Origin of the sequence: Xenorhabdus sp. PB62.4 (assembly GCF_014467285.1) — a bacterium.
GTDB lineage: Bacteria > Pseudomonadota > Gammaproteobacteria > Enterobacterales > Enterobacteriaceae > Xenorhabdus.
Map to the genome: position 1 here is coordinate 190,248 of NZ_NKHR01000003.1, position 115,343 is coordinate 305,590.

Annotated in this window: 96 protein-coding genes, 5 tRNA genes and 1 pseudogene (1 of these 102 only partly in view); 68 read left to right on the forward strand and 34 right to left on the reverse strand. The window is 44.4% G+C overall.

The annotated features are described in order from the left end of the window. A protein-coding gene (locus tag Xenpb_RS04120; protein WP_187653211.1) for a helix-turn-helix transcriptional regulator crosses the window boundary here: on the forward strand, positions 1-72 show its end. It extends 234 nt beyond the left edge of the window; the window shows 72 of its 306 coding nt (coding positions 235-306); its start codon lies off the left edge, out of view; the stop codon is at positions 70-72. Between the two features lie 76 nt (positions 73-148). Here Xenpb_RS04120 and rarD read toward each other — a convergent pair whose 3' ends face one another. Both rarD and Xenpb_RS04130 read right to left on the reverse strand, forming a co-directional pair. Then, entirely contained in the window at positions 149-1,039 is an 891-nt protein-coding gene (gene rarD / locus Xenpb_RS04125; RefSeq protein WP_187653212.1) for an EamA family transporter RarD, read from the reverse strand. Positions 1,040-1,399: 360 nt separating this feature from the next. Beyond that, positions 1,400-2,080, reverse strand: a complete 681-nt coding sequence (locus Xenpb_RS04130) for a hypothetical protein (protein WP_187653213.1) — start codon at positions 2,078-2,080, stop codon at positions 1,400-1,402. 275 nt (positions 2,081-2,355) lie between these two features. On the opposite strand from Xenpb_RS04130, the gene Xenpb_RS20415 reads away from it, so the two are divergent. Both Xenpb_RS20415 and Xenpb_RS19860 read left to right on the forward strand, forming a co-directional pair. Further along, on the forward strand, positions 2,356-2,427 hold the full coding sequence (locus Xenpb_RS20415; protein ID WP_368666796.1) for a hypothetical protein: 72 nt from the start codon (positions 2,356-2,358) through the stop codon (positions 2,425-2,427). An 11-nt stretch (positions 2,428-2,438) separates the two neighbouring features. Beyond that, positions 2,439-2,561: a hypothetical protein gene (locus Xenpb_RS19860; protein ID WP_255523021.1), complete on the forward strand. Its 123-nt coding sequence runs from the start codon at positions 2,439-2,441 to the stop codon at positions 2,559-2,561. Positions 2,562-2,653: 92 nt separating this feature from the next. On the opposite strand, the gene Xenpb_RS04140 is transcribed toward Xenpb_RS19860, so the two are convergent. The 5 genes from Xenpb_RS04140 to Xenpb_RS04160 form a co-directional block, all read right to left on the reverse strand. Further along, positions 2,654-2,929, reverse strand: a complete 276-nt coding sequence (locus Xenpb_RS04140) for a hypothetical protein (protein WP_187653214.1) — start codon at positions 2,927-2,929, stop codon at positions 2,654-2,656. Positions 2,930-2,934: 5 nt separating this feature from the next. Next, positions 2,935-7,371 (reverse strand): RHS repeat-associated core domain-containing protein, encoded by a 4,437-nt coding sequence (locus tag Xenpb_RS04145; protein ID WP_187653215.1) that lies wholly within the window; start codon positions 7,369-7,371, stop codon positions 2,935-2,937. Positions 7,372-7,384: 13 nt separating this feature from the next. Next, complete coding sequence (locus Xenpb_RS04150; protein WP_187653216.1) at positions 7,385-7,804, reverse strand: DUF1795 domain-containing protein; 420 nt, start codon at positions 7,802-7,804, stop codon at positions 7,385-7,387. 85 nt (positions 7,805-7,889) lie between these two features. Then, positions 7,890-9,764: a type VI secretion system tip protein TssI/VgrG gene (gene tssI, locus Xenpb_RS04155; protein ID WP_187653217.1), complete on the reverse strand. Its 1,875-nt coding sequence runs from the start codon at positions 9,762-9,764 to the stop codon at positions 7,890-7,892. Positions 9,765-10,124: 360 nt separating this feature from the next. Then, positions 10,125-10,628, reverse strand: a complete 504-nt coding sequence (locus Xenpb_RS04160; RefSeq protein ID WP_187653218.1) for a thioesterase family protein — start codon at positions 10,626-10,628, stop codon at positions 10,125-10,127. 221 nt (positions 10,629-10,849) lie between these two features. Between Xenpb_RS04160 and pldA the strand changes: the two genes are divergently transcribed. The 7 genes from pldA to Xenpb_RS04195 all read left to right on the forward strand — a co-directional run bounded on the left by pldA (position 10,850) and on the right by Xenpb_RS04195 (position 19,410). Beyond that, positions 10,850-11,710: a phospholipase A gene (gene pldA, locus Xenpb_RS04165; protein ID WP_187653219.1), complete on the forward strand. Its 861-nt coding sequence runs from the start codon at positions 10,850-10,852 to the stop codon at positions 11,708-11,710. Between the two features lie 115 nt (positions 11,711-11,825). Continuing rightward, on the forward strand, positions 11,826-13,652 hold the full coding sequence (recQ, locus tag Xenpb_RS04170; RefSeq protein ID WP_187653220.1) for an ATP-dependent DNA helicase RecQ: 1,827 nt from the start codon (positions 11,826-11,828) through the stop codon (positions 13,650-13,652). Positions 13,653-13,680: 28 nt separating this feature from the next. Further along, entirely contained in the window at positions 13,681-14,679 is a 999-nt protein-coding gene (gene pldB, locus Xenpb_RS04175) for a lysophospholipase L2 (RefSeq protein WP_187653221.1), read from the forward strand. A gap of 21 nt (positions 14,680-14,700) precedes the next feature. Continuing rightward, entirely contained in the window at positions 14,701-15,501 is an 801-nt protein-coding gene (gene yigL / locus Xenpb_RS04180) for a sugar/pyridoxal phosphate phosphatase YigL (protein WP_187653222.1), read from the forward strand. 538 nt (positions 15,502-16,039) lie between these two features. Beyond that, on the forward strand, positions 16,040-17,437 hold the full coding sequence (locus tag Xenpb_RS04185) for an MFS transporter (protein WP_187653223.1): 1,398 nt from the start codon (positions 16,040-16,042) through the stop codon (positions 17,435-17,437). A gap of 31 nt (positions 17,438-17,468) precedes the next feature. Further along, positions 17,469-18,479, forward strand: a complete 1,011-nt coding sequence (locus Xenpb_RS04190; protein WP_187653224.1) for a LacI family DNA-binding transcriptional regulator — start codon at positions 17,469-17,471, stop codon at positions 18,477-18,479. 577 nt (positions 18,480-19,056) lie between these two features. Then, the gene (locus tag Xenpb_RS04195) at positions 19,057-19,410 is read left to right on the forward strand and encodes a DUF805 domain-containing protein (protein WP_187653225.1); all 354 of its coding nucleotides are present in this window, start codon (positions 19,057-19,059) and stop codon (positions 19,408-19,410) included. A gap of 146 nt (positions 19,411-19,556) precedes the next feature. Here Xenpb_RS04195 and Xenpb_RS04200 read toward each other — a convergent pair whose 3' ends face one another. The 4 genes from Xenpb_RS04200 to rsgA form a co-directional block, all read right to left on the reverse strand. Then, the gene (locus tag Xenpb_RS04200; protein ID WP_187653226.1) at positions 19,557-20,336 is read right to left on the reverse strand and encodes an MFS transporter; all 780 of its coding nucleotides are present in this window, start codon (positions 20,334-20,336) and stop codon (positions 19,557-19,559) included. Positions 20,337-20,348: 12 nt separating this feature from the next. Further along, complete coding sequence (mscM, locus tag Xenpb_RS04205) at positions 20,349-23,693, reverse strand: miniconductance mechanosensitive channel MscM (RefSeq protein ID WP_187653227.1); 3,345 nt, start codon at positions 23,691-23,693, stop codon at positions 20,349-20,351. Positions 23,694-23,718: 25 nt separating this feature from the next. Then, positions 23,719-24,654 carry an archaetidylserine decarboxylase gene (gene asd, locus Xenpb_RS04210; protein WP_187653228.1) on the reverse strand — a complete coding sequence of 312 codons (936 nt, stop codon included), beginning with the start codon at positions 24,652-24,654 and terminating at the stop codon, positions 23,719-23,721. A 94-nt stretch (positions 24,655-24,748) separates the two neighbouring features. Beyond that, the gene (rsgA, locus tag Xenpb_RS04215) at positions 24,749-25,807 is read right to left on the reverse strand and encodes a small ribosomal subunit biogenesis GTPase RsgA (protein ID WP_099112707.1); all 1,059 of its coding nucleotides are present in this window, start codon (positions 25,805-25,807) and stop codon (positions 24,749-24,751) included. Positions 25,808-25,917: 110 nt separating this feature from the next. Between rsgA and orn the strand changes: the two genes are divergently transcribed. The 4 genes from orn to Xenpb_RS04235 all read left to right on the forward strand — a co-directional run bounded on the left by orn (position 25,918) and on the right by Xenpb_RS04235 (position 28,772). Continuing rightward, on the forward strand, positions 25,918-26,463 hold the full coding sequence (gene orn / locus Xenpb_RS04220; protein ID WP_187653229.1) for an oligoribonuclease: 546 nt from the start codon (positions 25,918-25,920) through the stop codon (positions 26,461-26,463). A gap of 231 nt (positions 26,464-26,694) precedes the next feature. After that, a tRNA-Gly gene (locus Xenpb_RS04225) sits at positions 26,695-26,770 on the forward strand. Positions 26,771-26,822: 52 nt separating this feature from the next. Continuing rightward, positions 26,823-26,898: transfer RNA gene (locus tag Xenpb_RS04230), tRNA-Gly, on the forward strand. 437 nt (positions 26,899-27,335) lie between these two features. Further along, positions 27,336-28,772, forward strand: coding sequence for an FAD-binding oxidoreductase (locus Xenpb_RS04235; RefSeq protein ID WP_187653230.1), 1,437 nt, complete (start codon positions 27,336-27,338; stop codon positions 28,770-28,772). 61 nt (positions 28,773-28,833) lie between these two features. Here the strand turns inward: Xenpb_RS04235 and Xenpb_RS04240 are convergent, their stop codons facing one another. Continuing rightward, complete coding sequence (locus Xenpb_RS04240; protein WP_187653231.1) at positions 28,834-32,214, reverse strand: indolepyruvate ferredoxin oxidoreductase family protein; 3,381 nt, start codon at positions 32,212-32,214, stop codon at positions 28,834-28,836. Between the two features lie 382 nt (positions 32,215-32,596). Here Xenpb_RS04240 and Xenpb_RS04245 point away from each other — a divergent pair. Together Xenpb_RS04245 and Xenpb_RS04250 are read left to right on the forward strand one after the other, a co-directional pair. Next, a tRNA-Gly gene (locus Xenpb_RS04245) sits at positions 32,597-32,672 on the forward strand. 878 nt (positions 32,673-33,550) lie between these two features. Beyond that, the gene (locus tag Xenpb_RS04250; RefSeq protein ID WP_187653232.1) at positions 33,551-34,984 is read left to right on the forward strand and encodes a 4-hydroxyphenylacetate 3-hydroxylase family protein; all 1,434 of its coding nucleotides are present in this window, start codon (positions 33,551-33,553) and stop codon (positions 34,982-34,984) included. A gap of 576 nt (positions 34,985-35,560) precedes the next feature. Here Xenpb_RS04250 and queG read toward each other — a convergent pair. Continuing rightward, entirely contained in the window at positions 35,561-36,718 is a 1,158-nt protein-coding gene (queG, locus tag Xenpb_RS04255) for a tRNA epoxyqueuosine(34) reductase QueG (protein WP_187653233.1), read from the reverse strand. A 204-nt stretch (positions 36,719-36,922) separates the two neighbouring features. Here queG and tsaE point away from each other — a divergent pair, with 204 nt between their 5' ends. From tsaE to hflX, 6 genes are all read left to right on the forward strand, one after another. Continuing rightward, on the forward strand, positions 36,923-37,387 hold the full coding sequence (gene tsaE, locus Xenpb_RS04260) for a tRNA (adenosine(37)-N6)-threonylcarbamoyltransferase complex ATPase subunit type 1 TsaE (protein ID WP_187653234.1): 465 nt from the start codon (positions 36,923-36,925) through the stop codon (positions 37,385-37,387). 17 nt (positions 37,388-37,404) lie between these two features. Continuing rightward, a complete protein-coding gene (amiB, locus tag Xenpb_RS04265; RefSeq protein WP_255523019.1) occupies positions 37,405-38,733 on the forward strand; it encodes an N-acetylmuramoyl-L-alanine amidase AmiB in 1,329 nt (442 codons plus the stop codon). Between the two features lie 52 nt (positions 38,734-38,785). Then, entirely contained in the window at positions 38,786-40,819 is a 2,034-nt protein-coding gene (mutL, locus tag Xenpb_RS04270; protein ID WP_187653236.1) for a DNA mismatch repair endonuclease MutL, read from the forward strand. After that, positions 40,812-41,753 (forward strand): tRNA (adenosine(37)-N6)-dimethylallyltransferase MiaA, encoded by a 942-nt coding sequence (gene miaA / locus Xenpb_RS04275; protein WP_187653237.1) that lies wholly within the window; start codon positions 40,812-40,814, stop codon positions 41,751-41,753. Before mutL ends, miaA begins: the two co-directional genes overlap by 8 nt. Before the next feature lie 108 nt (positions 41,754-41,861). Further along, positions 41,862-42,164 (forward strand): RNA chaperone Hfq, encoded by a 303-nt coding sequence (gene hfq / locus Xenpb_RS04280; RefSeq protein ID WP_099112697.1) that lies wholly within the window; start codon positions 41,862-41,864, stop codon positions 42,162-42,164. A 97-nt stretch (positions 42,165-42,261) separates the two neighbouring features. Next, a complete protein-coding gene (hflX, locus tag Xenpb_RS04285) occupies positions 42,262-43,542 on the forward strand; it encodes a ribosome rescue GTPase HflX (RefSeq protein WP_187653238.1) in 1,281 nt (426 codons plus the stop codon). On the opposite strand, the gene Xenpb_RS04290 is transcribed toward hflX, so the two are convergent. Next, positions 43,522-43,740: a hypothetical protein gene (locus Xenpb_RS04290; RefSeq protein ID WP_167385918.1), complete on the reverse strand. Its 219-nt coding sequence runs from the start codon at positions 43,738-43,740 to the stop codon at positions 43,522-43,524. The two genes, hflX and Xenpb_RS04290, sit on opposite strands and share 21 nt — an antisense overlap. A 122-nt stretch (positions 43,741-43,862) precedes the next feature. Between Xenpb_RS04290 and hflK the strand changes: the two genes are divergently transcribed. The 10 genes from hflK to rplI all read left to right on the forward strand — a co-directional run bounded on the left by hflK (position 43,863) and on the right by rplI (position 53,266). Next, a complete protein-coding gene (hflK, locus tag Xenpb_RS04295; RefSeq protein ID WP_187653239.1) occupies positions 43,863-45,095 on the forward strand; it encodes an FtsH protease activity modulator HflK in 1,233 nt (410 codons plus the stop codon). 2 nt (positions 45,096-45,097) lie between these two features. Continuing rightward, entirely contained in the window at positions 45,098-46,096 is a 999-nt protein-coding gene (gene hflC / locus Xenpb_RS04300) for a protease modulator HflC (protein ID WP_187653240.1), read from the forward strand. Between the two features lie 258 nt (positions 46,097-46,354). Beyond that, positions 46,355-47,653 carry an adenylosuccinate synthase gene (locus Xenpb_RS04305; protein ID WP_099112693.1) on the forward strand — a complete coding sequence of 433 codons (1,299 nt, stop codon included), beginning with the start codon at positions 46,355-46,357 and terminating at the stop codon, positions 47,651-47,653. Between the two features lie 235 nt (positions 47,654-47,888). Beyond that, positions 47,889-48,308 carry a nitric oxide-sensing transcriptional repressor NsrR gene (nsrR, locus tag Xenpb_RS04310; protein WP_047962420.1) on the forward strand — a complete coding sequence of 140 codons (420 nt, stop codon included), beginning with the start codon at positions 47,889-47,891 and terminating at the stop codon, positions 48,306-48,308. Between the two features lie 44 nt (positions 48,309-48,352). Then, positions 48,353-50,833 carry a ribonuclease R gene (rnr, locus tag Xenpb_RS04315; protein WP_187653241.1) on the forward strand — a complete coding sequence of 827 codons (2,481 nt, stop codon included), beginning with the start codon at positions 48,353-48,355 and terminating at the stop codon, positions 50,831-50,833. Between the two features lie 58 nt (positions 50,834-50,891). Then, entirely contained in the window at positions 50,892-51,629 is a 738-nt protein-coding gene (gene rlmB, locus Xenpb_RS04320) for a 23S rRNA (guanosine(2251)-2'-O)-methyltransferase RlmB (protein WP_187653242.1), read from the forward strand. A 192-nt stretch (positions 51,630-51,821) separates the two neighbouring features. Then, positions 51,822-52,220, forward strand: a complete 399-nt coding sequence (rpsF, locus tag Xenpb_RS04325) for a 30S ribosomal protein S6 (protein ID WP_047962417.1) — start codon at positions 51,822-51,824, stop codon at positions 52,218-52,220. Positions 52,221-52,225: 5 nt separating this feature from the next. After that, on the forward strand, positions 52,226-52,543 hold the full coding sequence (priB, locus tag Xenpb_RS04330; protein WP_099112687.1) for a primosomal replication protein N: 318 nt from the start codon (positions 52,226-52,228) through the stop codon (positions 52,541-52,543). 4 nt (positions 52,544-52,547) lie between these two features. Continuing rightward, a complete protein-coding gene (gene rpsR, locus Xenpb_RS04335) occupies positions 52,548-52,775 on the forward strand; it encodes a 30S ribosomal protein S18 (protein ID WP_000135199.1) in 228 nt (75 codons plus the stop codon). 38 nt (positions 52,776-52,813) lie between these two features. Continuing rightward, entirely contained in the window at positions 52,814-53,266 is a 453-nt protein-coding gene (gene rplI, locus Xenpb_RS04340) for a 50S ribosomal protein L9 (RefSeq protein ID WP_099112686.1), read from the forward strand. Positions 53,267-53,409: 143 nt separating this feature from the next. Here rplI and Xenpb_RS04345 read toward each other — a convergent pair whose 3' ends face one another. Beyond that, on the reverse strand, positions 53,410-53,739 hold the full coding sequence (locus Xenpb_RS04345; protein WP_047962414.1) for a type II toxin-antitoxin system PemK/MazF family toxin: 330 nt from the start codon (positions 53,737-53,739) through the stop codon (positions 53,410-53,412). Continuing rightward, entirely contained in the window at positions 53,739-53,996 is a 258-nt protein-coding gene (locus Xenpb_RS04350; RefSeq protein WP_047962413.1) for an AbrB/MazE/SpoVT family DNA-binding domain-containing protein, read from the reverse strand. The genes Xenpb_RS04345 and Xenpb_RS04350 overlap by 1 nt, the downstream gene beginning before the upstream one ends. 154 nt (positions 53,997-54,150) lie before the next feature. Here Xenpb_RS04350 and fklB point away from each other — a divergent pair, with 154 nt between their 5' ends. Continuing rightward, positions 54,151-54,771 carry an FKBP-type peptidyl-prolyl cis-trans isomerase gene (gene fklB / locus Xenpb_RS04355; RefSeq protein ID WP_099112685.1) on the forward strand — a complete coding sequence of 207 codons (621 nt, stop codon included), beginning with the start codon at positions 54,151-54,153 and terminating at the stop codon, positions 54,769-54,771. Positions 54,772-54,982: 211 nt separating this feature from the next. Continuing rightward, positions 54,983-55,726, forward strand: a complete 744-nt coding sequence (gene cysQ, locus Xenpb_RS04360; protein WP_187653314.1) for a 3'(2'),5'-bisphosphate nucleotidase CysQ — start codon at positions 54,983-54,985, stop codon at positions 55,724-55,726. Positions 55,727-55,817: 91 nt separating this feature from the next. Here cysQ and Xenpb_RS04365 read toward each other — a convergent pair whose 3' ends face one another. After that, the gene (locus tag Xenpb_RS04365) at positions 55,818-56,375 is read right to left on the reverse strand and encodes a YtfJ family protein (protein WP_187653243.1); all 558 of its coding nucleotides are present in this window, start codon (positions 56,373-56,375) and stop codon (positions 55,818-55,820) included. A 340-nt stretch (positions 56,376-56,715) separates the two neighbouring features. On the opposite strand from Xenpb_RS04365, the gene Xenpb_RS04370 reads away from it, so the two are divergent. After that, a complete protein-coding gene (locus Xenpb_RS04370) occupies positions 56,716-56,922 on the forward strand; it encodes a DUF1107 domain-containing protein (protein WP_099112778.1) in 207 nt (68 codons plus the stop codon). A 111-nt stretch (positions 56,923-57,033) separates the two neighbouring features. Here Xenpb_RS04370 and Xenpb_RS04375 read toward each other — a convergent pair whose 3' ends face one another. After that, positions 57,034-58,365, reverse strand: coding sequence for a hemolysin family protein (locus Xenpb_RS04375; RefSeq protein ID WP_187653244.1), 1,332 nt, complete (start codon positions 58,363-58,365; stop codon positions 57,034-57,036). A 179-nt stretch (positions 58,366-58,544) separates the two neighbouring features. Further along, positions 58,545-59,192: a peptide-methionine (S)-S-oxide reductase MsrA gene (msrA, locus tag Xenpb_RS04380; RefSeq protein ID WP_187653245.1), complete on the reverse strand. Its 648-nt coding sequence runs from the start codon at positions 59,190-59,192 to the stop codon at positions 58,545-58,547. 136 nt (positions 59,193-59,328) lie between these two features. On the opposite strand from msrA, the gene Xenpb_RS04385 reads away from it, so the two are divergent. The 3 genes from Xenpb_RS04385 to Xenpb_RS04395 are packed head-to-tail and all read left to right on the forward strand — an operon-like array spanning position 59,329 to position 65,209. Next, positions 59,329-61,071: an autotransporter assembly complex family protein gene (locus tag Xenpb_RS04385; RefSeq protein WP_187653246.1), complete on the forward strand. Its 1,743-nt coding sequence runs from the start codon at positions 59,329-59,331 to the stop codon at positions 61,069-61,071. Next, positions 61,068-64,859 (forward strand): translocation/assembly module TamB domain-containing protein, encoded by a 3,792-nt coding sequence (locus Xenpb_RS04390; RefSeq protein WP_187653247.1) that lies wholly within the window; start codon positions 61,068-61,070, stop codon positions 64,857-64,859. The genes Xenpb_RS04385 and Xenpb_RS04390 overlap by 4 nt, the downstream gene beginning before the upstream one ends. Before the next feature lie 2 nt (positions 64,860-64,861). Next, on the forward strand, positions 64,862-65,209 hold the full coding sequence (locus Xenpb_RS04395) for a gamma-glutamylcyclotransferase (RefSeq protein WP_187653248.1): 348 nt from the start codon (positions 64,862-64,864) through the stop codon (positions 65,207-65,209). A 117-nt stretch (positions 65,210-65,326) separates the two neighbouring features. Here Xenpb_RS04395 and ppa read toward each other — a convergent pair whose 3' ends face one another. From ppa to fbp, 3 genes are all read right to left on the reverse strand, one after another. After that, positions 65,327-65,857: an inorganic diphosphatase gene (gene ppa / locus Xenpb_RS04400; protein WP_047962404.1), complete on the reverse strand. Its 531-nt coding sequence runs from the start codon at positions 65,855-65,857 to the stop codon at positions 65,327-65,329. 180 nt (positions 65,858-66,037) lie between these two features. Next, positions 66,038-69,553 (reverse strand): inverse autotransporter beta domain-containing protein, encoded by a 3,516-nt coding sequence (locus tag Xenpb_RS04405; RefSeq protein ID WP_187653249.1) that lies wholly within the window; start codon positions 69,551-69,553, stop codon positions 66,038-66,040. 434 nt (positions 69,554-69,987) lie between these two features. Next, complete coding sequence (gene fbp, locus Xenpb_RS04410; protein WP_187653250.1) at positions 69,988-70,992, reverse strand: class 1 fructose-bisphosphatase; 1,005 nt, start codon at positions 70,990-70,992, stop codon at positions 69,988-69,990. A gap of 172 nt (positions 70,993-71,164) precedes the next feature. Between fbp and mpl the strand changes: the two genes are divergently transcribed. Next, positions 71,165-72,535, forward strand: coding sequence for a UDP-N-acetylmuramate:L-alanyl-gamma-D-glutamyl-meso-diaminopimelate ligase (mpl, locus tag Xenpb_RS04415; RefSeq protein WP_187653251.1), 1,371 nt, complete (start codon positions 71,165-71,167; stop codon positions 72,533-72,535). A 100-nt stretch (positions 72,536-72,635) separates the two neighbouring features. Here mpl and argR read toward each other — a convergent pair whose 3' ends face one another. After that, positions 72,636-73,106, reverse strand: a complete 471-nt coding sequence (argR, locus tag Xenpb_RS04420) for a transcriptional regulator ArgR (RefSeq protein ID WP_099112673.1) — start codon at positions 73,104-73,106, stop codon at positions 72,636-72,638. 535 nt (positions 73,107-73,641) lie between these two features. Between argR and mdh the strand changes: the two genes are divergently transcribed. After that, positions 73,642-74,580, forward strand: a complete 939-nt coding sequence (gene mdh, locus Xenpb_RS04425; RefSeq protein WP_187653252.1) for a malate dehydrogenase — start codon at positions 73,642-73,644, stop codon at positions 74,578-74,580. 112 nt (positions 74,581-74,692) lie between these two features. Here mdh and Xenpb_RS04430 read toward each other — a convergent pair whose 3' ends face one another. After that, a complete protein-coding gene (locus Xenpb_RS04430; protein WP_099112671.1) occupies positions 74,693-74,959 on the reverse strand; it encodes a helix-turn-helix transcriptional regulator in 267 nt (88 codons plus the stop codon). A gap of 187 nt (positions 74,960-75,146) precedes the next feature. On the opposite strand from Xenpb_RS04430, the gene Xenpb_RS04435 reads away from it, so the two are divergent. Both Xenpb_RS04435 and Xenpb_RS04440 read left to right on the forward strand, forming a co-directional pair. Beyond that, positions 75,147-75,494 (forward strand): DNA-binding protein, encoded by a 348-nt coding sequence (locus Xenpb_RS04435; protein ID WP_187653253.1) that lies wholly within the window; start codon positions 75,147-75,149, stop codon positions 75,492-75,494. Between the two features lie 75 nt (positions 75,495-75,569). Further along, the gene (locus Xenpb_RS04440; protein ID WP_187653254.1) at positions 75,570-75,950 is read left to right on the forward strand and encodes a DNA-binding protein; all 381 of its coding nucleotides are present in this window, start codon (positions 75,570-75,572) and stop codon (positions 75,948-75,950) included. Between the two features lie 28 nt (positions 75,951-75,978). Here the strand turns inward: Xenpb_RS04440 and ispB are convergent, their stop codons facing one another. Then, the gene (gene ispB, locus Xenpb_RS04445) at positions 75,979-76,950 is read right to left on the reverse strand and encodes an octaprenyl diphosphate synthase (RefSeq protein ID WP_187653255.1); all 972 of its coding nucleotides are present in this window, start codon (positions 76,948-76,950) and stop codon (positions 75,979-75,981) included. A 250-nt stretch (positions 76,951-77,200) separates the two neighbouring features. On the opposite strand from ispB, the gene rplU reads away from it, so the two are divergent. The 3 genes from rplU to cgtA all read left to right on the forward strand — a co-directional run bounded on the left by rplU (position 77,201) and on the right by cgtA (position 79,087). Then, complete coding sequence (gene rplU, locus Xenpb_RS04450) at positions 77,201-77,509, forward strand: 50S ribosomal protein L21 (RefSeq protein WP_047962395.1); 309 nt, start codon at positions 77,201-77,203, stop codon at positions 77,507-77,509. 20 nt (positions 77,510-77,529) lie between these two features. Next, the gene (gene rpmA / locus Xenpb_RS04455) at positions 77,530-77,787 is read left to right on the forward strand and encodes a 50S ribosomal protein L27 (protein ID WP_011148617.1); all 258 of its coding nucleotides are present in this window, start codon (positions 77,530-77,532) and stop codon (positions 77,785-77,787) included. A 130-nt stretch (positions 77,788-77,917) separates the two neighbouring features. Continuing rightward, on the forward strand, positions 77,918-79,087 hold the full coding sequence (gene cgtA, locus Xenpb_RS04460) for an Obg family GTPase CgtA (RefSeq protein ID WP_187653315.1): 1,170 nt from the start codon (positions 77,918-77,920) through the stop codon (positions 79,085-79,087). A gap of 63 nt (positions 79,088-79,150) precedes the next feature. Here the strand turns inward: cgtA and dacB are convergent, their stop codons facing one another. Continuing rightward, on the reverse strand, positions 79,151-80,599 hold the full coding sequence (dacB, locus tag Xenpb_RS04465) for a serine-type D-Ala-D-Ala carboxypeptidase (RefSeq protein ID WP_187653256.1): 1,449 nt from the start codon (positions 80,597-80,599) through the stop codon (positions 79,151-79,153). Between the two features lie 272 nt (positions 80,600-80,871). On the opposite strand from dacB, the gene greA reads away from it, so the two are divergent. Then, positions 80,872-81,348: a transcription elongation factor GreA gene (gene greA / locus Xenpb_RS04470; RefSeq protein WP_047962393.1), complete on the forward strand. Its 477-nt coding sequence runs from the start codon at positions 80,872-80,874 to the stop codon at positions 81,346-81,348. A gap of 117 nt (positions 81,349-81,465) precedes the next feature. On the opposite strand, the gene yhbY is transcribed toward greA, so the two are convergent. Next, a complete protein-coding gene (gene yhbY, locus Xenpb_RS04475; RefSeq protein WP_099112665.1) occupies positions 81,466-81,759 on the reverse strand; it encodes a ribosome assembly RNA-binding protein YhbY in 294 nt (97 codons plus the stop codon). 136 nt (positions 81,760-81,895) lie between these two features. Here yhbY and rlmE point away from each other — a divergent pair, with 136 nt between their 5' ends. The 16 genes from rlmE to Xenpb_RS04555 all read left to right on the forward strand — a co-directional run bounded on the left by rlmE (position 81,896) and on the right by Xenpb_RS04555 (position 100,154). Further along, positions 81,896-82,525, forward strand: coding sequence for a 23S rRNA (uridine(2552)-2'-O)-methyltransferase RlmE (gene rlmE / locus Xenpb_RS04480; RefSeq protein WP_047962391.1), 630 nt, complete (start codon positions 81,896-81,898; stop codon positions 82,523-82,525). Positions 82,526-82,573: 48 nt separating this feature from the next. After that, positions 82,574-84,487, forward strand: coding sequence for an ATP-dependent zinc metalloprotease FtsH (gene ftsH, locus Xenpb_RS04485; RefSeq protein WP_187653257.1), 1,914 nt, complete (start codon positions 82,574-82,576; stop codon positions 84,485-84,487). 124 nt (positions 84,488-84,611) lie between these two features. Further along, positions 84,612-85,487 carry a dihydropteroate synthase gene (folP, locus tag Xenpb_RS04490; protein WP_187653258.1) on the forward strand — a complete coding sequence of 292 codons (876 nt, stop codon included), beginning with the start codon at positions 84,612-84,614 and terminating at the stop codon, positions 85,485-85,487. Positions 85,488-85,521: 34 nt separating this feature from the next. Further along, positions 85,522-86,859, forward strand: coding sequence for a phosphoglucosamine mutase (gene glmM, locus Xenpb_RS04495; protein ID WP_187653259.1), 1,338 nt, complete (start codon positions 85,522-85,524; stop codon positions 86,857-86,859). 200 nt (positions 86,860-87,059) lie between these two features. After that, entirely contained in the window at positions 87,060-87,398 is a 339-nt protein-coding gene (gene secG, locus Xenpb_RS04500) for a preprotein translocase subunit SecG (RefSeq protein ID WP_187653260.1), read from the forward strand. Between the two features lie 85 nt (positions 87,399-87,483). Beyond that, a tRNA-Leu gene (locus Xenpb_RS04505) sits at positions 87,484-87,573 on the forward strand. Positions 87,574-87,631: 58 nt separating this feature from the next. After that, positions 87,632-87,708 (forward strand) — tRNA-Met (locus Xenpb_RS04510). A 225-nt stretch (positions 87,709-87,933) separates the two neighbouring features. Beyond that, on the forward strand, positions 87,934-88,386 hold the full coding sequence (gene rimP, locus Xenpb_RS04515; RefSeq protein ID WP_145956856.1) for a ribosome maturation factor RimP: 453 nt from the start codon (positions 87,934-87,936) through the stop codon (positions 88,384-88,386). Between the two features lie 21 nt (positions 88,387-88,407). Beyond that, positions 88,408-89,916: a transcription termination factor NusA gene (gene nusA, locus Xenpb_RS04520; protein ID WP_099112659.1), complete on the forward strand. Its 1,509-nt coding sequence runs from the start codon at positions 88,408-88,410 to the stop codon at positions 89,914-89,916. Positions 89,917-89,941: 25 nt separating this feature from the next. Then, positions 89,942-92,716, forward strand: a complete 2,775-nt coding sequence (gene infB / locus Xenpb_RS04525; RefSeq protein WP_187653261.1) for a translation initiation factor IF-2 — start codon at positions 89,942-89,944, stop codon at positions 92,714-92,716. 75 nt (positions 92,717-92,791) lie between these two features. Then, positions 92,792-93,202, forward strand: coding sequence for a 30S ribosome-binding factor RbfA (rbfA, locus tag Xenpb_RS04530; RefSeq protein WP_187653262.1), 411 nt, complete (start codon positions 92,792-92,794; stop codon positions 93,200-93,202). Continuing rightward, entirely contained in the window at positions 93,202-94,149 is a 948-nt protein-coding gene (gene truB, locus Xenpb_RS04535; RefSeq protein ID WP_187653263.1) for a tRNA pseudouridine(55) synthase TruB, read from the forward strand. The genes rbfA and truB overlap by 1 nt, the downstream gene beginning before the upstream one ends. A 175-nt stretch (positions 94,150-94,324) precedes the next feature. Then, complete coding sequence (rpsO, locus tag Xenpb_RS04540; protein ID WP_187653264.1) at positions 94,325-94,594, forward strand: 30S ribosomal protein S15; 270 nt, start codon at positions 94,325-94,327, stop codon at positions 94,592-94,594. 235 nt (positions 94,595-94,829) lie between these two features. Beyond that, on the forward strand, positions 94,830-96,968 hold the full coding sequence (pnp, locus tag Xenpb_RS04545) for a polyribonucleotide nucleotidyltransferase (RefSeq protein WP_187653265.1): 2,139 nt from the start codon (positions 94,830-94,832) through the stop codon (positions 96,966-96,968). A gap of 187 nt (positions 96,969-97,155) precedes the next feature. Beyond that, the gene (nlpI, locus tag Xenpb_RS04550) at positions 97,156-98,040 is read left to right on the forward strand and encodes a lipoprotein NlpI (protein WP_099112653.1); all 885 of its coding nucleotides are present in this window, start codon (positions 97,156-97,158) and stop codon (positions 98,038-98,040) included. 170 nt (positions 98,041-98,210) lie between these two features. Further along, positions 98,211-100,154 carry a DEAD/DEAH family ATP-dependent RNA helicase gene (locus Xenpb_RS04555; protein ID WP_187653266.1) on the forward strand — a complete coding sequence of 648 codons (1,944 nt, stop codon included), beginning with the start codon at positions 98,211-98,213 and terminating at the stop codon, positions 100,152-100,154. Between the two features lie 158 nt (positions 100,155-100,312). Here the strand turns inward: Xenpb_RS04555 and btsR are convergent, their stop codons facing one another. From btsR to Xenpb_RS04570, 3 genes are all read right to left on the reverse strand, one after another. Further along, a complete protein-coding gene (gene btsR / locus Xenpb_RS04560; RefSeq protein WP_187653267.1) occupies positions 100,313-101,032 on the reverse strand; it encodes a two-component system response regulator BtsR in 720 nt (239 codons plus the stop codon). Positions 101,033-101,034: 2 nt separating this feature from the next. Then, positions 101,035-102,732 carry a sensor histidine kinase gene (locus Xenpb_RS04565; protein ID WP_187653268.1) on the reverse strand — a complete coding sequence of 566 codons (1,698 nt, stop codon included), beginning with the start codon at positions 102,730-102,732 and terminating at the stop codon, positions 101,035-101,037. 161 nt (positions 102,733-102,893) lie between these two features. Next, a complete protein-coding gene (locus Xenpb_RS04570) occupies positions 102,894-105,932 on the reverse strand; it encodes an inverse autotransporter beta domain-containing protein (protein WP_187653269.1) in 3,039 nt (1,012 codons plus the stop codon). Between the two features lie 867 nt (positions 105,933-106,799). Between Xenpb_RS04570 and Xenpb_RS04575 the strand changes: the two genes are divergently transcribed. Continuing rightward, on the forward strand, positions 106,800-107,393 hold the full coding sequence (locus Xenpb_RS04575; protein ID WP_187653270.1) for a tyrosine-type recombinase/integrase: 594 nt from the start codon (positions 106,800-106,802) through the stop codon (positions 107,391-107,393). A 1,547-nt stretch (positions 107,394-108,940) separates the two neighbouring features. Next, complete coding sequence (locus Xenpb_RS04580) at positions 108,941-110,134, forward strand: MFS transporter (RefSeq protein WP_187653271.1); 1,194 nt, start codon at positions 108,941-108,943, stop codon at positions 110,132-110,134. A gap of 20 nt (positions 110,135-110,154) precedes the next feature. Here Xenpb_RS04580 and Xenpb_RS04585 read toward each other — a convergent pair whose 3' ends face one another. Further along, entirely contained in the window at positions 110,155-110,466 is a 312-nt protein-coding gene (locus tag Xenpb_RS04585) for a hypothetical protein (protein ID WP_187653272.1), read from the reverse strand. A gap of 17 nt (positions 110,467-110,483) precedes the next feature. On the opposite strand from Xenpb_RS04585, the pseudogene Xenpb_RS04590 reads away from it, so the two are divergent. Continuing rightward, positions 110,484-110,870: pseudogene (locus Xenpb_RS04590) on the forward strand (SCP2 domain-containing protein). Then, positions 110,864-111,382: a GNAT family N-acetyltransferase gene (locus tag Xenpb_RS04595; RefSeq protein WP_187653273.1), complete on the forward strand. Its 519-nt coding sequence runs from the start codon at positions 110,864-110,866 to the stop codon at positions 111,380-111,382. The pseudogene Xenpb_RS04590 and the gene Xenpb_RS04595 overlap by 7 nt, the downstream one beginning before the upstream one ends. Here the strand turns inward: Xenpb_RS04595 and Xenpb_RS04600 are convergent. Beyond that, positions 111,336-111,710: a GIY-YIG nuclease family protein gene (locus tag Xenpb_RS04600; protein WP_187653274.1), complete on the reverse strand. Its 375-nt coding sequence runs from the start codon at positions 111,708-111,710 to the stop codon at positions 111,336-111,338. The genes Xenpb_RS04595 and Xenpb_RS04600 overlap by 47 nt on opposite strands. 272 nt (positions 111,711-111,982) lie before the next feature. On the opposite strand from Xenpb_RS04600, the gene Xenpb_RS04605 reads away from it, so the two are divergent. Then, the gene (locus Xenpb_RS04605) at positions 111,983-112,234 is read left to right on the forward strand and encodes a YdgH/BhsA/McbA-like domain containing protein (RefSeq protein ID WP_187653275.1); all 252 of its coding nucleotides are present in this window, start codon (positions 111,983-111,985) and stop codon (positions 112,232-112,234) included. A 117-nt stretch (positions 112,235-112,351) separates the two neighbouring features. Beyond that, entirely contained in the window at positions 112,352-112,783 is a 432-nt protein-coding gene (locus Xenpb_RS04610; RefSeq protein WP_187653276.1) for a YhbP family protein, read from the forward strand. Between the two features lie 48 nt (positions 112,784-112,831). Here the strand turns inward: Xenpb_RS04610 and nrdG are convergent, their stop codons facing one another. Continuing rightward, positions 112,832-113,296: an anaerobic ribonucleoside-triphosphate reductase-activating protein gene (gene nrdG, locus Xenpb_RS04615; protein WP_187653277.1), complete on the reverse strand. Its 465-nt coding sequence runs from the start codon at positions 113,294-113,296 to the stop codon at positions 112,832-112,834. 4 nt (positions 113,297-113,300) lie between these two features. Beyond that, the gene (nrdD, locus tag Xenpb_RS04620; RefSeq protein WP_187653278.1) at positions 113,301-115,217 is read right to left on the reverse strand and encodes an anaerobic ribonucleoside-triphosphate reductase; all 1,917 of its coding nucleotides are present in this window, start codon (positions 115,215-115,217) and stop codon (positions 113,301-113,303) included. Positions 115,218-115,343: the final 126 nt, after the last annotated feature.

Genomic DNA, 115,343 nt, shown 5'->3' on the forward strand with positions numbered 1-115,343 from the left:
GAACGCTATGCTGAGGCGTGTGGTACTTCATTGAAAATAAGCTCAGAAGATGGCGAACTTATCCTATTCTGAATCCATTCTTCTTTTTCAACAAGAACTGACCCTATTTACCAAGACAGTTTTGGGTCAGTTCAGTAATAATGCTGATTTATTTCCGCAAACGACGCTGCGTATAAAGCGCATCCAGTGTAAACAGAATCAACGCAGCCCAAATAAAGCCAAAAGTGATCAAACGATCTGGGCCAATCTTCTCACCATAAACCAGCGTTGCTAACAAGAACATCATGGTTGGGCCAAGATACTGGAAGAAACCCAGCGTGGACAAACGAAGATGTGCCGCCGCTGCGGTAAAGAGCAACAGTGGTACAGTCGTAATAATACCGGCAGCAATCAACATCAGGTTCAAGGAGTATGTATTCTCCAACATATTGCTGGTTGGGCTATTGGTGAAGAACAACAGGTAACTCAGAGCGACAGGAAATACCCAAACTGTCTCAATCAACATACCTGTTTGTGCATCTACCCCTAGTTTTTTGCGGATCAACCCATAGACGGCAAATGTCGTTGCTAAGTACAAGCCAATCACGGGTACAGAGCCAAATTGCACTATCTGAATGAGTACGCCTGTAAATGCCAATAATACGGCAATCCACTGCATACGGCGGAAACGTTCACCAAGGAACAACATGCCAAACAACACACTCACCAGAGGGTTAATAAAATATCCCAGACTCGCTTCAAGCAGATGGTTATTATTGACCGCCCAAATATAAGTCAGCCAGTTACTGGTAATCGTGAAGGCGGTAAAACCTAGCAATAACAAGGTCTTTGGTTGACGGACAATCGCCCAGACCTGACGCCAGTGACGAGTGACTGTCAGCATCAGCACCATAAAAAATACAGACCATATAACACGGTGCGATACGATTTCATCGGGGGGAACATATTGTATGCTCTTGAAGTAAATGGGAGCCAGCCCCCAAATAAAATAGGCTCCTAAGGCATACAAGATACCTTTGGCAGTCTGTTGGTTGCTCATAATATCCTTGAATGTTTAGAGAATTAAGAAGAGATGTGAGGGTATCAGCCCATAACCTATACAATGTGGCATCGGGATGAATGATTTACAAGGTATTAATGACCTAATGAACTAATAAAATTTAATCGTCTATTTTATCAGCATATTATGCTAGAATTAGCGGAATTTTACAGTGGAATAATCTTTTTTGGTGCCTTGAACTTCGCTTTTTTTCTAAAATAACTACATGTGATAACATTGGGCAATATCTTTGAAATGAATGATGGTCAGTATGAGATTGACTGATTTCCCTGATGGATAGTTATGCGGGGAGCTAAAGGGAACAGGTCAGAGGTCAATATTGGCGAGGGATAAATATAGTTATCTAAAACCCATTAACGACCTAAATGGTATTTTCAGCTTATCTGGACAATCCAGCCCTCTTACTTTTACTGCCATATTATGGTCTCTTAGCTTATTGCATAACTGTGCAACATCTTTCGGTGTCCGGCATTGACTCATGGAATAGCCTGGGCCTAATACATTTTCAACTCCACCCGCTTTTAATATCTTAGCAACCATTGTTGAGCAATTTTTATTAAGGGGGTTATAACTATGGTTCATTTGGAGATTGCCATACATTTTTCCATTATAGATTTTATTCTTTTCGTGTTGCATTTTTACAACATCTAAGCCAATCAGATAATATTCCAAATGAGGGGGGACGGCAAAATCTCCCCGAAGATTATTAAAGACACCTGCACATGATAAAATTCCCCGCTGTATATTTGGATCAGCAAGGAAACTGACATAGTTATCATCTGTCGGACGTATTCTATTACGTATTGTTGTGAACCTCATTCCTCCTGCACAGTAAGAAGACACTGGATTGCTTGAATCTTCTGAATTGAAGTCTTCTGTCCAAGGATATCTCGGCACACCCCCTATATAAATAGAAGCATGCCCGAAATAGAACCTCTTACAGGGATACCAGACATAGACGACAGCATCGACAGCCCTGCCTGCCAAGATCTCCGATTCTGCTTTGGTTCTTGAATTCATAATCTATTCTCATATTGATTAATTAATATTAAAAACAATGTCTTGTGAGATTTTTGGTGTTGGTTTTTGATAATGGTTAAGTGAGATTCAGGGTAGATGCCGCTGGAAGTTTGTTCGTTATACTTGGGTATCATATACCTAGAGTGGCAGGCTGTTAATCGTTGTTGTGGATGTTTTAGCGATTGGATAATTCATTGAATAAATTTGCGGAAGCTGAGCGTTATTACACCGTGGGATATGTCCCGTAAAATGATAAGGCCAGTGCCCCGCCTGCGATCCATCTTAAAGGCCAGTGGCTTAAGGCGGCAAGATTCGATATTGGCAGCACACTACCGTTAAAATTATGAATGGTGGTCTGGTGCTTATTCCTGACAGCGACGACACCAGCAGTATCAAGCAACAGTACCAGCGCCAGCAAGACCAGCTCAGTGACATTAAGCTGATAATGTGGGAACTGATTGGTGACTACAACAGCAACTAAGGGCAGGGATTGAGCCGTTCCTAAAAAAATAAAGCCGGAAGATCATACGGATCTTTCCAGCTTTTTATTCAGTTATGAATAAACATAAGAAATTATTTTATAAGGTCAATTAAATATCCTATTTCTCGCTCTAAGTAATTGTTATGATCATGCTTTATTTTATTTAAAATATATTCCTTGGTGTCTCTATTTCCATATTCGTGAACATAAAAAGAAATAGAATCCATAATATCTCTATCATAGTTACTTATTGCGATCATATACAAATCTACTAATTTCCTAAGATCATCATTTGATAGATTTTCGGAGAAAGAACTTTCTAGCTTTTCATAAAGTGCAACAAGCTTATCCCGATTGGTACTATTCATATCAACTACCTATTATATGGTGCTCGACCCGGACTCATTGGAATATGTGTGTCTGTAGGGTTAACGCTTATATTTCCTAATGCATCATATTTTGTTACAGGTGCTGGAGGATTATTACTTCCACCATAATTACCATTTATAACTCCAGAAGAAGGTACAGATTCTATATGAACATGTGGAATTTCATCTGCATAATTTCTGGGTCGCGCTCTTCGCATGGCTGGATCCATTCTCACTGCAGCAGTATTTCCATCTGGTAGAGCTTTTGTCCAAATCTCACCGCCACTACGAGCAGTTACAGACGAGTAGCCGCGATTGCGTAATGTCTGACGTATTTGGCCGGGTTTTTTTCCGGTAAAGTTAGGCAAACCTGCTATTTCTTCCTGAATATTTTGAGCGCTTCTAAAGCGACCGTCACTTCCTCTACAACTTGTTAGCCCAAATGGATCGAACCATGTTAGCGGATTTGGAGCGTATGAGTAAAGATTTAAACCACCCTGTAACCCAATCGGATCGAGCGTCAGATACTGCCCAGCTACTGGAGAATAATATCTGTACCGATTGTAGACCAGCCCGCTCTCTTCATCCAGCCACTGCCCTGCGAATTTCAGTCCTGAATCAAATTGTGAATTTTCTCCCGATATCCCAAGACGCATTCCATACAGAGAATGAACAGGTTGGCGCCAAACCCGATGCCCTTCCGAATCAAACAACGCCAGTGGTTCCCCAGTCGGTGCACATACCGCATAGTGTGTCTGGATCTCTCCCGCAATCAGTTCATCACGGTTTTCTGGATCAAGCGTAAAAAACTGAACCTGCTGCGCCAGCAATTGCCAGCCATCAAACACCAGATGCCGGATGCTATACAGCCGATTATGGCGATACTCACGAATTTCTGCCGGAACATCGCCATCCCACAAATAGGTCGTGCGCATTCCGGCTTGCTTGCAAATTTTCTCAGTGCGTCGCCCAAAGGCATCATAGCGATATTTCCATTGCTGACCGCCCGGTGTCAGTACGCTAATAAGCTGATTTTGGCTGTTCCAGCGAAATTTTGTCAGAGCAGGGCGATGACCTTCTTCCCATAACTGCATTGCCGTCATCCGACCCGCATCGTCATATTCAAATAGATGCTGGCCCAAACGTCTCAGCCGATGCCCTTTCTGGTAAAGCCATTCCCCGTCAATTTCATTGATTCCATCAAAACGGCGGGATGGATAACCGCAGGCATCATATTGATAATGCTCCCGTAACCGCTCACCATCACTGACTGAGGTTACTTGCCCATTACCATTAACCACATAGCGTAGCCACTGCCGTTCATCATTTGCTGCTACCAGATTAAGTGCATCGTCGTAACGATATTCGCGATCTAACCCTGCCAATGTCGGTTGCGGGATATCTGCCACTTCATGAGCAGCAAAAAATTCAGTGTTACGTCCGGCACGTTGGGAAATGAGCAGTCCCATTAACGAATGTTCCTGACGCAGGATAAAACCTTTATCGGACTGGCGGTGCCATTCGTTCCCATCTTCATCCCGTTCCAGCGTCAGGGTATGGTCACCATTGATGGTCAGTAAATTAAGCTCTCCAACCTTATTAATGGCGGTTTTTGCCTGCCAGAGCCGGCCATCGGGTGTGTGGAGCTGCCTTTCTGTTGTGGTGTTATCGGAATATTCGTGGCGAATTTCCCCGTGTGGTTGGGTTTCCCGAATAATACGGCCTTGTTCATCGTATTCGAATGTTAAAGGAGTAGTGTCAGGTGCGGCGATTTCCAGCAGACGTCCGATGATGTCATAGCGGTAGCGGGTGGTGCCTTCCGGTGTATGTACGGCTGTCAGCCGTTGTGCAGCATCGTATTCGTAGCGCGTGATATTACACAGAGCATCGCGTTTTTCAATGCAGTTACCATTGAGGTCATAAGCGTAGTGCCATTGGGTATCTGCATAATCCGTTTCGGTAATCACCTGCCCGTCTGCATCCAGCGTATAGCGGTAGCTTTCTCCTTGTGGCGTGATAACTTCCAACAATTGCAGGCTGTCAAGGTCATAACGATATTGCCAGCGGTTTCCTTCCCCATCCACGCGTGCAACAGGTAAATCAAATGGCCCGTATTCAATCTGCCATTTTACGCCGTGGGCATCTGTCCATTCGGTCAGGTTACCGTGGCGATCATGGCGGAAACGTTCAAGACTATTATTGGGGCGGTCACTTAAGGAAATGCGGTGATGACGATCGTAATCCCAGCGCCAAAGAGCGCCTCCGCCAGTGGTCATCCGTCGCAGGCGATCCTGGCTGTCATAACCCAGTTGCAGACTACGGTTCTCTTCATCAAACAATTTTGTCAGACGTTGATGGCGGTCATATTCCCAACTGCGCTTATTGCCATCACTGTCTTCTGCGGCAGTTATTAAGCCAAACTCATTACGGGTCAGAGTGGTTTTATGCCCATCTGGTGCGATAAAACACTCAGGATTACCTTTATTGTCGAATTGCTGCCACCAAACACGTCCGAGCGGGTCGGTCATACTGATAAGGCGATCAGTATCATCATAGTGATAGTGCCACGTTGCGCCGATGGCATTGGTAAAGGTAGTCACCAATCCGGTATCTGCGAGATAGTCGAGGGTAATGATTTCACCTTTCGGTAAAATCTGTCTGCGCAGATTTCCCCATTGATCGTATTCATAGCGAGTGACACTCCCGCACGGCGTTTCTACCTGTGTCACTTGTTGCTCATCATTGTAATGCCAGGTCGTCGTATGGCCTTGTGGCGTGGTTGAATGGGTGATGCCTGGTTCATAGGAGAGATGAACCGGATAGAAACCACCGGAACCCACACTATAGATACAGCGCCCCTGTTGATCGTAGACGTAATCCACCGCAGTTTGATCATGATCAGACCAGCGGCTAATTAAGCCCTGCTCGTTATATTCATAAAACAAGTGATAGGCTTGTGTACTGTCTGCATTGGCCAGCCAGCCGTTATCGTGATAACCGTAACGTGCCAGCATTTCATTCAGGCCATTATCGGTACGACGGATCTCTTTCAGTAATCCATTTTCGCGGTATAGCAACACTAATTCTGGGCCATCGCTATGGGTAACCTTAACCAGTTGGTGCTGTTCACTGTAATGGAACTGGATGGTGTTATCGTTATTGTCGCGATATTCGGTCAGCCACAAACGTTGGGTGCTCTCTTTTTCTGGATCAGTCTCCGCAGTTGTAGGGAAGGTAGTCGCGGGGAAGGTAAAATATTTACTGATTAAGCTGTCGCGATCACTCAGGATAAGGCCTTGCTTATATCGGCTCAGTCTGAAATTGGGGTGTTCAGGGTTGATACTGTAATCGTAACTGGCTGGCAGGGCAAAGAAGAGTGAGGCGCCTTCTGTCGTCAGAATTTCTATCCGATCCCCTGTGACAAGGGCACATTCGGAGAAGTTATCCAGCCAGTTTTCCCCCAGCAATCCGTGATGACCGGGTGACCAACTGCGGATAAATTGCAGCGGTATCGTCTGCCCTAACTCGATATCAGTGCGTTGGTCAAACAGAGCACCGGTAGTAACGTCTATCGGGTCTCCCGTAAAGAATTTTTTGGCACTTTCCGTATAACGCTTCAGGCCCTTATTCTGTTTGAAAGCATTTTTGACACAACTGATGTTTTTGCCTGTGACAATGTTTTTGATTTTTCCGGGGAGGTTTTTGGCAGCTACTTGAGCGCCTTTTTGAGCACCCTTAATAACAGCTTGCCGACCTGCTTTAGTAAACAGTTTTGCAAAGCCTTTCATGGCTCCCCGTGATGGCGGAACGAGAAATTCCACTGCAACGAGTAAGGCACGTTGCCAGAATGAGAACTCTTCTTGTATCTCAAGATAGGTGCCTTGTCCTGAGCCGATAAAGACTTTGCTTGCACCGCCTTTGATAGTCGCGCCACACTCCAGCTTATCTTTGATCCGCGCCGCTGGTTTTTTGTTGATAAACACACTTTCACTACCCTGAGCGATGCGTGGTGCTGAATGTTTTTTACAATCTGCGGTGTCCAACTCTACCCGTGCCGCTGGCTTGCCTTCAATAAAAACGTTGGGGGAACCACTGGCGATAGTGCCGTCTGGCGGGCTACAGCTATTTATTGCGTCCGTGACTGCGGAACTGGCTTTACTGATAAGATCGCCAAAAGCAAATGTGACCAGGGCGCCAACAGCTATCGCAGCCAATCCGCCCGTTGCGCCGATCAGAAATGCCGCAGCCCCAAAGATCGCAGCACCAATCAACGCACCTACAACGGCACCTGCAAGTGCCCCTAAGAAACTGCTGTGCTGAATAGGATCTCCTTCACGCGCAGCAGCAGGGCCTAGCTCTCGCTCCATAGGCAAAAGATGTTTGCCTGCATGGGTGGCACCTACCCGCGCGGTACGAGTGACAATTTCATCCATTAGTCCCATAGCTGGCCTCCGGTCAGGTCGCCTGGAAACTGCTGACAACTGCCAGCAGGGCGTTGCGTTGCCCTTCCTCAAACGGCTGGGGGGAAGTCAAATTAAACGCCAGCAACAAATTGCCCCGTATTTGCAGCACTACGGTCTGGTGCATCTCGCCTTCCGGGCTTTGCCATTGGTAATCCAGTCGCCAGGCAGGTGTACCGCTCAGCTCTATCTCCAGCCTTTGGTGCTCCTTATAACCGGGGAGATGGGTTTCAAACTGAGTCAATGTCTGGGCGTAGTAGGCGGTGTGGTCGGAGCCTGTCGGCACGGGTGTTCGGTTAATCACCAAATTGACGCCACTGTCATCCGGCAGGACAAACACGTGCATGGATTCATCACGCCAATTAGCTGGAAGAGAGAGGGTTCCTTCGTTCATCTGGTAGGCTTGTTTATTCATGGTGCCTTCCTTTATCACTCTGTTTTTTAACGTGTGTTTCAGGTGTGTTGACTGTCTGATCTGGAGCATTTTTCGCCATCATTGCTTAGTTCACCTGAACCTGATCCTTACCGTTGATGATGATATTTTTGCCGGTGAGATGGATGTTGCCTTCTTTGTCCAATGTGATACTGGCTCCGGCTGTGCTGATTTGGATGCCACCATTGATCGATTTGATAGAAACATTGTCCTTGACACTGAGCAGGCTATCTTTTTCCACCTTAACTTGCCGATTACCTTGAATGACGCTGCTTTCCTCACCGATAACTTCCTTAATGCGGTCTTTACGCACTGATATCACTTGATTGTTGCCAATGCTTTCGGTGTGGTCGTGTTTCACATGTGTGGTACGATCGTTGAGGACAGTGGTGTTCATATCGTTCAGGACGGTGGTATTCATATCTTTCTGGGCATGCAGGGAAAGTTGTTCACTTCCTTTCGCATCCTCAAATAACAGCTCGTTATAGCCTTCGCCTTTATGAGTCTTGGAGCGAAAAGACATCTGGGTCTTGCTGCCCGGCAATCCACTCGGAGGAATGTTACTGGCATGGTAGGTTCTGCCAATCACAATGGGTTGGTCAGGATCGCCGTGCAGAAAATCGACCACAACTTCCTGGCCGATGCGAGGAATGGCCAGCATCCCCCAACCTTGTCCTGCCCACGGGTGTGTAACACGTATCCAGCAGGAGCTTTGATCATCACTGCGACCGTAGCGATCCCACGGAAATTGAAGGCGGACACGACCATATTGGTCACAGAAAATCTCTTCACCCACAGGCCCGACGACTTTGGCGATTTGCGGCCCATCAACGATAGGTTTGGGGAGTGGAGAAGGGCGCCAGGTCTGGGTTTGACGAATAAAGTTAAATTGGCTATGCAACGTAGTGCCATCACCGCCTGTTTCTTGTTCTAACGCTTGTGGTTGATAGCCAGTGTGCATAGAAGAGATCACCTGCCATGGTTGATTCAATGCTTCGCGTGGATGGTTGCTCAGAGTGAATAAACGTCCCGGTTGTACAGCAATGGCTCGACCATTACCTTGTCCTGTTATGGCATCATTGCGCAGTGCTTCAAGGCGGTAGCGGGTAAAATCTGTGCCGTGTTGCTCGTCTTTGAAACGTCCCGGATAGTCGTAATGTTCGTAATAGCGTTGTTGCAGATTGTCTTCTTTCATCTGCTGGCTGAATTCTGCCGCCCATGCCGGGTTCTTGAAGGTGTAATCCTTAAGCTGAACTTGTGCGGGTTTAACTTGTGCGCTGCTTGTCAGGCTACTGACACTAGATTCCCCCAGATTGCCGTTTCCGCTAGGTTGATAAGGGAGCACGATACCTGGTGGTACGGAACCGGCGTCATCGGCAAAGACCAGCGTGTTGCGCCCATTACTGCACTCAAAGAAGTAAAAGATGCCTTCTTCGGCAGTCAAACGCTGAAGGAAAGTAAAGTCGCTTTCTTGATACTGAACACAGAATTCCCGCTCTGAGTGTGAATGTCGTAGACTGAACACAACATCCCGAATGCCATGTTCTTTCAAGATGGCTGTAATGATAGTCTTGATATCCAGTTGTTGGAAAATACGTGAGTTTTGGCGCAATGTGGTCCGCCACAGATCGGGGCGAATACTCATCTGGTAGGTGGTTTGGTGCAAACCAATATTACCTTGCTCAAATTGGGCTACCATGCCGCTGATACTGCGTTGTTCAACGCCTTCCTGCAAAATGGTTAATGTTGCTGTACGGTCGAGTACGTCCGAAAAATCGATGGCAGGGTTGGCACTCGCCAGTCCAACATTAAGCTGAAAGGGATACGATAAATCCTCTGTCAGAGTGAAATTCGTCACTACAAAGGTTTCCGGCGACAGGCTACCTGCATTCAGCGTGAACAGGAGTCCACTAGAGGATTGATTGCCCTTTTTCAATGACATAATTGTTTCCCCATATTTAGCGCTATCGTGGGTGTGTTCTGCTATCACTTCAAAATCTTGTCGTTCAGATAACACAAAGAAGGATATAGCACGGCCTTTTTTTGTATGAAAAATGATCTGACTTGTGTGATTGGAATCACTTAATAATTTATATAAATCAGTAAATTATAAACGAAAGGTGGGGTTGGAAATGAGTCTGTCTGACCGTTGTGAATATTCATAAAAAAGGAATATGCTTTGCTGGCACATTCCTTTATTTAATTTGGATTTGTATTTCGGGTAGCTATATTTCGGGTAATTATATTTTGGGTAATTGTATTTCGGATATTAGGATATTAGTGTCTTTAACTCATAAAAATATCAGCCAACTAAATAAGTCCCTGTTGCACTGGCAATATGTACTTTTTGTTCATTGTGCAGTTCTATTCTGGCGACGGAAACCTTATTGCCAGCACGGATAATATTGCTACTGGCGGTAAACACTTCACCACGTCCGGGGCGCAGGTAATCCACGCGTAAATCAATCGTGCCGACAGTCGGCAGACGCTTTTGCATCTCTGCAATTGTGAGTGTGTCTAATGTAGTCAGGGCACTGCCTGCACAAACCAGCCCTCCGGCAACATCCAGTATGGAAGCGATGGCTCCACCATGCAGAATTTTCTGAACCATATTTCCGACTAATCTTTCTTGATTGCAAAATTGTAATTCTGCGTAATCTTGCTCAAAGCGGAGCAGCTCAAGTCCCAGAAGTCGATTGAATGGCATATGATAAACAAACAATTCGCCGATAAATTTACGGGCTTCTTCTGGTGTTAATGTTTCTTCTGATGTTAATGCTCTGTCTGCTCGCTGTATATTTTCCATAGGTGGGTTTCCTGGTAATAAGAAGTAAATCCACTGATATTTTAATGGTTCTTTTGGTTAATAACTTGTTAAGTTTATGCTTTTATTATCGACCTTGCCAGTCTGTGAAGCGCTTCGAAAAACGATTCATTAAAAAAAAACGGACTACAAAAAATAACCATGTCGCGTGTAGAATAAGCGAAAATTTTTAGTTTGGAATTATTACAATAGGAAAACCAGAAATGCGTTTGTTATGGAAGATACTGGTTATTACCTGCTTATTATCACCATTGGCTCACGCAGCAGAAAAGCAGGTTGATGAAGTGAGAGGAAGTGTGCTTTCGACGATGTTAGGTAAGCAAGAATCTCCTTTAATACTTTACCCCTATGATACGAATTACATTGTTTATACTTATGGCGGCAGGATTAATAAGCCGGGAATTAATAGCTACGATTGGGCGGATCACGCCCGCAAGGATGAAGTCAGTTTTCAAATAAGTTTTGGCTTCCCACTGTGGCGAGATATTGTAGGTAAGGATTCGTTGCTTGGCGCTTCCTACACCCAGCGCTCATGGTGGCAGCTCAGTAATAAGAAAGAGTCATCACCATTCCGTGAAACGAATTATGAACCACAACTTTTTCTGGCATGGTTGACTGATTATGAATTTGCTGGCTGGCATCTGCGGGAAGTTGAGATGGGATTTAACCATCAATCAAATGGACGTCCGAAGGCCACTTCTCGTAGCTGGAACCGCCTCTATGCGCGTTTTATGGCGCAAAACGGTAATTGGCAGGTGGATTTAAAACCGTGGTATCGTCTGCCAGAAAGCTCCCACCGTGATGATAACCCAGACATGAGTCGCTACATGGGATATTACCGCCTTAAAGTAGGATATATCTGGGGAGACAGTGTATTTACCGCTCAAGGGCGTTATAACTGGAATAGCGGTTATGGTGGCGGAGAGTTGGGTTGGAGTTATCCAATATCGAAGCATGTTCGTTTTTATACGCAGCTCTTTTGCGGTTATGGCGAATCAATGATTGATTATAATTTCAAGCAGACCCGTTTTGGTATCGGTGTCATGCTGAATGATATGCTGTAATTGCTATGACTCATTGCTACGACAGTGAGATAGCGTAATATGCAGGCGCTTAGATCGCGTCTGTATTTTTTACAGCCTGTTTTTAGGCTTTTTTTAGTAACGATTGAGGAAAAGCGTGTCTACCGCAGAACTCATCAGCACGGCATCGCTGGCTGAACAAGCATTACGAAAAACATTCGGATACCAGCAATTTCGTCCGGGACAGCAACAGGTTATTGACGCCGTTCTTGATGGGCGCGACTGTCTGGTGATTATGCCAACGGGAGGCGGTAAATCGTTGTGTTATCAAATCCCGGCATTGGTAAAAAATGGGCTGACGCTGGTCGTATCGCCATTAATTTCGTTGATGAAAGATCAAGTTGACCAATTGCGGGCAAATGGCGTAGAAGCGGAATGTCTGAATTCAACGCAAAGCCGTGAACAGCAGTTTGATATTATTCAACGCTGTCGTCAGGGAATCATTAAACTACTCTATATTGCCCCTGAGCGCTTGGTAACAGATAACTTTCTCGAGCAGCTTCATGACTGGCAGCCCGTTTTATTAGCTGTCGATGAAGCCCACTGTATTTCCCAGTGGGGACATGACTTTCGCCCGGAATATCGGGCACTGGGCCAGCTTCGTCATCGGTTCCCAGCTCTTCCTGTGATTGCACTGACGGCAACGGCGGATAAAACCACTCGTCAGGATATTGTGCGTTTATTGGAATTACATGAACCGATTATCCATATCAGCAGTTTTGATCGCCCCAATATTCGCTATACGTTGGTAGAAAAATATAAACCGCTCGATCAACTCTGGGCATTTGTGCGTGCTCAGCAGGGAAAAAGCGGAATTATTTACTGCAATAGCCGGACTAAAGTGGAAGAAACCGCGGAGCGTTTGCAAAAGCGTGGATTAAGCGTTGCACCTTATCATGCAGGGTTGGAAAACAATCAACGTGCATGGGTGCAGGATGCTTTCCAGCGTGACGATTTGCAGGTGGTTGTGGCAACCGTTGCATTTGGTATGGGGATTAACAAGCCCAACGTGCGTTTTGTCGTGCATTTTGATATTCCCCGTAATATCGAGTCTTATTATCAGGAAACGGGTCGTGCGGGGCGAGATGGTTTACCTGCTGAAGCTGTGCTGTTTTACGATCCTGCGGATATGGCGTGGTTGCGCCGTTGTCTGGAAGAAAAGCCGGCTGGTGAACAACAAGATATTGAACGACATAAACTCAATGCCATGGGGGCATTTGCGGAAGCACAGACTTGCCGGCGCTTGGTTTTGCTGAACTACTTTGGTGAAAGCCGCCAGACAGCCTGTGGCAACTGTGATATTTGCCTTGACCCACCCAAGCGTTATGACGGGCTGGTGGAAGCGCAGAAAGCATTATCTTGCATCTATCGCGTTGGACAACGTTTTGGGATTGGCTATATTGTAGAAGTGTTACGTGGTGCGAATAATCAACGCATTAGAGATTTTGGGCATGACAAACTGCCCGTGTATGGCATCGGTAAGGAGCAAAGTCAGGAACATTGGATGAGCGTCTTGCGTCAGCTTATTCACTTGGGACTGATTAGCCAAAACATCGCCAATTATTCTGCATTGCAATTGACAGAGGCTTCACGGCCTGTATTACGGAGCGAAGTACCTTTACAACTTGCCGTACCGCGTATCCAAAACCTGAAAAGCCGTAATCAGCAAAACAAATCATACAGTGGCAATTATGATCGTAAATTATTTGCGAAATTGCGCAAACTGCGTAAATCCATTGCTGATGAAAATAACATTCCGCCTTTTGTCGTCTTCAACGATGTCACGTTAATTGAGATGGCAGAACAGTGCCCGATTACACCTGATGAGCTTTTGCTAATCAATGGGGTTGGGCAGAGAAAACTAGAGCGTTTTGGCGATGCGTTTATGACGCTTATCCGCGAGCATTTTGAGGGATTTGAATAACCGAAGGGTACTGAACCGAGGAAGATAAATGGCACCTGAGATATTGAAAGAAAGCTGGTTAAACCGCGAACCTCAGTTCTCTGCCTTTACGAATGGATTATTACTGGATTTTTGGCGAACGAGAGAAGAGCGGCAATTTATGGGCGTTGATGATATTCCCATCCATTATGTCTCCTTTTGTTCACCTCATCATGACAAAACACTCGTTATTTTGCCCGGTCGCAGTGAAAGTTACGTGAAATACCCCGAAGTAGCCTATGATTTTTACCATCTAGGCTACGATATTTTTATTATTGATCATCGTGGACAAGGGCGTTCAGGGCGAATGTTGGATGATGGACAAAAAGGTCATGTTGAAGCGTTTGAACATTACGTGGATGACCTTGCGAAATTCATTGAGCTGGAAGTGACGTCCCGTCCGTATCATCATTGCTATGCGTTGGCGCATTCAATGGGAGGGGCTATCTTGAGCCGTTTCCTGCAACGCTGCCAAGAACCTGTTTTTCGTGCAGTGGCATTATGTGCGCCGATGTTTGGTATCAACTTACCCATGCCCCGCTGGTTGGCGAATTTTCTGGTTAACCAGGCAGAACCCAATGCCAGAAGACGCAATGCTTATGCCTTGTTGACGGGGCAATGGCAACCTTTGCCTTATTTCATCAATTTATTAACGCACAGTTATGCACGTTATCAGCGTTATTTACGCTATTATGTTGATTATCCTGAATTACGCCTTGGCGGGCCGACTTACCATTGGATGCGTGAAAGTATGCTAATGGGAGATAATCTGGTTGAAAATGCGGGTAAAATTCAGACTCCACTCATCGTGTTACAGGCGAGTGAAGATAAGGTAGTTAGTAATCGGGAGCTACTGGCTTTTTGCGAATCACGCCAAAAAGCGGGAACAGGAAAAGAAGAACAAAAGCCTCTGGTTATCCAAGGGGCTCATCACGAAATCCTATTCGAAAAAGATGTATTGCGGGCGCAGGCCCTTAATGCAATTTGTGATTTTTTTGACCAGAACTGATTTAGTTTAGGAACTATAACTATGTATCATGTTGTCGCTTCAGATTTAGATGGCACGTTGTTGTCTCCCGACCATAAATTAACGCCATATACTAAGGAAACGTTGAACCTGCTGACAGATCAAGGGATTCATTTTATTTTTGCGACAGGGCGTCATCATATTGATGTGGGGCAGATCCGTGATGGATTGGGCATTGATGCTTATATGATCACTTCCAATGGCGCAAGAGTTCACAATACGCAAGATGAATTGGTATTCAGCCACAACTTAGATCCTGAAATTGCCCATGATTTATGCCTATTGGAATTCGATAATCCCAATGTGCTGACTAACTACTTCAATAATGACGATTGGTTAATGAATCGTGAAGCCCCTGAACAGGAAGAATTTTTTCAGGAATCCGTTTTCCATTACCAGCTTTTTCAGCAGGATCATTTTCCTCTAGATGGTGTGTGTAAGGTTTATTACACCAGTGACGATCATGATTATTTGGTGGATTTGGAAGAGAGGATCAAGGCGAGCTGGGGAGAAAAAGTCAATGTTAGTTTTTCACTGAGAAATTGCCTGGAAGTGATGGCTGGTGGTGTTTCCAAAGGTCATGCGCTGGAGCAGGTTTGTCAATCCATCGGGTATCAGTTGAGTGACTGCATTGCTTTTGGTGATGGTATGAATGACCGTGAAATGTTGAGTGTGGCAGGAAAGGGTTGCATTATGCAGGACGCACATCAGCGTTTGAAAGACATTTTACCGGAGATGGAAGTTATAGGCTCCAATTCTAATGACGCAGTTTCTTGTTATTTGCGGAAAATGTATCAAGTTTGATGCTAATAATCTGAATTATCGAGAGAAAACAGCCTCCTATTGGGGGCTGTTTTTTGCTTTTAATATTAACTATGATAATTAATAGTATTATTTATTTTTAACTTTTGTATAAGTGTGCTTTTTGTTTTTTTATTCTAAATAAATAGAAAGCAATTATTTTTAAAATGAAATTATTTTTATTATTCTAATTTAAATTGGTTTTTTATGGTGTGAATGTTTTTTTGTTAACGTATTGTTTTTGTATGTATTTATCTTTTTAATTTGGACGTGGTATCGGAAAGTTTAATGGGTGAATTCTGTGATTATATTGTTGTGAAACAAATTTTAGTATCTTCCTTTAAAAATTTATTAATTACAAAACTTAATTTTTCCCTAATATTTGTGACTGGCATTAGATTATTGGTTTCTTCTATTTGAATATTCTACGCGAGTAGATAAGTTTATGTATAAATATCATTCATGAATAACAATAATATTTTTAGATATACCTCGTTGGAATTAAAATTTTACTGTTCCAACATTCAGGGAATATATTGCAATGCCGTATGAAAATACGGCATTAGCTGCCATTCAGATACAGCATGCTTCTGAAGTGTGTCTAGCAACAAAAGAAGGGCGCAAGGGGTTTCGGCGTGCCGTTTTTTCCTGTTGGTTGGGAACGACAATGGAATATGCTGATTTTGCTCTATATGGATTAGCGGCCGGTATTATTTTTGGGGATATTTTTTTCCCCGATATGACGCCCACCGTCGCCCTCTTTGCCAGTTTTGCAACCTATTCAGTTGGATTTATCGCTCGTCCCATTGGTGCTCTTGTGTTTGGATGGTTAGGTGATCGCAAAGGGCGAAAGATCGTCATGATAATGACGGTTATCTTGATGGGGCTCTCAACCACGTTAATTGGGTTTATTCCAAGTTATGCTCATATCGGAGCTTGGGCTCCTGCCTGTTTGGTAATATTGCGATTCATACAGGGATTAGGGGCAGGTGCAGCACTATCTGGCGGCACGGTTATACTTGGGGAATTTGCACCACCAGCAAAACGGGGCCTGGTTTCTTCTGTCATTGCCTTGGGTTCAAATAGTGGAACTCTGCTGGCATCGCTGGTTTGGTTGCTGGTATTGACAATGGATAAAGAAGATTTACTCGATTGGGGATGGCGTATTCCATTTCTGTCCAGTGCCTTAATTGCGATAGTTGCACTTTATATTCGCCGATATATGAATGAGACACCTGTTTTTGAACGCTACAAGAAAGAGCTGGCAGAGCAACGTTTGCAATCATTGGCTGCAAGTGAGAAGCAACGAGTAGCTTATGAAAACCGAAGTTTTTGGCAACGTACTAAGGCTTTTTGGATCATGGTTGGCTTACGTATTGGCGAAAATGGTCCTTCGTATCTGGCTCAGGGATTCATCATCGGTTATGTCGCCAATGCGCTGATGCTGGACAAATTTATTCCCACAATTGCGGTATCTATCGCATCCATTTTGGGTTTTTTGATCATACCATTGTCAGGCTATCTGTCAGATCGCTTTGGGCGCCGTATTACCTATCGCTGGTTTTGCTTATTACTTATGCTTTACGCATTTCCTGTTTTTATCTTACTGGAAAGCCGTGAACCTATGATTGTCATCCCAACTATTGTTGTAGGAATGGGGTTGGCTTCTTTGGGGATATTTGGCGCTCAGGCTGCGTGGGGAGTAGAGCTTTTTGGTGTGGCGAATCGTTATACTAAGATGGCTTTTGCAAAAGAGTTGGGAGCCATGTTATCGGGAGGCACAGCACCATTAATTGCTTCAGCATTATTATCTTTTACAGGGCATTGGTGGCCTATTGCCTGCTATTTTGCGTTGATGGCAGGTATTGGTTTTATTACGACATTCTTTGCACCAGAAACACGTGGTCGGGATCTCAATTTACTTGAGGACGCGATTTAGAATCGATCTTAACCTGCGGGCGACATATATCATGAATTCACACTTGAAAAGAGTGACGCGTAGTGATGTTGCAAAAGAGGCTGGAACTTCAGTAGCGGTTGTCAGTTATGTTATCAATGATGGCCCCCGACCTGTTGCAGAAGCGACTCGCCAGCGTGTATTAGCAGCGATTCAGAAAACGGGATACCGACCTAATAGTATTGCAAAGGCATTGGTTTCTGGGACAACACATGCTTACGGGCTTATTTTGCCAAATATTGCCAATCCTTTTTTTTCTTCTGTTGCCCATGCTTTGCAGCAGGAGGCGTTCAAACATGGGCAAGTTTTGCTGCCAGGGGATTCCGGGGATAATCGTACCCGTGAAAAAGAGTTACTCAACAACTTATTGAATCGTCAAATTGATGGCTTGCTGTACACGAGTGTTGATCGCCATCCATATATTGATTTGGTTCAGGCCAGTGGCACACCTTGCGTGATGTTGGATTGGATCAATGCGGGATCAAATGTCAGTGCGGTTCGTGTCAATGAACGGATCGCCGCATTCAAGGTGACCCAACATCTTACTCAGCATGGTTATCGGGATATTGCCATTATTTGTGGCCCTCTTGATATGTTGAATACACAAGATCGGCTGTCAGGTTGGCGTGATGCTTTGATGCAGGCAAATTTGGTGGTACGTGACGAGTGGATTTTTTCCACGGAATATACCCGTCAGGGAGGCTACGAAGTCACTTTACAAATGTTAAAAGGAAAGCCGCCTCGTGCTTTGTTTGCCACCAATGAATTACAGGCATTTGGATGCCTGCGTGCGTTGGCTGAGCATGGAATCGTTGTACCTGATGATATTGCATTAGTTTGTTTTAATGCCACGCAACAATCACAGTTTAATGTACCGTCTTTGACGGCAGTGCGTCAGCCAATTGACAAAATGGCGCAAACAGCCATTGAAATATTGAGAACTTGGGATGGGAAAGCTCAGGAACGCGAGTTTGAATTTGAATTACAGATTGGTGAATCTTGTGGCTGTAAACCTGGTTTATAGATTTGAATGATAAATTGGGTTAATTAACGTGGCAGTTCACCATACAAAGAAACGGCGCTGCCACACTCATCTTAATTTCATCTTCCACTGAGTATTGTCATCAACTGATTGAATGATTGTAAATATTGATGAGCGAGTTTTTGATGATAGATCTTTGTTAAAATTATGTAAATGAATCCGTGGTTGTCGCAGCATTTTTTGATTTTTTGCTCTTGGGTAGTGAAATAAAGTATTTTTATGTCGATATTAGTTATTTTATATATATAACATGATTAACTATCATCATTGAAAATAAATCAAACTCTAACGAGTGTTAATAATAAATTTATTGGCTTTGTTTTTCTGATAGTTTTGTGTGTAACTTTGGTATGTACCAGAGATTTTTATATGGATTTATTTTGAATTTGGCATTTGGAAGAATTTTTTAATTCATTAACTAATAACGGTGTAAATAATACAGTATTACTCTGAGAATAATAAGAAATAGACTTTAAAAGGTAAATAAGTGTAAAGTTAATCATCCTTTATAGTTTGTCTGTTTTTCCTTTATATAATCTAATTTCAATTAAGTGATATTATGAATTGGTATCTTGGTGTCTTTACAAAATATGCTATATTCTCAGGGCGTGCCCGTCGTAAAGAATATTGGATGTTTTATTTGTTCAATATGATTGCAGTCCTGGCACTCTGTATATTGGGTTCAGCAATTGATGAGGCTATTGGTTTAGTCTTGGTTGGTGCTTATGCGCTTTTCTCCTTAATTCCAAACATCTCAGTAACGGTACGTCGCCTTCATGATATTAACCGATCTGGATGGTGGTTTTTATTGATTTTTGTTCCATTATTAAACATTGTTTTATTCGTATTTACCCTGTTAGAAGGTACTCAGGGAGATAACGAATACGGATCAGATCCGAAAAAAATGCCTTAATAATTTAAGGCATAACCTAAATTAAAAGTTCAGTTTGCCATCATTTTTAAACGCTGTTCATCATTTTCGGGCAGCGTTTTTTTATAAAAAATTGCTGTAAGCGAATAATTCCGTTTTTCTAAATATCATAGATTATTTATTTTCTGCTAAATTGAAAAATTGTCGTTTTCACTTTTCTCCCTTTTTTGTATCACCCCGTAAATTGCTAATCCTCCTAATACTACGACAGCCATCATCAATGGTGTTTGCTTGGCAAAGTCGGATTCCAGTACTGTACCAAAACAGAGATACCCGACAGGTACGGCGAGGAATCGTGTAGAGGAAAACAGTGTCATTATGCGGCCAAACAATTTTTCTGGTACTTGACGTTGAATCAGAGTGACTTCAACTGGTGCAGAAAATCCAATGCACATGCCAATAGCGAAAAGCTGGATGAACAGGACATATTGTCCGCTGAATAGGTTCATGGATATCAGAAACAGTACGAATAGGCTGTATCCAGAAAAGATGATACGGTTGCTGGAAAAATATTTTCCATAAACACCATACAGCAATGAAGAAAGTGTTGTGCCTATGCCAAAGCAAGTCATTGAGACACCAAGGCTTAAAACAGAATTAAATTCCTGTTTATTTACATACGGTAAATAAACGACCAGAAAGGGTGTGATCACAAAATTCACTACCGAACTGATGATAAGTACTGCAAAAAGCGCTTTTTCAGATTTTATATACCTGAATGCTGTGAGGAAAATGGAAAAGATCAATGGCAGGATTTTTGCGGACATCACTGTAGCAACCAAAAGCGGGCTACCCGATATTTCCAGAATCAGCCACGGAATAGCAATCTCTGTAATGGCGTTTCCTAAAATAGAAACACCATTTAATGCCAATAATCCTCGAATTTGAAAAGGTATACGTTTGACCATGTCGCAGTAATATTATAGTGCCCCTGATTTACGTGGTGGATTTCGGCCCGAGGTATTGGCTATCGAACTACGTATTTCTTGACCAAAAATATCAACGCGTGCCTGAAAAGGCGGGAATGGCAAGGTAATATCGTGTTTGCGGAATTCCTGCAAAATGTGTTGGTGTACTTCATGGCGGGCAGGCATACGGTGCCCCATTTCTGCGGCATAAGCACGCAACTCGTAAATCTGAATACCTTGCTGTAAATCCACCAAATAGACTTCCGGCGTCGGATTATCGAGAATTAATGGTGAGCTTTTGGCGGCAGTCATTAATATGTCGGTAGCATATGCGGATTCAGTATCGGCTGGGACAGGGATCGTCAGAACGATACGGGTGATCGTGTCAGACAGAGACCAGTTGATGAACTGCTCAGTAATAAAGGCCTTATTGGGAACAATAATTTCTTTTCTATCCCAGTCAGACAGAGTGGTTGCACGTGTATTGATCTTCGTGATACTGCCGGTCAGGCCACGTATAGTCACGGTATCGCCAATTCGAATGGGCTTTTCAAACAGGATAATCAAGCCAGAAATAATATTGGTGAAAATTTCCTGTAAACCAAAACCAAGACCCACCCCCATCGCGGCAATCAGCCATTGAAGTTTAGACCACTCAATACCCATCAGGGAGAAGCCAACCAAGCCACCAATCAGGGTAATACTGTATTTGGTCAACGCTGTGATGGCATAACCTGTACCCGGTGATAGATCCAAATGCTGTAACAGGGCAAGTTCCAGCAATGCCGGCAAATTACGGACAAGTTGCGTAGTAATGATGATAACCAATATCGCAACGAGTATTGCACCGAGAGTAATTGGCTGGACAGTATCGACACCGTTTATGGTCGTACTCACGTTCCAGAGCCTGATATTTTCAAGGAAAGAAAACGCTGAATGTAATTCAGACCACAATAGAATGAGTGAAACGAGAGCAAGCATTGTCAGGATCGAACGTACTAACCCTAATGACTGGGCGCTGATTGCATCCAAATCAATCACAGGTTCTTCAACTTCGATCGAGCCTTCTACACTGCTGTTGATATTGCTTGAATCCTCTTCGCTTTTGGCGCGTTGGGCCAATATTTCTGCACGGCGCTGTTTGGCACGTTCAAAAGCAATTTTGCGTCGTTGGATCAGCATCCATCGACGAATAATGTGGTAAATGACCAGCAAGAAAAACCAGATAGCAACGGAGGTTTCCAGACGCCCCAGCAAAGCCTGTGATGTTTGCAGATAGCCGAGGATCGAAGCAAATGCTGCTAAGATCGGGGCAGAAAGCAGTATCCACCATAGGACAGAGCTAACGAGATTTTCACCTGATCCATATTTGTCCATGTAAAGCGGGATACCGGCGCGTTTTAGGCTGTTAGTCACCAGGCTTAAGGAAATACAGAGCATCACAAAACAGAGCCTGCCGAGGGTAGGGGTAAATTCCCGGTCGCTGTAGTTGTTAAAGGTGATTAATGCCATCATGAGAGGCACGATCAGGAAAATGGACAGGCGATAGAAACGCATTGCCCGTTTTATGCGCTCTTCAGGCCAGCGAAAATGCGCGATAAATAAGCCATTCGGATGAGCAAATGCGGCACTGAGCATAAAGATCCATAGCACTGGCGTTGTTGCACGTACACCATCACCAATTGCGTTAGCCATCGGATATTGCCACGCATTTTGCAGGCCATAACCAATGGCTGACCAGAGCATTGGCAGCGGTAATGCCGCGATGATAGACCAGAAAACAGTACGCAAAGTAAGAGAAAAATGATCTTGTGTCACTTTGCCGATGCGATTGCTGGAACGCTCAAGAAAAGCATGATACTGGCGGTGCGAACTGATACTGAAAATCACCAGTAGCAAAGTACCCAGTAAATAGAGCAGAGTATCCTGTGTGGTCAGCATATTATGGATTGCTGCACCTAACTGTGAAAATGTATCCAGAGACAGAAGGCGCGTCAGAGCTTGCACTACCTGTAGTGGATAATCCAGCGATATGGAATTAACATCCGCGACCCAGAACAGATAGCGATGAGTGGCGTCCCTAACCTCTTTCACCGCATCATTTAATTGATTGGTGGCTACTTTGAGCTTTGTTAATTCCAGAATTTCGTTGTCATACCCTGAAAGCAGAGAATTTAACAGCTCTTTCCGAGTCCGGGTCAGGGACTCATAAACTTGTTTCTGTGCCGGAGTCAGGGAATGATATGAAGATGATGTCTGGTCAGGATCGTTCTGTGAATGTTCCAGCATATCCTCGTATTTCAGCCTTTCGACCCGCAATTCGGCAATACTTCTGTCGAGTTGCTGGGATTTTGGCATATCAGGGATACGAGTGACCTGAGCTCTTAAGGCTTCCCCAAGTGCAGTGGAATCGCTTAGCCATTGTGCCTGTTCACGAATAGTATTAAGTGTCTGGCGTACCAGCAAAATATCGCTGGCAGCCTTGCGCTGTTGTGAACCAATAACATCCATGCTCTGAGTTTGGTGGCTGAGCATTTGTGATAATTGGCGGTTTTGCTGAAGCTCATCCAGCAAAAATTGTGGCAGTTTCCCTCCACTCTGTTCTGCCAGCATTTCGGTATGTTCAAGTGCGGATTCTGCTTTTTGTTGGCGTTGGCTGTTTAGCTGACTGCGCAATTGTTGGAGTTTAAGATCCAGCCGTTGATAGCGTTTTTTAAATAAATCGGCACGTATACGGGCAATTTCTTGTCGGTTATTAGCAGAAAGTTGTGCCATTTCCAGTTCGTTGGTCACGGCTTTACGGGCGTTGACTTCTGCTTGGGCCAAAGTCAATTGTGCTTCAGAGAGGGGAGAGGCAGGTGAACCCAAAGATTGGAGACGGGACGTCGCTTCTGTCAGCAGACGTTTCGCCTCAACCTGTTGCTGAGGCAACTGGTTCATGGAATCGCTGATTTCCCGGATCTTATCCTGTTCTTGCTGTAATTGGCGTCCCTGTTCCAGTAATTCGCTACTAACCTGAATAATTTGTTGTTCTAAGTTACTGATAGACTGATTAGCAGGAATGGGGGGAACAGTATTACTTTCGGCAAGAATTTTCTGGCGTAATTCTCTGATGATAGATGGAAAATCATCAATCGCCTGTTGATACTTTTGAGTGCGCTCATCGGCGGATTTTGTATCGTTAACCCAATTTATAGCCCCTTGAAGTGCTTGCGCGATTTCAGAACCTTGTGGATTCTTACTACCTTCAACCTGCTTGAGCTCTTGTTTCAGTTGGGTTTCATCCAACTGTGTGATGGCGGCAAAAGCCGGATTTGCAATCAACAGGCTGAGAAGTAAACTGATAATCAGGCGCACAATAAGGGGCTCCTTGGATTTAAAATTAGCTGACGATGTCTTTACTCACTGGTTCATCATTGACTGGTTCATCGGTGTTCACTGTCGATTCTTCTGCCGTGATAGCCTGAGCCAGCAAACCACCCATGCGGGTTTGTGAACCGCTGTATAAATTATTGGCAAAATTAACCTGATTGGAAGCAAACAGGTTGATAACAGTTGAACCAAGTTTGAAGCGCCCCATTTCCTCTCCTTTTTTGAGAGAAACAGCACCTTCCTCACCTTCAGCCGGATATGTCCAGCGTTTGATGATGCCTTCGCGCGGCGGTGTGACACAACCGCTCCAAACGGTTTCAATACTACCAACAATCGTTGCACCCACCAGAATTTGTACCATTGGCCCGAATGCTGTTTCAAACACACAGATGACACGTTCATTACGCGCAAACAAATTGGGTACATTGGCTGCCGTCAATGGATTGACTGAAAACAGATCGCCGGGAACATAGATCATTTCTTTTAGTACACCGTCGCATGGCATATGGACACGGTGATAATCTTTTGGCGATAAGTAAGTGGTAATAAACTGGCCGTTGCGGAATTGCCCGGCGAGTTGATGTTGCCCTGCCAGAAGAGCTTCAACAGTGTAGTAGTGGCCTTTGGCTTGAATAATTTGCTCTTCGCGGATTGCCCCAAGCTGGCTGACGGTTCCGTCTGCCGGCAGAGCCAATTGATTGTCTTCACTGACGATAGGGCGAATGCCTTCCTTCAATGGGCGGATAAAAAACTCATTGAATGTTGAGTAAGCAGTGAATGAAGGGTCTTTGGCTTCATTCATGTCCACTTTATAAGTTTTGGCGAAAGCTTTGATTACAAGTTGTGTCAGCCAGCCAGCCTTTTTATTGGCAAACCAGCCTGCCAAATTTGTAAGGCATTGTTTTGGCAGTAAATATTGTAACCTGATTTTAAGATTATCCAGCACGTCAACCTCTTGGATTTTTTTCTGGCAAATTGGACAAAAGTTTTCTATTGTACCTGCCATTATTTTGAATGTCAGGGTATCGTTAATTATTGTCTTATTTTTGACCGCCTGTGAAATTTCGGCGTGGTTTAACTTGTGCCATGCTTTCCAGAATCCGGTGATAATTTTCGAAACGCTCTTCTGCAATAATGCCTTGTTCTAACGCTTCCCTTAAGGCGCATCCCGGGTCATCGTGATGTTTGCAGTCCCGGAATTTGCAGCCGCCAAGGTATTCCCGGAACTCAATAAAGCCTTGTGTCACCTGCTCTGGCGTCAGGTGCCATAATCCGAACTCACGAACACCCGGAGAGTCGATGACATCGCCCCCCAACGGGAAATGATAAAGGCGTGCTGTCGTGGTGGTATGCTGACCCAGGCCGGAATTATCAGAAACTTCGTTAACCAGAATGTCTTCTTCAGTATCAGGCAGCAGAGTATTGAGCAAGCTGGATTTCCCAACGCCGGACTGCCCTGCAAAGATGCTGATTTTATCAGCCAACAGGGAGGTAAGTTCAGAGATCCCTTCACCGGTATGGCTGGAAACTTCCAGTACGCGATAGCCGATATTACGGTAAATGTTCATGACATCGTTAACCCATGTACGGCTTTCGGGGTCCAGCAGATCGACTTTATTGAGTACGAGTAAAGGCTCGATGTTGAGTGTTTCACAGGCGACTAAATAGCGATCAATAATATTCAGTGAAAGCTCAGGCAATATAGCGGAAACAATCACAATTTGGTTGATATTTGACGCGATGGGCTTGATGCCATCGTAGTAGTCGGGGCGTGTAAGCACAGAAGTACGCTCATGAACCGCTTCTACGATCCCATTAACTTTGACATCAGATTGGAGTTGCAACGCCGGGCGCCATACAACGCGGTCGCCGGTCACCAATGAGCGGATTGTTCTGCGAATATTGCAACGCTGTATGGAAGAATCTGCGGCCTCAATATCGGCATGTTGCCCGAATCGGCTGATCACCAGCCCTTCCTGTGGGTCGCCAAACTGGCTATCATCCATTTCTGGTTTGTTGGCATTAGCCTTGTTCAGCCTGCGCTGATGATTGGCTTGCACACGGCGTTGCTGCCCTTTGGAAAGTTTACTTTTAGCCACCGAACCTCACTTATTTTATCTATCTTGCTGATTATCGCTGTGAATGATCAAAAACGTTATGATACATCACCGATACAGACTACCTCTTTTGAAGGAAACTAGGATATATCATGTCAAAAAGTGAGAACAATCTTATCTGGATAGATTTAGAGATGACGGGATTAGATCCCGAGCGGGATCGCATAATCGAAATCGCAACGATTGTCACAGATGCGGAGTTAAATATCCTTGCAGAAGGCCCTGTGATTGCGGTGCACCAGTCAGATGAGCAATTGGCATTGATGGATGACTGGAATGTGCGGACGCATACTGCCAGTGGGTTGGTCGAGCGAGTGAAACAGAGTCGGTTTGATGATGCTCAGGCAGAGAAAGCCACTATCGCTTTTCTGGAACAGTGGGTTCCGGCAGGAAAATCGCCAATTTGTGGCAACAGTGTGGGGCAGGATCGCCGTTTCCTGTTCCGTTATATGCCAGAGTTGGAGAAATATTTTCACTACCGTTACTTGGATGTCAGTACGCTGAAAGAACTGGCTCGTCGTTGGAAACCTGAAATGTTGTCAGGGTTCAGTAAGAAAAATACCCATCAGGCATTGGATGATATTCGGGAATCCATTGCTGAATTGGTGTATTACCGTGAGCATTTTATCCAGAAATAGACGTTATCCAGAAATAGACGTTATCCAGAAAAAAAGCAGGAGTTGGTAAAAGGCTTGTACGTAAGTTAATCGCTGTGTTGATGATTAAGCGGATAATTTGCCGATTTAATCATCAATCAGAGAAAAAATGCGATTTTTTGTGTTTTTGGGCTTGCCAGAAGAATAATTCCTCGTATAATGCGCTCCCCGTACCGATGAATAATTTCAACAGTACGTCACACCAAGATTTAAGCGGGAATAGCTCAGTTGGTAGAGCACGACCTTGCCAAGGTCGGGGTCGCGAGTTCGAGTCTCGTTTCCCGCTCCAAATTAAAAGTTATGCAGGTGTGAAGAATTAGGCTGATATCAGCCATAAAAATGCGGGAATAGCTCAGTTGGTAGAGCACAACCTTGCCAAGGTTGGGGTCGCGAGTTCGAGTCTCGTTTCCCGCTCCAAATTCAGGACGGTAGATTTTTTATCAAAGTCTGCAAGTCATAAAAAAAGCGCCTTTAGGCGCTTTTTTTTGTTTTCAAAATATCTTACCAAGGCCAACGGCCACGTGAACATTCAATGGTGCTGTGGTTTAGTCAATTACAATGGGTGCGATGATGTGCTCCATTGATATATCCGAATAAACTTATCACTATTCTGCAAGCGTCATATTGATGTTGACTAATATTAAATCCCTTTGCTAGATTAAACCATACGTTATAATCACATAAAGAAATTAATACGATTTAACCTCCCTGAAGTGGGAATAAAAAAGTGGGTATAAACGTATAACGGAAGCGCTCTCCATAACCCAATTGTCTGCAAAAAATCATCTCTAATCTGTCCTGAGAGTTTCTTAAGGACGTTTATCTAACCTATCAATGTGAAGAGGATAGAGCCGATGAGTTATGATGTCATTGTTGTAGGATCTGGCGCTATTGCAGGGTCGATAGCTTATGAACTTGCTAGTCGCCAATTGAAAGTATGCAGGTTGGGAAGTCTTGATCGTAGCAATGCTGCCTCAAAAGTCGCAGGAGCAATGAACGGTTGTTTTGGTGAAGTAACCAACAGGCTTGTTGCGAATGATTATGGAAAACTGAAACTCAAAATGGATTGTATCGCGAAGGATCGCTGGTCAATATGGGCACAGCGTTTGGTCGCGTCTTCGGGGGATACTCGCCCTCTGTTTACCGCAAAAGGCACTCATGTCATTCTTAATACCGCAGGCATGGCGGTAGTTGATAATGTTAATTATGATGCCATAGAGAATGCTCTTCGTGAATATAATGAACCCTATGAGGTTGTTGATCCACAATCGATTAAGGGCATGAAAGCTAATGATTTGGTTCGTTCGTTGAAAGGGCTTTATATTCCAGAAGAACATGCCCTCAATGCTCACATATTGCTTGAAATGTTGGATGCCGCCTTTCTCAGGGAAGGAGGTGAAATCGTCGATAATAATGTTAAGCGCGTTCTCACCGAAAGTGGTGCCATAACGGGTGTTGAAACTGTTGATGGAGTGCGCTTTACTGCAAATAAAGTGGTGATTGCGGCAGGAGTGCAGTCACTCGATATATTATCAGACCAGCTTTCTATCGTGCATAAAATTCCTCCGCTCTTTGCTGGTCATGGCGTGTCTGCTTTACTCAAAATTAAAAATCCCGATGAATTACCAACATCAGTTATTCGTACACCTAATCGTGCATTTGCTTGCGGGCTACATTGTATTCCGCATGGTGATGGTATTCTTTATGTGGGCGCGACTAATATTGTGTCCAGCCAACCTCGTGCACACGCGACAGTGGCTACCCTACAGTTCCTTGTGGAGTGCGCTTACAATCAGATAAATGTTGATTTGTTTGAATCAGAGATTCTTACAGTTCAGGTTGGCAATAGGCCCATCTCCGCAGACGGTTTTCCATTAATTGGCGAGTGTGGCATAGATGGGCTGTGGCTTGTGACAGGCACATATCGGGATGGTCTGCACCAATCTCCGTTTTTAGCGGATTATACTGCGAATGCACTTATGGGGCTGCCTAATCCAGAGATAGACTTAGGGGATTTTACACCTATTCGTCGGCCCTTAATGGGATTTAACCGGGAGATAAACATTTTTGAGGCTGCACAGCAAGCATCCGCGATGGGTTATGAATGTCTCTGGAATATTAGACCGGGGTGGAGTGGATTAATCCACGAAAGTTTACTCAATAAATTTCGTGCGCAAGCTGAATCTATTGATGCTATCTATACGCCTCCCCCTGATTTGGTTGCATTCTCTTGCCATGATGAGCAGATAACAAAGCGGTTACGGGATTACTACCGTAATTGGAAAGAATGAAACTAATTGAAAGGAATGAAAATTGTTGGACATCACTATTAATGATGTCCAACACGTATTATCACATCGTTTTTTGTAATTCTTTCAGCAATGTTTTCCTGCTTTCCATCATATATTTCATCGCTTTTTGCTTCACATGTCCAAAACCACGCACTTGATTGGGCAATTCTGCAATTTGCTGACAGATTGCCAAATTATTGTGATCCATTTTTTCGATCAAAATATCAATTAATCGCTCATATTCAAGCAGCAAATTTCTTTCCTGCTTACGCTCTTCTTGATAGCCAAAAATATCGAAGACAGTGCCACGCAGTGATTTACACGCAGCAAGGAAGTGGAGTATAGGAATAATCCATGAACCGTATTCCCGTTTTCCTCGTTGACCTGTGCGGGGATCTTTACGATTGAGCAGGGGAAGGCTGAGGTGAAAGCGAATTTTATTTGTATTATCGAATTGAGTTTGCAGGTTATCGAAAAAATCGGTTTTGACAAAAAGGCGTGCAACTTCATATTCATCTTTGTACGCCATCAATTTAAATAAGTTTTCAGCAACTGCCCTGGTAATTTCTTCGGCATCAATCTGTTGCGCTACCATCTGAATCTGGGCAACACGGCTGAGATAATGTATCGCGTATCTTTCATTCTGATAATCAACCAGCAATTGATATCGATGCATCACGAGGTCGTCCAGGCTTTTTATGCTTTTTTGTGGATGCGTATTTAAATGCTTCTGTAAAATCTCTGGTTGCACAGCCGCGATACGGCCTATCAGAAAAGCCCGTCGCGCATTATCCGCTGAATTTCCCAGCTCTTGAATGGTATTGTGGATAGAAGATAACGTGATCGGGAGTTTACCAAGTTGCCAGGCATAACCGATTAATATGATATTTGTTTGAGCTCGGTCTCCTACCAGATGAGCAGCCATCATTTCTGCATCAATAGAGAGTAAGGTGTGAGTATGTTGGCTAAGGAGATCCAGCATCTTAGGTTGATCAAGATCCAACATCGGGGCTCGGAGCATTGCGCCAATTTGCGTTTCATGAGTGTTGAGGATACATTTCGTTGAACCCCTCGACATAACTTCCAGCGCATTTTGCCCTATCGCCGCAACGAGATCAGCAGCGATAACCAGATTAGCTCTCTCTCGATCAATCCTGACTTGATGCAGTTTATTGGCGTTATGGCATAACCGAATATGGGTTATTGCTTCCCCTCCCTTTTGGGCAAAACCGGTAAAATTGAGCAAGTTGACGGCACAATCATCTAATTGGGCGGCATTTGCAAGGAGATGTCCTGTGGTGACGATGCCTGTACCGCCGACCCCAACCAATAGGATTTCATAAGGGATTTCCGCCAAGACGGGGGTTGGTAGTGGTAGCTTCTGGATAATTTTTTCTAAATCGGTTTGTGAGAGAATTTTGCTGAGATCGGGACATGGATTGGCATCTTCGACGGTAATAAAGCTTGGGCAAAATCCTTTCAGACAGGATAAGTCCGAATTACAAACGTGTTGATCTATCGTGCGCTTAGTGCCTAAAAGGGTTTTTGTCGGGATCACAGCGAGACAATTCGATTGTATTTGACAATCACCACAGCCTTCACAAATTTGCTCGTTAATGACAGCACGTCGCATCACTTTGGGGGCTAACCCACGCTTTCTTTTGCGGCGAAGCTCTGTAGCACACTCTTGATCGTAGATGATGACGGTTACGCCAACAATCTCACGAAGTCGTTTCTGTATATCTTCCAGATAATCCCGCCCATAGAACTTCACATTGGCGGGAAGGCGGCTTTTATCTTTATATTTATCAGGATGGTCTGTCACAACAACGACTTCTTTTACCCCTTCTGAAATCATCAAAGAGGCAATTTGTAATATTGTAATGTTTCCATCCAGTGGCTGCCCGCCTGTCATCGCGACGGCATCATTAAACAATAACTTATAAGTAATGTGGCTTCCCGCAGCAACAGATTGACGGATAGCTAAGTGACCGGAATGAAAATAGGTTCCATCTCCCAGATTCTGAAATACGTGAGAGCGATTGACAAAAGGGGCATGTCCTATCCAGTCGACACCTTCGCCTCCCATTGGCGTGAGGCCGTTTCCTGTGTTGCGATCCATCCACGCAGCCATGACATGGCATCCTATGCCAATTTGAGCTTGGCTACCGTCCGGCAAGCGGGTTGAAGTGCTGTGAGGGCATCCTGCACAAAAATAAGGTGTTCGTTTAGGCAAAGTGGCATCATGCGGAATAATCGCTGTCGACCATTCTGGCGGCACGGAGAGAAAGAGGCCGAACTGTTGTAACCATCCAGAAAGTGGAGTTGCGATCCGTGAGGGACGTACTTCTATGTCAGCCGGCAACAATTTTTGACCGAGATGGTTATGTTTGCCTATCAGATTGATGCTTTTTCGTAACTTAACTAATTGATGTGCTAACAGCATTTCAACGATGGCTGCTTTCTCTTCAATGACAAAGATATCAGTCACTTGTGCAGCTAGTTCGCTGAGAAGCGGTGATAAAGGAAAAACCAAGCGTACATGAAGAAATGCGATTCCTCGTTGTGCCAATTCGGAAGGTGTCAGCCCTCCAACACGCAGAGTTTCCATGACATCCAGATGGGCTTTGCCAACTGTGACCAATAAGGCGCGTGGATGTTCACAAGGTGTGAGGAGATAATCAATGGGGTTCAGTTTGGCAAAATCTTCAATGGCTTTCAGTTTATAGGCTAAACGCTTTTCAATCTGCGGGCCGGGGAGATCTGGCCAACGCCAGTGCAATCCATCGGGGCCGGAATCAACTTGAGGGATTTTGTACTCGGGGAAGGGTTTACTTTCTCTGATGGCACCGCTTTCCACAACTTCACTGATCGCCTTGAATCCAAACCATGCGCCGCTTACGCGTGAAGCTGCCCACCCCCATAGGCCAACATCGAGGTAATCAGCAACCGATGCCGGATGCAAAATGGGCATACTCCATGCCATCATCGCGAGATCAGATTGGTGGGACATGGAAGAAGAGACACAGCCATGGTCATCCCCGACGATAACCAACACACCACCGTGTGGTGAAGAGCCATAGGCATTGCCATGTCTCAGTGCATCGCCAGAACGATCGACTCCCGGCCCTTTGCCGTACCACATCCCAAAGACACCATTAACTTGCCTGTCAGAGTCAGATTCCACTTTCTGTGTACCTATCAGTGCATCTGCCGCAAGATCCTCATTGACTGCCGGCTGAAACCGGATATTAGCTTGAATAAGCTCTTTGCTGTGTTGCCATAATGTTTGATCTAAACGGGCTAAAGGTGAACCGCGATAACCTGAAACGAATCCCGCTGTATTAAGATTATGGAGTTCATCTAACTTAGCTTGAGCGAGTAGAAGGTCAACCAGCGCTTCAGTGCCCGTGACAAATTTAGATTGATAATATCGAGCCATATCTTTGACCCTCTCTGAAGAGAATAATCATCTAAGTAACGACCAAAATTGATGCTAATCTATTTCTATCAAATGGTTACGACAAGCATAAATCTTATTAGATGTTAGTTATTTGTTTATTTAATGTTAATTTTATGGGATATGGAGCCATTCTAAATAATTGCAACGGAGATGGCATGTCATTTTTGTGTCAGAACTGAGCGGGTATCTTTTGAGCGTTTAGCATGAAGATAAATGTAAAGGGCTTGCCATCTTATCTGAACATGTTCATAATGGCGCACATTATTAGTGTGCAGGTTAAGATAATTGTCTTGCTATTCATAGTGTTGAATAGTGTTAACCAGCATTCAGGTATCTCAGGCTAATAATAGCCATCAGCGACGCGGGAATAGCTCAGTTGGTAGAGCACAACCTTGCCAAGGTTGGGGTCGCGAGTTCGAGTCTCGTTTCCCGCTCCAATCATTCTTACCTCACCCCATTTATTCGAGTTTCTCAACTTCTTTCCAACATAATGCTATCCAATCAATTAAGACCGATATCCGATTGGGAACATAGTGGCTTTTCATTCTCAACAGATGAACAGGCAGTGCGGGTAACTGCCACTCGGTTAGTTCCGATTGAGCGAGCAGGAATGGCGACGGGCATTTTAACTACCATGTGGGCTTGTGGCGAAGCGATATGTGTGGCGAGAGCTTTGGCAATGTTAATTTATCGGGACAGGAATTGATGACTATTTATAGTAGTGCTTTCAGCGTCCTGACTTATACATTGATGGGGATAACATTATTGGCTGTGGCTATTTGTTTTTTTACTTTAAGAAATGGACGAATAGCTATTAATACTAATGTAGCAACATGATAAATAAATTTTTATGTATGGATCATTATAACGGTACATTTATTTGGGCTGTATTTAAAATCAATTGGATATCGTTAATAAGCTCAGTGCCAAACTATAACTTCCGTTGATTAGGCTAATCCATCTATTATTCATTATCACGATAGCGCTGGAATTTGATATCGCTTTTCTGACCAATCCACAGGAGTATATCCCAGTATGTTGAAAAGTAAGTTCTTTTTCGTTGGCACTGGGAAGACAATGTATCTCCGTGATCATCATTAAAAACCTGCTGGTTGTAGCGTTATTACAGTGGGTATCGGTGATACTAATAGATCCTCTTTTTCAGCAAGGTTTTGATCATACGCATATGTATTGTAATTATGTCTGTCCTTAATAGAGCCATTATCTTTATAAATTAGGAATTCGGTGTTGATTAAAAAGACTTCTTTTCTTGATCTTTAAAAAAATCGTCATTATTGATGGGAGCATAGAAAAGATGATAAGAACCGGAGAAAGATATCTTGATGACCTGAGTGATGGACGAACGATTTTTATTAATGGAGAGAAGATTGCAAATCATGTGGATCATCCCGCGTTCAGGAATGCTATCAGGTCTGTAGCGAATTTATATGATTATAAAGTTAATCATGCCGATAGCATGACTTTTAAGACAGAAACGGGGGAGCAAATCAGCCTGTACTGGGAATTACCCTCTACACCAGAAAAGTTAGTTGCACGCGGTCATGCTGCCTATGAATGGGCGAAGCAGACGGTTGGCTGGTTGGGCAGAAGCCCTGATTATACTCCATCGGCACTTACAGGAATGCTGACGCATATTGAGTTATTTGAATCTTATTCACAAGAGCGAGCGGATGCTCTGCGGAATTATTTTGCTTATGCGAGTGAAAAAGATCTCTATCTGACTTACGCACTGATTAGCCCACAAGGTGATCGTTCAAAAACACCGGGTGAGCATACTAAAAATATTTATCACACTCTTGGTGTGGTGGAAAAGAATGCGAAGGGCATTGTTGTCAGAGGTACAAAGATGTTGGCAACCGGGGCAGCTCTGGCAGATGAAGTTTTTGTTGGTACGCATTACCCCCTTAAGCAGGGCGTTGATGAGCGATATGCACTCTCTTTTGCTGTGCCACTTAATACGGATGGCATCAAAATCATTTCAAGGCAATCTTACGAACTAGGGGCAAATCCCAAGGATTATCCGCTATCGTCCCGATTTGATGAAAATGATTCCATGCTCTATTTTGATGATGTTTTGGTGCCCTGGGAAAGGGTCTTTGTCTTCGAAGATATTGAGATGTGTCTCAGACAGTTAGACTCAACGGCGACAGAAGTGATAATGGATACTCAAGGCCTGGCGCGTTATGCTGTGAAATTGCATTTTTTGGCGGGTTTGGCTCAGAATATGGCTGAGATAAACGGCGTGAGTCAGATCCCTGCCGTGAAGGAATCACTTGCACAGTTAGCCTGTTATGCCATGAATATGGAGGCGCTGTTTAAAAGCGTCATCCATTGTCCAAAAATATATAACGGATTTTATATACCAGATAAGACCCTGCTTTATACGTATCGGGTTATGTCGCAGTCAATATATCCTAATGTGTTGGAAATAATCAGAAAGCTAGCGGGTGGAGGCATTCTGATGTTGCCATCCAGTGAGGCAGATTTAGAAAATGATGAAATTTTAGGAATAATCGAGAAAACACAATATTCATCAGTTGCTTCCCCTATCGAAAGAGTCAGGCTGATGAAGTTAGTGTGGGACGCGGTTGGGTCAGAGTTTGCTTCAAGGCATCATCAATATGAATTGTTTTATGCAGGCGCCCCTTATCAGACGTTAGGACGTTTTTATAAGCAATACGATTGGGAGTCATCAAGGGCATTGGTTGAGAAGGTAAAAATGCCATAGTCGGTAAGGGGAAGTGCCAGCATAGAAATGTTGGCACTTATTACAATTCATATCTTATTTTCCAACAGTTACCTGACTTTCACCCCAAATATAGACCCTATTAAAAATGCAATCCCCGCCAAAAATAAATTGTCGATAAAGCGCTTGCTATCCTGCTCTAACAAGTCCATAATGCCGCCTCATTTTTGAAGAGGCAGAGGAAAATTTCTCCACTAGCGTCTAGAATGGATGGGTGGGGTTTTTATTTCACTGCTGATTTCTGGTGTTTTCTACTAGAATTCAATTCTCGTTTTTATCCACAGAATTTAAAATTACAGTCATATTGAGTCACTTGACGATGCTCTACTTGTTGCACAGAGTTATCCACAGGGGGCTTTGCCGTGTTTGAATATTTTGAGTTATCACCCAAGGCAATGGTTTATATTTAACTTATTGATTAATTAAAATAATTAACTTCATTTTAAAATACATTGATTAATATTTACCCCTGATTTGTTTATTGTTCAGAAAAGCATTTTTATTTTATTCACAAGGAAACAGACGGCTTTTTTAACAAAAAATTCGATTGGTTGATTGTTAAGCATCTCTGGGTAGGCCTTTAGTAATAGCACGTATCAAACGTTTTTGTTGTGAGGTCTGAACTTCGATTGAATTAGCATTACGGCGGTTTATTTGTTGATTAATAGCCCAGTGGATATGTTCATCCAAAACATTACTTAATCCCGTTCTTTTTTCCAAAGCTAGTACGATGTCATCTTGGTAAGGTGCATTGCCTAAGGCAACAGAAATGTTGCGTAGCCAGCGCAAATACCCAATGCGACGAATTGCTGAGCCTTCCGTGATGCGCAGAAATTTTTCTTCACTCCAACTGAACAGATCAAGCAGCTCTGGAGTATGCAGTGCTGCACGTGGGTTGAAATCAGCTTCATCTGTCAATTGTGAAAAACGGTTCCACGGGCAGATAAGCTGGCAATCATCGCAGCCATAAATCCGGTTACCCATTAACGGACGAAATTCTTCCGGTATTACGCCTTCCAATTCAATTGTCAGATATGAAATGCACCGTCGGGCATCAATGGTATAAGGCTCAACGATGGCTCCTGTCGGACAAGTTGTCATGCAGGCCACACATCGCCCACATTGTTCTTCTTGGGGGGCATCAACAGGTAAGGGAAGATCGATCAGCAATTCACCGAGGAAAAACCAGGAGCCTGAATCTCGATTTAATATAAGTGAGTGTTTACCAACCCATCCAAGCCCGGCTTTTGCTGCCAGTGGGCGTTCCATGATAGGAGCAGAATCGACAAAAGGACGAAAATTCAGAGTTCCCTGATATTCATGGGTGGTGCAATAGTCTTGGATCGTATCGCCTAGTTTTTTGAGACGTTGGCGCAGCAGTTTATGATAATCTCTGCCCAGCGAATAGCGGCTAACATAGCCCATTTGTGGATTGTTAAGCGTACTGGCAAAAGCGGCTTTAGCGGGCAGATAATTCATGCGTACACTAATTACCCGCAAAGTTCCGGGCAGCAGTTCATGGGGACGGGCGCGCATCATACCGTGACGTGCCATCCAGTCCATTTCGCCATGATATTGCTTATCAAGCCATTCCTGTAGCTTTGGTTCTTCTGCCGATAAATCGGTGTCACAGATACCGACTTGTTGGAAACCGAGGGAAATACCCCATTGTTTGATATTTGCTGCTAGAAGATTCAGATCGAGAGGGGCTGCCATGGGATATCAATTTACTGCTGTAAGAGGAGCGTAGATTAACACAGTGTGGATTGAATACAAAAAATACGGAATATGGCGTTACAGCGGTGCATAAGATGTTCAGTGATTATGCCTGAGTTATGTTATGGTTATCGGTTAAGCTATTTTACTGATATGTCTATCTGTTCAGGCTCTTAATTCAATAAATAAAATAGATATTTTTCGATGAAAGAACTCGTTTTACCACTTCCAAATGAAAATGCCACAGTTGCATTGGGTAATGCAGTGGCGTCAGTCGGCGATCGCGGCTATGTTATTTATTTATATGGTGATCTTGGTGCAGGAAAAACCACATTTAGCCGTGGTTTCCTACAGGCGCTCGGCCATCAGGGGCATGTGAAAAGTCCAACTTATACGCTGGTCGAACCTTACGCTTTACAACCACGGCCTGTCTATCATTTTGACTTATACCGTCTGGCTGATCCTGAAGAGCTGGAATTTATGGGGATCCGTGATTATTTCCACCAGGATGCTATTTGCTTGGTGGAATGGCCTCAACAAGGCGCTGGTGTTCTGCCTGATGCCGATATTGAGCTGCATTTGAGTTATGACAGCGAAGGCCGACAGGCGCGTTTTGTTGCGTTATCTGAATATGGTGAAAGTCTGTTGGATAATTTGAAGTCCTTATGAAGGAATACCCGACCATGATGAATGCCTTTTGCGTGAATGTGGTAAAAAAATGGCATGCCCACTGGGTGATGGCCTGTGTTTTGTTTGTCATGTTGAGTCAGTTGGTCATGACAACGGCTATGGCGGCTACGTTGTCGAATGTTCATGTGAATAATAGCCCCTCTGAGGCCACAGTAACGTTGGAATTCACTGGCGGGCGCCCTGATTATCGATTTTTTCCTTTGCATTCTCCCGAACGATTAGTCGTAGATATTCGTCAATCTGGCAAAATCGTTGGTCTACCGATGCGCTTATCCGGGCAGGATTTAGTCAGGCTGGTACGCTCCAGTCAGCCGCCTGATACACATCATCAGAGGGTTGTGCTGGAATTGGCGAATAAAGCTACAGAGACGTTTTCAGTGAAGAAAACAGGTAGCAAATATCAGCTAGTTATTACTCTTAAAACCAAGGATGCAGCGAATAATAGAGCACCTATTTTCAGGGATAATGCTGCTAAAAATGAAAGTAAGCAGTCACTTACTTATGATGCTCAGTCAATGAAACCGGAGGTAAAACCTGCCCCGAAATCTTATGAATCCACGAACCTTAATGATAAGAGCGTGAAAAAACAGGCAATTCAATCTGGAAAAGGTATCCGCCCGATTGTGGTTGCTATTGATGCAGGGCATGGTGGGCAAGATCCCGGTGCGATAGGTCAACGTGGATTGAAGGAAAAAAATGTAACTATTAGTATTGCCCGTAAACTGGAAGCACTTTTACGCAGCGATCCCATGTTTAAGCCTGTATTGACGCGGAATGGCGATTATTTTATTTCTGTGGCGGGACGTTCCGAAGTTGCCCGTAAGCATAGAGCCAATATGTTGATATCGATTCATGCAGATGCGGCTCCTAATCGTGGTGCCAGAGGGGCTTCTGTCTGGGTGCTCTCTAACCGCCGTGCAAACAGCGAATTGGGTAATTGGCTGGAACAGCATGAGAAGCAATCCGAGTTGCTGGGAGGCGCAGGAGATGCACTTGCTAATGGCACCGACCCATATTTGAGTCAGGCTGTGTTGGATTTACAATTCGGCCATTCCCAGAGAGTTGGTTATGATGTCGCTATGCAAGTATTGAGTCAGCTCACCAGAATTGGTTCTTTGCATAAACGCACACCAGAGCATGCGAGCCTTGGTGTTTTACGCTCGCCGGATATCCCGTCTATTTTAGTGGAAACCGGTTTTATCAGTAATCTGTCTGAAGAAGAGTTATTGGGTTCCAACCAATATCAGGAAAAATTGGCACAAGCCATCCATTTAGGATTACGTCATTATTTCCAGACTAACCCATTGCAGACAGCACCAAAGTAACCAATATATCTGCCTATCAGAATAGGCTTAAAATCGTAAGTAAGGTCGAATAATGGCTATCAAGATATTACCTCCACAATTGGCAAATCAGATTGCCGCCGGTGAAGTGGTTGAACGCCCTGCATCAGTGGTGAAAGAATTGGTGGAAAATAGTCTTGATTCCGGTGCTACCCGCATTGATATCGATATTGAACGTGGCGGCGCAAAGTTGATTCGAATCCGTGATAATGGCTGCGGAATCAGTCAACAAGACCTTACGTTAGCACTGGCACGTCATGCCACCAGTAAGATTGCTTCATTGGATGATTTGGAAGCGATTATGAGTATGGGCTTTCGTGGAGAAGCGCTGGCGAGTATCAGTTCTGTTTCTCGGCTGACATTGACCTCTCGCCCTGAAAGCCAGACAGAAGCGTGGCAATCTTACGCCGAAGGCCGTGATATGGAAGTGACGGTTAAACCTGCTGCGCATCCTGTGGGTACGACGGTTGAAGTGTTGGATCTGTTTTATAACACGCCCGCCCGCCGCAAATTCCTGAGAACGGAAAAAACGGAGTTTGGTCATATTGATGAAGTGGTACGCCGGATTGCACTGGCGCGGTTGGATGTTGCCATCAACCTGAATCATAACGGAAAGCTGGTGCGCCAGTATCGTCCCGCTAAAGACGAATCTCAGCATGAACGGCGTTTGGCCGCAATTTGTGGTACGACGTTTGTACAGCAGGCTTTGGCGTTGTCATGGCAACATGATTCCCTGTCCATTAAAGGTTGGGTGGCTGACCCAATGAGCGCGACGGCAGGAAGCGATATTCAATATTGCTACGTCAATGGACGTATGATGCGGGATCGGCTGATTAATCATGCGATTCGCCAAGCCTATCAAGATTTGATTCAGGGGGAGCAACAGCCTGCTTATGTTCTGTATTTGGAGATTGATCCGCATCAGGTGGATGTCAATGTTCATCCTGCCAAACATGAGGTTCGCTTCCATCAAGCACGGTTGGTGCATGATTTTATTTATCAGGGTGTGTCTGCGGTATTGAAACAACGTAGCAAGGGCGCGGAATTAGCGCTTGGTTGTCAAGAGACGGCTGCAAATTGGGTGCCAGAGAATCGCCCTTCTGCGGGAGAAAACCATTTTCTTCGGAAGAGCAACGTACCCACGGATTCAGAATCTTCCCGACGTCATGATACTGATGAAAACGATAATAACGGCAAGAAGCAGGAACATGGGGAACGACAGTATTCAGGCCATGAAACACAGCCATCGCATCATGGAGAAGGCTATCAGAAAAAACAGGGTGAATTGTACCAGAAGCTGATGCAGTTTTCACCGGAAGAAAAGCGTCCTTTGTTTCCGCAAAGAGTCACTTCAACGCCTAGCCCGTCAAGTTCCGGCTCAATGTCTGTTCCGGTCAGCCCAGTGCAACCGGGGCAGGGAAAAAATAACGCGGTTAGTATTGGCAATATGTATGATCTTGAAAAATCCAGTGATCTTAAAAAATTAAGTGGCCTTGAAAAATACACGTTCGGAAAGGTATTGAGTATTTATGCCGATTGTCATGCCTTGATTGAATCGCCATTAGGGATAGGTTTGCTCTCGCTTCCAGTCGCTGAGCGCTGGTTGAAGCAGGCGCAACTGACACCGAGAGAACTGACACCGGGAAAACAGGGGCTGAAATCTCAGCCTTTGTTGATCCCGCTGAAGCTTGCTCTCAATCAGACAGAAATGAACACCTTGAAGCAGAATAGTGAGCTACTGAAGACTTTTGGTATTGAATCGACAGTCGCACATGGAAAAGTGACCATTCATGCGGTATCGTTGCCTTTGCGTCAACAGAATCTGCCAAAACTTCTGCCGGAGCTGTTGGATTACCTTGGCGGATTGTCAGTCGCTTCTACTGAACAGGTGGCAATTTGGCTCTCCCGTCATTTGGGTAGTGAGCGTGAAACGTGGAACGTCGCACAAGCCGTCCAACTTTTGGCTGATGTCGAGCGTCTTTGCCCTCAACTGGTGGTATCGCCACCGGAAGGGTTATTACAATTAATTGATTTACAAGCAGTGGTGGCACGCCTTAATCATGAGTGATTTAAAAACTCAACATCTGCCGACAGCCATTTTTATCATGGGGCCAACGGCTTCAGGAAAAACGGCATTATCGATCGCCTTGCGTCAGCATCTTCCGGTTGAATTAATCAGTGTTGATTCCGCGTTGATTTACCGTGGAATGGATATTGGGACAGCAAAACCTTCCGCAGAAGAGCAGGCACAGGCACCCCATCGCCTGATTGATATTCTCGATCCTGCCGAGACTTATTCCGCTGCCGATTTTCGCCGTGATGCTCTAAAAGAAATGGCAGAGATCACGGCGGCGGGGAGAATTCCACTCCTGGTTGGTGGAACCATGCTATATTTCAAAGCATTGCTGGAAGGATTATCGCCTTTGCCCTCTGCCAATCCTGAAGTTCGGGCGCAGATTGAACAGCAGGCAGCGGAGATTGGATGGGATGAATTGCATCGGCAGTTACAGGAAATTGATCCGGTTGCGGCTGTAAGGATTCATCCTAATGATCCACAACGTCTTACTCGTGCACTGGAAGTTTTTCGAATTTCGGGTAAAACTCTAACTGAATTGACAGAAACGTCTGGAGAAATATTGCCGTATCGCGTTCATCAATTTGCGATCGCGCCTGCAAGCCGTGAAATTTTGCATCAGCGTATTGCAGCCCGTTTTGAACAAATGATCAAATCAGGGTTTGAAGATGAAGTGAAAGCGCTTTATGCTCGTAGTGATTTGCATACAGATTTACCCTCCATTCGTTGTGTTGGTTATCGTCAGATGTGGTCCTGCCTCGCAGGCGAAATATCTCATGATGAGATGATCTATCGTGGTATCTGTGCGACGCGCCAACTGGCGAAACGTCAGATCACGTGGCTCAGGAGTTGGGACAATGTGACTTGGTTGGATAGCGATCAACCTAAACAATCACTAAACACAGTCATGCAGGTTATTAGTACATAAATTCATTGATTGTGTACAATTGATCGGTACAAAGCATCATTTTTGAGTAGTTACTTTTTCGAACCAATCGGTTCTTAGTTAAAAACAACAAAATAAGGAAAATATAGAATGGCTAAGGGGCAATCTTTGCAAGATCCATTCCTGAATGCTTTACGGCGTGAAAGGGTCCCGGTTTCTATTTATTTGGTCAACGGCATCAAATTACAGGGTCAGATTGAATCTTTTGACCAATTTGTCATTTTACTGAAAAACACTGTCAGTCAGATGGTTTATAAGCATGCCATCTCAACTGTTGTGCCTTCCCGTCCTGTGTCTCATCATGGTAGCAACCAGAATGTGACAACTGGCGTTGGAAATTATCATGCTGGTGCTAACCCGGCAGTACAACAGGAAACTGATGCCACTGAGTAAACCAGTGGCTGTGCATGACGTAAATAAAAACATAGGTAGGGAGACTTTACCTATGTTTTTTCCTATGGATTTTTACTTAGCCTGAGGGGTTGCACCGTTGTTTGATCGTTATGAAGGCGGAGAATTAGCCGTTCTGGTGCATGTTTTCTTCTCACAGGAAAAAGATACGGAAAATCTCAGTGAGTTTGAGTCATTGGTGACTTCCGCAGGTGTTTCTCCTGTGCAGATTGTAACGGGAAGCCGGAAGGCGCCTCATCCGAAATATTTTGTCGGAGAGGGTAAGGCAGAGGAAATTGCCGAAGCTGTCAAAAACAGTGGCGCAGATGTGGTTTTATTTAACCATACACTCAGCCCGGCCCAGGAACGTAATCTTGAACGCTTGTGCCAATGCCGCGTCGTTGATCGTACGGGCGTGATCCTGGATATTTTTGCTCAGCGGGCAAGAACGCACGAAGGCAAGTTACAGGTTGAATTGGCGCAATTGCGTCACTTATCTACCCGTCTGGTACGGGGCTGGACCCACCTTGAACGCCAGAAAGGGGGGATCGGTCTGCGTGGTCCCGGAGAAACTCAGTTAGAAAGTGACCGTCGTATGTTGCGTGACAAAATCAAACAGATTTTGGGGCGCCTCAGCAAAGTTGAAAAACAGCGTGAACAGGGGCGTCAGGCACGCAATAAGGCAGATATTCCTACCGTTTCTCTTGTTGGTTATACCAATGCAGGGAAATCGAGCTTATTCAATAGAATAACTTCTGCTGAAGTTTATGCGGCTGATCAGCTTTTTGCCACCTTAGATCCGACTCTGCGCCGAATAGACGTGAATGACGTTGGTGCCGTGGTTTTGGCGGATACAGTGGGTTTTATCCGTCATTTGCCTCATGACCTGGTTGCAGCATTTAAGGCGACTTTGCAGGAAACCCGGCAGGCAAAATTGCTGCTGCATGTTGTCGATGCGGCGGATAGCCGTCTTGATGAAAACATCATTGCTGTTGATAGTGTCCTTGAAGAGATTGAATCCAATGAAATTCCTTCTCTCTTGGTCATGAATAAAATTGATATGTTGGAAGATTTTGTTCCACGCATCGACCGTGATGAGGAAAATCGCCCTGTCAGGGTATGGTTATCCGCGCAGACTGGTGAAGGCATTCCGCTGCTATTGCAGGCCTTGACTGAACGCCTTTCAGGTGAAATCGCACACTATGAATTGCATCTTCCGCCGGAAGCGGGACGTCTGCGCAGTCGTTTCTACCAGCTTCAGGCTATTGAACGTGAATGGGTAGAAGAAAATGGTCAAATGGGTATTGAAATCAGAATGCCAATGGTGGATTGGCGCCGCCTGTGCAAACAAGACCCAAATTTACCCGACTATGTTGTCTGATTGATTGGCGCAGAGCGACAAACAAGGTATCATTTTACCCGCCATTTCAAGGTGCTTATAGTCATGGCGTAGCGGAGATGGAATGGCGGTGATGAAATGACTGTGCCAAAATTGCAGTGACTGAATTGCACTGTCAAAAGTATCACCAAATAATATTGGTTGCTTACAAAAACAACGAAATTCGTTGTTTCTGCCCATGGAGGCCGCTGTCAGACCTGTCAGGAACAGGCAACGGCCTGTGAAGTGGGAAGCCTCACCCAGCAGGGTGGAGAGCAGTCACCTCTGAAAAACCAGTAAAAACTAAAAAGTGGAGCTAAAACATGGCGTGGAATCAGCCCGGTAATAACGGACAGGACCGCGACCCGTGGGGAAGCAGCAATAATAATGGCGGCAACTCCGGCGGCAACAATAAAGGTGGTCGAAACCGTGGGGCAACTGATCTCGACGATCTGTTCCGTAAACTGAGTGAAAAGCTCGGTGGTCTCGGTAGAAACAAAGGTGGAAATGGTTCTGAACAGAACGCTAAATTTGGCGGGCGTCTTATTGGTCTTGCCGTTGCTGTTGCAGTTGTTGTCTGGGTTGTAAGTGGTTTCTATACGATTAAAGAAACAGAGCGTGGGGTAGTTACCCGATTGGGTAAATTTAGCCACGTTGTTCAACCTGGCTTGAACTGGAAAATGACGTTTATCGATCGAGTACGTGCCGTTAACGTTGAATCTGTTCGTGAACTGGCAACATCAGGTGTCATGCTGACATCAGATGAAAACGTTGTACGTGCTGAGATGAACGTTCAGTACCGTGTCACTGACCCCGAAGCTTACCTTTTCAACGTCACCACTCCTGACAACAGCCTGCGTCAAGCAACAGACAGTGCTGTACGTGGGGTGGTTGGCAAATACTCAATGGAAAAAATTCTGACGGCAGACCGTACAATTGTGCGTAACGATACTCAGAAAGTACTGGAAGAAACTATTCGCCCGTACAAAATGGGGATCACGTTGCTGGACGTTAACTTCCAAACTGCGCGCCCACCAGAAGAGGTGAAAGCGGCATTTGATGATGTTATCGCCGCCCGCGAAGAAGAGCAAAAAACCATCCGTGAAGCAGACGCTTACAAAAACTCTGTTCTGCCAATAGCCAAGGGTTATGCCCAACGCATCATTGAAGATGCTAAAGCCTATAAAGTGAGTGTGGTATTGAATGCACAGGGTGAAGTGGCAAGTTTTGCTAAAATTTTGCCTGAGTATAAAGCTGCACCAGAAATTACTCGTGAGCGCCTTTACATTGAAACAATGGAACGTGTTCTGAGTCAGACCCGCAAAGTTATTGCAAACGAAAAGAGCAACAACATGCTGGTATTACCGTTAGATCAAGTTTTACGTAATCAGTCTGAAGTGCCAACACGCCATCAGGACGTCAAGGTCACTCCAGAACAGCGTAATACGACACAGCCTACGTCTACACAAGGGCGCTCAAATTATAATAACTCCGGTTCAGGCTATGGTGATTTAAACAACCTGCGTGGTGATACGCTAAGACAAGGGAGACCATAATCATGCGTAAGTCGTTCGTCTTTGCTATTGCCATCATATTGGTTGTGCTGTATTCGTCGATATTTATCGTATACGAAGGTCAGCGTGGCATCGTGCTGCGTTTTGGAAAAGTTTTGCGTGACGCTGAAAATAAACCTGTCGTTTATCAGCCTGGCCCGCACTTCAAAATTCCATTTATTGAAACTGTTAAAACGCTCGATGCTCGTATCCAGACTATGGATATCAAAGCTGACCGTTTCCTGACAAGTGAAAATAAGGACCTGATTGTTGATTCTTATCTGAAGTGGCGCATTAACGATTTCAGCAGATATTATCTGGCAACAGGTAATGGAGAAATTTCGCAGGCTGAACTGCTGTTGAAACGTAAATTCAGTGACCGTCTGCGTTCTGAGATTGGTCGTTTGGATGTACGTGGCATCGTGACAGATTCTCGTGGTCGTCTGACGACAGATGTGCGTGATGCGCTGAACTTGGGAACAAGTGATGATGATACTGCCGACAACGAGATTGCTTCGGCAGCGGCCCGAGTGGCGAAAGAAACGAAAGGTAAACAACCAACCCTGAACCCGAACAGTATGGCGGCATTGGGGATTGAAGTTGTGGACGTTCGTATTAAACAAATTAACTTGCCAGATGAAGTCTCAGACGCAATTTATCAGCGTATGCGTGCAGAGCGTGAAGCGGTAGCCCGTCGCCATCGTTCACAAGGTCTGGAAGAAGCTGAGAAAATCCGTGCAGCCGCGGATAAGACAGCGACTGAAATCAAGGCAGCAGCACAAAGTCAGGCATTGGTTTTACGCGGTGAAGGTGATGCGGAAGCAACTAAACTGTTTGCTGACGCATTCAGCAAGGATCCGGAGTTCTACGCATTCATCCGTAGCCTGCGTGCTTACGAAAATAGCTTCAAAAATGATGGCAACATCATGGTGCTCAGCCCGGATAACGATTTCTTCCGTTATATGAAAGAGCCATCTAAGCAGCATAATCGCGCGAATGATTAAGTGGTTTTGACGGGCAAATAGCCTTCAATCTACTTTAATTGGCAAAATAAACCTATAGCGGCCAGCGTGTATCTGGCCGCTTCCTAAGCCACTGTAAAAAAACATATAGTGGCTTTTTTGTATGTTATTTTCATTACCAATGTTTACTTATCAGCCCATTTATATGACGAAACGAAATAACAGAAGTAACAAAAAATACTGAAAGGTGCTAAATGAGATGGTAGAATCCATTTTTAAGCAACCGAGTGAACTTTTGAAATGGGTAAGAACGTTGTCGTATTGGGCACCCAATGGGGTGACGAGGGCAAGGGTAAAATCGTCGACTTGCTGACTGAACGGGCTAAGTACGTAGTTCGTTATCAGGGGGGCCACAATGCCGGCCATACACTAGTCATCAACGGTGAAAAAACCGTTCTCCACTTAATCCCATCTGGGATCTTACGTGAAAACGTCATTAGCATTATCGCAAATGGGGTCGTTTTAGCACCAGATGCTTTGATGAAAGAAATGAAAGAGCTTGAATCACGTGGGATTCCTGTACGTGAGCGCCTGCTTATTTCTGAAGCTTGTCCGCTGATCCTGCCCTACCATGTTGCATTGGATAATGCCCGCGAGAAAGCGCGTGGCGCCAAGGCGATTGGTACAACAGGTCGTGGTATCGGCCCTGCATATGAAGACAAAGTCGCACGTCGTGGTCTGCGTGTCGGTGATCTGTTCGATAAAGAAAATTTCGCAGTCAAGCTGAAAGAAATCATTGAGTACCACAACTTCCAACTGGTTAACTATTACAACGAACCAGCGGTTGATTACCAGAAAACACTGGATGATATTCTGGCTGTTGCTGACATCCTGACTGGCATGGTAGTTGACGTTTCTGACCTGCTTTATAAAGCAACTCAGAAAGGTGAATTGGTCATGTTTGAAGGTGCACAGGGTACGCTGTTGGATATCGACCACGGTACATATCCTTATGTGACTTCTTCCAATACTACTGCGGGTGGTGTTGCGACTGGTTCCGGTCTGGGTCCACGTTACGTTGATTATGTACTGGGTATCATCAAGGCTTACTCCACCCGTGTTGGTGCAGGTCCATTCCCGACTGAATTATTTGATGAAACCGGTGAATACCTGCGTCAGAAAGGTCAGGAATTTGGTGCGACTACAGGCCGTAGCCGTCGTACTGGCTGGTTGGATATCGTTGCTATCCGTCGCGCGATCCAAATCAACTCCCTGTCTGGCTTCTGCATGACCAAACTGGACGTGCTGGATGGCCTGAAAGAAGTCAAAATCTGTGTTGGCTATCGTCAGGCAGATGGCTCTGTTATTGATACCACTCCTCTGGCAGCAGAAAACTGGGAAGGTCTGGAAGCAGTTTATGAAACTCTGCCAGGTTGGGATGAAAGCACTTTCGGTGTGAAAGAGCATAGCCAGTTGCCACAAGCAGCATTAAACTACATCAAGCGCGTAGAAGAGCTGACCGGCGTTCCTGTTGATATTATTTCTACAGGTCCAGATCGTGCAGAAACGATGATCCTGCGTGACCCATTTGATGCTTAATTAATAGCTTAATCTTTTGGGCAAATAACCGGGCTTAATGCCCGGTTTTTACTTTTTATAGATAAAGAAATTCATAACTAAAGAAATTTATAGATAAAAAAATAAAGAAGCGAATCGCCCGTTTTGCTTAATTTTTAAAATACCCACATAATAATGAACAACTAACGAAAACCAACAAACAGACATTTTTTGGTTCCAAATAAACCCCGTTATATTCAGTCTCCCAGAGGTGAGTGTGCAGTTAACCAGTTTTACTGATTATGGGCTACGTGCTTTGATTTACATGGCTTCTTTACCGGAAGGTCAAATGACCAGCATTACAGAGGTAACTGAAGTTTATGGTTTATCACGTAATCATATGGTAAAGATCATCAATCAACTTAGTCACTTAGGGTTGGTGAACGCTGTCAGGGGAAAAAATGGTGGCATAAGTCTGGGGAAACCTGCCAGCGAGATCAGAATTGGTGATGTGGTTCGTTCATTGGAACCACTTTCATTGGTTAACTGTAGTGCCTGTCAAATAACGCCTGCATGTCGCTTAAAATCAGTCTTGAATCAAGCGGTAGAAAATTTTTTGGAAGAGTTGGATAAACATACTTTGGCCGATATGGTTGAAGACAATCGTCCCCTTTATCAATTGCTTCTGATTAAGTGAAGCAGGGGGATAAACAGCTTGCTGATGACAACAGAGGAATGACGATGTCAAAAGATCCTTTTCAGGAACGAGAGGCTGAAAAATACGAATCTCCTATCCCAAGCCGTGAATACATCTTGGATATCATTTTTAAACACACCACTCCGGTAAGCCGTCAGGAATTAGCACAAGAACTTCAGTTAACCAGTGCAGAAGCACAGGAAGCATTGCGCCGCCGTTTGCGGGCAATGGAACGCGATGGGCAGTTGGTTTTTACCCGCCGTCAATGTTACGCGTTGCCAGAAAGGCTGGATTTATTGAAAGGTACGGTGATTGGGCATCGTGATGGATATGGCTTCCTGCGTGTGGAAGGCCACAAAGAAGATTTTTATCTGCCTTCTGATCAGATGAAAATAGCGATCCATGGTGATGTTATACTGGCGCAGCCTTTGCGACCAGACAGAAAAGGCCGCGTTGAAGTGCGCATCGTGCGGGTATTGGAACCAAAAAACAGCCAAATCGTTGGGCGATACTTTATGGATGCTGGTATGGGCTTTGTCGTTCCTGATGACAGCCGTTTGTGTTTCGATATCTTGATCCCCAAAGAGGAGATTTGCGGGGCAAGAATGGGGAACGTTGTGGTGGTTGAATTAACAAACCGCCCGACCCGCCGAACCAAGGCCATAGGTAAAATTGTTGAAGTGCTGGGCGAAACAATGGGAACGAACATGGCGGTTGAAATTGCGCTTCGTACCCATGAAATTCCCCATAGCTGGTCACCAATGGTAGAAACACAGGTGGCAGATTTGGATGAAAACGTTCCAGAGACTGCCAAACAAGGCCGTGTTGACTTACGTGAATTACCGTTGGTGACGATCGATGGCGAAGATGCCCGTGACTTTGATGATGCCGTGTATTGTGAAAGAAAACGCGGTGGTGGCTGGCGTTTATGGGTTGCGATTGCCGATGTCAGTTACTACGTTCGCCCGCAAACACCGTTGGACACAGAAGCACGTAGCCGGGGTAATTCAGTCTACTTCCCTTCTCAGGTTGTACCGATGTTGCCGGAAGTGCTGTCGAATGGGTTGTGTTCCCTCAATCCAGAGGTCGATCGCCTGTGTATGGTGTGCGAAATGACGGTTTCTGCCCAAGGTAAACTCTCTTCCTATAAGTTTTACGAAGCAGTGATGAATTCACATGCTCGTTTGACTTATACGAAAGTCTGGAAAATCTTGCAGGGCGATCAGGAATTGCGTGATCACTATAAGCCACTGGTAAGTCATATTGAGCATCTGCATGAACTTTATCAGGCATTAGAACAGGCACGTGAACAGCGTGGTGCTATTTCATTTGAATCTGAAGAAGCCAAGTTTATTTTTAATGCGGAACGTCGTATTGAGCGGATTGAGCCAGTTGTACGCAATGATGCGCATAAACTTATTGAAGAGTGCATGATTCTGGCAAATATCGCGGCGGCTCGCTTTGTTGAAAAATATCATGAGCCTGCGTTATACCGTATTCATGACCGGCCAAAAGAAGAGAGTATTCTGAACCTGCGTTCAGTCTTCAACGAATTGGGATTGAGCCTATTGGGTGGAATGAAACCGGAACCGAAAGATTATGCGCAGTTGATGAAGGACGTTGCGGATCGACCGGATCATGAGCTGTTGCAAACCATGCTGCTGCGTTCAATGAAACAAGCGATCTATGAGCCTGAAAACCGTGGTCACTTTGGCTTGTCGTTGCGTGCTTATTCTCACTTTACTTCACCGATTCGCCGCTATCCTGATTTGGCGTTACACCGAGCGATCAAATACTTACTCGCGCAAGAGAATGGTGTTGTTGAGAATGGTGTTGTTGAGAATGATAGTGCTGAGCATCGCTGGACGCCGACAGGCGGATGGCACAACGACATGGATCACATGTTGCAACTGGGTGACCACTGCTCCATGACTGAGCGTCGTGCCGACGAAGCAACAAGGGATGTAGCAGATTGGCTGAAATGTGATTTCATGCAAGATCAGGTAGGCAATGTTTTCACCGGTTTGATTACCAGCGTGACAGGTTTTGGTTTCTTTGTTCGCCTGCATGATCTGTTCATTGATGGTTTGGTACATGTTTCGACGCTGGATAACGATTATTACCGATATGATAATGTTGGCCAGCGTTTGATTGGTGAATCTTCTGGGCAGACTTATCGCCTTGGTGATGAGGTTGAAATCCGCGTAGAAGCGGTTCACATGGATGAGCGTAATATTGATTTCACCTTGCTTTCAACGACCCGCAAGGCACGGAATCAAGGAAAGACCGCGCGCGATAAGGCGAAAAAAGGCAAGCCAGAGCGTAAAAATGACAAAAAAGGCCGTGATTATAAAAAATCAGCCAATTTTGAGCCGGACAATAGTTTCCGTAAAAAGAAAAGTGCGGAAAAGCCTGCATCGCCTAAGCCAAGTAATAAGCCAAGTAAAAAGAAAAAACCGTCAGACAAAACCAAAAGAATTACGGCAAAACTGAAAGCGAAACGCGCGAAAAAGAGCGCGGGTTAATAGCCCATAAAACAGTCGGTAAAAAACAGTTAATCAGTGAGTTAGGTATTAGCCAGTCATGAGTGAAATTATCTACGGTATTCATGCCGTTAAAGCCTTGTTGGAGCGTGATCCACAACGCTTCATGGAAGTTTATGTATTGAAAGGGCGTGAAGATCGCCGCTTAACCCCATTGTTGCAGGAGCTGGAAAGCATCGGCATTGTAGTACAACTTGCCAATCGCCAATGGCTGGATGCCCAGACAGAAGGCGCGGTACACCAGGGTATCATTGCACGGGTTAAACCGGGGCGTCAGTATCAGGAAAATGATTTGCCTGACTTATTGTCGCGGTTGGATCGTCCATTCTTGCTGGTATTGGATGGTGTCACCGATCCTCATAATCTGGGAGCTTGCTTGCGTACTGCGGATGCGGCGGGGGTTGATGCGGTTATCGTTCCGCGCGATCGCTCAGCACAACTGAATGCGACAGCGAAAAAAGTTGCCTGTGGTGCGGCAGAAAGCGTTCCACTGATCCGCGTAACTAACCTCGCCCGTACCCTGCGCTTACTGCAAGAGCACAATATCTGGGTCGTTGGCACTGCGGGAGAAGCGAACCATGCGTTATATGAGAGCAAAATGACTGGTCCAATGGCCTTGGTCATGGGTGCGGAAGGTGAGGGTATGCGCCGACTGACCCGCGAACATTGTGATGAACTGATCAGTATTCCAATGGCGGGTTCAGTTTCTTCCCTGAATGTATCGGTGGCGACAGGGGTATGCCTGTTTGAAATCGTGCGTCAGAGAAACACGCAATAATTCTTAAGTTCTTTCATTGGAAAGCGTCTGAAAGAAGAATAAACGCGTTTTCTTTACCGGTATCTTGAGTTTTTTGTATTGTGCGGGTATAGTGACGCGTCGATTTTTCAGCCGTACTAAACACGTTCCTTGCCTCCATGGGCCACGGCTGACCCTGACAGGAGGCTGAATAATCCGTAAGGAGCAATGCTAATGCGTCATTACGAAATCGTTTTTATGGTCCATCCTGACCAAAGCGAACAGGTTCCGGGCATGATCGAGCGTTACAGTGCGACTATCACTAACGCGCAAGGTCAGATTCACCGTCTGGAAGACTGGGGTCGTCGTCAACTGGCTTACCCAATCAACAAACTGCACAAGGCTCACTACGTTCTGATGAACGTTGAAGCGCCACAAGAAGCGATTGATGAGCTGGAAACTAACTTCCGCTTCAACGATGCCGTTATCCGCAGCATGGTTATGCGCGTTAAGCACGCAGTAACTGAAGCATCACCAATGGTTAAGGCTAAAGACGAACGTCGTAGCCGTGATCTGGTCTTGGAAGAAGACCTGGTTGATGATGTTGATGAAGCTGGGGATTCTGAAGAGTAATCACCGTGACAACGAATCGTTTGGTGCTCTCTGGCACAGTGTGCAAGACACCGATACGAAGAGTCAGTCCATCCGGCATTCCACATTGTCAGTTTGTGCTTGAACATCGTTCACAGCAACAGGAAGCCGGATTCAGCAGGCAGTCATGGTGCAGAATGCCCGTCATTGCCAGCGGACAATTGTTACAGGAATATACTCACAGTATAACGGTCGGCAGTCGAATCACTGTTTCAGGATTCATTAATTCCCATTATGGGCGTAATGGTCTTAACAAATTGGTTCTTCATGCCGAGCAGATTGAATTGATAGATTCTGGAGACTAGCCAAATGGCACGTTATTTCCGTCGTCGCAAGTTCTGCCGCTTCACAGCGGAAGGCGTACAAGAGATCGATTATAAAGACATTGCTACGCTGAAAAACTACATTACCGAAAGCGGTAAAATTGTACCAAGCCGTATTACTGGCACTCGTGCAAAATACCAGCGCCAGCTCGCTCGTGCTATCAAGCGTGCGCGCTACCTGTCTCTGTTGCCTTACACTGATCGTCATCAGTAATAGGCTCAGTCCATTAACGACTTTGAGAGGATAAGGTAATGCAAGTTATTCTGCTTGATAAAGTAGCAAACCTGGGTAGCCTGGGTGACCAAGTTAACGTTAAAGCGGGTTATGCCCGTAATTTCTTAGTACCACAGGGCAAAGCTGTTCCTGCAACTAAGAAAAACATCGAATTCTTCGAAGCTCGCCGTGCTGAACTGGAAGCTAAACTGGCTGACGTTCTGGCAGCAGCAGAAGCTCGTGCAGAGAAAATCAATGCACTGGGTTCTGTCACCATCGCTTCTAAAGCAGGTGACGAAGGTAAACTGTTCGGTTCTATCGGTACTCGTGACATCGCTGATGCAGTGACTGCTGCTGGCGTTGAAGTATCTAAGAGCGAAGTTCGCCTGTCTAACGGCGTTCTGCGTACTGTTGGTGAGCACGAAGTTCACTTCCAAGTACACAGCGATGTATTCGCACAATTGAACGTTAACATCGTTCCAGAAGCTTAATCCCTGATTAGCTGAAGAACATGTGACAAAAAACGCTGGCATTGCCAGCGTTTTTTGTTATTTAAACCAAGAAGTTATTTTGATTCTGAAAGCCAATCAACAGTGTGGAAATTCTCTGGCTTGAGTCCTTACCTAATATTGACCTATGAAATAATGGCCTTAGTTATCTCGGTCACTGTGTCGATAATGTCTTGAGGTGCTTTCTCAATAAATTTGACCTGACGATCCAAAAAATCTAAGGATTTAACCTGATGAATAAGAATGGTACCTTGGGTAGATAATTCTTCGGGTAAGGGAACTTCTAACTTCATTCCCCTCACTGTACTGGTGATTGGGGCTACAACAGCAAATCCGGTATGCTCGTTAAACATCTTGCGAGAGATCACGAATGCAGGACGGCGTTTCATGATTTCTTTTCCTGCGCTCGGATCGAAGTCTATTGAGACAATATCTCCTTTATCTGGTATGTACATCAGAGTATTTCCTTACCAACAGGCTTAGCGTTGAGCCACTCTTTATCCTCATCTGTTACCGTGAAACATTCTTTAGGGCTTCCAGCCAACAATGATTCCAGCGTCAACTCTTCTTTGATTGGTGTAAGTACAATTTTGTTATCCTGAATGGATAGGTCTAATTTTGAGCCAGTATGCAAATTAAGCGTTTTCACAATGGCTTTTGGGATACTAACTATGTTAGCTCCACCAGATTGGCGGATGACAACAGCAGTCATGTCTGGCCCTCCTTTTATTCAAGTTATACTAAAGTATAATAATGTATTTTTGTTTTACAAGAGTAAAACTTCCTTTAAAAACTCCTCACGCGTTTACCCATCCAGACAGTGCTGTTATGCTTGAACCTTCACTTATTTAATAACAGGTATTTTCATGACAACACCTTCTTTTGAGTCTATTGAAGCGCGGGCAAGTTACGGTATTGGCTTGCAGGTTGGGCAACAATTACAGGAATCTGGTTTACAGGGACTGGAACCCGAAGCGCTGTTGGCAGGGCTGTGTGATGCGCTGGAAAGCCGTTCTCCTGCGATTCCTGTAGAAGAGCTGCATCGTGCGCTGCGTGAAATACATGAACGTGCTGACAGCGTTCGTCGTGAACGTCAGCAGGCGATGGCAGAAGAAGGCAAAAAATTTCTGACAGAAAATGCTCAGCGTGAAGGCGTAAGCAGTACTGAATCTGGTTTGCAGTTTTCTGTTCTGACACAAGGCGAAGGTTCTATTCCGGCTCGTACTGACCGTGTTCGTGTTCACTACACTGGTCGTCTTATTGATGGCACGGTATTTGATAGTTCAGTACAACGTGGCACACCAGCAGAATTTCCTGTCAGCGGCGTGATCCCAGGTTGGATTGAAGCTTTGACTCTGATGCCAGTAGGTTCTAAATGGGAACTCTATATTCCTCATAATTTGGCTTATGGTGAGCGTGGTGCAGGCGCGTCTATCCCTCCTTACAGCACATTGATCTTCGAAGTGGAATTGCTGGAAATCCTGTAATTTTCTATTGGATCAAAAAAATAGCCGGTTAACCGGCTATTTTTTTGTGTGCATTTTGGGATTATTGAGGAATTTGGGAATCATTGAGCAATAAAGTATTCGCTATTCCAGTAAAAAATGCGCTAAAAATGTAGCTTCAAGGGGTATGCCCAGATAGTTTTCAATTTGAAAGCGTAAGGGGATAGCTGAATAATGAATGCAGAGGTGTATGATGCTACAACAGATCTGCCAATTAGCACGGGAAGCAGGCGCGGCGATCATGGAGGTTTATCAGGCTAAGGAACCGTTGCAGGTGGAACATAAAACGGATGACTCACCTGTTACTGTTGCAGATATTGCCGCTCATAAGATCATTAAAGCAGGATTATTGCGCATTGCGTCTGATATCCCGTTGTTATCAGAGGAAGATCCTCCTTCATGGGAAGAGCGGAAGAACTGGCAGCGCTATTGGTTGGTTGATCCACTGGATGGGACGAAAGAGTTCATTCGTCGGAACGGTGAATTTACCGTCAATATTGCATTAATTGAAGACGGCGTACCTGTCATGGGTGTCGTTTATGTTCCTGTGCAGAATGTCTTGTATTCAGGGCAAGGCCGTCAGGCGTGGAAGGAAGCCAATGGTCAAACGCTTCCCATTAAAGTGATGTCTGCGACGCGACCAATCGTCGTCGTCAGCCGTTCTCATCGGGATGATGAGGAGTTGAAAGACTATCTTACCCAATTAGGGAATCACGATACACTTTCGGTAGGGTCTTCACTTAAATTCTGTATGGTTGCCGAGGGAAAAGCCCAACTTTATCCCCGTTTTGGGCCAACCAATATTTGGGATACTGGTGCGGGTCATGCTGTTGCAATTGCCGCAGGTGCACATGTCACGGACTGGGAAGGAAAAACACTGAATTACACACCGCGTGAATCTTTCCTGAATCCAGGGTTCAGAGTCAGTATTTTTTAATGTGAAGGTGATAATGGCTCACAATGTTAGAGCCATTATCACTGTACGATCATTAAAATTACCGCAATTGAAAATCGGCTTGCGGCTCAGGCTATTTTTTCAGTTCGTCTTTGATGATGCTGATAACGTGAGTGATCTCTTCGTTATTTAGTTTGCCATCTTTGACAAATTTCACATTACCGTTTTTATCCAGCACGATGATTGCTGAACTTTTAGGTTCCAATCCCCAGGCTGTTTTAGACAACCCGTTGCTATCGACAATAAATTGTGACCACGGAAACTGCTTTTTGCTGTCTTCAAGGCTATTACGGACGAAAATGCTGGTGCCAAAAATAGCATCATCAGTATTTACGATGCTGGTTGTTTGATATTGATCCTTAGGTAAATTCGCATTTTTCAATGCTTGAATCAGAGGATCATTCATTTCTTTTGCAGAACTACGACCGGCAATATGCTGGATCGTTCTCACTTTTCCCGGAAGCTCGGTAGTACTCCAATTTTGGTAGCTGAATTTGCCATCGTTAAGCAACAGCTCACCTTTATCTGTCACACTAACCGCAGGAACTTGTTGTCCCAACGTGATGTTATGGGCGAATGCAAATATTGGCATTAAACTCAATAATGCAGTTAACGTGATGTTTTTTATCATATTTATACCTTATTTGACATGGTGTGGCATGTTATCAGGGAACATCATACTCAGCATAGCGCTTGTTAACTGGTCTGTCCTCAAAAAAGTAAACATTTTGGTAACATTCAGAACAATGTATAAGCCTAATAATGTGTTTTTGTTGAATAATTCTATTTAATTTCATGATGTTATGTTGAATTAGTGATTGAATCTTTGCATTTGAGGGGAACAAATTTCTATAAATGTAGTCTATACATTCTGCATGACGGTGATGTGTCTTTTGATTCACTGGTTGTGTGATGTGATTGTGTGATGCAATAGAATGGTATCGTAAGAAGCATGGGAGGAAAAAACAGAGATGAAAATCTTTCACCACTATAACCCACTGAAAATTGCTCTCTACGTAAAGACCCTATTTCGTGGGCGCTTATACATTAAAGACATGGGTGCTTTTGAATTTAACTACGGGAAGATTTTACCACCGAAGATAAAAGATAAACGTCATTTCAATGTCATGAGTGAAGTTAATCAGCAAGTATTGCGCCTACAGACCGAAATGGGGTGATTTTTCTACAAATGCTCATTTACTGATAGATATGTGCCATGATTAATCGCGCATCATTAGTATGATAAACGGCCTTTCGGCCGTTTTTTGGTTATTTTTACACCTTATGCCTTACGCTTCATGCGGCTGTTTGGTGCTGGATTGGTTGGGTTGAGCAAAGGGATCAACAACTTTTGTCACGAGCAATTGATCGATCTTATAGTTATCAATATCCACCACTTCAAACTTATAGCTGCCAAATTTCACAGAATCTGTGCGCTTGGGAATTTTGCGTAAACGGAACATCATAAAGCCGGCGATGGTTTCATAATTACTGGAATCTGGGAAGTCATCAATATCCAGAACTCGCATGACATCTTCAATTGGTGTGCCACCTTCAATCAGCCATGAATTTTCATCTCGGACAACGATTTGTTCTTCTTGTCCCTGACCGATTAAATCTCCCATTAATGTGGTCATAACGTCATTGAGAGTGATGACTCCCATTACCAAAGCATATTCATTGAGAATGATTGCGAAGTCTTCACCCGCGGCCTTAAAACTTTCCAATGTATCAGAAAGTGAGAGAGTATCCGGGATCATAAGGGCATTGCGGATTTGAACGCCTTCTTTCAGGTTGAGGCTTTGCCCGTTCAGGACGCGATTGAGTAGATCCTTTGAATCTACATAACCAATGACATGATCAATGTCGCCGTCACAAACAAGAAATTTTGAATGGGGATGGGTGGAGATCTTTTCTTTAATGCTGTTTTCATCTTCACTTTTATCAAAATACACCACACTTTCACGGGAGGTCATAGCAGAAGGTACAGTGCGTGATTCCAGTTCAAAAACATTTTCAATCAGCTCATGCTCTTGTTTACGTAGTACGCCTGCAATTGCGCCTGCTTCAACGACAGCATAAATATCATCGGAGGTGATGTCTTCATTGCGCTCCATTGGGATCTTAAAGATTTTGAAGATACAGTCAGCGAGGCCATTGAACAACCAGACCAGCGGGCTAAGGATAGCCAGACAGAAACGCATTGGGTTGATAATTTTCACGGCAAAGGTTTCGGGCTGAGTCATACCAATGCGTTTAGGGGTTAAATCAGCAAGCAGGATAAAGATACTCGTAACGATGGTAAAAGAGCAGAGAAAACCTAGCTGGTCTGCCCATTCCGGGCGCATAAACTTTATAAACAGGGCTTTAAGAGCGGGAGAAAAAGCGGACTCTCCAACAACCCCTGCAAGGATTGCGACGGCATTCAGGCCAATTTGAACGACAGTAAAGAACATGCCGGGAGTTTCTTGTAGCTTAAGGACATGGGCAGCATTGAGATTTCCCTCATCAGCCATGAGTTTTAATTTGATTTTTCTTGAAGCAGCCAGAGAAATTTCTGATAACGAAAAAAATGCACTAATGGCACAAAGCAAGATTATGACTAATAAACTATTTAACATAAAGTATCCGTATCTTGTCTCCAGCGACAGGGTAGGTGTTATTTGAATAGCACTGGAGGGGAGATGAAAAAACATATAAATAAAAAATTACGGCGATATGCCGTAAAGTAAATAATAGCCTAATTCCATCAGGCGTTGAATTTAGCCCAATAATTATAACATTGGGCTAACTAAATTGACTAGTTTCTGTGCGTTGGTGGGAAGCAGATTCCAATACCACCTAATCCACAATATCCTTCAGGATTTTTGTAGAGATATTGCTGGTGATAATCTTCGGCAAAATAGAATGGCCCGGTTTCAAGGATTTCTGTCGTGATAGTACGTTGGTCGCCATTTTGAGTCATCGCTTGCTGGAATTGGTCGCGGCTGGCAATCGCTTGCTCATATTGTTGTGCTGAAACGGTGTAAAGGGCAGAACGGTACTGTGTGCCGATATCACCGTGCTGACGCATACCCTGGGCGGGATCGTGGTTTTCCCAGAACAGCGTTAATAGCTGTGTATAGGTTATCTTAGTTGGATCAAACACAATCCTGACCACTTCGGCATGTCCGGTTGAGCCTGTGCAAACTTCTTCATAAGTCGGATTTGGCGTTGTGCCGCCACTGTAACCTACAGAGGTGGTATAAATGCCTTCCTGTTGCCAGAAAAGACGTTCAACGCCCCAGAAACATCCCATTCCTACATAGGCGATTTCCATATTTTCTGGAATGTTGTCTATCGCATGCTGTGTGATGACATGGTAGGGTGATACAGTTAATGGGGTGGCCCTACCAGATAAAGCATCTTGTGAAGAAACATGTTGGCTTTCATTGACTGAATTTGGCAAGATTCCTCCTATTATTCACGGGTTTTATGGTTAAGTGTTGTTTGTATATCTTTAAAACTTTACCAGAATTAACTTATTACAGCATTTTTATATTGTTGAATTTTACCCTGTAGATAGATAAATATTAGGAGTCCGAGTGTCACGATACCCCCTCATATGCGCGCTTTTTGTATCTATCGTCACTCCATCGGCTTACAGTGCAAATTTACGGTTAAAAGTAGAAGGACTTTCTGGCGAATTGGAAAAAAATGCCAGAGTGCAACTTTCAAATATCAGTACTGATGAAGTATCTCCTGATGGTCGTTTTCGCGCGCGTGTGGAGAAAGCGATACGACAAGGACTTCGTCCACTGGGATATTATGATCCCACTGTTGAATTTACCTATCAAGAGAATACTCCGCCAGCCCGCCCTGTTCTGACTGCAAAGGTCACCCTTGGTGAGCCTGTGCGAGTGACTGAAGTGAATGTTGATTTAGAAGGTGGTGCAAAAACAGATAAAGATTATGCCGCCCTCATCAAAAGAAATACACCCAAAAAAGGGACCATTCTTAATCACGGGGAATATGAAAGTTTTAAAGGTGCATTGACTAATCTGGCGGTCAAAAAAGGGTATTTTGATGCCGTGATGAAGAAGAGTGAATTAGGGGTGTCAAAAGAGCTGCATGAATCGATTTGGGATTTCGATTTCGATAGCGGGCAACGTTATCGTTTTGGCCCTGTCATATTCCATGGTTCGCAAATTCGTGAAACTTACCTTAATAACCTGATTCCTTTCAAAAAAGATGAATATTACACATCGGAACAGTTGGCGGAATTCAACCGTCGTTTGGTAGATACGGGTTGGTTTAATTCTGCGGTTGTTGTACCTGATTTTAAAGTAGGGCGCGAGAGTCAGGATAAGATATTGCCACTGGATGCGTCGTTAGTCCCACGTTCTGCCAACTATGTTGAATTGGGTGGGGGTTATGCTACTGATGTTGGCCCTCGTGTACAAACAAAATGGAAAAAGCCCTGGCTTAATTCCCGTGGGCATAGTTTGAGCACCAGTCTTAACCTTTCTGCTCGGGAACAAATCATTGACGCATCTTACAAGATGCCGCTGAAGGCCAATCCACTCGAAGAATATTTTGAACTGCAAACGGGTTATAAACGTAAAGATATCAACGACACGACTGCGGACACAGCAACATTGAACCTTGCCCGTAACTGGGATCGCTCTACTGGCTGGCAGTATGGTGTCAATATTCGCTGGAGTCTCAGCCACTTTACTCAGGCCAATGTGACAAATACCACCATGCTGCTTTATCCGGGGATAAGTGTCAGCCGCCTTCGTCAGCGTGGCGGAACTATGCCTTTTTGGGGCGATAGTCAGCGTTATTCAATAGATATTTCTGATAAAACTTGGTCGTCTGATGTGGACTTCCTCGTGTTACAGGCACATCACGTTTGGGTCAGGTCTTATCGGGAAAATCATCGTTTTGTGGTACGGGCAGATCTGGGCTGGATAGAAACCAGTCAATTCGAAAAAGTGCCGCCGGATCTTCGCTTCTTTGCCGGTGGTGATCGCAGTATTCGTGGTTATAAGTACCAGAAAATTTCACCGACAGACAAAGAGGGTAAATTAGTCGGGGCATCAAAACTGGCCGTTGGTTCGTTGGAATATCAATACAATATTTATGGTAATTGGTGGAGTGCTTTGTTTGTAGATTCAGGTGAGGCAGTGGATGACATTAGAAGAAGTAATTTCAAAACAGGCGCGGGGATAGGTGTGCGCTGGGCTTCACCTGTTGGGCCGATAAAATTTGATTTGGCAACGCCAATCGGAGATCCAAATAATCACAATGTTGAATTTTATATCGGTCTAGGGGCTGAACTATGAAGTGGGTAAAAAGGGTCAGTATTATTTTCCTGCTGATTGTTGGCCTGTTATTGATGACGGTTGTAGGATTGGTTGGCACACAAACGGGTCTGCACTTTGTGATTAACAGTGCGGCACGTTGGGTGCCCGGATTGGATATTGCCAGTGTCAGCGGAGGTTGGCGCGACCTAACGTTAAAAGGCGTGAAATACCAGATGCCGGGTGTTAATGTCAGTGCTGACAATTTACATCTCTCATTACGGCTTTCCTGTTTGAAACACAGTCACGTATGTGTCAATGCCCTGACGACTGAAGGAGTCTCTGTTTCGGTAAATACGGCTGAACTTCCACCATCGGAACCCTCCCCGGCATCGGAACCCTTGACCGAATTGACAACGCCTTATCCTATTTCACTGGATTTGCTTTCTTTGAAAAATATCCATGTCACAGTGGATGATATCGCTATTGCATTGGATGAATTTAAATCTGGCGCTCAGTGGCGGGAAAAACAGTTACGATTAAAGCCAACGGAAATCATTAATCTGTTGGTCGAATTGCCAAAATCGCCGCCTGAACCCATTGGTGCAGTACAGAAAACAACGCCAAAGACTAAACAGCAGATAGAATCTGAGAAGCCCTTGAGTGAAACCTTGAAGGGGTTATTTGCCAAACCGCTCTTAACGAAATTACCCAATATTCCGATTCCCCTTGATATCACTGTAGAGGGTATTCATGGCCGCCAGCTTCGTCTGACCGGAGATACCGACATCACGATTAATGATTTGAGGCTACAGGCCAGCAATCAGGGACAGCAAATCGATGTAAACACCTTGAATGTGTTGGCTCCAGAAGGTTCACTTGCGATACAGGGTACAGCAAAACTTTCTGAGCAATGGCCAATCAACCTGATGGTTAAAGGGAAGGTAGATAATTTAAATAACCTGAATGAGTTGGAAGGGCAAAAAATCGACCTGACGCTGAAGGGGGCTTTTTTACAGCAGCTTGATCTCGCATTACACCTTTCCGGGCCTGTTTCTGCCCATCTGGATGCGCAGGCTGAATTGGCAAAGGCAGGCTTGCCTTTACGCTTGACACTGGAAAGCAGCCAACTGAAATGGCCATTGAAAGAAAAAGCGGAATATCAGCTTGATGGCGTAAAACTGCGCTTTAATGGTCAAGCCAGCCGTTACGATCTTTCTCTTCGTTCTGATATTAAGGGGAGCGATATTCCTCCGGCATTGTTAATGCTGGATGCAAAAGGTAATGAAGAATCTCTCCGGTTAACACGTTTGCGTCTGGCTGCATTACAGGGCAAAGCTGACGTCACGGGGGTTGTTGATTGGAGTAAGGCGGTAAGTTGGAATGCCAAACTGGTTCTGGATGGCATTAATACGGCCAAACAGTGGCCGGAATGGCCGGCCAAAATGGATGGTAACATGGCAGTACGCGGCAGTTTATATGGTGGAAGCTGGCAACTCCAGATTCCGGAAATTGCCCTTCACGGTCATGTAAAGCAGAACGCAGTCAAAGTTTATGGTAAAGCATCAGGCAATGCGGCAGGGCAGTGGGATATTCCTCAGTTTGATCTTGCGTTTGGGCGTAATACATTAAATGCGCAAGGGCGACTGACCGATGAGGCTTGGAAACTGGATGGTGATATTAACGCGCCGCAATTGGATGGGTTACTGCCGGGACTGGGCGGTTTTATCTCTGGTCATGTCAAACTGCGCGGAAATATGAAAGCGCCTCAAATCATAGCGGATTTGAATGCGCGTGGGGTGCGGTGGCAAAACTCCCTGCGAGTGGACAGCGCCATGGTTAAGGGGGATATACGCTCGGCGGAACAGATTCAGGGGCAGTTATCGGTTGTTGTTCGCCATTTGGAACAGGCAGATTTAGCCATCAATAGCCTGATACTTAATGCCAAGGGCACAGAAAAGCAACATGATTTACAAGTAAAAGTTGAGGGTTCTCCAGTATCAGGCGAGTTGGCACTTAATGGCAGTTTTGATCGCCAGCAGGAACGTTGGAAAGGCAATATCAATAATACCCATTTTGATACGGTTGTCGGTGAGTGGCGCTTAAGTAAAGCGATTACGATTGATTACTTTAATCTACAACAGAAAGCCATTGTCGGAGCTCACTGTTGGTTCAATCCCAATGCTCAAGTGTGTTTTTCAAAACCGATTGAAGCTGGGAAAAACGGTCATGCACAAGTTGCGCTTGAACGCTTTGACCTGGCTATGCTCCAGCCATTCCTTGATAAAAGCACTCAGCTTAAGGGGATATTCAGTGGTGATGCTGATGTCAAATGGGTAGCAGGTCAAGGATTACCGCAAGCAAAAATCGCCTTGCAAGGGAATGGTGTTCAGGTCCGGCAGGTTGTAGAAGGTATTACGTTACCGATCGATTTTGAAACGCTGACATTGAATGCAGGTCTGAAAAATGGCAAGGCAAATTTAGACTGGTTAGTCAAACTGGTTGGCAATGGACAGTTGAACGGTAATGTTCAGGTGTCTGATTTGGAAGGCCGTCGCAAATTATCGGGCAATGTAGATATTCAAAATCTCTCCTTGAAGTTGATTAAACCTATTCTGGGCAAAGGTGAAAAAGCGGAAGGCGGAGTGAATGCGAATTTGCGTCTTGGAGGGAATGCCAAGAACCCATTGTTATTCGGTCTGCTCAAAGCCGATAACCTGCAAATGAGCAGTCATTGGCTGCCATTCGATATCTCTCAAGGCCAGTTAGCCGTTCATTTTGATGGTGTCAGCTCTGATTTGAATGGGATGATTAAAACGCCTAAGGGGCAACTAAACCTGAATGGTCATGCGGATTGGCGCAGCTTGGATGCCTGGTATGCCAGAATCGCAGCTAATGCCGACAAATTACGTGTGGTTGTTCCGCCGATGGTTAAGGTCGATGTCAGCCCGAATCTGGTGCTGGAAGCGACACCAAATCTACTGAAACTTGATGGCAATGTTGATATTCCATGGGCGCGCATTACGGTTCAGGAACTGCCGGAATCAGCGGTAGGTGTTTCTTCTGATGAAGTGATGCTGGATAAAAATCTCCAGCCGATAGGGAAGAAAAAATCGTCTATTCTGATTCAAAGTAACTTGAATGTTCATATTGGTAATGATGTGCGTTTGAGTGCATTTGGTCTGGAAGCACAGCTTAAGGGAGCTTTAAAAGTCCTCCAGGATAAACAGGGGCTAGGGCTGAATGGTCAGATTGATATTCCGGAAGGGCGTTTCCATGCTTATGGACAAGATTTGCAGGTACGCAGAGGAACAATTATGTTCTCTGGCCCACCAGATCAGCCATTATTGAATATCGAAGCGATCCGCAATCCGGAATCGACGGCGAATGGCGTTATTGCCGGAGTGAGAGTGACCGGTCTGGCGGATAAGCCTAAAGTGGAAATTTTCTCTGATCCCGCAAAATCACAACAAGAAGCTTTATCCTTCCTTTTGCGTGGAGAAGGTTTGGAAAAAGGGGATTCTGACAACTCTCAGATGACGGCAATGCTGATTGGTTTGGGGGTTGCGCAGAGTGGGCAGTTAGTTGGCAAGATTGGTGAAACTTTTGGTGTCTCTGATTTGGCTTTGGATACTCAAGGCGTTGGCGATAAATCTCAGGTTGTCGTTAGTGGCAGGATTACCAAAGATTTACAAGTGAAGTACGGAGTGGGTATTTTTGACACTTTGGCAACACTGACGTTGCGTTATCGTGTTATGCCAAGATTGTATCTGGAAGCCGTATCTGGTATTGATCAAGCTTTAGATCTGCTCTATGAGTTTGAGTTTTAAAAATGCGAGTTATTGTTTATGGTAGCCTGAGGCGCAAACAAGGTAATCATCACTGGATGACCGATGCCCAACTGTTAGGAGAACACAAGTTAGAAGGTTATGAGATTTATGACCTTGGGCATTATCCCGCTGTTATCCGTGGTGAAGGAACAATCGAATGTGAAGTATACCGCATTACGCCATCTATACTGACAGAGCTGGATGAGTTGAAAAAGAACTCTCAGGAATATCAAAGGGAACTGATCGAAACACCTTATGGTAAGGCGTGGATTTATCTTTATAAATTGCCTGTAGAAGGATTGAGTCGGATAACAAGTGGTGACTGGTTGAAACGCTACGGAGAAGAATAAAGAACAGCGATCCACTGCTTATATCATTTTTTAATAAAAGTGAGCGTCAAAAAAACCTCTGCGTCCATGAAGGGGCAGAGGTTTTTTACAATCAAAACCCGCTGTTAATCGTTAAGTTTATTTTTTGGCAGCGCGTTCGAAAGAAGACATAATTTCAGCTTTAGCAGCTTCGACATTGTCCCAACCGTCTACTTTAACCCACTTGCCTTTTTCTAGATCTTTGTAATGTTCAAAGAAGTGGGTGATTTGCGCACGTAACAGTTCTGGCAGATCGTTCACATCTTTGATGTGATCGTATTCTTTGCTCAATTTGGTATGAGGAACAGCAACCAGTTTTGCATCTTCACCAGATTCATCGGTCATTTTCAGAACACCGACCGGGCGGCAGCGGATGACAGAACCCGGCTGCAATGGATATGGTGTTGGAACCAGTACATCAACAGGGTCACCGTCAAGGGACAGGGTATTATTGATGTAGCCGTAGTTGCATGGGTAGAACATAGCTGTTGACATGAAGCGGTCTACAAACAGAGCGCCAGATTCTTTGTCTACTTCATATTTAATAGGATCTGCGTTAGCTGGGATCTCAATGATGACATAGATATCTTCTGGTAGTTCTTTACCCGCCGGTACGTTGTTCAGGCTCATAAAAGGTTTCCTTCAATTTAAAACCAAAATGGAGTGTGGGGTATTATAGACAAAACAGGCTTAAAGTCCTCTGGTTTTTCGGCTGAGATCGCGACGGATAAGCAAGGTTACAGGCAGTTTTGTAGCACAGCCCCAATGATTATTGAAGCTGTGCGTGATATTAATGGCGAGTGAAGCAACTTACTTTAATTTACACACCAGATTTAATTTGGCATCCTCTTTGAGTGCACCTTTTTCTTCTATTTTCCCGGTCTTATAGTTGTATACTAAGTAAGGTGCGTTATCAGCGTCTGATTCTTTGATCCGTATGTAAGGCGTAGTGTTATTTGAATAGAAGAACCCAAATCTTGGAAACTTTTCTACAGGGAATTCACGAGAGTATGAATTGCCTCCACCTACATCTCCAATTCCAATATCATCCATTGTTACTGTTGTTGACTTACGAACTTGATCAAGGCTTTCACAAGATTTATTGAGTTCGTTATGAGGAACACCCGCAGAAACCCTCCAGTCAGGGGTGAAGAAATACCTGTGGGGATTGAATTTATAATAATGCTCTGACAGCTTGCCCGTATCGGGTTCTGTTAAACGAACAGTCACTGTTACCGGCCCAGGGTTGAAAGTGTTTCTGAAAAAGAATGTAGGGGTGTATATCATGCCATTATCATTATCAAATACAATCCCGTTATCTGGTGTGGATGTTTTAATGTCAAATTTACCCTCTGGAAATTCATCGATATTGAGTAACTTACCATCATTTCTTACTAGGTAAAAATACAGCATGTTAGTCCAGGTAAACGGTTTTTCTTGCTCGCTAACATCCTTGTACGAATCTGTAGGCTGATGTATTGATGATTCGAATGTGTATATTCGTAACTTTGCTTCCTGAGATTGAGGATCGAAATTGACAGGAGCAGACGCGAGCGTTTCGCCAGAACTTAATTTAACAGTGCCCATGATATCTTTAATACCATATGGACTGTACATTTCAGGCACTCCTTTTTTCTCTGCTCTTGTTAAATAAGCCGTCACATAACCGTTGGAGTCTGTAGTCCAGGCAGCTTGACCGGGTATGTTAATGACCACAAAATCTTCTGGCAGATGGTTTTCTGATCCTTTCCATTTTGTAGCCCAGGTCATGTCTTCAATACTTTGACTTTTAATGGGTTCTTTTTTGTCCTTATCAATGACTTTTACCTTAAGGGCATATCCGTTTCTGTCAGTAATACCTGGCAATGAATCGTAATATTTGGTTGTGATATCTCCTGTTAATGTCGCGCCTAAGTCTTGAGATGTTGGTGCCACGAAATCGAACGATTCAGAGTAGTTTCTCGTTTTTCCACCATTGACTGAGAATCCAATCCTCACACCTTTCATAGCTTGGGTACTTGTGATGCGCACTGCGATTTGACCTTGCGGATCGGTGACATATTGCCCAGAAGTTTCCTGTGGCTTAATAGACAACCCTTTCTGCTCCAGACCTGCAGGCTCTGTGAACCATTTAAGGTCCGGGATGGGTTGCTGATTATAGGGGGTTCCACGCTCATTATGTATGACTAGATTAATAGTCTGTGGCTTATTATTCCCTAATGCTATGTAAGGCGGGTTACCCTCCAGGTTTATACTTTTGATACCAATACTCTTGGAATCATCGACAAAGCTAACGGGTTTAAATGCGTATTCTTTGCCTCCATTAATGCTGAGTTTCACAATGACATCTTTCAGCTCTTCGGTACTTTTAAGCGTTGCAATCAGTTGGCTTTGATCATTTGTGGTCGTGCTGGGCGTGAAAACAACATTACCACTATTGTGACCTGTTATTCCTGAATTCCATGTAGCTTCTATCTTTTGATTTTTCAGGGGATTATTGTTCTCATCCAAGATAGTGGCTTTAAAGGTATAAATATTATTTTCATCAAGAATTGAAAGTGGGCCTTCAGGTTCAACCTTTGGATCTGAAATATTGAATTTGGAGGCAACATCGATAAAAGTGATAGGCTTGTCACCTTTTATCTCCACTTTTGGCATACCCGCTATTTCCAGATAAACCTTGGTATTTTTATCGAGGGTTGCGGTACTTGCCAGAGTTGCGATGAGCTGGCCTTGTTGATTGAGTGCACCTGATGTATCCCATTCCAGTTTTGCATTCGCAGTAGGGGGATCGAGGGTCCATTTTACATTTGGAATAGTCACGTCCTTAAGAGGTGCATTATTTGTATTGCCGTAAGTGATCGTTGCAGCCAGATTGTAGGCGGGTTTCCCATCGGTAATCGCAGGGCCGTCTCCAATGGGTTTGATGCTCTGGTCTTTAATGACAAATGGCTCAACAGTCAGGTTTGTTTGGGCTTTTTTGACACTGCTGCCGTCTTCTGTTTCGACGGTGGCAGACAGGGTATAGCTGTTCCCTCCTTGAATATTATATTTCGGCAGGGTTACGTCAGCGTAATTACTATCAGAGTATGCGATAACTCCCCCATTTTCCCCGAATTCTTTGTTAGCTGTCCAGATAGTCGGTTTTAAGGGTTTGTTGGCAGTGATTTTCGCACTTATCCGAACCGGCTGAGTACTGTATCCGCTTAAGTCATTGGGTAAGTTAATGGATAATTCTGATATTTTCCTGTAGTCCAGAACGATATTGTTATTTCTTTGCACCAAATCATAACGGCCGCCTGTCAATGTGCGCAGGGAAGCAACGCTATGAGGTGAAATCTGCATAGCAAAGGGGATTCCAAAGCGATAATTCAGATTCGCCAGAAAAAGCGTTTCGCTGTTTCCTTTCGTACCTAGCTTATAATCGACTCCCATAGTAATCAGTGGAATGGGGGTGTAATTCAGACCAAACCGGGTGAGACTGGGATTTTTCTGTTTGGTATCTCGATTGAACAGGGCGACGTTATCACCGAAGTATTGCTCGTAACTCAACTTACCACCAAGATTAGGGTAAGAGGGAAGGAAAAATTCGCTATTGAGATCAAACCCGTTGGCAGGTCGCTCTTCGTAGCCTTGCTCTTTCGGTGACTGGTGCCATTGGCTCAAGCGCCAGTAAGTATTTGCTGAGAGTTTGAGATAATCTGTCCAAGCTTCTGCGCCTAAACCTAATCGTTGATTGCTCCCCGTGATTTCATGATCATAAAAGGAATTTAATCCATACATCCAATGAGTCGGGGTGAAATAGCGCCCACCAAACCCTAAATTTACCGTATGGCGGTTATCTTTATTGCGATAACCTAATTGGGAGAACAGCAGCCAGTCCGTTTTATTGTCGTAGAACGGTAGCAGCAGATCCAAAGAGCCGTTATCCAGTTTTCCCTTTCTATCAAGGGAAAAATTAATTTTGGCTGTCCCAAATTGGGACAACCATTTTTGAGTTTCAGTTGATATCGAATTATTTATTTTCCCCAACGCGTAGGATTTAGCCTGTTCTGTGAGTTCAGAGGGGGAAGAGGATAGCAACTGTCCAATGTGTTGAATATTTTGGGTGATAGTCCCTACATCGGCATTTTCGTCATGATTATTGGCTTTATTCTCATTATCAAATCTATTTTCTTTTTGGGTTTTCTCTGAGAATTTCCTTTCTGTTTTAGTCTCATGATGTTCTTTATCTGTCGAAAATGCACTTGCCGAAATAAAAGGTAAAGAAAGAGAATATATAAGAACAGAAAGTCGGATAATTTTATGATTAATATACGAGTCCATATAGGAGTTCCTTATAAAATATGGGCTGTTGCCAGCACTTTAAGCATTGTGTCTTTGATGTGGAAAAGTTGAATTTTGTTGGAATTAACTGTCTGTTTAATAAAAAGCAATATTCTCTGTCTTTACATACATTAGGAAATTTCTTGTTACATTGCGTAATGAGAAATTGTTATCACTTGATAACAAAAAATAATGACTTTTATATTGAATTGATTTTTTCCAATAAAAACCGTGAGCTTCAATAAGCATAGAAGCAGATAGCAAGCTGCATCATTAATATGGGGGTATTAACTTTTTATTTTAAGGAGAAGGAAATATTAACGCTTACTGAGAACAGGCTCTGAGTTTGATAAATGAGTTTGTGGTTTGGAAGGGACTGGAATATTTAAAGAGGTGGAAAACCACCCCTTAAATTCATTAATGAATAAAACTACTTATTCATCAGGAAACTCAGCCATGAAACTTTCAGCTTTCTCTACCATTGACTTTGTACCGACAAAGAAAGGGACACGTTGGTGCAGTTTATTTGGCTCGATATCCAGAATGCGGTTCGCGCCATCACTCGCTTTGCCACCGGCCTGTTCTGCCAAAAACGCGATCGGATTGCATTCGTACAGTAGACGTAATTTTCCTGTTGGATGGCTTGCCGTGCTTGGATAAATATAGATTCCGCCTTTCAGCAGGTTGCGATGGAAATCCGCGACCAGAGAACCGATATAACGGGTAGTATAAGGGCGTTGAGTGGCTTCATCCTGCTCCTGGCAATATTTGATGTACTTTTTCACTCCCATCGGGAATTTGATGTAGTTTCCTTCATTGATGGAATACATATTGCCTTTCTCTGGAAATTGGACTTTTTCGTGGGTTAGGCAGAAAACACCAAGAGAAGGATCGTAAGTAAAAGTGTGAACGCCACAACCTGTAGTGTAAACCAACATTGTGGATGAACCATAAACCACATAACCCGCTGCAACTTGACGATTTCCCGGTTGCAGGAAATCCTCTTCAGTGACAGGTTGCCCAATCGGAGTAATTCGATGGTAAATTGAGAAAATAGTCCCGACGGAAACGTTTACATCAATATTCGAAGAACCATCCAGTGGATCCATCAAAACAACATACTTCGCGTTTTCTGCGCGGTCGCCATCAAAAATAACGATCTCGTCTTCTTCTTCGGAAGCAATACCTGCAACTTCGCCGCGTGCTTTGAGGGCTGCCTTAAGTTTTTCGTTGGCGTACAGGTCCAGTTTCATCTGAACTTCACCCTGAACGTTGGATACGCCACTAGTACCTAAAATATCCACCAGCCCTGCTTTGTTGATATCCCTGTGAATGATTTTGGCACCTAACTTGATGGCAGACAGTAGTGCAGTCAGTTCACCTGTAGCATGAGGAAAGTCTTGCTGTTTTTCGACGATGAATTCGCCTAATGTTTTCATGACAAAGGCCTTGAATTTGATTGTGGTTTTAGGAAGCGTGCTTCACTTTTGTGTCGCACTCATGCGCGGGCAGTTTAGCTAAAGAATCCAATGATTCATAGGCTATTGCATTTCTAATCTCAGTTTAGATGGTTAGAATAGTGATACAGTTCATGATATTGGGTAGAAATAAATGCGTATTCATATTCTTGGCATCTGCGGTACTTTCATGGGAGGGTTGGCTATCCTTGCTCGTTCACTGGGCCATGAAGTCACAGGATCCGATGCAAATGTATATCCACCAATGAGCACTTTGCTGGAAAAGCAGGGTATTGAGCTGATTCAAGGATACGATCCTGCGCAGCTCGATCCTGTGCCAGATATAGTGATCATTGGTAATGCGATGACACGCGGTAACTCCTGTGTGGAAGCCGTGTTGGATCGTGGCATTCCTTATACCTCTGGCCCGCAATGGCTGCATGATTATGTATTGCCGGAACGTTGGGTATTGGCTGTCGCTGGAACCCATGGCAAAACAACAACGGCGGGTATGCTGGCATGGATCTTGGAAGCATGTGGTTATAAGCCGGGATTTTTGATCGGTGGCGTACCGGGTAATTTTGATGTTTCAGCACAAATCGGTGAAAGCCCATTTTTCGTGATTGAAGCAGATGAATATGACAGCGCCTTTTTTGATAAACGTTCAAAATTTGTGCATTACAGCCCTCGCACATTGATCATGAACAACCTTGAATTTGATCATGCTGATATTTTCGAAAATCTGGCCGCCATTCAAAAACAATTCCATCATCTTGTCAGAGTGGTTCCGAGCACGGGTAAGATCATTGTTCCCGATAATGACATTAACCTGAAACAGGTACTCTCAATGGGGTATTGGAGTGAGTTAGAGCAGCTTGGTGAAACCGGAAACTGGCAGGCGAAAAAAGTCAGTCAGGATAGCAGCCATTACCAAGTATTCCATCATGGCGAATGGGTTGGTGAAGTGAACTGGTCATTGGTTGGCGAGCACAATATGTATAATGGATTGATTGCGATTGCAGCCGCCCATCATGTTGGCGTTCAACCTGTGGATGCTTGTCAGGCTCTGGGCGAATTTATTAATGCCCGTCGCCGCCTTGAACTGCGTGGAGAAGTCAATCAGATCTCGGTTTATGATGATTTTGCGCATCATCCAACGGCTATCTTAGCCACACTGGAAGCACTGCGAAGTAAAGTGGGCGGAATGGCACGGATCCTTGCCGTATTGGAACCTCGGTCGAATACCATGAAAATGGGGACGAGTAAAAATGATATCGCTCCTTCCATGGGACGCGCCGATGAAGTTTTTCTTTATCAACCCGTCAACATTCCATGGCAGGTGGTTGAAATTGCTGAACAGTGTATTCAACCCGCTCGTTGGAGCGCTGACATTGATGTTTTGGTTAGGATGATTGTTGAAACGGCGCAGCCGGGCGATCACATCCTGATTATGAGCAACGGTGGATTCGGTGGTATCCATGAGAAATTGCTGGCTGAATTAGCGAAGAAAGCAAACGTCGCCTAATCGGGTAGTTCATTGGCGTAAGAGGATCGCACCTGCTGGACGATCCTCTTTTAGTCTGTATTGATATTCGCTGGTTTTATAAGTATGTGACAGTACCAGATTAGAGTTCCTGGTCAAACAGGTTGAGGATGGCTTCATAGAGCTGTTTTGTCGTGAAGTTTTGTGCTGGTGTGGAGAAAATAGTGTCATCTCCCGCAATACTGCCAAGAATACCTTCTGCTTTACCCAATGAATCTAGCAGGCGTGCAATTAACTGTGCTGCCCCCGGGCTGGTACGTATGACGACAATGCTATGGTTATAATCGACATCCAATACCAGATTTTTTAATGGGCTGGTGGCTGTGGGAACCCCCAGTTCTGCCGGCAAACAGTAGACCATTTCCATTTTTGCATTACGGGTTCTGACAGCGCCAAATTTCGTCAGCATTCTGGAAACTTTAGATTGGTTGATATTTTCAAACCCCTCGTCCTGAAGTGCTGCAACAATTTCACCTTGAGAGCTGAATTTTTCCTCTTTCAATAATGCCTTGAAAGCTTTTACCAAATCTTCCTGTTTCGAAGGAACACGCATATTTCACCATCGTCGAATCCGTTATGAAGCAGACATTATGCGAAAGAGTGAATTTTTATTCAAGAAAGAGACGAAAAAACCCAAATATCGAGCATAATTGAATATTCTCTCCTATAACCATATTAATTGTCTGTCTATTAATGATTTCATTTTTACTGATTTTTCCCACCTATTAAGCTTAGTAAATGTATTGTTAATTAAATTGTATTTTTCATGTGGAAGGGAAGTGTAAGAAGATCAAGCAGACTATTAATCATATTACTGGAATAATTCTCAAAATAGTGTCCGTTATCTCATTAACAGATAAGCCTTTTGTCTAGAATAAAGCAACTTTGGTGTTCCATCATAAGGCCATTAGGTAGATAATCTGGCTGTTAACAGATTGTTTTTAGAACGTAGTGATGAATGGGATTGAGGGTTTGCTTTGCCATCATTTTGTCACTGTAGTGATGTGTAGTGATGATAGAAAAATGAAGCACTCTCTTGACCAAACAGGTTTAAGTTTTTTTACAGCACTTATTTAAGGAGTATCAGGATGAAAGTTGCAGTTCTCGGTGCAGCCGGTGGTATTGGTCAGGCACTTGCCCTTCTACTCAAGACCCAACTTCCTTCAGGTTCAGAACTTTCCTTGTATGACATTGCTCCGGTGACCCCAGGTGTGGCAGCCGATCTGAGCCATATCCCAACGGAAGTCAAAGTCACTGGTTTTGCTGGTGAAGATGCAACCCCTGCTTTGGTAGGCGCAGATGTGGTATTGATTTCTGCGGGTGTGGCACGTAAGCCTGGTATGGATCGTTCCGATCTGTTTAATATCAATGCTGGGATCATTCGTAATCTGGTTCAACAGATTGCTAAAACTGCGCCAAAAGCATTAATCGGAATTATCACTAACCCGGTTAATACCACTGTGGCGATCGCGGCTGAGGTTCTGAAAAAAGAAGGTGTCTACGATAAAAATCGCCTGTTCGGTGTGACAACACTGGATGTTATCCGCTCCAATACTTTTGTTGCTGAACTGAAAGGCAAAAAAGCAGAAGAACTGGAAGTTCCGGTTATTGGTGGGCACTCAGGCGTAACTATTCTGCCACTGTTGTCTCAAATTCCAGGTGTTAGCTTCACTGATGAAGAAATTGAAGCATTGACCAAACGTATCCAGAACGCAGGCACTGAAGTGGTTGAGGCGAAAGCAGGTGGCGGATCGGCTACTCTGTCCATGGGACAGGCAGCGGCACGTTTAGGGCTTTCTCTGATCCGTGGTCTGCAAGGCGAAAGCAATGTTATCGAATACAGCTATGTCGAAGGTGACGGTCAATATGCTCGTTTCTTTGCTCAGCCTGTTCGCTTGGGTAAAAATGGTATCGAAGAACATTTAGATATTGGCAAGTTGAGTGCTTTCGAACAGAAGTCATTAGATAACATGCTGGATGTTTTGAATAAAGATATTGAGTTAGGCGAACAATTTATTAATAGTTGATTTATTTAATTCGTAATTTATTAATATACGAATTAAGTTAAATATATTAGATAACTAAAACCGCTAGTTCGAAAATAACTAGCGGTTTTTCTTTGGATAATTAAATTGATAGCTAATTATTCTTTTTATCTCTGACTTTTCTTTCTAATAGTTCTCCCGTATGTGGATCGAAATAGCGGCTTGGCCATATTTCAGACGGATGTAATTCTAAATAATTCGCTATTATCCATTCTCCCTTGGGCCATGGGCGAGAAAGTGTATTCGCCAAAGTTGATGAGCTCAGACCCGCTTCACGAGAAACTGCTGCTAGCGTCGTTCCACGTTTACGTAAAGCAGCAATAATATCAGCAGGATGCCAATCAGATTTCATAGAAATCATTTTTTTAATCCTTTCCTATTAAATTTGAAGCCACATTAGTGGTATAACTAAAGCGTTAGTGTGAAATTAATAACGAACACGAATCTGTTATTAAGAAAATAAAATAACATTATTTTTTCTAAAAATATTTCTAATTTTTTCTTAATAACTTCTTTTTTGAACTTGGTTACAAAAATAGAGAAACATTATGAAAAAAGAGTGGTATACGGCAATGGAGTTGACCGGTGTAGGCGAGTTACCTAGATCACCACAAGGAGTTAATGCCAGAGCAAAACGTGAAGAATGGTTGAGGCAAAAACGAACAGGTGTTCAAGGACGGGCGATTGAATACCATTATTCTTGTTTCCCTGAATCAACCTTGGAGGCCTTGGAACTTCATGAAACATCAGCGGAATATCAGATTCAGAAGCAAGATCCTTTATCCATTTGGGTAAGTGCATTTAATTTACTCACCGAGGAAGAAAAGGAGGTAATTACCGAAGTGATATTACGAGATGGCATAAGAAGTTTTTTGGAAAAAATCACAGCTACTTGAGGCAGCTTTTGAAAAGCCAAATGTTTAAAATTTGGCTTTCTCTTCACTGCTCCGGTACAAAGCGAGGAGAAAGAGATGAAAAAAGAATGGTATTCTGCAAAGGAACTCATCGGCCTCGCAGGGCTGCCATCGTCTCCCCAAGGAGTCAACCTGATGGCAAGACGCGAGGGTTGGGAGCAACGCCGTAAGCGTGGAGTGCAGGGAAAGGCGCTTGAATATAATGTCAACAGCTTGCCAGAAGAAGTTCTGAATGTACTGACTGTCAGTGAGAATTCGGTCGAATATTACCGAAATAAACGACAGGACCCGTTTATGATTTGGGTAGAAGCTTATTATCAGCTAACCAAGTCAGAAAGGGAAAGAATAGTTAAATTTATTTTGAGAAAAGGGCTAGCCAGCCTCGTCCAATACGCAATCATTCAAGATATTGATAATAAAGACAGTATCCCGGATTGAACAATCCGGGATACTGGTTGATTTAAGCTCAGGAAAGTCGTTGTACTGCGACATGGGCTAAACCCATCAGGGCCGCCTTGTATGGAGTGTCTTCCAGTATTTGCAACGCTGAAATTGCCTTATCCGCTTCTTCCTCCGCCCGTTGGCGGGTGTATTTGAGTGAACCACACTGTTTCATTGTTGCCAGTACAGTATCCAGCAAATGGCGGCCATTGCCTTGTTCAATGGCGCTGCGTATCAGTGCTGATTGTTCGGGCGTTCCATGGTTCATGGCGTGCAGAAGCGGCAATGTTGGTTTGCCTTCGTTCAGGTCGTCCCCTGTGTTCTTACCGAGCGTGTTGTTATCAGAATCGTAATCCAGAAGATCATCAATGAGCTGAAACGCAGTACCAAGATAACGGCCATAATCACGCAATGCGATTTCTTGCTCCGGGGTTGCATTGGCAAGAATGGCTGCTGAATGAGCAGCAACTTCAAACAGGCGGGCCGTTTTACTGTAGATAACGCGCATATAATCATCTTCGGAAATATCTGGATCGTTGCAGTTCATCAACTGCATAACTTCACCCTCAGCAATCACATTGGTGGCATCAGACATCAGTTTCAATACACGCATCGAATCAAGATCGGTCATCATCTGAAATGAGCGCGTATAGATGAAATCACCCACAAGGACACTGGCTGCATTGCCGTAAATGGCGTTGGCTGTTGCTTTGCCGCGTCGCATGTCAGATTCATCAACGACATCATCATGTAACAAGGTTGCGGTATGAATAAACTCAATTAAAGCGGCAACGGTGATGTGCTTCTCATCTTCGCAATGAAGTGCCTTGCCTGCCAGCACTGCGATCATCGGTCGAATGCGTTTGCCACCACCGCTGATAATGTAGTAACCAAGTTGGTTGATCAGCGCAACGTCAGAGCTTAATTGGTTAAGAATGGTTTCATTAACCGCTGCCATGTCATCAGCGGTAAGTTTTATTATCGATTCTAAATTCATGTTTTGGCTTTGGACTCTGATTCAGAGCTGTGCTCATTAATTAGCATATCAATAGATATCAAGATACATCGATTGTACTTGAAAAACCGTTCAAATAAATGACAATCGAAAAACTCCGTTTTTTTCTCATCTGTTCTAATTCTGCACTTGTCTTCCAAGCGGTTTTTGCGTAGAATTCGCGCCCTATTGTGAATATTTTATAGCGCGCTCTGGAAAGAATTTTAGGGGGTGCGCGGAAAGCGGAGTTTATATGTACGCAGTTTTCCAAAGTGGTGGTAAACAACACCGAGTAAGCGAAGGCCAAACAATTCGCTTGGAAAAGCTGGACATCGCAACAGGTGAAACTGTTGAGTTTGACCAGGTGCTGATGGTCGTGAATGGTGAAGACATCAAAATCGGCGCTCCAGTAGTTGAAGGCGTTAAAATTAAAGCTGAAGTTGTTACTCACGGTCGTGGCGAGAAAATTAAAATCGTTAAGTTTCGTCGTCGTAAACACAGCCGTAAGCAACAGGGCCACCGTCAGTGGTTCACCGATGTTAAAATCACTGGCATCGCTTAAGATTTTAGGAGAGCAGATTAATGGCACACAAAAAGGCTGGCGGCTCGACTCGTAACGGTCGCGATTCTGAAAGCAAACGTCTGGGTGTAAAACGTTTTGGTGGTGAGTCTGTTTTGGCAGGCAGCATCATCGTTCGTCAACGTGGTACTAAGTTCCATGCAGGCAACAACGTAGGTTGTGGCCGTGACCACACCCTGTTCGCATTAGCTGACGGGAAAGTTAAATTCGAAGTTAAAGGTCCAAAAAACCGTAAATTTATCAGCATCGAAGCTGAATAAGTTTTTTGAATCTTAATCGAATCGGAAGCCCTGCAATGTGTGTTGCGGGGCTTTTTATATTCTGGATTACGCCATCTCTGGGTACTAGCTGCCATCCAGCTTTACAGTGGCTATCCTACGGAGAAAAATGATGAAATTTGTAGATGAAGCCAGGATACTGGTTGTAGCGGGAGATGGTGGCAATGGTTGCGTCAGCTTCCGTCGTGAGAAATATATTCCAAAAGGTGGGCCGGACGGCGGTGACGGCGGTGACGGCGGTGACGTTTATCTGCTGGCAGATGAAAACCTCAATACGCTGATTGACTACCGTTTTGAAAAATCCTTCCGCGCTGAACGTGGTCAAAATGGACAAAGCCGAGATTGTACGGGTAAACGTGGTCAGGATATTACCATCAAGGTTCCTGTCGGAACCCGCGTGCGTGACATTGCCACAGGTGAAGTACTTGGGGACATGCTGCGCCATGAACAGAGTTTTATGGTCGCAAAAGGCGGTTTCCACGGGCTTGGTAACACCCGCTTTAAATCCTCTGTGAACCGTGCGCCTCGTCAAAGAACGATGGGAACACCGGGTGAAAGCCGTGAACTGATGCTGGAGCTGATGCTGTTGGCTGATGTGGGCATGCTGGGGATGCCAAATGCAGGTAAATCCACCTTTATTCGTGCCGTTTCGGCAGCTAAACCCAAAGTAGCTGATTATCCATTTACAACACTGGTGCCAAGCCTTGGCGTTGTGCGCATGGATAACGAACAAAGCTTTGTGGTAGCAGATATTCCGGGTTTGATTGAAGGTGCATCAGAAGGTGCCGGTTTAGGCATTCGCTTCCTGAAGCATCTGGAACGTTGCCGCGTATTGCTGCACTTGATTGATCTCTGTCCGATCGATGAGTCTGATCCGGTTGAAAATGCGCGTATCATCATCAAAGAGCTGCATAAGTACAGTGAAAAACTGGCAGAAAAACCGCGCTGGTTGGTATTCAACAAGGTTGATCTGACGGATCCAGAAGACGCTAAACAGCGGGCTAAAGCCATTGCTGATGAGCTTGGTTGGGAAGGTGATTATTACATGATCTCAGCCGTGAACCGTCAGGGTGTGAAAGAGCTTTGTTGGGATATTATGGAATTTATGAAAACCCAACCCCGTAGCTTAGAAGCGTCGGAAGAATCCCAACCTGAAAAAGTTGAATTCATGTGGGATGACTACCACAAAGAACAGTTACAGCAGTCATCATCTGATGATGATTGGGATGATGACTGGGACGAAGAAGACGACGAAGGTATAGAGTTTATCTATAAACGCTAGTCTTCATATCTGAAGTTCGAACATGACAAAAGGGCGCGAAAAACAGCGCCCTTTTTCGTTTGATCAATGACTCAGGTATAACGATTTATATAAATGATTTTCAAAACGTGCTAATGGAATACGGCGAGTTCGTTGGTTGTCGGGAGAAACGGAGTAAGCAGAAATAAATTGGACGAAAGCGATTTGCTGCCCACTGGCGGCGGTCATGAATCCTGCCAGATTATAAACCCCCTGCAATGAGCCTGTTTTTGCAAATACCTTACCATCCAGCCCTGCTTCATGCAGACCGGGACGATAAGCCAGAGTACCATCATACCCAGATTTAGGAAGCATGGAGATGAAATCCAATTCATTATCGTGTTGGGCAATAAATTGTAAGATCTCCATCATGGTTGCAGGCGTAATTAAATTATGGCGAGAAAGGCCGGAACCATCCACCATGACAGTATTACCTAAATCAATGCCGGCTTTTTGTTTCAAAATCTGACGAACTGCGTCAGAGCCAGAATGCCATGTTCCCGGAACGTTAAAATAGCGATGGCCAAGGGTACGGAAGAGGGCATCAGCAATCATGTTATCTGACTTTTTCAACATGATTGAAAGCATGCTGTGTAATGGTACTGATTGGTTCAGGGCGAGAATTTTTTCTGGCTGTTGAGGGATCGATTGGCGTCGTATAGCACCGTTCAACTCAATACCGGCAATACGCAGTTCATTTTTCAGAATCGCACCGGCATAACTTGCACCATTTTGAACGGCGAATGCCAATGGGAGCGGCTCATCACGTTGAGTCAGGCAGCCGGTAAGAGTATATCGATTTAGGTCACCTGATGTGACATCCAGTTCACAGTATTTTGCTTCTGGCGAGCCTTTGGCTAATGTCTTTACTTCACTGAAAACATTAACAGGGTAAAAAGAGGGGATACGGACAAATGCCAGTCCGCCGGGTTGCTCTGAACTGTAAAGTGAAACTGAAAAACAGTTTTTATCCACAATTGCAGCGGATGGGGGGGAACTGAAACACTGGGTCATATCATTCCATACCCAGCCGGGCGCTTTATCGTGGCTGGCGAAAATGGAAACATCTATGATGAGGTCGCCATTAATCTGTTTGATACCTGATTGTTTTAATGTTTCGACCATGTTACGCAGTTGCGAGCGCGTTAGCATCGGGTCGCCTACAAAACGGGCTGTCAGATTACCTTCTAAGATGCCATTCGAGATACTGGCATCACTTTCCAGTGTGGTGATAAAACGGTAATCCTTACCAAGCTGTAGCAGGGCTGCCAACGCCGTCACAATTTTTTGTGTACTTGCCGGTAATGCCATTTGTTGCCCGTGATAATCAACTAATGGCGTTTTTGAGCTGACTTTTTGGGCAATAAATGAGAAATGAGTTCCCATCGGCAAATACTGAGAGTTTTCCTCAATTGAAGAAGCATTTGCACTGAAAACACTCAGGCTCAAGCTGAGCATACAAGCTATTCTGCTGGTAATTTTTAAAAGAGCCATAGATCTCGCATATGAAGGTGGATGTATTCCAATAATATTTGTATTAATAATACTAAGGTGCAATTTAAGGAAAAGTAAACGATGATCCATCATCAACTCTACGTTAGAATGATAGATTAGTAGTTAAAATATGCCTGTGAACTTCAGATTATGCTGGGTTTACACTCCTTTTATTGTCTGGAGGCCCGCCTGATAGGGTGTGCTCATTGTGCTGTTATTACAAAAATCAGGAAGATGTGTTTGGGCTTAGGATTGATTTAGAGGTTTGATAAATGAAACAAATTCCGATGACGGTACGTGGCGCGGATAAATTGCGCGAAGAATTAGAACATTTGAAAACTGTACGTCGCCCTCAAATTATTACTGCAATCGCTGATGCGCGTGAACATGGTGATTTGAAAGAAAATGCGGAATATCATGCCGCTCGTGAGCAGCAGGGTTTCTGCGAAGGTCGTATTCAGGAAATTGAGGCCAAACTTTCTAATGCTCAGGTGATTGATGTCACGAAGATGACTAACAATGGTCGGGTGATCTTTGGGGCAACGGTAACGGTACTGAATGTGGATTCAGATGAAGAGCAAACTTACCGTATCGTGGGTGATGACGAGGCGAATATCAAAGAAAATCTTCTTTCTGTGAATTCACCTATTGCCCGTGGCTTGATTGGCAAAGAAGTGGATGATGTTGTTGTCATCACCACGCCAGGCGGCCAGGTGGAATACGAAGTTTTGAATGTGGATTACATCTGATAAATACCATGGTAATCGGCGATTACGTTTACATGGAATAAAAAAGGCCAGACTTGGCCTTTTTTATCATGATAAAGAAATAGCTCACGATGGCATTTTTGTATAAATATGCCGTGATTATTTAGGTAGACTAATCTTGCGTTCTTCTGATGGACGGTAGAGAACTAGCATTTTTCCTATAATTTGCACATTATGTGCACCAGTTTCACGAACAATCGCTTCAGCGATCAAAGTTTTCATTTCGCGGTCTTCGCCTGCAACTTTGACTTTGATAAGCTCGTGATGCGAAAGAGTTTGTTCGATTTCAGCCAATACGCCTTCGGTCAACCCATTGTTGCCGATCATAACAACAGGCTTTAATGAATGAGCGAGACTTTTCAGGTATTGAACTTGTTTTTTGTTAAGAGTCATCGTTTTTTTGCTTAGTTGGGATTGAAAACGACATATTCTACCGCCATCTCATATCTATCACCATAAATAGTGTGGTGTGGTTTGATAAGAGAGCGCAAAAAAGTAAGGCTTTTTTTTAGTATAGTTGGAAAGAACAATGGCCAATAAAAAACGCTCAGCAAGCTCAAGTCGCTGGTTACAGGAACATTTTAGTGATAAATATGTTCTTCAGGCACAGAAAAAAGGGCTTCGCTCTCGCGCTTGGTTTAAACTTGATGAGATACAGCAAAGCGACAAAATCTTTAAACCGGGCATGACCGTTGTTGATTTAGGTGCTGCTCCGGGTGGGTGGTCTCAATACGTAGTCAGCCAGATTGGCAATAACGGGCGAGTGATTGCCTGTGATCTTTTGCCGATGGATCCGATAGTTGGGGTTGATTTCCTTCAGGGAGATTTTCGTGATGAACTTGTATTGAAAACATTGCTTGAAAGAGTTGGTGATAATAAAGTCCAGGTCGTCATGTCGGATATGGCTCCCAATATGAGTGGAACCCCCGCGGTCGATATTCCCCGATCCATGTATCTGATTGAGTTAGCGTTGGATATGTGTCGTGATGTGCTGGCCCCTGGGGGCAGTTTTATTGTCAAAGTGTTTCAGGGAGAGGGCTTTGATGAATACCTGAGGGAAATACGCTCCCTTTTTACGAAGATAAAAATTCGTAAACCAGAAGCTTCGCGCGCACGATCACGTGAAGTATACATTGTAGCGACAGGGCGGAAAGTGTAGTACCCTGACTACTATTTGTTAACACAGTTGTAATATGAGGTTAATCCCTTGAGTGACATGGCGAAAAACCTGATTCTCTGGTTAGTCATCGCAGTTGTCTTGATGTTATTGTTCCAGAGTTTTGGTCCCAGCGATTCCAGTGGTCGTAGGGTTGATTACTCTAGTTTCATCAATGAAATATCGCAGAATCAAGTAAGCGAAGTACGTATTTCGGGTCGTGACATTGATTTCACTAAGAAAGACAACGGTGGAAAATACAGCACTTATATGCCAATTCCGGATGAAAAGCTGCTGGATACACTACTCAATAAACAGGTAAAAGTTGTTGGCGAACCACCAGAACAACAAGGCCTGTTAGCAACCCTCTTTATTTCATGGTTCCCAATGCTACTGCTGATTGGCATCTGGATCTTCTTTATGCGCCAGATGCAAGGTGGTGGCGGTAAAGGGGCGATGTCTTTTGGTAAAAGCAAAGCCCGCATGTTGACTGAAGACCAAATCAAAACCACGTTTGCCGATGTTGCTGGTTGTGACGAAGCAAAAGAAGAAGTAGGTGAATTGGTTGAATACCTGCGTGAACCTGGTCGTTTCCAAAAACTGGGCGGTAAGATCCCGAAAGGTATCTTGATGGTTGGCCCGCCGGGTACTGGTAAGACGCTGTTGGCTAAAGCTATCGCGGGTGAGGCAAAAGTGCCTTTCTTTACCATCTCTGGTTCTGACTTCGTTGAAATGTTTGTTGGTGTGGGGGCTTCCCGTGTTCGTGATATGTTTGAACAAGCGAAGAAAGCTGCACCTTGCATCATCTTTATCGACGAAATTGATGCAGTAGGACGTCAGCGTGGTGCTGGTTTAGGTGGCGGACACGATGAACGTGAACAGACACTTAACCAGATGCTGGTTGAAATGGATGGTTTCGAAGGTAACGAAGGTATTATCGTTATCGCAGCGACCAACCGTCCTGATGTACTTGATCCTGCATTGTTACGTCCGGGCCGTTTTGACCGTCAGGTCGTCGTTGGTCTGCCGGATGTACGTGGCCGTGAGCAAATTCTGAAAGTTCATATGCGTCGTATCCCTTTGGATACTGATATTGACGCATCTATCATTGCTCGTGGCACACCGGGTTTCTCTGGTGCGGATTTGGCCAACCTTGTTAACGAAGCCGCTCTGTTTGCTGCTCGTGGTAACAAGCGCGTGGTTTCTATGGTTGAGTTCGAAAAAGCCAAAGACAAGATCATGATGGGCGCGGAACGTCGTTCAATGGTGATGACGGAAGAACAGAAGGAATCCACGGCATATCATGAAGCAGGCCATGCCATCATCGGCCGTTTGGTGCCAGAGCACGATCCTGTTCATAAAGTTACGATTATCCCTCGTGGTCGTGCGTTAGGTGTGACGTTCTTCTTACCAGAAGGTGATCAAATCAGCGCAAGCCGTCAGAAATTGGAAAGCCAGATTTCAACCTTATACGGCGGGCGCTTAGCCGAAGAAATTATCTATGGTGTAGACAGTGTTTCTACTGGCGCATCCAATGATATTAAAGTGGCAACATCTATTGCGCGTAACATGGTGACACAATGGGGTTTCTCAGAAAAACTGGGGCCATTGCTGTATGCGGAAGAAGAAGGTGAGGTTTTCCTTGGTCGTTCAGTTGCTAAAGCGAAACATATGTCTGAAGACACTGCGCGTTTAATTGATCAAGAAGTGAAAGCTATCATCGATCGTAACTATATACGTGCACGTCAGATTCTGATGGATAATTTGGATATTCTTCACTCAATGAAAGATGCATTGATGAAGTATGAAACTATTGATGCCCCTCAGATTGACGACTTGATGAATCGAACAGCAGTACGTCCGCCGGCAGGTTGGGAAGGTGGTAATAATGGTGGTAATAACAACCATACTCCATCATCTCCGCAACAAGCTGCGAAACCTGCGGATGGCAATCCAACTGCATAACGAGGTTAATGATCTTATCAAACCAAGGGTAATGACAAATTATTGCCCTTGGATTTGACAGACTGTACTTCTTAAATTAAACCCCAGGTTTCGCCTGGGGTTTTGACATTAAGGCCCCCTAGCGATGAAACTGACAGCCAGAGGCAGCGTCCTCGATCTTTCTTGCCCACAAGTGATGGGAATTCTGAATGTGACTCCTGATTCTTTCTCTGATGGTGGAACCCATAATACTTTTGATACGGCCCTGAGACATGCCGCTAAAATGATTGAGGATGGTGCAACCATTATTGATGTGGGAGGAGAATCGACACGCCCTGGTGCAGATGAGGTGAGTGAGCAGGAAGAGCTGGATCGCGTTGTTCCGGTGATTGAGGCACTGGCACAGCGCTTTGATGTCTGGATTTCTGTAGACACTTCAAAAGCTGTCGTCATGAAGGAATCAGCCAAAGCCGGAGCCCATATCATCAACGATATTCGGGCGTTGCAGGAGCCAGGAGCACTTGATGCGGCGGCACAAACCGGTTTGCCGATCTGCTTGATGCATATGCAGGGGCAACCACGCACGATGCAGACTGAACCTCATTATGAAGATGTCTTATCGGAAGTAAAAACATTCCTGAACAGTCAAATTGAGCTTTGTATTGCGGCGGGAATCGCAAAAAACAACTTGATTCTTGATCCTGGCTTCGGTTTTGGTAAGAACTTATCGCATAATTATCAGCTATTGGCCCATTTGCAGGAATTCCATCATTTGGGCTTACCTATTCTGGCAGGAATGTCACGTAAATCGATGATTGGTCAATTACTTCATGTTCCACCGCAGGAGCGAGTGACAGGAAGTGTTGCTTGTGCTGTGATTGCAGCCATGCAAGGCGCCCAAATTATTCGTGTACATGATGTAAAAGAAACCGTACAGGCAATGCAAATCGTTCAGGCAACACTGTCTGCACGGAATATGACGTCAGTAAAAAACACGATGTCAGCAAAAAACACGCTGTGAGCAAAGAATACGTTCAGCAAAGGAAAATAACTTTATGAGTAGCCGTAAATATTTTGGTACTGACGGTATCCGTGGCAAAGTGGGTAATACCCCAATTACCCCTGACTTTGTTTTGAAACTTGGTTGGGCTGCGGGAAAAGTCTTGGCCCGTCATGGTTCTCGCAAAATTATCATTGGTAAAGATACCCGAATATCAGGCTATATGCTGGAGTCAGCACTGGAAGCAGGGTTGGCCGCAGCGGGTTTATCAGCATCTTTTACTGGCCCTATGCCGACACCTGCCGTGGCATATCTGACACGGACTTTCCGTGCAGAAGCTGGAATTGTCATTTCTGCTTCCCACAATCCTTACTATGATAACGGCATTAAATTCTTTTCCATTGACGGGACTAAGCTGCCTGATAATGTTGAAGAAGCGATTGAAGCCGAAATGGAGAAACCACTGACTTGTGTGGAATCTGCCGAGCTGGGACGAGCAAATCGGATTGTTGATGCGGCGGGTCGTTATATTGAATTCTGTAAGGGCACATTCCCTAGCGAACAAAGTCTGAATGGACTAAAAATTGTGCTGGATTGTGCAAATGGCGCGACTTATCACATTGCTCCAAATGTGCTCAGAGAGTTGGGAGCGGATGTTATTACCATCGGTTGTGAACCGAACGGCATCAATATCAACGAAGAGTGTGGCGCGACAGATGTTCGCTTACTGCAAAAGTGCGTGTTGGAAGAACAGGCTGATGTTGGTCTGGCATTTGACGGCGATGGTGATCGCATCATTATGGTCGATCATTTGGGCCATAAAGTTGATGGCGACCAGATTCTTTACATCATCGCACGTGAAGCATTGAGACAAGGCCAGTTGCGGGGTGGTGCCGTAGGTACGTTGATGAGCAATATGGGGCTGGAGTTGGCACTGAAACAGCTTGGTATCCCGTTTGAACGTGCGAAAGTCGGTGATCGCTATGTATTGGAAAAACTACAGGAAAAAGGCTGGCGTTTGGGCGCAGAAAACTCAGGCCATGTTATTTTGCTGGATAAAACCACAACAGGTGATGGTATTGTCGCAGGGTTGCAAGTTCTGAGCGCAATGGTACGTAATAACATGAGCCTGTATGACCTGTGCAGCGGTATGAAACTTCTGCCTCAAGTTTTGGTTAATGTTCGTTTTGCGGGAAATACGGATCCTCTGCAATCAGAACCTGTGCTTGAAGCTGTGAAATCCGTTGAGACTGAATTGAATGGTCAGGGCCGTGTTCTGCTGCGTAAATCAGGAACAGAGCCGTTAATCCGCGTGATGGTGGAAGGCGAAGACGAAGAACAGGTCACTGCATTAGCGCATCGTATTGCGGATGCCGTGAAAAAAATGGGTTAATTTGTTGATTTTTTCTTCGATCAGCGCCAGTATTTAAAATTAATCTTGCTTGTCTGAAACGCTTTGGTTAGTATTCAAACCCGCTCAATAAGTTAATTTTTCTAATTTTGTGAGCGGGTGATGCAGTGTGGCGTCGCTATGAAATTGCGTTGCTACTAATAAGCTGTGTGGTAAACCCCACGAGGAAACGGGTACAACATATGTATGAAGCTCTTTTAGGTATATTCTTGCTGGTTGGTATCGGGCTGATTGCTCTGGTTCTGCTACAGCAGGGTAAAGGTGCTGATATGGGTGCTTCTTTCGGTGCGGGTGCATCTAATACATTGTTTGGTTCATCGGGTTCTGGCAACTTTATGACCCGCATGACAGCTATCTTAGCAACGCTGTTTATTGTTATCAGTCTGATTCTTGGTAACATGACCAGCAATAAAACTGGGTCAAGCAGTAAATGGGATAACCTTGCTGAACCTGTGAAAGTTGAAAAACAAACAGAAGTTCCGGCAGTACCAGTAAAACCAAATAGTGATATCCCGCAGTAACTTTCAGTAAACAGAATTAAAATAGGGTTGTTGGCTTAATTAGTTAAATTAAATAACCATTAAAATAACAGTCCTAGAAATCAGTGCCGAGGTGGTGAAATTGGTATACACGCTACCTTGAGGTGGTAGTGCCTAAACAACGGGCGTACGGGTTCAAGTCCCGTCCTCGGCACCATTAATCTAGAAACTTGCGTTTTTAGTATTATCAGCGTAAGATTTGCCACGTTTTCGAACGCGGGATGGAGCAGCATGGTAGCTCGTCGGGCTCATAACCCGAAGGTCGTCGGTTCAAATCCGGCTCCCGCAACCACTTCTTAACAACCTGTATCTTTTCCAGAGTAGTCACCCAGCAGCCCGTTAAGATATCGATCCTAATTTGCAAGGTTGCTTTGAAAGATATAGAGAGAAGTTGGTTGAGACCACTGGCAGTAAACAGGGTCCAGTTGCATAAAGCCCCGCGTATCGGGGTTTTTTGTTATTTGACAGCAGAACTACTGGGCTAATATAGCCCTTTTTTTATGTCTTGGGGGTGGGCTTGTCCACATTAGAGCAAAAATTAACAGAGATGATTTCAGCACCAGTTGAAGCTTTGGGTTTTGAATTAGTCGGCCTGGAGTTTATTCGCGCGCGCGTGTCAACGCTGCGGGTCTATATCGATAGTGAAGAGGGTATCACTGTTGATAATTGTGCTGATGTTAGCCACCAGGTCAGTGCAGTGCTTGATGTTGAAGATCCGATTTCAGTGCTTTATAACCTGGAAATATCTTCACCAGGGCTTGAGCGTCCACTGTTTAAGGCTGAACACTACCAGCGTTTTATGGGTGAAAAAGTCAATTTATTGTTACGCATGGCAATGCAGAACCGTCGCAAATGGCAAGGTATCATCAAGGCTGTTGATGGTGAAATGATAACGGTTACGGTGGATGGAAAAGACGAAGTGTTCGCACTGAGCAACATCCAGAAAGCGAACCTGGTACCCCACTTTTAAAGTTCGGATGAGGCAACTAGGATGAATAAAGAAATTCTGGCTGTTGTGGAAGCGGTTTCTAATGAAAAATCACTCCCTCGCGAAAAAATCTTCGAAGCATTAGAGATTGCACTGGCGACAGCCACCAAGAAAAAGTATGAGCAGGAAATTGACGTTCGTGTTTGCATCGATCGTAAATCCGGTGATTTTGATACTTTCCGCCGTTGGTTGGCTGTAGAAGAAGTCACACTGCCAACACGTGAAATTACGTTGGAAGCAGCAAAATATGAAGACCCGGAGATTGAACTGGGTGGTTATATTGAAGATCAAATTGAATCAGTAACTTTTGACCGTATTACGACTCAGACTGCAAAACAGGTTATCGTACAGAAAGTACGTGAAGCTGAACGCGCGATGGTTGTTGACCAATTCCGTGAGCAACAGGGTGAAATCGTGACCGGTCAGGTCAAAAAAGTGAACCGCGAAAATATTACCTTGGATTTAGGTAATAATGCTGAAGCGGTCATTTTACGTGAAGACATGTTACCACGGGAAAACTTCCGTCCAGGTGACCGCGTGCGCGGCGTCCTGTATGATGTTCGTCCTGAAGCTCGTGGTGCACAGCTTTTCATTACTCGCTCTCGTCCTGAGATGCTGGTTGAACTGTTCCGCATCGAAGTGCCTGAAATTGGCGAAGAGATCATTGAGATCAAAGCTGCTGCCCGTGATCCTGGTTCCCGTGCGAAGATCGCAGTAAAAACCAATGACAAGCGTATTGATCCGGTTGGCGCTTGCGTAGGTATGCGTGGTGCAAGGGTGCAAGCTGTTTCCAGTGAGCTGGGTGGTGAAAGAATTGACATCGTGTTGTGGGACGATAACCCTGCACAGTTTGTCATTAATGCAATGGCTCCGGCGGATGTTGCGTCTATTGTGGTTGATGAAGACAACTGCACGATGGATGTTGCCGTAGAAAACAGTAATCTTGCTCAGGCGATTGGACGTAATGGTCAAAACGTTCGTCTGGCAGCACAGCTGTTGAAAAAACATCGTGGTGATGACAAATGGGAACTGAATGTCATGACTGCGGAAGAGCTGCAAGCAAAACATCAGGCAGAAGCTCATGCTTCTATTGATACATTTACTAAGCATCTCGACATTGATGAAGATTTCGCCACTGTATTGGTCGAGGAAGGTTTCTCTACACTGGAAGAACTGGCTTACGTGCCAATCAATGAACTTCTGGCAGTAGAAGGCCTTGATGAAGAAACCGTTGAAGTTCTTCGTGAGCGCGCAAAAGCGGCCTTGACGACGCTGGAACTGGCTCAGAAAGAGAGTCTTGGTGATCAGCAGCCTGCCGAAGATTTATTGAATCTGCCTGGCATGGAGCGTACTTTGGCGTTTAACCTGGCTGCCCGTGGCATCTGTACTCTGGAAGATCTTGCCGAGCAGGGTATCGACGACTTATCTGATATCGAAGGACTGAATGATGAGAAAGCAGGAGAACTCATTATGGCAGCCCGAAATATCTGTTGGTTTGGCGATGATGCATAAATAAACTGTAGCAGGAAGGAACAGAATGACAGAGGTAACCGTAAAATTACTGGCAGAAGAGATCCAGACATCGGTAGAACGTCTAATCCAGCAGTTCGCTGATGCTGGCATTCAGAAAACCGCAACTGACTCTGTTTCCCAGAAAGAAAAAGAAGCTTTGCTGGCTCACTTGAACCGAGAACAAGGCGGTTCTGGCGGCCAGCCAGGTAAATTAACACTACAGCGTAAAACGCGCAGTACACTGAACGTTCCTGGCACCGGTGGCAAAAGTAAATCGGTAGCGATTGAAGTCCGCAAAAAGCGCACATATGTAAACCGCGACGCTGTTGAACAAGCTAAAGCGGAAGAACAGGCGAAGCGTGAAGCGGAAGAGCAGGCTCGGCGCGAGGCAGAAGAGAAGGCGCGGCTTGAAGCTGAAGCGAAAAAACTCGCGGAAGAGCAAGCTAAACGTGAAGCTGAAGAAAAGGCTAAACGTGAAGCAAAAGAGAGCGCTCAACGTGAAGCAGAAGAAAAAGCCAAACGTGAAGAGTCAACACTCTCTCAGCGTGAGGCGGCGGAAAAAGAAAAAGTGACTAAGCAACATACCGAAAACAAACAAAAATCAGTTCAGACTGACTCTGCTGCGCAAAATGAAAAAGCGCGTCGTGAAGCTGAAGCTGCAAATTTAAAACGTAAAGCTGAAGAAGAAATGCGCCGTAAGGTGGAAGAGGAAGCGAAACGTGTTGCAGAAGAAGCGCGTAGAATGGCAGAAGAAAATCAAGACAAATGGTCTGATGATTCTGATAACAATGACAGCAGTAGTGACTACCACGTAACGACTTCCCGTTATGCCCGCGATGCGGAAGATGAAAATGACGCCAAAGTTGAAGGCGATCGTCGTTCCCGTTCCCGTGGCGGTAAAGCTACCCGTCAAAAGAAAAACAACAAGCATTCTGAGTCTAAAGCTGATCGCGAAGAAGCGCGTGCAGTAGGCCGTACCAAAGGCAAACATCGCAAACCAAGCGCTTTACAGCAGAGTTTCACTAAACCTGTTGTAGCGGTTAACCGTGATGTCGTGATTGGTGAAACTATTACCGTCGCTGAGCTGGCTAACAAAATGGCAGTCAAAGGTGCCCAAGTCATCAAAACGATGATGAACATGGGTGCAATGGTGACTATCAACCAAGTTATCGATCAAGAAACAGCACAACTGGTTGCCGAAGAAATGGGGCATAAAGTTATCCTGCGTCGTGAAAACGAACTGGAAGAAGCGCTGATGAGTGATCGTGATACGGGTGAAACGCTGGCAGAAGCTCGTGCACCAGTTGTAACCATCATGGGTCACGTTGACCACGGTAAAACCTCCCTGCTGGATTATATCCGCTCCACTAAAGTGGCTTCCGGGGAAGCGGGTGGCATTACTCAGCACATTGGTGCATATCATGTGAAAACTGAAAAAGGCATGATCACCTTCCTGGATACCCCAGGCCATGCTGCGTTTACCTCCATGCGTGCACGTGGTGCGCAGGCAACGGATATCGTCGTTCTGGTTGTGGCTGCGGATGACGGCGTAATGCCTCAGACTGTCGAAGCTATCCAGCATGCTAAGGCAGCTAACGTACCTGTTGTCGTTGCGGTGAACAAGATCGATAAACCAGAAGCTGATCCAGATCGTGTGAAGAATGAATTGTCACAATACGGCATCATTTCAGAAGAGTGGGGCGGTGAAAACCAGTTCATCAATGTGTCTGCTAAAGCAGGTACTGGTATTGATGAATTACTGGAAGCAATCCTGCTTCAGTCTGAGGTTCTTGAACTGAAAGCTGTACGCACTGGCATGGCAAATGGTGTGGTCATTGAATCCTTCTTGGATAAAGGCCGTGGCCCGGTTGCGACCATTCTGGTTCAGTCTGGTACGTTGAATAAAGGCGACATCGTTCTGTGTGGCTTCGAATATGGCCGTATCCGTGCGATGCGTAATGAACTTGGTCGTGAAGTGACTTCTGCCGGCCCGTCTATTCCAGTGGAAATCTTGGGTCTGTCCAATGTTCCATCTGCGGGTGATGAAGCGACAGTTGTTCGTGACGAGAAGAAAGCGCGTGAAGTGGCTCTGTACCGTCAGGGTAAATTCCGTGAAGTGAAGCTGGCTCGTCAGCACAAAGCTAAGCTGGAAAACATTTTTGCTAACATGGAAGAAGGTAAAGTATCTGAACTGAATATCGTTCTGAAAACTGACGTTCAAGGTACATGTGAAGCAATTTGTGATTCATTGCTGAAACTGTCTACTGATGAAGTAAAAGTGAAAATCATCGGTTCAGGCGTAGGTGGTATCACCGAAACGGATGCAACGTTGGCAGCGGCATCCAGCGCTATTATTCTGGGCTTCAACGTTCGTGCTGATGCGTCTGCACGTCGTATCATCGAAAACGAAAGTCTGGATCTGCGTTACTACTCCGTTATCTATAACCTGATTGATGAAATCAAACAGGCTATGAGCGGCATGCTGGCACCAGAATACAAACAGCAGATCATGGGCCTGGCCGAAGTCCGTGACGTATTTAAGTCACCGAAATTTGGTGCTATCGCTGGTTGTATGGTGACAGAAGGTTCCATCAAGCGTAATAACCCAATCCGTGTTCTGCGTGATAACGTGGTCATTTACGAAGGCGAGCTGGAATCCTTGCGTCGCTTCAAGGATGACGTTAACGAAGTCCGTAATGGTATGGAATGTGGTATCGGTGTGAAGAACTACAATGATGTTCGCGTTGGCGATATGATTGAAGTCTTTGAAGTAATTGAAATTAAACGCTCCATCGATTAATACCATTATCTATCCAATAGATTTATTCCATTCTTGGGGGGCTTAATGCCCCCCAAAATGTCAGGAGATATAACAATGGCAAGAGAATTCAGTCGTACTCAGCGCGTTGCACAAGAAATGCAAAAAGAGATTGCCATCATTTTACAGCGTGAAGTTAAAGATCCACGTATCGGCATGGCGACAGTCTCTGGTGTTGAGGTTTCCCGCGATCTGGCTTATGCCAAAGTATTTGTGACCTTTCTGAATATTCTGGTGGAAGATCATGATTCAGATATGGTCAAAGAAGGTATCAAAGCATTGAACGAAGCTTCCGGTTTTATTCGTTCCCTGCTGGGTAAAGCGATGCGCCTTCGGGTCATTCCTGAACTGACATTTTCCTATGACAGCTCTCTGGTGGAAGGGATGCGTATGTCAAATCTGGTCAGTAACGTTGTAAAAAATGACGAGAAGCGCCGTGCATCTGCGGATAACAACGAGGAAAAGTGATGGGACGCCGTCGTAGAGGCCGTGCGATACACGGTGTACTGTTGCTGGATAAGCCGCAGGATATTTCCTCCAATGATGCGTTACAGAAAGTAAGGCGAATTTTCAATGCCAGTAAGGCTGGTCATACTGGCGCGCTGGATCCGCTGGCAACAGGCATGCTGCCGATTTGTCTTGGCGAAGCGACTAAATTTTCCCAATTCCTGCTGGATTCTGACAAACGCTATCGGGTGATCGCCCGTTTGGGGCAGCGTACAGATACTTCAGATTCACATGGAATCATCATTCGTGAACGTGAAGTACAAATAACCCAATCTCAGCTTAATGATACCTTGGATACATTCCGTGGTGATACCATGCAGGTTCCTTCCATGTACTCTGCATTGAAACATCAAGGAAAACCACTGTACGAATATGCCCGTCAGGGTATTGAAATTGAGCGAGAAGCGCGTCCTATCACTGTTTATGAATTGCAATTCATTCGCTGGGAAGGGAATGAACTGGAATTGGAAATACACTGTTCCAAAGGAACTTACATCCGTACCATCATTGATGATTTGGGTGAACTTTTGGGCTGTGGCGCTCATGTTATTTATTTGCGCCGTTTACAGGTTGCCAATTATCCTAATCAAAGGATGGTAACGCTGGAACAGTTATATGAATTAAAACAACAGGCTGAAGATCAGGAAATTGAAGCGGGAACGCTGCTTGATCCATTGTTACTGCCAATGGATACCGCTGTTGCTCATTTCCCTGTGATTCACTTGGCATCCGTGGTTGCGTCTTATTTTAAACAAGGGCAGCCAGTCCGAAGCAATCATAATCTGGCTTCGGGTGAATGGGTGCGGGTCACCGAAGGTGATGAAAATAAATTCATCGGCATTGCGGTGATTGACGATGATGGGCTGGTCGCTCCTCGCCGTCTGGTTGTTGAAACTGAAATCGAATAATGATAGCAACTGATAAGGAATTCAAAGCAGACAAATTGTGTAGATGCAGTGAAAGGCACCGATTGTGCTGTCTTGCGCTTCACTTATTTGCAGCGTAGAATACCGCGTCTATATATGAGTTGCTGAATTAGAGATCGGCACTTGTCATTTTAAACTACATATTTGGAGTTATACTATGTCTCTAAGTACTGCTGCAAAAGCGCAGATTATTGCTGAATTTGGTCGTGGCGCTAACGACAGTGGTTCCAGCGAAGTTCAGATCGCACTGCTGACTGCTGACATCAACCAACTGCAAGGTCACTTTTCAGAGCACAAAAAAGATCACCACAGCCGTCGTGGTCTGCTGAAAAAGGTTGCACAGCGTCGTAAGCAACTGAACTACCTGAAGCGTAAAGATTTGGCACGCTATACCGCTCTGATTGAGCGTCTGGGACTGCGTCGCTAATCGATGAGTTTCGGTGGAAAGGGGCCTAATCGGGCCCCTTTTCTTCTAGGAAACGGAATTGAGAAACGTTATACCGTTTCTGAAATTTGAACCTCTTCCGCTACAGTGACTCGCGCGGCTAATGAGAGTCCTTAAGGGAGTAAGCACTGTCATTAGTCGTGAGGGTGTAGCAAGAAGAGAAAATCCATTGTTGCTGAATCTTAAAAGTCGGCAACACTAACAAAGGAAAATTATTTTGCTGAATCCGATTGTTCGTAAATTCCAGTATGGTCAGCACACTGTGACCATCGAAACCGGCATGATGGCTCGTCAGGCGACAGCAGCCGTTATGGTAAATATGGATGACACGGCGGTATTCGTTACCGTTGTTGGTCAGAAAAAAGTAAAAGCAGGCCAGGATTTCTTCCCCCTGACTGTTAACTATCAAGAGCGTACTTACGCAGCGGGTCGTATTCCGGGAAGTTTCTTCCGTCGTGAAGGTCGTCCGGGAGAAGGTGAAACCCTCGTAGCCCGTCTGATTGACCGTCCTTTACGCCCTCTGTTCCCGGAAGGTTTCCTGAACGAAGTTCAAATCATCGCAACAGTAGTTTCTGTTAACCCTCAGGTTAACCCTGATATCGTTGCCATGATCGGTGCATCTGCTGCACTGGCACTGTCTGGCATTCCATTCAATGGCCCAATCGGTGCTGCTCGCGTTGGTTACATCAACGATCAATACGTACTGAACCCAACCAGAGATGAGCTGAAAAACAGCCGTCTGGATCTGGTGGTTGCGGGTACTGAAGGTGCGGTATTGATGGTGGAATCCGAAGCGGATCTGCTGACTGAAGAACAAATGTTGGGTGCTGTTGTGTTTGGTCACGAGCAGCAACAGGTTGCTATTGAGAACATCAATGCACTGGTTGCTGAAGCAGGCAAAGAAAAATGGGATTGGGCTCCGGAGCCTATCAACCAGTCTCTGCATGACCGTGTTGCTGAACTGGCTGAAACCCGTCTGGGCGATGCTTACCGTATTATTGAGAAGCAGGAACGTTACGCTCAGGTTGATACCATCAAAGAAGAAGTTTCTGCGATCGTCTTGGCAGAATCAGCGGAAAAAGGCGTTGAGCTGGATGAAAGCGAAGTGCTTGATGTGCTGTCCGGTCTGGAGAAAAATGTTGTTCGTGGCCGTGTTCTGCGTGGTGAGCCTCGTATTGATGGCCGCGAAAAAGACATGGTTCGTGCTCTGGATGTTCGCACCGGTGTATTGCCACGTACTCATGGTTCATCTCTGTTCACCCGTGGTGAAACACAGGCGCTGGTTACCGCAACTCTGGGTACAGAGCGTGATGCGCAGGTTATCGATGAGCTGATGGGTGAGTATACAGACCGCTTCCTGTTCCACTATAACTTCCCTCCATACTCTGTGGGTGAAACTGGTATGGTTGGCTCACCAAAACGTCGTGAGATTGGTCACGGACGTCTGGCGAAACGTGGTGTATTGGCTGTCATGCCAAGCCCTGGCGAATTCCCGTATACAGTTCGCGTTGTGTCTGAAATTACTGAATCCAACGGTTCCTCTTCCATGGCTTCCGTTTGTGGTGCTTCACTGGCGCTGATGGATGCTGGCGTGCCAATTAAGGCAGCCGTTGCTGGTATCGCAATGGGGCTGGTGAAAGAAGGGGATAACTTTGTTGTTCTGTCTGACATTCTGGGTGACGAAGATCATCTGGGTGACATGGACTTTAAAGTTGCGGGTAGCCGTGATGGTGTCAGCGCATTGCAAATGGACATCAAAATTGAAGGCATCAACCGTGAAATCATGCAGGTTGCCCTGAATCAGGCCAAAGGCGCTCGTTTGCACATCCTTAACGTGATGGAGCAGGCAATCCAAAGCCCACGCAACGATATCTCTGAATTTGCACCACGTATTCATACCATCAAGATCAATCCGGACAAGATCAAAGACGTGATTGGTAAAGGTGGCTCTGTGATCCGTGCATTGACAGAAGAAACCGGCACCACCATTGAAATTGAAGATGATGGTACGGTGAAGATTGCGGCAACTGATGGTGATAAAGCGCGTCACGCTATTAGTCGTATAGAAGAAATCACTGCTGAAGTTGAAGTGGGTCGTATCTATACGGGTAAAGTAACCCGCATTGTTGATTTTGGCGCATTTGTTGCTATCGGCGGTGGTAAAGAAGGGCTGGTACACATTTCTCAAATCGCAGACAAACGTGTAGAGAAAGTCACTGATTATCTGCAATTAGGTCAGGAAGTACCGGTTAAAGTATTGGAAATTGATCGTCAGGGTCGTATCCGCCTGAGCATGAAAGAAGCTGTGGTTACTACCGATGAAGTGTCACAGGCACCGGAATCATCTGTAGAATAAATTTGACGTAAAGCGCGGCGTCCTGTAAAAAGGGCGCCGTTTATCCCTAATTTATTTTGAATTGCAGACAATAACGCTATAGTTCGAAGTTAAAGGGAAAAGTCAGTTTTGGGCAGGATGCCTGAAATATACAATGTGGGTGGAGTAACTGGGCATTCTGATTAATGTCTGACTTCGGGAGTGGGAAATGAATTCTTTTCTGCGCTGGTGGTATGTTGCGGCTATTTTTCTCCTTGTGGGATGTGGCAGCACTGGATGGCGTAAAAATGAAGTTATTGCTATTCCATTACAACCGACATTGCAACAAGAGGTTATTCTGGCTCGCATGGAGCAAATACTTGCGAGTCGGTCACTTACGGAAGATGAGTATGCACAGCTTTTATATGAAAGAGGTGTGCTGTATGATAGCCTCGGGCTGAGGGCACTGGCGCAGAATGATTTTTCAGTGGCTTTGTCTCTTCGTCCTGATATTCCTGAAATTTTTAATTATTTAGGAATTTATTTTACGCAGGCAGGTAATTTTGATTCTGCCTATGAAGCGTTTGATTCTGTTTTAGAGCTTGATCCAACTTACAACTACGCGCGAATGAATCGCGGCATTGCACTGTATTACGGTGGCCGTTATCGATTGGCGCAGGATGATCTGCAGGCGTTTTATCAAGACGATCCAAATGATCCCTTCCGTTCGTTGTGGTTGTACCTTGTGGAAGTGAAAATCGATCCTAAGGTTGCAATGACTAATTTGTCGCACCATTTTGACAAAGCGAACCGGGGGCTATGGGGCTGGAATATCGTTGAATTCTATTTAGGCAAAATCAATGAGAAAATATTGATGGAGCGCTTACAACAGAATTCAGCGGATAACACTTCGCTCGCTGAGCATCTCAGTGAAACTGACTTCTATTTAGGTAAACATTACCTAAGTCTGGGGGATGAGGATAGCGCAGCCGCGTTATTCAAGCTGACGGTAGCTAACAATGTTCATAACTTTGTTGAGCACCGCTACGCATTGTTGGAATTGGCGCTACTAGGCCAAAGACAAGATGATTTATCGGAATCGAACCAACAATAGCTGACGAACATTTTCACGACAGATTTTTAAGTCCACATCTTGCGAGGTGGGGGCTTGTTTGTTCGTTTAATAACATAATTTGAGCCAGTTCACATTTTAAATGAAAATGACAGAAATTCTTTTCACTGTGTTATGTAGACTGGCCGCCACGATTAATGAGGCACCATTACATGACCACTGAGACTGAAATCTCTTTTGCTGATTTAGGATTATCAGCACCTATTCTTTCTGCACTGGAAGACATGGGCTATGAGAAGCCTTCTCCTATTCAACAACAATGTATTCCACACCTGCTGAACGGTAGTGACGTGCTCGGCATGGCACAGACTGGTAGTGGTAAGACTGCGGCATTCAGCCTACCTTTACTGCATAACATTGATGCTGAACTTAAAGCTCCACAGATCCTTGTGTTAGCACCAACCCGTGAACTGGCGGTACAGGTTGCCGAAGCATGTTCAGATTTCTCCAAGCACATGCGTAATGTGAATGTTGTTGCACTTTACGGTGGACAGCGTTATGACGTCCAATTACGTGCTCTGCGTCAGGGGCCACAAGTTGTTGTGGGAACACCAGGCCGTCTGCTGGACCATCTGAAACGTGGAACATTGGATCTGTCCAACCTGAAAGGTCTGGTATTGGATGAAGCCGACGAAATGTTGCGTATGGGCTTTATCGAAGATGTTGAAAACATCATGAGCCAGATCCCTGCTGAACATCAAACAGCACTGTTCTCAGCAACCATGCCTGAAGCGATTCGCCGCATTACCCGTCGTTTCATGAATGATCCACAGGAAGTTCGCATTCAAAGCAGTGTTACGAACCGTCCTGACATCAGCCAGAGTTACTGGTCTGTGTACGGAATGCGTAAAAATGAAGCGCTGGTACGTTTCCTCGAAGCAGAAGATTTTGATGCTGCGATTATTTTCGTGCGTACCAAGAATGCAACGCTGGAAGTGGCAGAAACTCTGGAGCGTAACGGTTACAACTCAGCGGCACTGAATGGTGACATGAACCAGGCGTTGCGTGAGCAGACTCTTGAGCGCTTGAAAGATGGCCGTTTGGACATTCTGATTGCAACTGACGTTGCAGCTCGTGGTTTGGACGTTGAACGCATCAGTTTGGTTGTTAACTACGACATCCCAATGGATGCAGAATCTTATGTACACCGTATCGGTCGTACTGGCCGTGCAGGCCGTGCGGGTCGTGCCCTGTTGTTTGTTGAAAACCGTGAGCGCCGCCTGCTGCGTAACATTGAACGCACTATGAAACTGACGATCCCAGAAGTTGAACTGCCAAATGCAGAACTTCTGAGCCAGCGTCGTCTGGAGAAATTCGCGGCTAATGTTCAGCAGCAACTGGAAAGCAGCGATCTGGATCAATACCGTGCTCTGTTGTCTAAATTGGGTACTGGTGAAGAACTGGATATGGAAACACTGGCTGCGGCCCTGCTGAAAATGGCACAAGGCGAGCGCCCACTGATTCTGCCACCAGATCCGGTACGTCGTCCTCGCCGTGAATTCAACGATCGTGATGACCGTCGCCGTAACGGTAACGCTTTTGGTGACCGTGGTGACAGAGGTGACCGTGGTGACAGAGGTGATCGTCCTCGTCGTGAGCGTCGCGATGTGGGTGACATGGAACTGTATCGCATTGAAGTAGGCCGTGATGATGGTGTTGAAGTCCGCCACATTGTAGGTGCAATTGCGAACGAAGGTGATATCAGCAGCCGTTATATCGGTAATATCAAGCTGTTTGCGTCTCACTCTACGATTGAACTGCCAAAAGGAATGCCAGGGGAGCTGCTGTCTCACTTCACGCGTACCCGTATTCTGAACAAACCAATGAACATGCAGTTGATGGGTGATGCACAACCATTTGAGCGCCGTGAACGTCGTGGTGGTGGCCGCAATGGTGGTAATGGCGGCGGTAACGGTGGCAATGGCCCACGTCGTGAGCGTGATGGTTTTGGCAATAACGGTGGTCGTCGTTTTAACAACGAACGTCGGGGCGGTGGTGAGCGTGGCTCTTTCCGTGGCCGTAGTAACGACGATTTCAATGGCGGTGCTCCACGTCGTCGCCAACAAAGCAATAGCAACAGCACTAGCAACGTATAAGCAAATACGTTATCGCCTGATTTGATAAGTGGCTAGCTGTTGCATTGAAAATATCGCAATGATGTATTAAATAAGCCCCTTTCTCTTCACGGAGAAAGGGTTTTTTACGCTTACATCATATGAAATTTAGAGTGACGAAATTATGCCTCAAGCAGCGATTAATTTAACCCCAGTTCTTCTTTTAGCGGTTTCAGATAACGACGACTGACAGGAATACGTCCATCATTGCTCAGCACCAACTCCGCTTGTCCGTTTTCGCCAAAAACAATTTCCCGCAATTGGGCCATATTGACCAGATACTGGCGATGGCAGCGGGTCAGGGATGTACGGGTTTCCAGTGTGCGTAGCGTTAATTCAGTAAAACCTTCCTGACCATTGGCATTCATAACAGACACACCGCTCAGGCGGGAAGTGACATACAGAACATCATCCAGTGGCATCAGCCATATCCGGCTATATCCGGTACAAGGAATATATTTCAGTTGCTCATCTTCGCGTTGCAGATCCGCCAGATTTTGCTTTTGATAGCCAAAGCGCAGCCGTTGCAACGTTTTGCTCAGACGCTCTTTTTCCAGCGGTTTTAATAGATAATCGAACGCATGCTCTTCAAAGGCTTGCACCGCATATTCATCAAACGCAGTTAAAAAAACAATATAAGGACGATGATCAGGATCGAGCATTCCCACCATTTCCAGTCCGGTAATGCGGGGCATTTGAATATCGAGGAAAACCACATCCGGTTTCAGACGATGAATGGCACCGATCGCTTCTACTGCGTTGGCACACTCACCGATGATTTGAATATCCGTTTCCTCTTCTAACAGACAACGTAGATTCTCACGAGCCAGAGGTTCATCATCAACAATCAATATGTTCATATTTACGCCGCTTTTTTCGCCTCTTTTTCCAATGGTAAACATAAAATGACACGGGTAAATTCTTCGGGTTGGCAATCAACTTTCACGCCATACGGTTTACCATAACGGAGCTGTAGACGTTTATCTACCAGACTCATTCCAAGCCCGTCTCCCATTTGTTTTGGACAATAAAGTCCCGCATTATCTTCAATCTCCACCAATAGCAAATTGGCTTCCTGATGCGCTCTAATCGTAATTCTTCCTGTATCAAGTAACTGTGATGTGCCATGTTTAATGGCATTTTCTACCATCGGTTGTAGGGAAAATGCAGGGAGTTTTGCATTGCGCAGGGATTCCGGTATTTCTATGGCAATCTGAAGACGCTCACGGAAGCGCGCTTTCTCAATTTGTAAGTAAGCATTCACATGTTCTATTTCATTTTCCAGCGTGGCAATCTCTTCAGGCCGCTTTAAATTCTTGCGGAAGAATGTCGAAAGATACTGCACAAGCTGGCTGGCTTGTTGACTATCCCGACGGATAACTGCCTGTAGTGTATTTAGCGCATTGAATAAAAAGTGAGGATTCACTTGCGCGTGAAGCAGCTTCACTTCTGATTGCAGTAAAGATTGCTTATTCCGTTCATACTGCCCGGCAAGAATCTGGGCTGAAAGTAGACTGGCAATTCCCTCACCCAAAGTACGATTGATGGAGCTGAATAAACGGTTTTTGGCTTCGTAAAGTTTAATAGTACCGATCACCTTCTGATTTTCTCCCCGTAAAGGGATCACCAGCGTAGAGCCAAGTTTACAAATTGGACTAAGGGAACAACAATAGGGAGTTTCATTCCCATCGGCGTACACGACTTCATTATTTTCAATCGCGCGACGTGACTGTTCGGAAGCGATGGGTGTGCCGGGCAGGTGATGATCAGAACCGAGACCAATAAACGCCAGTAATTTTTCTCTGTCAGTGATAGCGACTGCGCCAATTTCCAATTCCTGATAGATGACTTTTGCTACACGCATACTGTTATCTTCATTGAATCCCTTACGCAAAATCCCTTCTGTACAGACAGCAATTTTCAGGGCCTGGGCAGAAAAGGCGCTGGTATATTTTTCAAAAATAGCGCGTCTGTCCAATAAGATGCGAATAAACATCGCTGCACCAATACTGTTGGCGATAATCATCGGGGCTGCTATATCCTTTACCAGATCCAATGCTTCATTGAACGGATTAGCAAGTAACAGAATAATCCCCATTTGGGCGCATTCAGCAAAGAAAGTGACAATGGCCGCTGTCCACGGATTCAGTAACTTATTAATCTGTCCCCGTTTCATCAGGTAAATATGGACAAGGCCACCGAGTACGCCTTCTACAATGGTGGATACCATGCAGCTAAATGCGGTCATTCCACCGAGAGAATAACGGTGTAAACCGCCAGTGAATCCGACCATTGCCCCTACGGTTGGCCCACCGAGAAAACCACCGAGTACAGCACCAATCGCGCGCGTGTTGGCAATCGAGTCATTCACATTCAACCCAAAATACGTTCCCATAATGCAAAAGATGGAAAAGATAACGTAGCACATCATCTTATGTGGCAAACGGACGGTAACTTGCAGTAGAGGAATAAACAGGGGGGTTTTACTCAGCAGCCAGGCGATCACCAGATAAATACACATCTGCTGGAGTAATAACAACACGAGGTTAAATTCGTACATATCTTTTCATTGCGTGATTAATAACGACTAATATATTTGATGCGCCATTATCAAAGTTTAAATTTGACGGCGTCAATAGGGCATTGACAGGATAATCTATTTATAGGAAAGGAATTGGTGTGGAAAGGATTATCCGCCCCGATTGGGGCGGATTGATAGCATTATTCCTTGCAGATAACGTAGTCGGTGACTGTTTCATTGATAACGTGCTCGAACCCTTTGTCGATATTCACGGCAAAATGGGCATTTTTACCTTTTTCGTCTATCCCCGGGCTTGAAGAGCGATAGGAGCGCTGTTGTGGCCAGCCGTATACATCGTGCATAGTATTGTCGGGATGGGCGAGGTACAGATCCCACAGCTCATTGACTGTTGGTAATGTGCCATGTGTTCTCCGACAGTACCGCGTAGCTCTTTTGTAGCCACGACGCGGCCAAGCTTCACCATTTTCAACATAGGCGCTCTCTCCTGCTATACCTAAGTCTTTTAATTCTACTTGTAATTTGGGTCGGTTAAAGACCTCGCCATTTTTACCTATCATGGTTTCGGCCATATGTCCCCAAAAATTAGCAACAGGAACATCCGGACTGGTCGGAACCGTAAAGATTATATCCTTAGTCTGTGGCGGCGCAGTACCATCCGCAGTGACAGAGAATGCCGTCTTCACACCAAGCCCGTTTGGATCGGTCAAGGTAATATTGAGCATACCGTTTTCATCAGTGAAATCCTGAGATTCAGTTGTGTTGCCATTGAATAATAGGGTGGGTTTTTCAGCGACATTCTGGCGATTCAGAGCCTTAATAGCGTTCATTCTGACGTCCACATTTCTAACCAGCTTCCCGTGATAGAGCGTTTTAATCTTTAATGTAATTGGCTCGTCTTTCTTTGCTTTATCAGCACTCGTTGTGATGATGACATCATCGGCAAGTCCTCTGACAGTTCCCCCTTTTCCTCCATCGTAGGTATGGTTGCCTTGTTCGGTACTCATGCTGGTATCAACAGTTTGGGTATTCCCGATAAGGCCAAGGGCGTTTTGTGCCCGTACCGCGATCGCTTTCACTGTCCCCGCATCTGCTTGTGTCAGTGTATAGTTAGGCAGCTTGCCGGACTCAGTAATCGTATGCCCTTTGCTGATATCAATATTGCCTTTATTCCCCCATACATAACGGGATTGATCTGTTGTATCGCCTTCATTGGCATAAAAGGTATAAGTTGCCCGCAAGGTTTGCCCCATCTCCAATTTGCCGACGATGGTTAAATTTTTGACAAGCGGTGTACTTGGATGTACGAACATGATTTCGGCAGGTTTGAGGGTAATCCCATTCACTTCTGGCGTAATTTTTAATACCCCGATTTTTTCACCCGCAGTAAGGTGGGACTTATAAACACCCGGCTGAGTCTCTTGCATTTTTTCGATCTGTGGATCGCGACCTTCTCCACTTAATCCGCTGGAGATTAATTTGATTTCGGAAGCAACACCTTTGACTGGCTTGCCATCTTTATCTTTCAGGGTCAGTGTCAGGAGAGTCGTGTCGCGATTATCCGCCAGTAGTTCTTTATCTTTTGCTGTAAAGGCAGAGCTATTGACATTGATTGCTGCTGGGAGTACCTGCACCTGCATTTCTACTCGTTTGGACGTATTGCCTTGTTCATCATAAGCAACGGCGCCTACCGTGTAGAGATTATTACCCTGTGATTGATATCTCGGCAGAGTCAACAGATAGTTTGTCCCGCCTTGATGTTGGATTTTACCGCCATTGACAAATAGGCTCGTGGCTTCCCATTGAATATCTTTAAATCCATACTTGCTGTTAACGCTGATATGGAGAGGTTTGGTTTCACTCTCATGACCGATAATCTGGTGTTCCATTGCCAGAGAGATCACTTCACGTTTGCGGTATTCCAGAACAATTTGATTATTGCGATCGACCAAATCATAGCGACCACCTTGCAGAGAATGCTTGAATGCTGCGGCATCTGGATTAATCTGTTCTGCCCACGGAGTGCCGATGACATAATTCAGTTCCATATTAAACTGTGTTTCTCCGTTACCGGACATCTCTTGTTTGCGCTCAATACCGAAAGTCAGCAACGGAACCGGAGTATAATTAATTCCGACCGTAAACATAGAAGGATTCTGGCTTCGGTGATCTTTATTGATTAAGCCGACTTCATTCCCGAAATACTGTTCATAGACTAACTTACCGCCGAGTTGTGGTAAGGCGGGAGCATAGCCTTGTACTCTCAGATCGAATCCATTAGCTGGTCGCTCATCATAGTCAGTCAGAAGAGGAGATGCTTTCCAGTTGCTTAAGCGGAAATAGCCGTTTGCGCCCAATTTCAGATAATCACGGGCGTATTCGGCACCGAGGCCAAATCGGGTGTTATCACCGGTGAAATCATGGTCAAGGAAAGCATTGTAGCCGAACATCCAGCCATCAAAAAAATGGCGTTCTCCTAACCCGATATTGAGGGTATTGCGTTTATCGATACGGCGGAAACCGAATTGGGTAAAATCCAGCAGGTTGTGGGTATCATGCAGCGGCAACAACATATCTAACTGGCTGCCATTCAGGCTGCCATGACTACCCACATTGGTTTGCAGACGAACTGTGCCGTAATGCGCTAACCAATTTTTAATTTGTTGATTAGCCTCACTCGTGACCAGATTGCCTAATTGGTTTATTGCCCCGCTCTTAATGTTGTTGTTGATTAACAGATGGCCAACCTGAGAGGCAGCCTCAGCCAGACGATGTGACTCTTCATCTGAAGCAGAAGTCTTGTTCAATGAAGATTGGTTTAATGGAGGTTGATTTAATGCAGATTGTTCTAACGAAGAATAGTTGAAAGGCAGAAATTTATTGGTTCGAGGTTTAGGGACATCAATTTCGCTGCCGGCACCAAGTGTCATAAAAGGTTGGCTGAAGGTGCGTAGTTGATTAATTTTTTTCAGGTCAGTGACGGTTAAACCGTAGCGCTTGGCGACGGTACTGACGGTTTCCCCTGATTTCAGGATATAAGCTTCTGTTGGTCGTGCTAATTTTTCATTTTGAAAAGTCGCTTGTGTTTTGGCACTAGCGATAGCGGGGGCAAATGTGCCAGCAACCGGAAACACAAATTGAGTGATAATGTTCACCCATGCTACACGTTTCAGCATATTTTGCTGATTCCGTAGCCACGGCTTATCGAATTTTTTGTTCATAACTGTAAACCTGTAAAAATAAAAAACATCAAGCGATAACCAGCAGTAAACCTATCCATTTCAGAATATTACGTTCTATTTACTACCAACCATGAACCGTGTATCCAGAAGGAAACCGTCAAATCATGACGAAATTGTGAGATGACAATACGGAATTGCCTGATCTGAGATATCACGAAATAGTTAACAAACTCTGTTGAATGGTTAATACGCAGACTATTGATCTGTAATTTTGTCTTTATAAGGTTTTTTATTCCAACATAAAATCAATTGTTGATCAATATAACTTTTGTGATTAATCGTTCTTAAAAAACAGGGAGTATAGAAAAAAGTAGGTTTGATGAGATCAGGCGTTATTTTGATAATTAAAAAGTGTTCTGTTTATTTACCTAATTAAAAACAAATAGTTATATTTTTGTTTTATATTTTATTGCTATTCTCAATTAGACCGAAATAAAGGCAGCATAAAAAATATAAGCTAATGTTCTTTGTTAAATTATTGTTATAATCTATTATTTATTTGGGATTCTCACTCCTATCATGCTTGGTTCGATTAATGTACAACTATGGCTGCATGACCGGGGGCAAAGTGAATTTTTGTTATTCATAGTCAACAAATATCGAGAAGTTTTTTTTAAGATCAAAATGCAAAATCGTACATAGGTCATATAATTAATAAAGTTAAAACCCTTTATTAGGTAGATCAAAAAGTGTTCGCAAGATCATTATTAACTGGTATTTATCAGGGGGAAATCTATTGCTGTAAGAATGATAGATATAATGACATTATTATTCTATTTAAAAAAAGTGAAATTGGAGTAGGGCTGGATTCGTTTTTATTGGAGATTGTTCTTATTGGAGGCAGTTATGAGAAAATACATCACACAAGACGAATGGAAGCGTGTTTTTGCTGTGCTAACCAATTCTGTAAATAAAGAACGCGATCAGTGTTTGCTGTACTTAACTTATATTCATGGCCTACGTGTGAGTGAGTTGACTGCATTAAAAGTCTCCGATATTGATATCGCAGGACAAACCATTTATATAAAGCGGTTGAAGAATGGTTTTTCGACAACACATCCTATGTCAGTAACAGAAAAAAAGCTTATCCTGAAATGGTTGCAAGTCAGGAATCATAATTCAGTATATCGAGCTTCTTCATGGCTATTTCCTTCACGTAAGGGAGGCAAATTATCACGTCAGTGGGTTTATGTATTGATGGGAAGGTACGGGGAACAAGCAGGGTTATCCATCAAGTTGCATCCACATAAGCTGCGGCATTCCTGTGGGTTTGAACTCGCCAACCAAGGGCTGGATACTCGGCTGATTCAGGACTATTTAGGTCATCGCAATATACGCCATACCATGCACTATACTGCCAGCAATCCAGAACGCTTTCAGAAAGCGTGGCAATGTCATCAAAAACTGAAAGTTGATGGTGGTAAGTATCTTAATTCTTAGTAATAAATTGAATTTGAAATGGTTTTTATGAGCAAACTTGTGCTTTTCCCGCAATAAATTTATCAAATTTTATCTGTAAATCCTGCATATTGCCTGAATAGGGTATTTCTATCTATTTTGAAAAATCAGACCGGAAAGATCACTGTGATCAGTCCGGTTTCTTGCCTGTTTTTTCGAAAAGACCATAATAATACAGGGAAAATAGCAGAGAGGATTCTTATAAAAAAGAATTTATTTTCTACTGTTAACTATTTAATTGATATTATTCTATATAGTGATAGTTATTGTTTTATAACGCGAGATTTAATAACTAACAAGAAATACTTATTTTTTATCTTGTCCTAATGTTAAATTAATGGCCTTTTTCGATAAAAAATACCTGATTGAAAATCACGACATGACAGTAATAGTATTATTCTGTTATGAAAAATTAATTTATAAAATTTAAGTTTAATGATTATAGAACCTTAATATGCCATTTTATGGCATAATCATAACTATCTATTGAAGATAGGTTTTAATTAACCTTGTTTCTGGCTAATATCTTTCCAAATAAAAAACGATAAAAACATTAATATATTTAATCAAAATTAATTTCAAATAATGCAGTAATGAGTTGTTATGGTAAGAAACCAGTGTTTCTGTAAACTGTTGTTCTCTCCTTCCCTATTCACTCAAATAATATAAATATTTCTTTACTAATTATTTGGTAATTCACTATTTTCAATTTACATGATGTTGTGGTAAGTAATTTGCACTAAAGTGAAATATAATTCTGTTTATTTCTGTTTTTATAGTGATATTATTTTAAATAATCTCTGTAATCTTATTTTTTAGATATTTATAACTAAAAAATGAGGGTGGTTTGTCGGGCGGAGGATAAAATTTAACCAGCGTTGAATGTTTAGATGAGCGTTTAAGGAATGGCTGAAAACTGTCATTGTGACAAGTCACAATGTATGAAGGCTCCTTTTTAATCAGTGGAGCCTTCGGAAAAGCTGGAATGATGCTTATACCGTATCATAAGATTTTATCTTGGTGGAGGTGTCCAAAATGTCTGAACACTTATTATTGCCTGTTGTACGGGTGGAGAAAATTGTGTAATTGCTTGTATGTTCCAGTTGCCATTTTTATATAAGTCAATTCTGTGTAACTCGCTCGTTTTCCCGCCTAAATAGAGTAACGTATCCTGATAAGTATAAGACAAGTGTAAATGTGGCCATTCGTTGGCGGGGTTGGTACACACGGGCTTTGGCGAAAAATACAGATCATTCGAATCAGAACCGCGATACCGCAGCCAGTTTCTTCCTCGTATCGCTTCTTGATTAATAAAAGCTGAAACTCTTGGTACACTGTACATAAAATCTCCGCTATATTCTGTGTTCTTGTGATAACCACAAGTAATGCTATTCTTCTGCATAAAAAGAAGCTATTCCGTGCCTCAATTCGCAAGATATGGATGTTTATTGTACTAAATGAAAGTATGATAATTATTACTTATTTCAAATTCAGATTGAGGCATTTTTAGCGTATAAGGAGAACCTCCGATGCCATTCGTGATATATATATTCTCGCTTTGTGCATTTGCGATAGGGTTTACAGAATTCATTACTATTGGACTGATATCTGTGATGTCAGTCGATCTTGGCGTAGATGTAACCAGCATTGGGTTAACTGTGACAGCTTATGCGTTAGGTGTTGTGATTGGGGCACCCATTTTAACGGCACTGGCATCTAATTGGTCACGAAAACGCTTACTTCTTACAGCAATGCTGGCATTTACTCTGGGAAATCTGATAGCAGCCGCATCAACAAATTTGGCTCCTCTTTTAGCGGCACGTTTATTATCTGGTCTGGCACATGGCGTTTTTTTTGCTGTGGCTTCTGGTGTTGCGACTCGCTTGGTTCCGTCTGAACGTGCTGGTACTGCTCTGGCTTGGGTATTCGGTGGTGTCACTATTGCCATGTCCTTAGGCGTTCCAGTGGGAACTTGGCTGGGCAGTATACTAAATTGGCATGTCATATTTTTAATTATCGCTGCTTGTGGATTGGTTGGAACGATCGGTATTGGATTCAAAATGTCAAAAGATGCCGGAGAGCAGGCTATGAAAGTCTCTGCTAGCTGGCGCCATCTTATTATCCTTTTTGATCGACGTTTACTGGCAGGGGCAAGCGTTCCAATGCTCTCCTATACCGCGTCATTTGCCCTGTACACATTTATTACCCCTATACTATTGACGATTACAGGAGTCAGTGTTGAAACCGCCAGTGGAGTATTGCTTGCTTACGGTATTGGCGCCGCTGTTGGTACAGTTTGGGGAGGGAGACTAACAGATCGACAAGGAATGGATATTGCCTCACTTATCTTTCTTGTTGGTATTGCAGTTGTATTGGCGGCCATGAGTTTCAGTCTTACCAATTCTGTACTGATGATTGGCTTAGTAGCTTTACTTGGATTGACAACTTATGGGGCAATTCCACCGTTGCAGTCAAGGATACTCATGTTGGCAGAGCGGCACACACCACATGCAATGGATATCGCTTCGGGCATGAATATCGCCGCTTTTAATGCCGGGGTTGTTATGGGGTCTGTGATTGGTGGGTCTACAGTACGAGAGTGGGGATTAGAAACATTAACATGGGTAGGTGCAGGAATGGGGATACTGGCTATCGTATCTCTCGTGTGGCAAAGGGTTATTCCATCTATGCGTGAGCAACGTTCAATCTCTAACTCACTATAATTATCCTGTCGCTCACTGTACTACAGGAGCGGCCTCAATTGAGGCGCAGAAAAACGCCTGTCCAGCCGGTCACGGTTGTAGTAAGCCAAGTAATGGAATGGATTGATTTGGCGCAGTTTCAGTGCAACTCCCACAAAGATAAACGCTAATTTACTGCCATGTATGGTTGGTGTGGCTATCGTATTATGGGTGAAATGCCCCGCATGTTCAAAAAATAGCTTGCCCAGAAATTTGTTCTGTAGACGTTTTGTGATAAGGGATTTATTATCGATTCTTGATGTACGATCGGGAAATACAGCAGGATTTTGGCAGAATAGCGCGTTACATTGCATGAGAAGGAGTCTGAGCTGTGTTAGGTAAAATCCACTTCCATTTGGTCAAATTACTGCATTTCCCATTGAAGGTTACCCCTTTTGTCTTACGGCGTCAGGTGCTGGAACAGTTTCTTGGCTGGCAATTTCGAGCAGCATTGGCTGAAAGGGGAGCTGGCGTTTTTAACTTCCCGTTGGTTGAAGGTGGAAATACGGGATCTCGGTTTACACTGTTTTTTCAGCGTCGTTTACGGATTGAAGGAAACACAGAATTGGGACTGCATGTAAAAAATTTAATGGATTCCATTGAATTGGAATCTATGCCATCCATTCTTCGCTTTGGTTTATTACGTCTGGCTGAATTTATCAAAGCGGGACAGAAAGAGGGCGTTGATCAGAACGATCACGCGTTATCGTCATGTTAATCAGGGTCGAAATTCCGGTCGATGCTATGGGGATTGATCGTTTATTACGTCAGTCTTTTGAGACATCGGCAGAAGCTGAGTTAGTGAGTCAATTAAGAGAAGATGGCTTGTTGACACTGGGCATTGTTGCGACTGACGATGAAGGTCATGTGATTGGCTATGTCGGTTTCACGCCTGTTGATATCAATGGGGCAGATCATCAATGGGTGGGTTTGGCATCATTGGCGGTGGAGGAGCAGTACCGTCATCATGGGCTCAGTGAAAAATTGGTGTACGAAGGGCTGGATAGCCTGAATGAGTTTGGATATAGCGCGGTTGTGGCACTGGGAGATCTTGAATATTACGGCCGTTTTGGTTTTAAACTTGCCAATGAATATCAATTATCTTGCGAATGGCCTGATTGCGAGGATTATTTCCTGATCTACACTTTGGCTGATATTTCACTGAGTGATTGCCATGGTCAGGTTACTTATCCTGTCCACTTTGAGAATCTATGGTCTCTGCCAAAATAAGGCTCTCTGATTGAGTAAAAAACTTCTCAGATAAGCCGTTTTCTATCAAATAAGTCGTTATACAGGGAGGCTGGTTCAGAATCAGCCTCTCTTTTTGCTGTTTATTCAGCTTCTTCACGCGATATTCAACTTTCAGCGCCATGCTGCGATCCCCGACCAAACCTTGATAAACCAATGTCAATGGTGCTTTCCCCCTGAGGGCTTTTGCGCCTTTTCCTGATGTGTGCTGCATAAAGCGGCGGGGTACATCTGTTGTGATCCCAGTATATAAGGTGCCATTTTGTGCTCTAATCAGGTAGAGATACCATTGAGATACTTTAATTTTCATTATTTAATTTTAATAATTCCGAAAGTTTAATTGCAGTGTGAAATTAATGTGTCATTAAGCTTTAGGCTGATTTTTTGAGTGCTTTTCTGATTTAACAAGATGAATTTATTAATAATATATTCCAACTGGCGTTTTTGAATAGCTATTTTTGTTCAAAATAATTGAAAAAATATAGCAATAATTGCTAATTATCATATTCGGAACAGGCGTATAACATGGTCTGCGTCACGAGGGATAAGCCCTATTGTATAAAGTGAGCAGAGGAGCAAAATATGAAAAATGTAAAAAATATCGTCGCTGGTTTGGCACTATGTGCGGTTTCATTTGGTTCGCTTGCAGCAACTGAAGTTCAAGTTGCTAAGGGAGATAAAATTGGTGTTGTCTCAGTTACTGGCGCCGCTACACTAGATAGCCTGACTGTAGAGTTGTCCAAAAAAGCTGACAAAGCTGGTGCGAAATATTTCCGTGTTGTTTCCGCAAATGGTCAGAATAAACTCAATGGCGTTGCTGAAATTTATAAATAATTTATAGTGTTCCATGCAGCCCACCTTGGTATATTGAGTCGAACATAGAACACGAAGCTGGATAAATTTCCAGTCGTGTTCTGTTCTGAACAGGCTAAAATAACAGTATGGAACAATATGAATTTAAATAAAGAAAATTTAATAATTAGTCAATATCTCGCCAAACAACATGTATTTACGCTTTGCACTTCTTCAATTCAAGATTTATGGTGTGCGAGCTGTTTCTATGTCTTCAATGCCGACAATATGGCATTTTGGTTTATGACTGAATCTGATACCCGGCACGGTCAAATCATGCTGCAAAATCCTGTCGTTGCAGGCACTGTTGCTGACCAACCCCGCAATATTGCTCACATTAAAGGCATCCAATTTCGTGGTGAAGTGATTTTGCTGACCGGTGAGGCTGAAACTGCGGCCAGAGCGCATTATTGCCGCCATTTTCCCATCGCCTTAACAGCTAAAACCCCGATTTGGCAACTTAACCTGAATGAAATCAAAATGGTGAATAACACGCTGGGTTTTGGCAAAAAATTGCACTGGCAACGTTAATGCTACCGTAACTATCATCGTCACGTAACTATCATCGTAACGTAACTATTATCGTAAATAGTGGATAACCTGATTACGGCTGCCCCGCCAAATTAATGTAGGATCATATAACTCTTGTTCAAATCTCCCATCAACCAACACGTGGATGCGGCTGATAATTTCTTGCTGAATCTCATTTAATTCATTGAGAACATAGCCTGTCCATAGCCAGATATCCTTATCTGGGCACGCTTCTCTTACACGCTTAACTAATTGTAAGATGGCAGGTAAATTATGGGGATGCAGGGGATCGCCACCGGATAATGATAAACCTTGTCGTTGAATACGATGATCTTTCAAATCAGCGATGATGTGGTTTTCCATTTCCAATGTAAAAGGCAGACCAGAATCAACCCGCCAGGTACTTTGGTTATAGCAGCCACGACATTGATGCAGACAACCTGATACAAACAGCGTGCAACGGGTTCCGGGGCCATTGACCACATCAACCGGATAATATTGATGATAATTCATGTTATTAACCCATTTGGCCATTACTAAGGTGTTTCACGCGGCGTTTCACTTCTTCCTGCTTTCCGGTATTGAATGGTCGTGCATCCGGGCTGCCAAGATAGCCGCAAACACGGCGAATGACAGAAACATGAGCCGGGTCATGATTGCCACATTGAGGACAAGTGAATCCTTTGCTGGTACAGGCAAATTCTCCCGTAAAACCACATTGGTAGCACTCATCAATGGGGGTATTGGTGCCATAGTAAGGAACACGTGAATAGCTATAATCCCAAACATCTTCCAATGCCTTCAAATTATGTTGCAGATTGGGATATTCGCCGTAGCAGATAAAACCACCATTCGTTAACGGTGGATAAGGTGCTTCAAAATCAAGCTTATCGTAGGGGTTAACCTTTTTTTCCACATCCAGATGGAAACTGTTGGTGTAATAACCTTTATCGGTGACACCGTGAATGATACCAAACTCGGCAGAATCCAAGCGGCAAAAACGGTCACATAAATTCTCGCTTGGTGTACTGTACAGACTGAACCCATAGCCGGTCTCCAATTTCCATTGATCAACCGCCTGACGTAAATGCTTAACAATGGAAATGGCTTTCTGTTGGCGCAGTTCATTATCAAAAAGGTGAACGTGATTACCATATAACGCATTTATCGTTTCATGAATGCCGATATACCCCAACGAGACAGAGGCGCGGCCATGTCTAAAAATCTCAGCAATATTTTCATCAGCTTTCAGACGAACGCCACAGGCACCTTCCATATAGAGGATTGGCGCAACCCGGGCCTTGGTATTTTCGAGGCGAGAGATACGAGTCATCAGGGCTTTTTTCGCGAGCAACAAACGCTGATCCAAAATCTGCCAGAAGCGGGCTTCATCGCCTTTAGCCTCCAGCACAATGCGGGGCAGATTCAGGCTGATTACCCCCAGATTATTGCGCCCTTCGTGGATTTGCTGACCATTTTCTTCATAAACACTGAGAAAACTGCGACAACCCATTGGCGTTTTAAATGAACCGGTCACTTTGACAACTTGATCATAATTAAGGATATCGGGGTACATCCGTTTGCTGGCGCATTCCAGCGCCAATAACTTGATGTCATAGTGGGGATCACCAAACCGGTGGTTCAATCCATCACGAATGGCAAAAACCAGTTTGGGGAAAACGGCGGTTTTGCGATTTTTTCCCAATCCAGCAATGCGGTTGCGCAAAATCGAAATTTGAATCAGGCGGGATTCTTTTGATGTTCCCAATCCGAACCCCAAGGTGACAAAGGGGGTTTGTCCATTGGCGGTATGCAGCGTATTGACTTCATATTCCAGAGATTGGAAAGCGTCATAACACTCTTTTTCAGTGCGGGCTTCTGCATAAGCAGCCTGATCGGCAATCTTCCACTCTTTAGCAATTGCCAGATGCTTGTCATAACTGGCCTTTACAAAAGGAGCGAGAACTTCATCAATGCGATTAATGGTCGTCCCACCATAAATATGGCTGGCAACTTGCGCGATGATCTGAGCCGTGACCGCAGTGGCGGTAGAAATGGATTTAGGTGGTTCAATTTCTGCATTGCCCATCTTAAAACCGTTGGTCAGCATGCCCTGTAAATCGATCAGCATACAGTTGAACATGGGGAAAAAGGGGGCGTAATCCAGATCATGGTAATGAATTTCTCCCTTTTCATGCGCAACAACCACATCAGGAGGCAGCATATATTGCTTAGCATACTGTCGGGCGACAATCCCGGCCAATAAATCGCGTTGAGTCGGGATCACTTTGCTGTCTTTATTGGCGTTTTCATTAAGCAGAGAAAAATCACTTTGCTCGATCAAACCACGGATTTCCTGATCTAATTGATCATGCCATTTATGGGAATTCACAATAAGGCTCCTCAATATGTTATCCACAGACGAAAATGACATGAATACTCGCTTTTTGTTGAGTGTGGATAATTTTGTGCATAAATACTATATGTAGTGAATTTTGTGTATTTAAACACAATATATAGATCATTTAAGCTAATATACAACCTACAAAGTTGATCTGAG

Coding starts and splice junctions, on each gene's coding strand:
- rarD (WP_187653212.1), bottom strand. CDS start 1,039: ATGAGCAACCAACAGACTGCCAAAGGTATCTTGTATGCCTTAGGAGCC.
- Xenpb_RS04130 (WP_187653213.1), bottom strand. CDS start 2,080: ATGAATTCAAGAACCAAAGCAGAATCGGAGATCTTGGCAGGCAGGGCT.
- Xenpb_RS04140 (WP_187653214.1), bottom strand. CDS start 2,929: ATGAATAGTACCAATCGGGATAAGCTTGTTGCACTTTATGAAAAGCTA.
- Xenpb_RS04145 (WP_187653215.1), bottom strand. CDS start 7,371: ATGGGACTAATGGATGAAATTGTCACTCGTACCGCGCGGGTAGGTGCC.
- Xenpb_RS04150 (WP_187653216.1), bottom strand. CDS start 7,804: ATGAATAAACAAGCCTACCAGATGAACGAAGGAACCCTCTCTCTTCCA.
- tssI (WP_187653217.1), bottom strand. CDS start 9,764: ATGTCATTGAAAAAGGGCAATCAATCCTCTAGTGGACTCCTGTTCACG.
- Xenpb_RS04160 (WP_187653218.1), bottom strand. CDS start 10,628: ATGGAAAATATACAGCGAGCAGACAGAGCATTAACATCAGAAGAAACA.
- pldA (WP_187653219.1), top strand. CDS start 10,850: ATGCGTTTGTTATGGAAGATACTGGTTATTACCTGCTTATTATCACCA.
- pldB (WP_187653221.1), top strand. CDS start 13,681: ATGGCACCTGAGATATTGAAAGAAAGCTGGTTAAACCGCGAACCTCAG.
- yigL (WP_187653222.1), top strand. CDS start 14,701: ATGTATCATGTTGTCGCTTCAGATTTAGATGGCACGTTGTTGTCTCCC.
- Xenpb_RS04185 (WP_187653223.1), top strand. CDS start 16,040: ATGCCGTATGAAAATACGGCATTAGCTGCCATTCAGATACAGCATGCT.
- Xenpb_RS04190 (WP_187653224.1), top strand. CDS start 17,469: ATGAATTCACACTTGAAAAGAGTGACGCGTAGTGATGTTGCAAAAGAG.
- Xenpb_RS04195 (WP_187653225.1), top strand. CDS start 19,057: ATGAATTGGTATCTTGGTGTCTTTACAAAATATGCTATATTCTCAGGG.
- Xenpb_RS04200 (WP_187653226.1), bottom strand. CDS start 20,336: ATGGTCAAACGTATACCTTTTCAAATTCGAGGATTATTGGCATTAAAT.
- orn (WP_187653229.1), top strand. CDS start 25,918: ATGTCAAAAAGTGAGAACAATCTTATCTGGATAGATTTAGAGATGACG.
- Xenpb_RS04235 (WP_187653230.1), top strand. CDS start 27,336: ATGAGTTATGATGTCATTGTTGTAGGATCTGGCGCTATTGCAGGGTCG.
- Xenpb_RS04240 (WP_187653231.1), bottom strand. CDS start 32,214: ATGGCTCGATATTATCAATCTAAATTTGTCACGGGCACTGAAGCGCTG.
- Xenpb_RS04250 (WP_187653232.1), top strand. CDS start 33,551: ATGATAAGAACCGGAGAAAGATATCTTGATGACCTGAGTGATGGACGA.
- queG (WP_187653233.1), bottom strand. CDS start 36,718: ATGGCAGCCCCTCTCGATCTGAATCTTCTAGCAGCAAATATCAAACAA.
- tsaE (WP_187653234.1), top strand. CDS start 36,923: ATGAAAGAACTCGTTTTACCACTTCCAAATGAAAATGCCACAGTTGCA.
- amiB (WP_255523019.1), top strand. CDS start 37,405: ATGAATGCCTTTTGCGTGAATGTGGTAAAAAAATGGCATGCCCACTGG.
- mutL (WP_187653236.1), top strand. CDS start 38,786: ATGGCTATCAAGATATTACCTCCACAATTGGCAAATCAGATTGCCGCC.
- miaA (WP_187653237.1), top strand. CDS start 40,812: ATGAGTGATTTAAAAACTCAACATCTGCCGACAGCCATTTTTATCATG.
- hfq (WP_099112697.1), top strand. CDS start 41,862: ATGGCTAAGGGGCAATCTTTGCAAGATCCATTCCTGAATGCTTTACGG.
- Xenpb_RS04290 (WP_167385918.1), bottom strand. CDS start 43,740: ATGGGCAGAAACAACGAATTTCGTTGTTTTTGTAAGCAACCAATATTA.
- hflK (WP_187653239.1), top strand. CDS start 43,863: ATGGCGTGGAATCAGCCCGGTAATAACGGACAGGACCGCGACCCGTGG.
- hflC (WP_187653240.1), top strand. CDS start 45,098: ATGCGTAAGTCGTTCGTCTTTGCTATTGCCATCATATTGGTTGTGCTG.
- Xenpb_RS04305 (WP_099112693.1), top strand. CDS start 46,355: ATGGGTAAGAACGTTGTCGTATTGGGCACCCAATGGGGTGACGAGGGC.
- rnr (WP_187653241.1), top strand. CDS start 48,353: ATGTCAAAAGATCCTTTTCAGGAACGAGAGGCTGAAAAATACGAATCT.
- rlmB (WP_187653242.1), top strand. CDS start 50,892: ATGAGTGAAATTATCTACGGTATTCATGCCGTTAAAGCCTTGTTGGAG.
- rpsF (WP_047962417.1), top strand. CDS start 51,822: ATGCGTCATTACGAAATCGTTTTTATGGTCCATCCTGACCAAAGCGAA.
- rpsR (WP_000135199.1), top strand. CDS start 52,548: ATGGCACGTTATTTCCGTCGTCGCAAGTTCTGCCGCTTCACAGCGGAA.
- rplI (WP_099112686.1), top strand. CDS start 52,814: ATGCAAGTTATTCTGCTTGATAAAGTAGCAAACCTGGGTAGCCTGGGT.
- Xenpb_RS04345 (WP_047962414.1), bottom strand. CDS start 53,739: ATGTACATACCAGATAAAGGAGATATTGTCTCAATAGACTTCGATCCG.
- Xenpb_RS04350 (WP_047962413.1), bottom strand. CDS start 53,996: ATGACTGCTGTTGTCATCCGCCAATCTGGTGGAGCTAACATAGTTAGT.
- fklB (WP_099112685.1), top strand. CDS start 54,151: ATGACAACACCTTCTTTTGAGTCTATTGAAGCGCGGGCAAGTTACGGT.
- cysQ (WP_187653314.1), top strand. CDS start 54,983: ATGCTACAACAGATCTGCCAATTAGCACGGGAAGCAGGCGCGGCGATC.
- Xenpb_RS04365 (WP_187653243.1), bottom strand. CDS start 56,375: ATGATAAAAAACATCACGTTAACTGCATTATTGAGTTTAATGCCAATA.
- Xenpb_RS04370 (WP_099112778.1), top strand. CDS start 56,716: ATGAAAATCTTTCACCACTATAACCCACTGAAAATTGCTCTCTACGTA.
- Xenpb_RS04375 (WP_187653244.1), bottom strand. CDS start 58,365: ATGTTAAATAGTTTATTAGTCATAATCTTGCTTTGTGCCATTAGTGCA.
- Xenpb_RS04390 (WP_187653247.1), top strand. CDS start 61,068: ATGAAGTGGGTAAAAAGGGTCAGTATTATTTTCCTGCTGATTGTTGGC.
- Xenpb_RS04395 (WP_187653248.1), top strand. CDS start 64,862: ATGCGAGTTATTGTTTATGGTAGCCTGAGGCGCAAACAAGGTAATCAT.
- ppa (WP_047962404.1), bottom strand. CDS start 65,857: ATGAGCCTGAACAACGTACCGGCGGGTAAAGAACTACCAGAAGATATC.
- Xenpb_RS04405 (WP_187653249.1), bottom strand. CDS start 69,553: ATGGACTCGTATATTAATCATAAAATTATCCGACTTTCTGTTCTTATA.
- fbp (WP_187653250.1), bottom strand. CDS start 70,992: ATGAAAACATTAGGCGAATTCATCGTCGAAAAACAGCAAGACTTTCCT.
- mpl (WP_187653251.1), top strand. CDS start 71,165: ATGCGTATTCATATTCTTGGCATCTGCGGTACTTTCATGGGAGGGTTG.
- argR (WP_099112673.1), bottom strand. CDS start 73,106: ATGCGTGTTCCTTCGAAACAGGAAGATTTGGTAAAAGCTTTCAAGGCA.
- mdh (WP_187653252.1), top strand. CDS start 73,642: ATGAAAGTTGCAGTTCTCGGTGCAGCCGGTGGTATTGGTCAGGCACTT.
- Xenpb_RS04430 (WP_099112671.1), bottom strand. CDS start 74,959: ATGATTTCTATGAAATCTGATTGGCATCCTGCTGATATTATTGCTGCT.
- Xenpb_RS04435 (WP_187653253.1), top strand. CDS start 75,147: ATGAAAAAAGAGTGGTATACGGCAATGGAGTTGACCGGTGTAGGCGAG.
- Xenpb_RS04440 (WP_187653254.1), top strand. CDS start 75,570: ATGAAAAAAGAATGGTATTCTGCAAAGGAACTCATCGGCCTCGCAGGG.
- ispB (WP_187653255.1), bottom strand. CDS start 76,950: ATGAATTTAGAATCGATAATAAAACTTACCGCTGATGACATGGCAGCG.
- rplU (WP_047962395.1), top strand. CDS start 77,201: ATGTACGCAGTTTTCCAAAGTGGTGGTAAACAACACCGAGTAAGCGAA.
- rpmA (WP_011148617.1), top strand. CDS start 77,530: ATGGCACACAAAAAGGCTGGCGGCTCGACTCGTAACGGTCGCGATTCT.
- cgtA (WP_187653315.1), top strand. CDS start 77,918: ATGAAATTTGTAGATGAAGCCAGGATACTGGTTGTAGCGGGAGATGGT.
- dacB (WP_187653256.1), bottom strand. CDS start 80,599: ATGGCTCTTTTAAAAATTACCAGCAGAATAGCTTGTATGCTCAGCTTG.
- greA (WP_047962393.1), top strand. CDS start 80,872: ATGAAACAAATTCCGATGACGGTACGTGGCGCGGATAAATTGCGCGAA.
- yhbY (WP_099112665.1), bottom strand. CDS start 81,759: ATGACTCTTAACAAAAAACAAGTTCAATACCTGAAAAGTCTCGCTCAT.
- rlmE (WP_047962391.1), top strand. CDS start 81,896: ATGGCCAATAAAAAACGCTCAGCAAGCTCAAGTCGCTGGTTACAGGAA.
- folP (WP_187653258.1), top strand. CDS start 84,612: ATGAAACTGACAGCCAGAGGCAGCGTCCTCGATCTTTCTTGCCCACAA.
- glmM (WP_187653259.1), top strand. CDS start 85,522: ATGAGTAGCCGTAAATATTTTGGTACTGACGGTATCCGTGGCAAAGTG.
- secG (WP_187653260.1), top strand. CDS start 87,060: ATGTATGAAGCTCTTTTAGGTATATTCTTGCTGGTTGGTATCGGGCTG.
- nusA (WP_099112659.1), top strand. CDS start 88,408: ATGAATAAAGAAATTCTGGCTGTTGTGGAAGCGGTTTCTAATGAAAAA.
- infB (WP_187653261.1), top strand. CDS start 89,942: ATGACAGAGGTAACCGTAAAATTACTGGCAGAAGAGATCCAGACATCG.
- rbfA (WP_187653262.1), top strand. CDS start 92,792: ATGGCAAGAGAATTCAGTCGTACTCAGCGCGTTGCACAAGAAATGCAA.
- truB (WP_187653263.1), top strand. CDS start 93,202: ATGGGACGCCGTCGTAGAGGCCGTGCGATACACGGTGTACTGTTGCTG.
- rpsO (WP_187653264.1), top strand. CDS start 94,325: ATGTCTCTAAGTACTGCTGCAAAAGCGCAGATTATTGCTGAATTTGGT.
- nlpI (WP_099112653.1), top strand. CDS start 97,156: ATGAATTCTTTTCTGCGCTGGTGGTATGTTGCGGCTATTTTTCTCCTT.
- Xenpb_RS04555 (WP_187653266.1), top strand. CDS start 98,211: ATGACCACTGAGACTGAAATCTCTTTTGCTGATTTAGGATTATCAGCA.
- btsR (WP_187653267.1), bottom strand. CDS start 101,032: ATGAACATATTGATTGTTGATGATGAACCTCTGGCTCGTGAGAATCTA.
- Xenpb_RS04565 (WP_187653268.1), bottom strand. CDS start 102,732: ATGTACGAATTTAACCTCGTGTTGTTATTACTCCAGCAGATGTGTATT.
- Xenpb_RS04570 (WP_187653269.1), bottom strand. CDS start 105,932: ATGAACAAAAAATTCGATAAGCCGTGGCTACGGAATCAGCAAAATATG.
- Xenpb_RS04575 (WP_187653270.1), top strand. CDS start 106,800: ATGAGAAAATACATCACACAAGACGAATGGAAGCGTGTTTTTGCTGTG.
- Xenpb_RS04580 (WP_187653271.1), top strand. CDS start 108,941: ATGCCATTCGTGATATATATATTCTCGCTTTGTGCATTTGCGATAGGG.
- Xenpb_RS04585 (WP_187653272.1), bottom strand. CDS start 110,466: ATGCAATGTAACGCGCTATTCTGCCAAAATCCTGCTGTATTTCCCGAT.
- Xenpb_RS04595 (WP_187653273.1), top strand. CDS start 110,864: ATGTTAATCAGGGTCGAAATTCCGGTCGATGCTATGGGGATTGATCGT.
- Xenpb_RS04600 (WP_187653274.1), bottom strand. CDS start 111,710: ATGAAAATTAAAGTATCTCAATGGTATCTCTACCTGATTAGAGCACAA.
- Xenpb_RS04605 (WP_187653275.1), top strand. CDS start 111,983: ATGAAAAATGTAAAAAATATCGTCGCTGGTTTGGCACTATGTGCGGTT.
- Xenpb_RS04610 (WP_187653276.1), top strand. CDS start 112,352: ATGAATTTAAATAAAGAAAATTTAATAATTAGTCAATATCTCGCCAAA.
- nrdG (WP_187653277.1), bottom strand. CDS start 113,296: ATGAATTATCATCAATATTATCCGGTTGATGTGGTCAATGGCCCCGGA.
- nrdD (WP_187653278.1), bottom strand. CDS start 115,217: ATGTCATTTTCGTCTGTGGATAACATATTGAGGAGCCTTATTGTGAAT.